96 protein-coding genes, 3 pseudogenes and 1 riboswitch (1 of these 100 cut by a window edge) are annotated in these 107,301 nt (G+C 68.9%); of the genes and pseudogenes, 38 read left to right on the top strand and 61 right to left on the bottom strand.

The window, feature by feature from the left end; genetic code table 11:
* The first annotated feature begins 482 nt into the window (after window positions 1–482).
* From V6U81_RS04720 to V6U81_RS04705, 4 genes are all read left to right on the top strand, one after another.
* Window positions 483–920, top strand: coding sequence for a hypothetical protein (locus V6U81_RS04720; RefSeq protein ID WP_334484791.1), 438 nt, complete (start codon window positions 483–485; stop codon window positions 918–920).
* Between the two features lie 149 nt (window positions 921–1,069).
* Window positions 1,070–1,831: a hypothetical protein gene (locus tag V6U81_RS04715; RefSeq protein ID WP_334484790.1), complete on the top strand. Its 762-nt coding sequence runs from the start codon at window positions 1,070–1,072 to the stop codon at window positions 1,829–1,831.
* Window positions 1,832–2,131: 300 nt separating this feature from the next.
* Window positions 2,132–2,272: riboswitch (cyclic di-AMP (ydaO/yuaA leader) on the top strand.
* Window positions 2,273–2,507: 235 nt separating this feature from the next.
* Window positions 2,508–3,365, top strand: coding sequence for a C39 family peptidase (locus V6U81_RS04710; protein ID WP_334484789.1), 858 nt, complete (start codon window positions 2,508–2,510; stop codon window positions 3,363–3,365).
* Between the two features lie 100 nt (window positions 3,366–3,465).
* Window positions 3,466–4,227, top strand: a complete 762-nt coding sequence (locus V6U81_RS04705; RefSeq protein ID WP_334484787.1) for an alpha/beta fold hydrolase — start codon at window positions 3,466–3,468, stop codon at window positions 4,225–4,227.
* 60 nt (window positions 4,228–4,287) lie between these two features.
* Here V6U81_RS04705 and V6U81_RS04700 read toward each other — a convergent pair whose 3' ends face one another.
* Together V6U81_RS04700 and V6U81_RS04695 are read right to left on the bottom strand one after the other, a co-directional pair.
* The gene (locus V6U81_RS04700) at window positions 4,288–5,091 is read right to left on the bottom strand and encodes an ABC transporter ATP-binding protein (protein WP_334484816.1); all 804 of its coding nucleotides are present in this window, start codon (window positions 5,089–5,091) and stop codon (window positions 4,288–4,290) included.
* Between the two features lie 10 nt (window positions 5,092–5,101).
* The gene (locus V6U81_RS04695) at window positions 5,102–5,995 is read right to left on the bottom strand and encodes an ABC transporter permease (protein WP_334484785.1); all 894 of its coding nucleotides are present in this window, start codon (window positions 5,993–5,995) and stop codon (window positions 5,102–5,104) included.
* A gap of 178 nt (window positions 5,996–6,173) precedes the next feature.
* On the opposite strand from V6U81_RS04695, the gene V6U81_RS04690 reads away from it, so the two are divergent.
* On the top strand, window positions 6,174–6,812 hold the full coding sequence (locus V6U81_RS04690; RefSeq protein ID WP_334484783.1) for a TetR/AcrR family transcriptional regulator: 639 nt from the start codon (window positions 6,174–6,176) through the stop codon (window positions 6,810–6,812).
* 59 nt (window positions 6,813–6,871) lie between these two features.
* Here the strand turns inward: V6U81_RS04690 and V6U81_RS04685 are convergent, their stop codons facing one another.
* Window positions 6,872–7,210 (bottom strand): DUF952 domain-containing protein, encoded by a 339-nt coding sequence (locus V6U81_RS04685; protein ID WP_334484781.1) that lies wholly within the window; start codon window positions 7,208–7,210, stop codon window positions 6,872–6,874.
* Between the two features lie 111 nt (window positions 7,211–7,321).
* Between V6U81_RS04685 and V6U81_RS04680 the strand changes: the two genes are divergently transcribed.
* The gene (locus V6U81_RS04680) at window positions 7,322–7,978 is read left to right on the top strand and encodes a response regulator transcription factor (RefSeq protein WP_334484779.1); all 657 of its coding nucleotides are present in this window, start codon (window positions 7,322–7,324) and stop codon (window positions 7,976–7,978) included.
* Window positions 7,979–7,988: 10 nt separating this feature from the next.
* Window positions 7,989–9,404: a sensor histidine kinase gene (locus V6U81_RS04675; protein WP_334484777.1), complete on the top strand. Its 1,416-nt coding sequence runs from the start codon at window positions 7,989–7,991 to the stop codon at window positions 9,402–9,404.
* Window positions 9,405–9,408: 4 nt separating this feature from the next.
* Here the strand turns inward: V6U81_RS04675 and V6U81_RS04670 are convergent, their stop codons facing one another.
* The 4 genes from V6U81_RS04670 to V6U81_RS04655 all read right to left on the bottom strand — a co-directional run bounded on the left by V6U81_RS04670 (window position 9,409) and on the right by V6U81_RS04655 (window position 13,626).
* Window positions 9,409–10,311, bottom strand: coding sequence for a TAXI family TRAP transporter solute-binding subunit (locus tag V6U81_RS04670; RefSeq protein ID WP_334484814.1), 903 nt, complete (start codon window positions 10,309–10,311; stop codon window positions 9,409–9,411).
* 114 nt (window positions 10,312–10,425) lie between these two features.
* Complete coding sequence (locus V6U81_RS04665; RefSeq protein WP_334484775.1) at window positions 10,426–11,088, bottom strand: hypothetical protein; 663 nt, start codon at window positions 11,086–11,088, stop codon at window positions 10,426–10,428.
* 100 nt (window positions 11,089–11,188) lie between these two features.
* Window positions 11,189–11,986 carry a peroxide stress protein YaaA gene (gene yaaA / locus V6U81_RS04660; RefSeq protein WP_334484773.1) on the bottom strand — a complete coding sequence of 266 codons (798 nt, stop codon included), beginning with the start codon at window positions 11,984–11,986 and terminating at the stop codon, window positions 11,189–11,191.
* Window positions 11,987–12,009: 23 nt separating this feature from the next.
* Entirely contained in the window at window positions 12,010–13,626 is a 1,617-nt protein-coding gene (locus tag V6U81_RS04655; RefSeq protein ID WP_420883968.1) for a hypothetical protein, read from the bottom strand.
* Between the two features lie 124 nt (window positions 13,627–13,750).
* Between V6U81_RS04655 and V6U81_RS04650 the strand changes: the two genes are divergently transcribed.
* Window positions 13,751–14,794, top strand: coding sequence for an App1 family protein (locus tag V6U81_RS04650; RefSeq protein ID WP_334484769.1), 1,044 nt, complete (start codon window positions 13,751–13,753; stop codon window positions 14,792–14,794).
* 34 nt (window positions 14,795–14,828) lie between these two features.
* Here the strand turns inward: V6U81_RS04650 and V6U81_RS04645 are convergent, their stop codons facing one another.
* From V6U81_RS04645 to glgA, 4 genes are all read right to left on the bottom strand, one after another.
* A complete protein-coding gene (locus V6U81_RS04645; RefSeq protein ID WP_334484767.1) occupies window positions 14,829–16,088 on the bottom strand; it encodes a hypothetical protein in 1,260 nt (419 codons plus the stop codon).
* A gap of 316 nt (window positions 16,089–16,404) precedes the next feature.
* Window positions 16,405–18,507 carry a 1,4-alpha-glucan branching protein GlgB gene (gene glgB, locus V6U81_RS04640; RefSeq protein WP_334484765.1) on the bottom strand — a complete coding sequence of 701 codons (2,103 nt, stop codon included), beginning with the start codon at window positions 18,505–18,507 and terminating at the stop codon, window positions 16,405–16,407.
* Complete coding sequence (locus tag V6U81_RS04635) at window positions 18,495–20,621, bottom strand: alpha-1,4-glucan--maltose-1-phosphate maltosyltransferase (protein WP_334484763.1); 2,127 nt, start codon at window positions 20,619–20,621, stop codon at window positions 18,495–18,497. Before V6U81_RS04635 ends, glgB begins: the two co-directional genes overlap by 13 nt.
* A gap of 38 nt (window positions 20,622–20,659) precedes the next feature.
* Window positions 20,660–21,868: a glycogen synthase gene (gene glgA, locus V6U81_RS04630; RefSeq protein ID WP_334484761.1), complete on the bottom strand. Its 1,209-nt coding sequence runs from the start codon at window positions 21,866–21,868 to the stop codon at window positions 20,660–20,662.
* 72 nt (window positions 21,869–21,940) lie between these two features.
* Between glgA and glgC the strand changes: the two genes are divergently transcribed.
* Together glgC and pgm are read left to right on the top strand one after the other, a co-directional pair.
* Window positions 21,941–23,173, top strand: coding sequence for a glucose-1-phosphate adenylyltransferase (glgC, locus tag V6U81_RS04625; protein WP_334484759.1), 1,233 nt, complete (start codon window positions 21,941–21,943; stop codon window positions 23,171–23,173).
* Between the two features lie 42 nt (window positions 23,174–23,215).
* Window positions 23,216–24,859 carry a phosphoglucomutase (alpha-D-glucose-1,6-bisphosphate-dependent) gene (gene pgm, locus V6U81_RS04620; RefSeq protein ID WP_334484757.1) on the top strand — a complete coding sequence of 548 codons (1,644 nt, stop codon included), beginning with the start codon at window positions 23,216–23,218 and terminating at the stop codon, window positions 24,857–24,859.
* A 68-nt stretch (window positions 24,860–24,927) separates the two neighbouring features.
* On the opposite strand, the gene V6U81_RS04615 is transcribed toward pgm, so the two are convergent.
* Window positions 24,928–25,851, bottom strand: a complete 924-nt coding sequence (locus V6U81_RS04615) for an NAD(+)/NADH kinase (protein WP_334484755.1) — start codon at window positions 25,849–25,851, stop codon at window positions 24,928–24,930.
* A gap of 492 nt (window positions 25,852–26,343) precedes the next feature.
* Here V6U81_RS04615 and V6U81_RS04610 point away from each other — a divergent pair, with 492 nt between their 5' ends.
* The 3 genes from V6U81_RS04610 (at window position 26,344) to V6U81_RS04600 (ending at window position 30,079) form a co-directional block, all read left to right on the top strand.
* The gene (locus tag V6U81_RS04610; protein WP_334484753.1) at window positions 26,344–27,699 is read left to right on the top strand and encodes an oligosaccharide flippase family protein; all 1,356 of its coding nucleotides are present in this window, start codon (window positions 26,344–26,346) and stop codon (window positions 27,697–27,699) included.
* Window positions 27,690–28,952: an O-antigen polysaccharide polymerase Wzy gene (gene wzy / locus V6U81_RS04605; RefSeq protein ID WP_334484751.1), complete on the top strand. Its 1,263-nt coding sequence runs from the start codon at window positions 27,690–27,692 to the stop codon at window positions 28,950–28,952. The genes V6U81_RS04610 and wzy overlap by 10 nt, the downstream gene beginning before the upstream one ends.
* A 110-nt stretch (window positions 28,953–29,062) precedes the next feature.
* Window positions 29,063–30,079 (top strand): NAD-dependent epimerase/dehydratase family protein, encoded by a 1,017-nt coding sequence (locus V6U81_RS04600; protein WP_334484749.1) that lies wholly within the window; start codon window positions 29,063–29,065, stop codon window positions 30,077–30,079.
* Window positions 30,080–30,162: 83 nt separating this feature from the next.
* Here V6U81_RS04600 and V6U81_RS04595 read toward each other — a convergent pair whose 3' ends face one another.
* The 7 genes from V6U81_RS04595 to V6U81_RS04565 form a co-directional block, all read right to left on the bottom strand.
* Complete coding sequence (locus tag V6U81_RS04595; protein WP_334484747.1) at window positions 30,163–31,365, bottom strand: glycosyltransferase family 4 protein; 1,203 nt, start codon at window positions 31,363–31,365, stop codon at window positions 30,163–30,165.
* Window positions 31,362–32,564 (bottom strand): glycosyltransferase family 4 protein, encoded by a 1,203-nt coding sequence (locus tag V6U81_RS04590; protein ID WP_334484745.1) that lies wholly within the window; start codon window positions 32,562–32,564, stop codon window positions 31,362–31,364. The genes V6U81_RS04595 and V6U81_RS04590 overlap by 4 nt, the downstream gene beginning before the upstream one ends.
* Before the next feature lie 190 nt (window positions 32,565–32,754).
* Window positions 32,755–34,596, bottom strand: a complete 1,842-nt coding sequence (locus V6U81_RS04585; RefSeq protein ID WP_334484743.1) for a polysaccharide biosynthesis protein — start codon at window positions 34,594–34,596, stop codon at window positions 32,755–32,757.
* Between the two features lie 345 nt (window positions 34,597–34,941).
* Window positions 34,942–35,610 carry a sugar transferase gene (locus tag V6U81_RS04580; RefSeq protein ID WP_334484741.1) on the bottom strand — a complete coding sequence of 223 codons (669 nt, stop codon included), beginning with the start codon at window positions 35,608–35,610 and terminating at the stop codon, window positions 34,942–34,944.
* A gap of 163 nt (window positions 35,611–35,773) precedes the next feature.
* Window positions 35,774–37,036: a nucleotide sugar dehydrogenase gene (locus V6U81_RS04575; protein ID WP_334484739.1), complete on the bottom strand. Its 1,263-nt coding sequence runs from the start codon at window positions 37,034–37,036 to the stop codon at window positions 35,774–35,776.
* A 560-nt stretch (window positions 37,037–37,596) separates the two neighbouring features.
* Window positions 37,597–38,694 (bottom strand): GNAT family N-acetyltransferase, encoded by a 1,098-nt coding sequence (locus V6U81_RS04570; RefSeq protein WP_334484737.1) that lies wholly within the window; start codon window positions 38,692–38,694, stop codon window positions 37,597–37,599.
* 22 nt (window positions 38,695–38,716) lie between these two features.
* Entirely contained in the window at window positions 38,717–39,847 is a 1,131-nt protein-coding gene (locus tag V6U81_RS04565; RefSeq protein ID WP_334484735.1) for a DegT/DnrJ/EryC1/StrS family aminotransferase, read from the bottom strand.
* 316 nt (window positions 39,848–40,163) lie between these two features.
* On the opposite strand from V6U81_RS04565, the gene V6U81_RS04560 reads away from it, so the two are divergent.
* Window positions 40,164–41,180 carry a DUF389 domain-containing protein gene (locus V6U81_RS04560; protein ID WP_334484733.1) on the top strand — a complete coding sequence of 339 codons (1,017 nt, stop codon included), beginning with the start codon at window positions 40,164–40,166 and terminating at the stop codon, window positions 41,178–41,180.
* Here the strand turns inward: V6U81_RS04560 and V6U81_RS04555 are convergent.
* Window positions 41,101–41,292 (bottom strand): annotated as a pseudogene (locus V6U81_RS04555) (hypothetical protein); the annotation flags it as partial. The gene V6U81_RS04560 and the pseudogene V6U81_RS04555 overlap by 80 nt on opposite strands.
* A 186-nt stretch (window positions 41,293–41,478) precedes the next feature.
* Here V6U81_RS04555 and V6U81_RS04550 point away from each other — a divergent pair.
* The gene (locus V6U81_RS04550; protein WP_334484731.1) at window positions 41,479–42,477 is read left to right on the top strand and encodes an LCP family protein; all 999 of its coding nucleotides are present in this window, start codon (window positions 41,479–41,481) and stop codon (window positions 42,475–42,477) included.
* Window positions 42,478–42,576: 99 nt separating this feature from the next.
* On the opposite strand, the gene V6U81_RS04545 is transcribed toward V6U81_RS04550, so the two are convergent.
* A complete protein-coding gene (locus tag V6U81_RS04545; protein ID WP_334484729.1) occupies window positions 42,577–44,973 on the bottom strand; it encodes a Tex family protein in 2,397 nt (798 codons plus the stop codon).
* A gap of 103 nt (window positions 44,974–45,076) precedes the next feature.
* On the opposite strand from V6U81_RS04545, the gene V6U81_RS04540 reads away from it, so the two are divergent.
* Window positions 45,077–46,588 (top strand): deoxyguanosinetriphosphate triphosphohydrolase family protein, encoded by a 1,512-nt coding sequence (locus V6U81_RS04540; RefSeq protein ID WP_334484727.1) that lies wholly within the window; start codon window positions 45,077–45,079, stop codon window positions 46,586–46,588.
* A gap of 44 nt (window positions 46,589–46,632) precedes the next feature.
* On the opposite strand, the gene V6U81_RS04535 is transcribed toward V6U81_RS04540, so the two are convergent.
* The 6 genes from V6U81_RS04535 to V6U81_RS04510 all read right to left on the bottom strand — a co-directional run bounded on the left by V6U81_RS04535 (window position 46,633) and on the right by V6U81_RS04510 (window position 53,629).
* Window positions 46,633–47,775: an MBL fold metallo-hydrolase gene (locus V6U81_RS04535; protein ID WP_334484725.1), complete on the bottom strand. Its 1,143-nt coding sequence runs from the start codon at window positions 47,773–47,775 to the stop codon at window positions 46,633–46,635.
* 105 nt (window positions 47,776–47,880) lie between these two features.
* Window positions 47,881–48,813 carry an SDR family NAD(P)-dependent oxidoreductase gene (locus V6U81_RS04530; protein WP_334484723.1) on the bottom strand — a complete coding sequence of 311 codons (933 nt, stop codon included), beginning with the start codon at window positions 48,811–48,813 and terminating at the stop codon, window positions 47,881–47,883.
* On the bottom strand, window positions 48,810–49,994 hold the full coding sequence (locus V6U81_RS04525; protein WP_334484722.1) for a zinc-dependent alcohol dehydrogenase: 1,185 nt from the start codon (window positions 49,992–49,994) through the stop codon (window positions 48,810–48,812). The genes V6U81_RS04530 and V6U81_RS04525 overlap by 4 nt, the downstream gene beginning before the upstream one ends.
* A 205-nt stretch (window positions 49,995–50,199) precedes the next feature.
* Window positions 50,200–50,961 carry a succinate dehydrogenase/fumarate reductase iron-sulfur subunit gene (locus tag V6U81_RS04520; RefSeq protein WP_334484721.1) on the bottom strand — a complete coding sequence of 254 codons (762 nt, stop codon included), beginning with the start codon at window positions 50,959–50,961 and terminating at the stop codon, window positions 50,200–50,202.
* Window positions 50,958–52,895, bottom strand: a complete 1,938-nt coding sequence (locus V6U81_RS04515) for a fumarate reductase/succinate dehydrogenase flavoprotein subunit (RefSeq protein ID WP_334484720.1) — start codon at window positions 52,893–52,895, stop codon at window positions 50,958–50,960. Before V6U81_RS04515 ends, V6U81_RS04520 begins: the two co-directional genes overlap by 4 nt.
* 2 nt (window positions 52,896–52,897) lie before the next feature.
* Window positions 52,898–53,629, bottom strand: coding sequence for a succinate dehydrogenase cytochrome b subunit (locus V6U81_RS04510; protein ID WP_420883967.1), 732 nt, complete (start codon window positions 53,627–53,629; stop codon window positions 52,898–52,900).
* 35 nt (window positions 53,630–53,664) lie between these two features.
* Here V6U81_RS04510 and V6U81_RS04505 point away from each other — a divergent pair, with 35 nt between their 5' ends.
* Window positions 53,665–54,597 carry a LysR family transcriptional regulator gene (locus V6U81_RS04505; RefSeq protein ID WP_334484718.1) on the top strand — a complete coding sequence of 311 codons (933 nt, stop codon included), beginning with the start codon at window positions 53,665–53,667 and terminating at the stop codon, window positions 54,595–54,597.
* Between the two features lie 112 nt (window positions 54,598–54,709).
* Here the strand turns inward: V6U81_RS04505 and V6U81_RS04500 are convergent, their stop codons facing one another.
* Together V6U81_RS04500 and hrpA are read right to left on the bottom strand one after the other, a co-directional pair.
* Complete coding sequence (locus tag V6U81_RS04500; RefSeq protein WP_334484716.1) at window positions 54,710–55,042, bottom strand: hypothetical protein; 333 nt, start codon at window positions 55,040–55,042, stop codon at window positions 54,710–54,712.
* 99 nt (window positions 55,043–55,141) lie between these two features.
* Window positions 55,142–59,182, bottom strand: a complete 4,041-nt coding sequence (gene hrpA / locus V6U81_RS04495; RefSeq protein ID WP_334484714.1) for an ATP-dependent RNA helicase HrpA — start codon at window positions 59,180–59,182, stop codon at window positions 55,142–55,144.
* 145 nt (window positions 59,183–59,327) lie between these two features.
* Between hrpA and V6U81_RS04490 the strand changes: the two genes are divergently transcribed.
* Window positions 59,328–59,801 carry a cytidine deaminase family protein gene (locus V6U81_RS04490; RefSeq protein WP_334484712.1) on the top strand — a complete coding sequence of 158 codons (474 nt, stop codon included), beginning with the start codon at window positions 59,328–59,330 and terminating at the stop codon, window positions 59,799–59,801.
* 5 nt (window positions 59,802–59,806) lie between these two features.
* Here the strand turns inward: V6U81_RS04490 and V6U81_RS04485 are convergent, their stop codons facing one another.
* The 4 genes from V6U81_RS04485 to trmB all read right to left on the bottom strand — a co-directional run bounded on the left by V6U81_RS04485 (window position 59,807) and on the right by trmB (window position 64,330).
* A complete protein-coding gene (locus tag V6U81_RS04485) occupies window positions 59,807–60,166 on the bottom strand; it encodes a YciI family protein (protein WP_334484711.1) in 360 nt (119 codons plus the stop codon).
* Between the two features lie 121 nt (window positions 60,167–60,287).
* The gene (locus tag V6U81_RS04480; RefSeq protein ID WP_334484709.1) at window positions 60,288–60,935 is read right to left on the bottom strand and encodes a hypothetical protein; all 648 of its coding nucleotides are present in this window, start codon (window positions 60,933–60,935) and stop codon (window positions 60,288–60,290) included.
* A 120-nt stretch (window positions 60,936–61,055) separates the two neighbouring features.
* Complete coding sequence (locus V6U81_RS04475) at window positions 61,056–63,560, bottom strand: DEAD/DEAH box helicase (RefSeq protein WP_334484707.1); 2,505 nt, start codon at window positions 63,558–63,560, stop codon at window positions 61,056–61,058.
* A gap of 68 nt (window positions 63,561–63,628) precedes the next feature.
* A complete protein-coding gene (gene trmB, locus V6U81_RS04470; RefSeq protein WP_334484705.1) occupies window positions 63,629–64,330 on the bottom strand; it encodes a tRNA (guanosine(46)-N7)-methyltransferase TrmB in 702 nt (233 codons plus the stop codon).
* Between the two features lie 134 nt (window positions 64,331–64,464).
* Between trmB and V6U81_RS04465 the strand changes: the two genes are divergently transcribed.
* The 8 genes and pseudogenes from V6U81_RS04465 (at window position 64,465) to V6U81_RS04430 (ending at window position 70,887) form a co-directional block, all read left to right on the top strand.
* Complete coding sequence (locus V6U81_RS04465) at window positions 64,465–65,049, top strand: hypothetical protein (protein ID WP_420883966.1); 585 nt, start codon at window positions 64,465–64,467, stop codon at window positions 65,047–65,049.
* A gap of 2 nt (window positions 65,050–65,051) precedes the next feature.
* Complete coding sequence (locus V6U81_RS04460) at window positions 65,052–65,711, top strand: class F sortase (protein ID WP_334484703.1); 660 nt, start codon at window positions 65,052–65,054, stop codon at window positions 65,709–65,711.
* 205 nt (window positions 65,712–65,916) lie between these two features.
* A complete protein-coding gene (locus V6U81_RS04450; RefSeq protein WP_334484701.1) occupies window positions 65,917–67,371 on the top strand; it encodes a recombinase family protein in 1,455 nt (484 codons plus the stop codon).
* 712 nt (window positions 67,372–68,083) lie between these two features.
* Window positions 68,084–68,560: pseudogene (locus tag V6U81_RS29110) on the top strand (hypothetical protein); the annotation flags it as partial.
* 39 nt (window positions 68,561–68,599) lie between these two features.
* Entirely contained in the window at window positions 68,600–69,058 is a 459-nt protein-coding gene (locus tag V6U81_RS29105) for a hypothetical protein (protein WP_420883970.1), read from the top strand.
* 4 nt (window positions 69,059–69,062) lie between these two features.
* On the top strand, window positions 69,063–70,169 hold the full coding sequence (locus tag V6U81_RS04440) for an AAA family ATPase (protein WP_334484699.1): 1,107 nt from the start codon (window positions 69,063–69,065) through the stop codon (window positions 70,167–70,169).
* Window positions 70,166–70,555 carry a hypothetical protein gene (locus tag V6U81_RS04435; protein ID WP_334484698.1) on the top strand — a complete coding sequence of 130 codons (390 nt, stop codon included), beginning with the start codon at window positions 70,166–70,168 and terminating at the stop codon, window positions 70,553–70,555. The genes V6U81_RS04440 and V6U81_RS04435 overlap by 4 nt, the downstream gene beginning before the upstream one ends.
* 65 nt (window positions 70,556–70,620) lie before the next feature.
* Entirely contained in the window at window positions 70,621–70,887 is a 267-nt protein-coding gene (locus V6U81_RS04430; RefSeq protein ID WP_334484697.1) for a hypothetical protein, read from the top strand.
* 749 nt (window positions 70,888–71,636) lie between these two features.
* On the opposite strand, the gene V6U81_RS04425 is transcribed toward V6U81_RS04430, so the two are convergent.
* From V6U81_RS04425 to V6U81_RS04340, 19 genes and pseudogenes are all read right to left on the bottom strand, one after another.
* Window positions 71,637–71,849 carry a winged helix-turn-helix domain-containing protein gene (locus tag V6U81_RS04425; RefSeq protein WP_334484808.1) on the bottom strand — a complete coding sequence of 71 codons (213 nt, stop codon included), beginning with the start codon at window positions 71,847–71,849 and terminating at the stop codon, window positions 71,637–71,639.
* Window positions 71,850–72,410: 561 nt separating this feature from the next.
* Entirely contained in the window at window positions 72,411–72,863 is a 453-nt protein-coding gene (locus V6U81_RS04420; RefSeq protein WP_334484695.1) for a hypothetical protein, read from the bottom strand.
* Window positions 72,864–72,872: 9 nt separating this feature from the next.
* Window positions 72,873–75,569: a hypothetical protein gene (locus tag V6U81_RS04415; RefSeq protein WP_334484693.1), complete on the bottom strand. Its 2,697-nt coding sequence runs from the start codon at window positions 75,567–75,569 to the stop codon at window positions 72,873–72,875.
* Between the two features lie 3 nt (window positions 75,570–75,572).
* Window positions 75,573–77,396 (bottom strand): hypothetical protein, encoded by a 1,824-nt coding sequence (locus V6U81_RS04410; RefSeq protein WP_334484691.1) that lies wholly within the window; start codon window positions 77,394–77,396, stop codon window positions 75,573–75,575.
* 123 nt (window positions 77,397–77,519) lie between these two features.
* Window positions 77,520–77,849 carry a hypothetical protein gene (locus tag V6U81_RS04405; protein ID WP_334484690.1) on the bottom strand — a complete coding sequence of 110 codons (330 nt, stop codon included), beginning with the start codon at window positions 77,847–77,849 and terminating at the stop codon, window positions 77,520–77,522.
* Window positions 77,850–78,826: 977 nt separating this feature from the next.
* The gene (locus tag V6U81_RS04400) at window positions 78,827–79,534 is read right to left on the bottom strand and encodes a hypothetical protein (protein ID WP_334484688.1); all 708 of its coding nucleotides are present in this window, start codon (window positions 79,532–79,534) and stop codon (window positions 78,827–78,829) included.
* Window positions 79,535–79,693: a hypothetical protein gene (locus tag V6U81_RS04395; protein ID WP_334484686.1), complete on the bottom strand. Its 159-nt coding sequence runs from the start codon at window positions 79,691–79,693 to the stop codon at window positions 79,535–79,537.
* A complete protein-coding gene (locus tag V6U81_RS04390) occupies window positions 79,693–80,100 on the bottom strand; it encodes a hypothetical protein (RefSeq protein ID WP_334484684.1) in 408 nt (135 codons plus the stop codon). The genes V6U81_RS04395 and V6U81_RS04390 overlap by 1 nt, the downstream gene beginning before the upstream one ends.
* Window positions 80,101–80,106: 6 nt before the next feature.
* On the bottom strand, window positions 80,107–80,703 hold the full coding sequence (locus V6U81_RS04385) for a head-tail connector protein (protein WP_334484682.1): 597 nt from the start codon (window positions 80,701–80,703) through the stop codon (window positions 80,107–80,109).
* A gap of 2 nt (window positions 80,704–80,705) precedes the next feature.
* Window positions 80,706–80,879, bottom strand: coding sequence for a hypothetical protein (locus V6U81_RS04380; protein WP_334484680.1), 174 nt, complete (start codon window positions 80,877–80,879; stop codon window positions 80,706–80,708).
* Window positions 80,880–80,946: 67 nt separating this feature from the next.
* A complete protein-coding gene (locus tag V6U81_RS04375) occupies window positions 80,947–82,317 on the bottom strand; it encodes a phage major capsid protein (protein WP_334484678.1) in 1,371 nt (456 codons plus the stop codon).
* Entirely contained in the window at window positions 82,307–83,080 is a 774-nt protein-coding gene (locus V6U81_RS29100) for an HK97 family phage prohead protease (RefSeq protein WP_420883965.1), read from the bottom strand. The genes V6U81_RS04375 and V6U81_RS29100 overlap by 11 nt, the downstream gene beginning before the upstream one ends.
* On the bottom strand, window positions 83,070–84,386 hold the full coding sequence (locus V6U81_RS04370; protein ID WP_334484676.1) for a phage portal protein: 1,317 nt from the start codon (window positions 84,384–84,386) through the stop codon (window positions 83,070–83,072). The genes V6U81_RS29100 and V6U81_RS04370 overlap by 11 nt, the downstream gene beginning before the upstream one ends.
* Before the next feature lie 12 nt (window positions 84,387–84,398).
* Window positions 84,399–85,913, bottom strand: coding sequence for a hypothetical protein (locus tag V6U81_RS04365; protein WP_334484674.1), 1,515 nt, complete (start codon window positions 85,911–85,913; stop codon window positions 84,399–84,401).
* Window positions 85,867–86,172: a hypothetical protein gene (locus V6U81_RS04360; protein ID WP_334484672.1), complete on the bottom strand. Its 306-nt coding sequence runs from the start codon at window positions 86,170–86,172 to the stop codon at window positions 85,867–85,869. Before V6U81_RS04360 ends, V6U81_RS04365 begins: the two co-directional genes overlap by 47 nt.
* A gap of 386 nt (window positions 86,173–86,558) precedes the next feature.
* On the bottom strand, window positions 86,559–87,269 hold the full coding sequence (locus V6U81_RS04355; RefSeq protein ID WP_334484670.1) for a hypothetical protein: 711 nt from the start codon (window positions 87,267–87,269) through the stop codon (window positions 86,559–86,561).
* Between the two features lie 588 nt (window positions 87,270–87,857).
* Window positions 87,858–88,037 (bottom strand): annotated as a pseudogene (locus tag V6U81_RS04350) (antibiotic biosynthesis monooxygenase family protein); the annotation flags it as partial.
* Between the two features lie 56 nt (window positions 88,038–88,093).
* Entirely contained in the window at window positions 88,094–88,891 is a 798-nt protein-coding gene (locus V6U81_RS04345; protein ID WP_334484668.1) for an exodeoxyribonuclease III, read from the bottom strand.
* A gap of 116 nt (window positions 88,892–89,007) precedes the next feature.
* A complete protein-coding gene (locus V6U81_RS04340; protein WP_334484666.1) occupies window positions 89,008–89,928 on the bottom strand; it encodes a proteasome assembly chaperone family protein in 921 nt (306 codons plus the stop codon).
* Between the two features lie 419 nt (window positions 89,929–90,347).
* Here V6U81_RS04340 and V6U81_RS04335 point away from each other — a divergent pair, with 419 nt between their 5' ends.
* The 3 genes from V6U81_RS04335 (at window position 90,348) to V6U81_RS04325 (ending at window position 92,264) form a co-directional block, all read left to right on the top strand.
* The gene (locus V6U81_RS04335; RefSeq protein ID WP_334484664.1) at window positions 90,348–91,238 is read left to right on the top strand and encodes a peptidase M23; all 891 of its coding nucleotides are present in this window, start codon (window positions 90,348–90,350) and stop codon (window positions 91,236–91,238) included.
* A gap of 76 nt (window positions 91,239–91,314) precedes the next feature.
* Window positions 91,315–91,464 carry a hypothetical protein gene (locus V6U81_RS04330; protein WP_334484662.1) on the top strand — a complete coding sequence of 50 codons (150 nt, stop codon included), beginning with the start codon at window positions 91,315–91,317 and terminating at the stop codon, window positions 91,462–91,464.
* Window positions 91,465–91,496: 32 nt separating this feature from the next.
* Window positions 91,497–92,264: an EcsC family protein gene (locus tag V6U81_RS04325; RefSeq protein ID WP_334484660.1), complete on the top strand. Its 768-nt coding sequence runs from the start codon at window positions 91,497–91,499 to the stop codon at window positions 92,262–92,264.
* A gap of 30 nt (window positions 92,265–92,294) precedes the next feature.
* Here V6U81_RS04325 and V6U81_RS04320 read toward each other — a convergent pair whose 3' ends face one another.
* Both V6U81_RS04320 and V6U81_RS04315 read right to left on the bottom strand, forming a co-directional pair.
* A complete protein-coding gene (locus V6U81_RS04320) occupies window positions 92,295–93,146 on the bottom strand; it encodes a GDSL-type esterase/lipase family protein (RefSeq protein WP_334484658.1) in 852 nt (283 codons plus the stop codon).
* A gap of 132 nt (window positions 93,147–93,278) precedes the next feature.
* Window positions 93,279–93,884, bottom strand: a complete 606-nt coding sequence (locus V6U81_RS04315; RefSeq protein ID WP_334484656.1) for an antibiotic biosynthesis monooxygenase — start codon at window positions 93,882–93,884, stop codon at window positions 93,279–93,281.
* A gap of 215 nt (window positions 93,885–94,099) precedes the next feature.
* Here V6U81_RS04315 and V6U81_RS04310 point away from each other — a divergent pair, with 215 nt between their 5' ends.
* The 5 genes from V6U81_RS04310 to V6U81_RS04290 are packed head-to-tail and all read left to right on the top strand — an operon-like array spanning window position 94,100 to window position 98,666.
* Window positions 94,100–94,363: a DUF6343 family protein gene (locus V6U81_RS04310; RefSeq protein WP_334484654.1), complete on the top strand. Its 264-nt coding sequence runs from the start codon at window positions 94,100–94,102 to the stop codon at window positions 94,361–94,363.
* Between the two features lie 13 nt (window positions 94,364–94,376).
* Complete coding sequence (locus tag V6U81_RS04305) at window positions 94,377–95,789, top strand: NADP-dependent succinic semialdehyde dehydrogenase (protein WP_334484652.1); 1,413 nt, start codon at window positions 94,377–94,379, stop codon at window positions 95,787–95,789.
* A 39-nt stretch (window positions 95,790–95,828) separates the two neighbouring features.
* Window positions 95,829–96,794 (top strand): TIGR03885 family FMN-dependent LLM class oxidoreductase, encoded by a 966-nt coding sequence (locus V6U81_RS04300; RefSeq protein WP_334484650.1) that lies wholly within the window; start codon window positions 95,829–95,831, stop codon window positions 96,792–96,794.
* A gap of 37 nt (window positions 96,795–96,831) precedes the next feature.
* Window positions 96,832–98,409: a Na+/H+ antiporter gene (locus tag V6U81_RS04295; RefSeq protein ID WP_334484648.1), complete on the top strand. Its 1,578-nt coding sequence runs from the start codon at window positions 96,832–96,834 to the stop codon at window positions 98,407–98,409.
* Window positions 98,409–98,666, top strand: a complete 258-nt coding sequence (locus V6U81_RS04290) for a UBP-type zinc finger domain-containing protein (RefSeq protein ID WP_334484646.1) — start codon at window positions 98,409–98,411, stop codon at window positions 98,664–98,666. Before V6U81_RS04295 ends, V6U81_RS04290 begins: the two co-directional genes overlap by 1 nt.
* A gap of 10 nt (window positions 98,667–98,676) precedes the next feature.
* Here V6U81_RS04290 and V6U81_RS04285 read toward each other — a convergent pair whose 3' ends face one another.
* The gene (locus V6U81_RS04285) at window positions 98,677–99,210 is read right to left on the bottom strand and encodes a GNAT family N-acetyltransferase (protein ID WP_334484644.1); all 534 of its coding nucleotides are present in this window, start codon (window positions 99,208–99,210) and stop codon (window positions 98,677–98,679) included.
* 13 nt (window positions 99,211–99,223) lie between these two features.
* The gene (locus tag V6U81_RS04280) at window positions 99,224–100,492 is read right to left on the bottom strand and encodes an MFS transporter (RefSeq protein ID WP_334484642.1); all 1,269 of its coding nucleotides are present in this window, start codon (window positions 100,490–100,492) and stop codon (window positions 99,224–99,226) included.
* A 135-nt stretch (window positions 100,493–100,627) separates the two neighbouring features.
* Here V6U81_RS04280 and V6U81_RS04275 point away from each other — a divergent pair, with 135 nt between their 5' ends.
* On the top strand, window positions 100,628–101,137 hold the full coding sequence (locus V6U81_RS04275; protein ID WP_334484640.1) for a GNAT family N-acetyltransferase: 510 nt from the start codon (window positions 100,628–100,630) through the stop codon (window positions 101,135–101,137).
* Window positions 101,138–101,212: 75 nt separating this feature from the next.
* Here V6U81_RS04275 and V6U81_RS04270 read toward each other — a convergent pair whose 3' ends face one another.
* From V6U81_RS04270 to V6U81_RS04260, 3 genes are read right to left on the bottom strand one after another with little or no spacing between them, the layout of a single operon-like run.
* On the bottom strand, window positions 101,213–101,698 hold the full coding sequence (locus tag V6U81_RS04270) for a GNAT family N-acetyltransferase (RefSeq protein ID WP_334484806.1): 486 nt from the start codon (window positions 101,696–101,698) through the stop codon (window positions 101,213–101,215).
* On the bottom strand, window positions 101,695–101,892 hold the full coding sequence (locus tag V6U81_RS04265) for a DUF397 domain-containing protein (protein WP_334484804.1): 198 nt from the start codon (window positions 101,890–101,892) through the stop codon (window positions 101,695–101,697). The genes V6U81_RS04270 and V6U81_RS04265 overlap by 4 nt, the downstream gene beginning before the upstream one ends.
* Window positions 101,889–102,614 (bottom strand): Scr1 family TA system antitoxin-like transcriptional regulator, encoded by a 726-nt coding sequence (locus V6U81_RS04260; RefSeq protein WP_420883969.1) that lies wholly within the window; start codon window positions 102,612–102,614, stop codon window positions 101,889–101,891. Before V6U81_RS04260 ends, V6U81_RS04265 begins: the two co-directional genes overlap by 4 nt.
* Before the next feature lie 250 nt (window positions 102,615–102,864).
* Between V6U81_RS04260 and V6U81_RS04255 the strand changes: the two genes are divergently transcribed.
* A complete protein-coding gene (locus tag V6U81_RS04255; RefSeq protein WP_334484638.1) occupies window positions 102,865–103,152 on the top strand; it encodes a flavin reductase in 288 nt (95 codons plus the stop codon).
* A gap of 47 nt (window positions 103,153–103,199) precedes the next feature.
* Window positions 103,200–103,502, top strand: a complete 303-nt coding sequence (locus V6U81_RS04250; protein WP_334484636.1) for a hypothetical protein — start codon at window positions 103,200–103,202, stop codon at window positions 103,500–103,502.
* Window positions 103,503–103,592: 90 nt separating this feature from the next.
* Here V6U81_RS04250 and V6U81_RS04245 read toward each other — a convergent pair whose 3' ends face one another.
* On the bottom strand, window positions 103,593–106,301 hold the full coding sequence (locus tag V6U81_RS04245) for a glycoside hydrolase family 9 protein (protein WP_420883964.1): 2,709 nt from the start codon (window positions 106,299–106,301) through the stop codon (window positions 103,593–103,595).
* A gap of 155 nt (window positions 106,302–106,456) precedes the next feature.
* Between V6U81_RS04245 and V6U81_RS04240 the strand changes: the two genes are divergently transcribed.
* Window positions 106,457–107,182, top strand: a complete 726-nt coding sequence (locus tag V6U81_RS04240) for a PP2C family protein-serine/threonine phosphatase (RefSeq protein WP_334484634.1) — start codon at window positions 106,457–106,459, stop codon at window positions 107,180–107,182.
* Here the strand turns inward: V6U81_RS04240 and hrpB are convergent, their stop codons facing one another.
* Window positions 107,183–107,301 carry the end of an ATP-dependent helicase HrpB gene (gene hrpB, locus V6U81_RS04235; RefSeq protein ID WP_334484798.1) on the bottom strand. Its footprint extends 2,395 nt past the window's final position, so only the last 119 of its 2,514 coding nucleotides appear in the window; its start codon lies off the right edge, out of view; it ends in the stop codon at window positions 107,183–107,185.

Genomic DNA, 107,301 nt, shown 5'->3' with positions numbered 1-107,301 from the left:
TGCTCAGCCTCGGCGGCCACCGACCCGAACTACCCCGCCGATGACCACCCGACCCACACATCCGTCACAAGACCCATATTTATGCCTCTGCGTCATATCGCTCACCAGGCAATCCGTCGCGCCGGCGCGACACGCCCGGACCGACTCGCTGGCCGCCGGCCGCGGATTAGCGGCCTACTGCTGACGGGCGGCGGCTGGGCGCGCGGCGAGTGGGGGGCGGACAGCGAGTGGGCGGACGGCGAGTGGGCCCGCGGCGAGTGGGCCCGCGGCGGTTGGGCGCGCAGCGGGTTGGGCGCGCGGCGAGGGGCAAACGGCGGGTGGGCGGACGGCGAGTGGGCCCGCGGCGACTGGGTGGGCGGGCGGCGAGTTGGGTGGTCGGCGAGCGGGCGGCGCGGCGACACGCCGGCGGGCTGCGGGTGGGTCGCATCGGCGGTAGCGTGAACATCGTGCTTCCGGTCGCGCTCACCAGTCCCTTGTGGTGGGTGACGCGCTGGAGTTCCCGGCTGCTGACCAGCTTTGCCGTGGCGGTGGCGTTCTCGCTCGGTGGGTCGACCCTGCCCGACACCGTCGTACTCCCCGAGACCCTGCCGCCGATGGCGGCGCTCCCGGCTGCGGGTCCGCCCGGCGCCCCGGCTCTCGTGCCGGCGACGAGCACGGCGACCACCTGGGCGGGCCGGCCGGGCCACCTCGCCGGTGAGCTGCGCCAGCGGCATACCGACGCCCCCGTTCCGGCCACTGTGGGCTCGCCGACCCACGAACGCAGCCTCGGCGACGTGCACCCGGCCCTCGGGTGGCCCGGAGATTTGGCCGGTGCGCCTGCGGACCGGTCGGCCGCCGCGCCGGGTGGACCGACCGTGGCGGTAACGGCCCTCGCCAGGCTCTCCCCGGCCACTACGGGGCCGCGCGCGCCGCCCAGCTGAGCGCCGCGTCCAGCGACGACCCGCGACCATCCCTGCCACGAACCTCACCGCCGCACCAGCCCGGCAACGGCCCGGCCCCGACGGCCGCGTCCCGCCCCGCGGCCGCGTGTGGACTCCTCTCTCGCAGCTGCCCCCGTGAGGTGCCGACCATGAACACCGTGCTCTACCAGTTCCTGATCGAGGTCCCGACCGCCGCCGCCATCTGGTCCGCCCTGCTCGTGCTCGCCCTGACCGTGCTCACCGTCCTCGTCGCCCGTCCCGAGCGGGAGCGCCCGACCGAGGAGGCGCCCGCCGAGCCGCCGGCCGGCGACGCCGTGCTGGAAGTCGCCGACCTGCGTCGGTACGCCGACGAGGTCGCCGTCGCGGCGGCCGGCGCGGCGCAGACGGCTCGCCGTCGGCGGGAAGCCTGGCTGGCCGCCCAGGCGGAGGCCGACCGGGCCTGGACGGCGTACGACGAGGCGGAGGAGGCCGCCCGGCGCTTCGTCGGCGCCCGCGCGCTGGCGGCGCCGCGTACCCCGCGCACGCCCGCCGAGTACGCCGGCCGGGAGCGCTGGCTGCACCAGGCCGCGGTGGCCGCGCACTGGCGGGGTGAGCTGTCCCTGACCCAGCTGCGGGACGTCTTCGCACATCGGGACGGCTGGGACCCGCGCCGGCACCCGGTCGAGCAGGAGGTGCTGCTGGCCCGGGCGGTCCGCGAGGGGCGCCGGGAGGCGTACCGGTCGGCCACCGAGCGGGAGCGGTCGGCGTGGCGGGACGCGGAGCTGGCCGCCGAGTCGGCGCGGGCGCTCGCCACCGAGGCGTACGCGGCGGCCGAGCGGCTGCGGCCGACCCGGGTGCCGGCCCGTCGGGCGACGGCGGTGGTGGCGCCGACGGCGACCGCGGCGCGCTGGCGGCCGGCCCGGGTGGGCTGACCGGGGCCGAATTGTTACCCGAAATTCGGTGAGCCGGGTCACGTCCGCGCCGAACCGGTCATCCGGTAACAGCCGGTGACATCGACGCCGACGGTCTTCGGTGATTCTGGTAGCGACGTCCGATTGTCGCCCCATCGCGTCCGGATGGCGCACTGTCCCATCGAGCGACGCCAGTGCCGAAGTGCACCGGAAATTGCTCGCGCTGATCATGTTTACGCAGTTCAGAGCACTTGGCCGGGAGTGGACCCGCCAGTAATGTCGCCTCGGTCCGGTGCGGTTTCCGATCGCAAGAGGCGACGCCGCGCCGACCCGCTCAATCGTGAGATCACGAACCGGGGACCCACGCAGTTCTGGGGTGAATCCGCGGGCCACGGCCCGCGGTAGGGCGTTCTTCCCGCCCGAATCCGTCAGCTAACCCGGTAGGCGGTGTCGGAAGGAGTTCCCTTAGTGCAGCTCGACAACATTCCGCGGTTGTTCCTCCACCTCGGTAGCGGGGTGCCGTCGCCGGTCCGCTGCGCGGTCGCGCGCTGATTCCGGCATCCGCCCCGCCGTCCGGCATCGACCGGGCGGTCCCCCCGCCGAGCGGTCCCGCACCGAACCCGATCCCGCGCCTGGCCGACCGCCACGCGCCGATCCGGTGCGCCCGCCCCCGCCCCCGCACCGTGGAGGAACACTCGTGAAGCACCAGATGAAGCGGCAGTTGCGACGCCTCACCACCGAGCGCCCGTACCAGGTCGTCGCCGGCGCGGCCGCGGCCCTCGCGCTCGCCTCCGGTACCGCGGCCCTGGTCGCCGGCACCGACGACGCCCCCGCCCGGCAGCAGACCTCGGCCGCCGTGGCCGAGGCGGCCCCCCGCCTGAACGACGTCGCCACCCGCGCCGAGATGCGCGTCGCCACCACGCCGTCGGCCAGCCCCTCGGCGAGCCCGTCGGCGAGCGCCTCGCCGTCGGCCAGCGCCGCCAAGGCCAAGGCCAAGGCGAAGGCCACGGCGGACCCGGACCTGACCCGTACCGCGGCGCCGAAGCCGCCGTCGTCGAAGGTCCTCAGCTACGACTACGAGGCCCAGACCACCTACTACAACTGCGGCCCGGCGGCGGTGCGCAACGCGCTCAGCGCGACCGGCATCGACCGCACCCAGGACGACCTGGCCGTCCAGCTCGGCACCACCGAGATGGGCACCAACTCGGCGGAGGACACCACCCGGGTGCTCAACGCCGTGGTGAAGGGCGACCCGTACCGGACCCGGATGTTCGAGGGCACCCCGAGCTCGGCGCAGATCGACCGGCTCCAGGCCGACGTGGTCAAGGCGATCACCGACAAGCGGGGCGTGGTGGCCAACGTGGCGGGCACCGCCACCGACGTCGACGGCGGCTGGCACTCCTTCCCCGGCGGCCACTACATCGCCGTGGTGGGCTACAAGAACGACGGTCGTACCGTCCGGATCGCCGACTCGGCCGACCCGAGCCTGCCGGCGTACTGGATCAGCACCGTGGACCTGGCGAACTGGATCGCCACCCGCGGCTACTCCGCCTGACCCGCGCCGTACTCCGGGCGCCGGCTCCCCTCGGGGGCCGGCGCCCGGCGTCGTTCCCGGGTGTCGCGGGCCGGTGCCCGTCGATGGCACACTGCGCCCCATGACCGACGGATCGGGTCCCCGGCGCGTCCTGGTGCTGCTGCACGGGATGGGCGCCACGGGCGACGTCTGGCTGCCCTGGGCGCCACTGCTGGAGCACCGCTGGCCGGGCCGCTGGCTCGCGCCGGACCTGGCCGGTCACGGCTGGTCGCCGCCGCTGGCCGGGTACTCCTTCGCCGGCCTCGCCGAGCGGGTGGCCGCCGGGCTGGGCCCGGCCAGCGGATCGGCGGACGGTCGGTCGGGGGAGCGCCTGGTGGTCCTCGGGCACTCGCTCGGCGGGGTGGTCGCGCTGGCGCTGGCCGCCCGGGGCGCGGGCCTGCCGGTCGACGCCGTGGTCGGGCTCGGCATCAAGGCGGTCTGGTCGCCGGCCGAGCTGGCCAAGGCGCGCGAGCTGGCCGAGCGGCCGGTGAGCTGGTTCGCCACCCGGGACGAGGCCGCCCGCCGCTACCTGCGGGTCGCCGGCCTCGGTGGGCTCTTCGCCCCGGACCACCCGGTGGTCCACGCCGGCCTGCGCGCCGAGGACGGCCGGTGGCGCCTGGCCATGGACCCGGCCGCCTTCGCGGTCGGCGCCCCGGACCTGCCGGGCCTGCTCGCCGGCACCGACGTCCCGGTGCTGCTGGCCCGCGGCGAGCACGACCCGATGGTCAGCGACGACCAGTTGGCGGCGCTCGGGGTTCCCGTGGTCACGCTGCCGGGCCTCGGGCACAACGCGCACGTGGAGGACCCGGCGGCGGTGCTGGCCCTGCTCGACCGCTACCTCTGACGAGACGCGGAACCGCGCCGCCCCCGAGGGGACGACGCGGTTCCGGCGTGCGTGGTGGCGCTACCGCTTGCTCTTCGCGAACTCGCCGTACGCCTTGAGCACCTCGTCGGTCGGGCCGTCCATCCGGATCACGCCGGACTCCAGCCAGATCGACCGCTCGCAGGTGTCCCGGATCGAGGCGAGCTGGTGGCTCACCAGGAACACCGTGCCGGCGCCCTCGCGCAGCTCGCGCACCCGCTGCTCGCTGCGCTTGCGGAAGCCCTCGTCCCCGGTGGCCAGCGCCTCGTCGATCAGCAGCACGTCGTGCTTCTTGGCCGCCGCGATGGCGAACCGCAGCCGGGCGGCCATGCCGGAGGAGTACGTCCGCATCGGCAGGCTGGCGAAGTCACCCCGCTCGTTGATCCCGGAGAACTCGATGATCTCCGGCGCCCGGCGGGCCACCTCCTCCGGCGACATGCCCATCGCCAGGCAGCCCAGCGTGACGTTGCGCTCGCCGGAGAGGTCGTTGAGCAGCGCGGCGTTGACGCCGAGCAGGGACGGCTGGCCCTGGGTGTAGACCGCGCCCCGGTTGACCGGGAGCAGGCCGGCGATCGCCCGCAGGATGGTCGACTTGCCGGAGCCGTTGCTGCCGATCAGCCCGACCGCCTCGCCCCGGTACGCGGTGAAGGAGACCCCCCTGACCGCGTGCACCTCCTGGATGTTCGGCGCGTTGGTGCGCTTGACCAGCCGGCGGAACGCCGCCACCGGGCTGCTGCCGCCGGTGGCGCCCTTGTGCACCCGGTAGATCACGTGGGCGTCGTCCACCACCACGGTGGGGATCCGCTCCTCGACCCGGGGCAGCGTCACGGTCGCCTCGTTGGACATCTCAAACTGATCAACCACGACCGTACTCCTGTTCGCCGCGCCAGAAGTAGAGGTAACCGCCCGCTCCGGCCACGATCGCCCAGCCCGCCGCCGCCAGCCAGAGCTGGGTCAGTGACTCGTTGAGCAGCGGGGCCTGCTCCAGCAGCGCGTACCGGCCCAGCTCGATGTAGACCAGCATCGGGTTGTACTGGGCCAGGGTGGCCGCCCAGCCGGGCAGGTTCTGGAAGAGCGTGACGCTGTAGACCACGCCGGAGGCGTACATCCAGGTGCGCATCAGGAACGGGATGACCTGCCGCAGGTCGGTGGCGCGCGCGCCCAGCCGGGCGACGGTCAGCACCGCCCCGGCGTTGAACACCGCCTGCAGCAGCAGGGCCGGGATCAGCATCAGCCACTCGAAGGTGATCGGTTCGCCGGTGACCAGCACGATGCCGATCAGCACCAGCATCGAGGCCAGCAGCTCCTGGAACTGGGTCACCACGATCGCCAGCGGCAGGCTGGCCCGGGGGAAGTGCAGCGCCCGGATCAGGCCCAGGTTGCCGCTGATCGCCGAGGTGCCGGCCTGCACCGCGCTCTGGGTGAAGTTGAAGATGAACAACCCGGTGGTCAGGTACGCGATGAAGTTCGGGATGCTCGTCTGCTTGAGCACGATTCCGAAGATCACCCAGTAGACCGCGGCGTTGGTCAGCGGGGTGAGCACCTGCCAGAGCTGGCCCAGCCGGGCGTTGCTGAACGAGGCGACCAGCTTGGCGTTGGCGTACGCGGCGATGAAGTGCCGGTAGGCCCACAGTTGGCGGCTGTACTCGGCGACCGAGGGGCGCTCGCCGGCGACCCGCAGTCCGTGCCGAGCGGCCAGCTGCGCCTGGGTCAGGCCCGTTTCGGGGTCGACCAGCGCGGTGGTGGCCATGGGAAGGGCGCTCCGATCTCTTGTGTCGACGGGATCGCGCGACGACGGGATCTTCGCTGGTGAGCTGCGGGGGAGGGCCGCCTCGTCGCTGCGTGGACGGTAGTCCAAAACACGTCGGGACGCAACCGTACCGTCGTTGCGCTACATTGGCCCACGTGACAGGTGCGAAGAGCCCCCGATGAGCAGCGAGAAGAGGCGTACGCCGGCCGGCGCCGCGGTGCTGCGGGGCGACATCACCAGGGCCATCCGGCAGGCGTTGATGCAGGAGTTGGCCGCGGTCGGCTACGGTCGCCTCTCCATCGAGGCGGTCGCCCGCCGGGCCGGGGTCAGCAAGACGGCGATCTACCGCCGGTGGAGCTCGAAGCTCGACCTGGTGCTGGAGACCGTGGTGGCCGCCGCCGGCAACAAGCTGCCCGCGCTCGACACCGGCAGCCTCCGCGGCGACCTCGCGCTGCTGTTCCAGGTGGTGGCGGTCGCGCTGGGCCACCCGCTGGCCGCGCAGATCATCCCCGACCTGCTCGCCGAGGCGGCCCGCAACCCCACCATCGACCAGACCCTCCAGCAACTGCTCCGCGCCAAGCAGCAGGAAATCTGCGGGCGGTTGATCAGCCGAGCTGTCGAGCGCGGCGAGCTGCCGGTCGGCACCGACCCGGACGCCGCCGTCGACCTCATCATCGGCCCGCTCTACTGGCGGCTCGCGATCGCCCGCGCCGCGCTCACCCCCAGCTACCTCGACACCCTGGTCGGCTCGGTGGTCGCCGGGTTGACCGCCGACGCCGCGACCGCCCGGCCGCACGAGGTGCCGCTACCGCGCTGACCGCCGGCCCGGCCCGGCCCCGCGGGGTCGCCGGTCCCACCGCCGACCGCCCGGCCCGCTCAGCCGAGCAGCTCCGCCACCGCGTCGGCGGCCGGGACGTCCACCGGCAGCGCCCGCGCCTCGGTCACCGCCGTCACCGGCAGCGGTCCGTACAGGTGGGGGAAGAGCGCGCCACCGCGGGACGGCTCCCAGCGCAGCTCCGCGCCGAGCGCGGCCGGGTCGACCGTGAGCAGGGTCAGCCCGGTGGCGCCGCCGAAGTGCCGCCGGGCCGTCTCCACCACCTGATCGCCCGCCGACAGGTGGATGAACCCGTCCTGCCGGTCCACGGCCGAGCCGGCGACGTGCCCCACGGCCTCGGCCTGCTCCCACTCACTGGTCGGCAGCAGCTTGTAGATCATGAGGGCAGCTTACGGCCCGTCGCCGCGTCCCCACCGTTTCCCCGGTACCGCCGGACCGGTCGCTTCTGCCACCATTCGCTCGTCATCCGTACGACGAATGGGGGTCACCCGGTGCGCATCCTGCTGGTCGAGGACGACCGACGGGTGGCCGGAGCCCTCACCTCGGCGCTGACCCGGCGCGGGTACGAGGTCGAGCACGCCGCCACCGTCGCCGCCGCCCTCTCCGCCGCCCCCTGCGACCTGGTCCTGCTCGACCTGACCCTGCCCGACGGCGACGGCACCGAGGTCTGCCGCGAGCTGCGCCGGCGCAGCAGCCAGCTCGGCATCATCGCGGTGACCGCCCGGGGCGAGGAGCGCGACCGGGTGCTCGGCCTGCGCCTCGGCGCCGACGACTACGTGGTGAAGCCCTTCTCGATGGTGGAGCTCCAGGCCCGGATCGAGGCGGTGCTGCGCCGCGCCGCGCACGCGGTGCCCGAGCGGGACCTGATCGAGGCCGGCACGGTCCGCATCGACGTGGCCGGCCGGACGGTGAGCGTCGCCGGCCGCCCGGTGGCGCTGACCCGCAAGGAGTTCGACATCCTGCTCTCGCTGGCCCGCCAGCCCGGCGTGGCGGTGCCCCGGGACCGGATCCTGCTCGACGTCTGGGGGACGACCTGGGCCGACCGGCACACCGTCGAGGTGCACGTGGGGTCGCTGCGCGGCAAGCTCGGCGAACCCCGGCTGGTGGAGACCGTCCGCGGGGTCGGCTACCGGCTCCGCGGCGAGTGAGGGGCACCCCGTGCGTCGTCGACTCGTCATCAGCTACCTGCTGCTGATGGTGCTGGTCCTCATGGCGCTGGAGACCCCGCTGGCGTTCACCCTGGCCTCCCGGGAGACCGACCGGATCCGCGCCGACCGGCTGGCCGACGCGACCCGGTTCGCCTCGCTGGCCGGGCCGGCGCTGCGCGAGGGGGTGCCCGGTCCGCTCGACGGCGAGCTGGACAGCTACGACCAGCTCTACGGCATCGGCGCGGCGGTGGTCGACCGGGACGGCCGCACGGTCGTGGTCTCACCCAGCTGGAACCGGGTCGGTGAGACCGGGGCGCTGGACAGCGCGCTGGCCGGGCAGCAGTTCAGCGCGCCCGAGTCGGTCTGGCCGTGGGTGGACGGCCCGCTGGTGGTCGCGGTGCCCATCAACGACGGGGGTGAGGTGCTCGGCGCGGTGGTCACCGCCACCCCGGTCGGCCCGCTGCGGCGTACCGTCACCGCCTGGTGGCTGCTGCTGGCCGGGATCGGCCTGCTCGCCGTGCTGGCCTGCGTCTCGACCGCGTTCGGGCTGGCCGGCTGGGTGCTGCGCCCGGTGACCGAGCTGGACGCGGTGACCCACGAGATCGCCGAGGGGGACCGGAGCGCCCGGGTGCAGCACCGGCTGGGGCCGCCCGAGCTGCGCCGCCTCGCGGTCAGCTTCAACAACATGGCCGACGCGGTCTCCGACGTGATGGATCGCCAGCGCGCCTTCGTCGCGCACGCCAGTCACCAGCTGCGCAACCCGCTGACCGCGCTGCGGTTGCGGGTCGAGGAGCTGGGGCCGAGCCTCACCGACCCGGAGGGTCGGGCCGAGCACCAGTTGGCGCTGGAGGAGACCGACCGGCTGGCGCAGGTGCTCGACGCGCTGCTCACCCTGGCCCGGGCCGAGCGGGAGGAGAACCAGCGGGTGACCGTGGACGCGGTGGCGGTGGCCGCGTCCCGGGTGGCGGCGTGGCGTCCGCTGGCCCGGCACCGGTCGGTCACGCTGCGCCTGGAGGCCGGCGGACCGGCGTACGCGCGGACCGTGCCGACCGCGGTGGACCAGGCCCTGGACGCGCTGATCGACAACGCGGTGAAGTTCAGCGGCGACTCCGGGGCGGTCACGGTGCGGGTCGGCGCCGCCGACGGCGGGACGGTGCTGGAGGTGCGCGACACCGGGCCGGGCATGACCCCGGGTCAGCTCGACCAGGCCACCGAACGGTTCTGGCGGGCGCCGGACGTGCAGAACATCGACGGCGCCGGGCTGGGGTTGACCATCGTCGCGGTGCTCGTCGACGCCTCGGACGGCCGGCTCACCATGCGACCCGGCGAGCCGGGCGGCCTGGTCGCCGAGCTGTGGTTCCCGACGCCGGACGACGCCGGCCGGGAAGCCGGGCAGGGAACCGTCGAGCCGGCCGCCGGAGCGTGACCGGTCAGGGTTTCGCCGACCGGTACCAGTCCGCGGCACCGGGGTGCAGCGGCAGCGGGGTGGTGACGATCGCCGAGCGGGGACTCATCCGGCCCGCTGCCGGATGCGCGGCGGCCAGCTCCGCCCGACGCTCCATCAGCAGCCGGGTCACCTCCCGCACCAACGGCTCCGGCAGGTCGGCGCCGACGATCAGGTAGTTCGGGTTGGCCACCGTGGTCACCGGCTCCACGCCGTAGACGGAGCGCGGGATGTCCCGTCCCACGTACACCTCGCTGTAGCCGCGGCGCAGCGGCTCGGTCCAGTCACCGAGGTCGACCATCCGGGTGGCCGACCGCGCGGCCAGCTCGGCCACCCCGCGCACCGGCAGGCCGCCGGAGAAGAAGAACGCATCGATCCGGCCGGCCCGCAGCGCGGACACCGAGTCGTCCAGGCCGAGGTGCTCCTGGCGTACCCGGTCGCCGTCGAGCCGGGCGACCTGCAGCAACCGGGTCGCGGTCACCTCGGTGCCGGAGCCGGCGGCGCCCACCGAGACCCGCCGGCCGGCCAGGTCGGCGACGGTACGGACCGGGCCGCCCGCCGTGGTGACCAGGTGCAGCAGGTCGTCGTAGACCCGGGCCACCGCCAGCACCTTCGGCCCGCCGGCCGGCGCGCTGTCCAGCACGTCGGCCTGGGTGAAGCCGAGCTCGGCCGCGCCGGAGCCGACCAGCCGGACGTTCTCGGCCGACGCGGCGGTGACCACCACGCTGGCCCGTACGTCGGGCAGCTCCCGATTGAGGATCGCGGCGAGGGACCGGCCGAAGGCGTAGTAGACGGCGGTGGGACTGCCGGTGGCGATCCGGATCTGCACCGGCTCGGACCGGTTGTCCCGGCAGGCCGCGAGCCCGGTCGAGGCGGCGACCAGCACCATCAGCAACGCCGCGCCGGCGGCGGAACGCCGCAGGGTGGGGGCGGACCAGCAACGGCTCACGCGCTGCACTCTGCGCCGTACACCGTCCCGGACGCAAGCCCGACCGGTCGCCGTTCAGCCGGCCGTCGGGCGGGGTGGGGCCAGGGCCGCGCGTTCGATGATCCGCAACCGGTCCGGGCCGTCGGAGACGCTCACCACGAAGCAGCCCGCGCCCGGGCGCAGCAGCGCCGGCACGTCCAGCAGGGCCGCACTGCGGACCAGGACGGCGGCCAGCTCCCGGTCGGTCAGCCGGATCCCCAGGATGTGTCGGCGCACGTGCCGCCCACCGGCCAGCAGCGCCGACCGCCACGCCGCCGCGGCCAGCCGGGAACGCCAGGCCGCCCGCGCGGTCGAGGCGCCGGGCGCCGGCGCGCCGAGCAACTCGTGGCGCCCCTGCCGCCAGCCGGACGCGCGCAGCGCCGCGTAGGTGGCGAGGTGCTCCGGCGGCACGTGCAGCCGGTGCAGCTCGTAGCGGCGGCGCAGGCCACCACCGGTCACCTCGTGCTCCACCGGGACGTCGAGCCGGTCGAGCAGCTGGCGCATCCGCAGCGCCGCGTCCTCCCGGTTGAACTCCGCCACCCCCCGGTACGGCTCGACCCGGCCGGGTCCGGTCACCGCCGGCGGCGGCGTGCACCGCACCAGGCAGGCCACCTCGAAGGCGTCGGCGACGGTCAGTCGCAGCAGGGGTGGGGGCGGGGCCACGCGGGGCCGGTCGAGCAGGGGGGTGTCGGAAGCCATCGGACCGCTCCTCCTCGGCGTCGGTGCCCTCATACCGTGACCCGCCGGCCGGCCGCGTTCCAGCTATCGGGCCGAGCCTTGAGCAAATCTTGCGGCTCGCCTAGAGCTCGGACACCACCACGTCGAGCTGGCGGGGCCGCCCGGCCGCCGTCGGCTGCTCCTCGACCGGGTACGACAGGTCCCGCAGGGCGGCCACCAGACCGGCGGCCGTGGGCGGCCGGGCCCCGGCGATCAGCAGTTCCCGGACCAGCCGTCCCTTGGTGGCCTTGTTGAAGTGGCTGACCACGGTCCGGACCGGCCCGTCACCGGCGTCGCGCTCGTGCAGCACCCGGACGGTCACCGTCCGGGCGGCCGCCTCGCCACGCGGCGTCCAGGTCGCCGCGTACGCGCCGGAGCGCAGGTCCAGCACCGGCCCGTCGCCGGCCGCCGCCGCCATCGCCGACGCGAGGTGACCCCGCCAGTACGCCGACAGCGCCCCGACCCCGGGCAGCTTCCCGCCGATCGGGCACCGGTACGGCGGGATCCGGTCGGTGAGGCGTACCGCGCCCCAGAGGCCGGAACTGATCAGCACCGACCGGCGTGCCGCCCGCAGCGCGGTCGCCGGCAGCGAGGCCAGGTCGAGCGCCTCGTAGAGCACCCCGGTGTAGACCTGCCCGGCCGGCGCGGTGGCGGCCCGCTCCAGCCGGGCGTTGCGGGCCAGCTCGCCGCGCTGGCCGGCACTGAGCCCGAGGGCGGCGAGCGCGGCCGCCTCGTCGCCGGCGGAACTGAGCGCCGTCAGCGCGGCGAGCACCTCCTGGCGGGCCGGGGTCAGCTCGGGCAGGGAGAGCTTCGACAGGTCCAGCCGGCGGCCGGTGCCGACGTCGGCCTTGCCCTCGGAGGGTGGGAGCAGGATGAGCACGCCGAGCAGCGTACGGCGGCGTCCTACCGCCAGGGCCGTACGGCGGCCGGCGGGTGGTACACGCGATACCCGGCGACCTCGACCAGCGTGGCGGCGTCCGCGCCGTCGCCGAGCAGCCGGCGCAGTCGACGCTCGGCGGGGGAGTCGACCGGCAGCACGTACCCGGGTCGCGTGGCCGAACCGACCTGCCGCCAGTACGGCCGGTACCGGTTCTGCCCCGGGCTCAGGTCGCCGTCGAGCACCGCGCAGACGACGTCCTCGGCGGTGTTGAACGTCAGCCGGTTGCAGGTCCAGTAGTCGCCGTACACCTCGCGCAGCCCGGTGCGGCGGACCGCGTCGGCCAGTTCCCGGGCCTGCCGCTCGTCGGCCCGCGGCGCGTCGAGGGCGGTGAGGAAGAGCCCGGTGGCCACCACCGCGCTGGCGGTGAGCCCGGCCAGCACCGCGGTCGCGGTGGCTCCGGCCAGCCGGCCCGCCGCGCCGACCGGGCCCCGCCAGCAGGCGACCGCGGCCTGCCAGAGCGGCCAGAGCGCGGCGGGCAGGGAGAGCTGGAGCACCGACAGGTAGCGGGCGCTGGACAGCGGGTCGGTCGCGGCGAGCGGGCTGCGGACGTACGACAGCAGGGTCAGCGCCGCGCCGGCGACCAGGGCGAGCTGCGCGACCGGCCGGACCCGGACGGCGGTCGGCGCCCCGGCGGTCCGGCGGTACCCGACCAGCGCGAGCGCCGCGGCCGCCGCCAGCAGGAACGGGTACAGCAGGCCGAACCACTCCTGCCACCGGGCGCATCCGGTGACCGGGCAGAGCCCGGTGGCCAGCGGCACTCCCTCCAGCAGCCCGCCGCGCAGCCGGTCGGACCAGGGCGGTGGTGTCCCCGCCGTCGCGGTGATCTGCCGGAACACCGACAGCGAGTCCTGCCCCGGGGGCGCGACCAGGTTGTCCCACAGCATCGGCGACACCCCGACCACGAACCCGGCCAGCAGCAGCACGCCGGACCAGCCGAGCAGTTCCCGCCGGGCCGCGTAGACCAGCAGCAGGCCGGCCACCGCCAGGTACGGCACGATCAGCCAGTCCGACCAGAGCGCCAGGCCGGCGAGCAACCCGGCCGCCCCCACCGCGGCCCGCCGGTGGGTCACCCGACGCTGCGCCAGCCCCACCGCGATCAACAGCACCGCCAGCACCGCCGGTTTCACCTCGGGCCGGCCGCCGACCACGGTGAGCTGGTCGCGCACCACCCGTTCCGTGCCGAGCACCAGCAGGCCCACGGTGAAGGTGGCGAACCAGGGGGAGAAGATCCGGCGGCTGAGCCGGTACGACAGCCAGAGGAACAGCGCGTAGAGGGCGACCAGCGGCAGTCGCAGCACCGGCCAGCCGGGCCCGGCGAGCGCCACCAGCGGCGCCGCCACGTACGACTCGGCCATGCCCATGTAGTGCTGGCCGTAGAGGAAGACCGGATGCTCGCGACCGGTGGCGATGTGCACCGCGGCCAGGCCGAAGGTGGCCTCGTCGCTGTTGCTGTTGGGGACGGTCATCAGGGTCAGGACCAGCCGGTACGCCACCCCGACCACCCCGAGCAGGAGCGCGACCAGAGCCGGCCGGTCGAGCCGCGGACGCCACGCCCGGTGCTGCCGTACAGATGTCGACACGACCAACGCCCCCGTCGTCGTCCCGACCGGAGTGTTTCACGCTCCCGGGCCGGACGGGGTCGATCCGCCCCAGCCGGCCGCGCCTCGCCTGGCCGGCTCCGCCGACCTGTGGCAGGGTTGCCGTGTGCCACCCACTCCCGCTGGCCAGCTGGCCGTACCCAACCTGCACCGGGCTGCGCGACTTGAGGACGCCGTGCACCAACTGGTGGAGCGTCGGCTCCGGCGCACCGGGTGGCAGATGAACATCGTGGCGTACGCCGGGTACGGCGCGCCGGGGTGGGCGCGGGTGATGTGCCGGGTGCTGCTCGGCCGGCCGGACACCCGGCAGCGGGGCCGGCTGGACAAGGTCCGCGGCTGGCGCAGCTTCACCACGCTGCCCGCCAAGCACGTCACGGTGTCGATCGAGGCGGGCGGTGCGACGCACGAGGCCCGCGCCGACCGCAGCGGCTTCGTCGACACCGTCATCGAGGCGGACCTCACCCCCGGCTGGGCCTCGGTACGCCTCAGCGTCGCCGACGCGGAGCCGGTCGAGGCGCTGGTGCGTGTGATCGACCCCGAGGTCCGGTTCGGCATCCTCTCCGACATCGACGACACGGTCATGGTGACCGCGCTGCCCCGACCGTTGCTGGCCGCCTGGAACACCTTCGTCCTCGACGAGCACGCCCGGGCCGCGGTGCCCGGGATGGCGGTGCTCTACGAGCGGCTGGTCACCGCGCACCCCGGGGCGCCGGTCTTCTACCTCTCCACCGGGGCGTGGAACGTCGCGCCCACCCTCACCCGCTTCCTCTCCCGGCACCTCTACCCGGCCGGGCCGCTGCTGCTCACCGACTGGGGCCCGACCGCCGACCGCTGGTTCCGCAGCGGCCGGGAGCACAAGCGGGCCACCCTGGCCCGGCTGGCCAAGGAGTTCCCCGAGGTGCGCTGGCTGCTGATCGGCGACGACGGGCAGCACGACCAGGAGATCTACCGGGAGTTCGCGGCCGCCCACCCGGACAATGTGGCCGGGGTGGCGATCCGCCGGCTCTCGCCGACCCAGTCGGTCCTCGCCGGCAGCCTGCCTGCCCCACAGGGGGACCGCGCGTCGTCCGGGCCGGTGGGACAGAAGTGGCTCTCCGCGCCGGACGGCGCCGGGCTCTGGAAGCTGCTGCGGGACGCGGGCCTGGTCTGACGTACGTCCCGACCGGCCCGCGCCCCGCGCAGCGTCAGTCGGTCGTAGAACTGGTCACCGTGCCGGAGCCGATCATGCCGCCGCCGGCCGAGTCGCCGGCCGAGTCGCCGGCCGAGTCGCCGGCCACGGCGCCGCCGTCGGCCATGCCGCCGTCGGCGCCCGGCGAGGCCTGGTCGGCGCCCGGGGCGTTCCCGCAGCCCGGCACGCTCGGGTCGGCGACCCGGTAGACAGCGCCGGTGCCGCCGGCCCCGTTCTGGGCCGCGCCCTGGCCTTGGGCCGCGCCCTGGCCTTGGGCCGCGCCCTGTCCCTGTGCCCCGCCTTTTTCCCGGCCCTGGGCTGCGCCCTGGTTCTGGCCCGCGTTCTGCCCCTGGGCGGCCTGGTCGCGCGCCGCCTGGCGGGCCGCCCGTACCTGCTGGGCGATCGCGCGCAGCTGCTGGATGCGCGCGCGGATCTGCTGGATCCGCTTGGCGACCCGGCCTCCGGCGTTCCCCGCCTGAGCCGCGTCGCCCGCCTGCAGGCCGCCCGCGGCCTGCTCGTCGCCGCCGGCCTGCTGGCCGAGGCCCTGCCCGCCATCGGCCCCCTGCGCGTCGCCGGCTTGCTGTCCGGCCCCGGCCTGTTGTCCGGCCCCGGCCTGCTGGGCTGCGGCGGCCTCCTGGCGCGCGGCCCGGGCGGCCTGCACGGCCTGCACGATCCCGGCGATCTGCCCGATCAGGCCGCCCACGGCGTTGATGACGCCGGCGGCCCGCCCGGCACCCCCGCCCGCTGCTCCACCGCCGGCTGCTGCGCCGCCCGCAGCTCCACCGCCCGCTGCCGCACCGCCCTGGGCCTGCTGGGCGCCCCGCACGATGCCCTGGATGCCGCCGAAGATGCCGCCGAGCCGCTTGACCCGGGCCTCGGTGACCTGCGGGTCGGTCAGCTTGCCGGCCCGCTCGCCGGTCATCTGCTCGGTGACCGCCCAGGCCTCGTCCAACCGGGTGGTCATCGCGACCTCCCAGGGCACCAGTGGGCAGTCGGCGCCCGCCGCCGCCACGTCGCCGTCGCAGCCGGCGGCGGACCGGTACTGCTGGAGCTGGTCGACCACCGCCTGCCGATTGGCGATCCGGGCCGCCGAGTTGGCGTCCGGATTCTGCCGCTGCGCGGCGATGAACGTCAGGTTGTTCCGTAGGGCGGTGTCCAGGCCCTGGCAGTTCTCGGCCGCCTGGCCCGTCCCGGTGGCGACCGCGAACGTCGCACCGGCGGTCATCGCGAGTGCCACGCCACCGGCGATCTTCCGCTGACGGGACGAGCCCGTCACCCGGTGCCTTCTTGTCGTACCCCTGCTCCACGCCATCGACGCGCCTCCGACTCGTTTGTCACGGGTGTCCGGCATCCGAACAGCGGTACGGGCGGGCGGCGCGGCGGGTTCAGCCCGACCCGGCGTGCGGGCGGAAAGTTCAACGGTGGGTGAGCGGTCCCGTCACAACGGCGACGGTACGTAGTGGCCACCCCCCGCGAACGGGGAAGAGCGGTATGACGCTCCGTCATATTTATGACGGAGCGTCATACCGCTCTTCGCAGAATTGTCGTCCCGGCCGCGACACGCCGACGGTCGGGCCGGCGGCGCCGCCCGGTCAGTCCCGGCGGAGCCAGAGCACGCCGAGCGGCGGCACCCGCAGCGCCGCCGAGGCCGGCATCCCGTGCCAGGGCACGTCCTGGGCGTGTACGGCGCCGAGGTTGCCCACCCCCGAACCGCCGTAGTGGTGCGCGTCGGTGTTGATCACCTCGGTCCAGGTGCCACCGGCCGGTAGGCCGACCCGGTAGTCCTCGAGGGGCAGGGCGGAGAAGTTCGCCACGCAGACCAGGGTCGCGCCGTCCGGGGCGATCCGGACGAACGAGGCGGCGTTGTTGGCGACGTCGTCCCCGGCGATCCAGCGGAAGCCCGCCGGGTCGGTGTCCTGGGCCCAGAGCGCCGGGGTGCCCCGGTAGACGGCGTTGAGGTCCCCGACCAGCCGTTGCACGCCGGCCCGGGCCGGGTCGTGCGTCAGGTACCAGTCGAGGCCGCGCTCCTCGCTCCACTCCCGGTCGTCGGCCAACTCGCAGCCCATGAAGAGCAGCTGCTTGCCGGGATGCGCCCACATGTACGCCAGCAGCGCCCGCACGTTGGCCAGCCGCTGCCAGGTGTCGCCGGGCATCTTGCCGGCGAGGGACCCCTTGCCGTGCACCACCTCGTCGTGGCTGATCGGCAGCACGTAGTTCTCGCTCCAGGCGTACGCCAGGGAGAAGGTGAGCTGGTGGTGGTGGTGCTGCCGGTAGACCGGGTCCTTCGAGGTGTAGAGCAGGGTGTCGTGCATCCAGCCCATGTTCCACTTGAAGCCGAAGCCGAGCCCGCCCTCGGCGGTGGGCCGGGTGACCCCGGGCCAGGCGGTGGACTCCTCGGCGATCATCACCACGCCCGCGTGTCGCTTGTAGACGGTGGCGTTGACCTCCTGCATGAAGGCGATCGCCTCCAGGTTCTCCCGGCCGCCGTACTGGTTGGGCACCCACTGCCCCTCCTGGCGGGAGTAGTCCAGGTAGAGCATCGAGGCGACCGCGTCCACCCGCAGCCCGTCGACGTGGAACTCCTCGCACCAGTAGAGCGCGTTGGCGACCAGGAAGTTGCGCACCTCGCGGCGGCCGAAGTCGAAGACGTAGGTGCCCCAGTCGGGGTGCTCGCCGCGACGCGGGTCGGGGTGCTCGTAGAGCGGGGTGCCGTCGAACCGGGCCAGCGCCCACTCGTCCTTGGGGAAGTGCGCCGGCACCCAGTCCAGGATCACCCCGATGCCGGCCGAGTGCAGCCGGTCCACCAGGTAGCGGAAGTCGTCCGGGTCGCCGAACCGGGATGTCGGGGCGTAGTAGCCGGTGACCTGGTAGCCCCAGGAACCGCCGAACGGGTGCTCCATCACCGGCAGGAACTCGACGTGGGTGAAGCCCAGCTCGGTCACGTACGCGGTCAGCTGCTCGGCCAGCTCCCGGTAGCTCAGCCCCGGCCGCCACGAGCCGAGGTGCACCTCGTAGACGCTCATCGGCTCCTGGTGCGGCCGCCGCTGGGCCCGCCGCTCCAGCCAGCTGGCGTCGGACCACTCGTACCTCGAGTGGTGCACCACCGAGGCGGTGGCCGGCGCGGTCTCGGCGTAGCTGGCGAGCGGGTCGGCCTTGTCCCGCCACTGCCCGTCGGCGCCGAGGATCCGGTATTTGTAGCGGGCGCCGACGCGCGCGTCGGGCACGAAGATCTCCCACACCCCGCTGGAGCCGAGGCAGCGCATCGGCCAGCCGTCGTCCGGGCCCCAGCCGGTGAAGTCACCGATCACCCGCACGCCGCGGGCGTTGGGCGCCCAGACCGAGAACGCCACGCCCTCGTCGAAGACCCGGGCGCCGAGCGCCTCCCAGAGCTGCTCGTGGCGCCCCTCACCGATCAGGTGCAGGTCCAGCTCGCCGATGGTCGGTGGGTAGCGGTACGGGTCGTCGCTGGTCCGCCCGTCGGCCTCGATCCGGTAGTCGAGCACGGTGCCCTCGACCCGGGTCTCGAAGACGCCGGCGTCGTGCACCCGCTTCATCGGGTGCCGCTCCCCGTCGATCAGCAGCGTCACGTCGCCGGCGCCCCGCCGCATCGCGCGGATCGTGGTCCACCCGTCGGCGGGGTGCGCGCCGAGCAGCGCGTGCGGGTCGTGCGTCGCGCCGGCGATCAGCTGGTCCATCGGGCGTCGTCCTTGTCGGCCGGTACGGTCGGGGCGGTGCCGCCGGAGAGGTCGGCGGGTACGTCTTGGACGGTCAGCTCCGGCGCGGCCGGGACCGTTGGCACCGGGACGGCCGGCTCCGGGACCGCCGGCTCCGGGACGGCCGGGGGAGCCGGCCGCCGCACCGTGAGCACGTGCGCGGGTTGAAGGTACGGGTCGAGGCGGACGGCGTTGCGCTGTCCCCACTCGTAGCTCGTTCCGGTCAGCTCGTCGTGCACGGTGAACCGCTCGTGCCAGTCGAAGCCCAACGCCGGCATGTCCAGCGTGGTGTTGCCCCACTGCACTGTGCGGGGGTCGAACGAGCAGACCACGATGACCGTGTTGCCGGTCTCCGGGTCGTGTTTGGACCAGCAGAGCAGCGCCGGGTTGTCGATGTCGTGGAAGCGCAGGTTGCGCAGCTGGTGCAGGGCCGGGTTCTCGGCGCGTACCCGGTTGAGGGTGGTGATGAACGGCGCGAGCGAGCGGCCCTGCGCCTGGGCGCCGGCCCAGTCCCGGGGGCGCAGCTCGTACTTCTCGTTGTCGAGGTACTCCTCGGCGCCGGGGCGGGCCAGGTGCTCGAAGAGCTCGTAGCCGGCGTACATGCCCCAGGAGGGGGAGAGCAGCGCGGCCAGCACCGCCCGGATCTTGAACATCGGCGGGCCGCCGTGCTGGAGCGAGTCGTGCAGGATGTCTGGCGTGTTGGGCCAGAAGTTGGGCCGCATGTAGTCGGCCGCCGCGACCAGCTCCTCGCAGTAGGCGCGCATCTCGGCCGCCGTCGTGCGCCAGGTGAAGTAGGTGTACGACTGGGTGAAGCCGATCTTGCCGAGCCCGTGCATGATCGCCGGCCGGGTGAACGCCTCGGCGAGGAAGAGCACGTCCGGGTCGACCTTCTTGACCTCGCCGATCAGCCAGTGCCAGAAGTCGAACGGCTTGGTGTGCGGGTTGTCGACCCGGAAGATCCGGATGCCCTCGCCGACCCAGTGCAGCACCACCCGCAGCACCTCGGCCCGGATGCCCTCCGGGTCGTTGTCGAAGTTCAGCGGGTAGATGTCCTGGTACTTCTTCGGCGGGTTCTCCGCGTACGCGATGCTGCCGTCGGCCCGGGTGGTGAACCACTCCGGGTGCTCGGTGACCCAGGGGTGGTCCGGCGCGCACTGCAACGCGAGGTCCAGCGCCACCTCGAGGCCCTGCTCGGCGGCGGCGGCGACGAAGTCGCGGAAGTCCTCCGGCGTACCCAGGTCGGGGTGGATCGCGTCGTGGCCGCCCTCGGCGGCGCCGATCGCCCACGGCGAGCCGACGTCGTCGGGCCCGGCGGTCAGCGCGTTGTTCGGGCCCTTGCGGTTGACCCGACCGATCGGGTGGATCGGCGGTAGGTAGAGCACGTCGAAGCCCATCGCGGCGACGCCGGGCAGCCGGTCCATCGCGGTGACGAAGGTGCCCGACCGGGCCGGGGCGTCGACGGTGGCCGGGATCGCCCCCTCCGAGCGGGGGAAGAACTCGTACCAGGCGGAGAAGAGCGCCCGGGGGCGATCCACCCAGAGCCGGTGCTCCTCGCCGGTGGTGACCAGCTCCCGCACCGGGTGCTCCCAGAGCAGGTCGGCCAGCTCCAACGCCGGGGCGACCCGCCGGTGCAGGTCGACCTTCTCCTCGCCCAGCGTGGCCACCGCGGCCTGCACCCGGGGGACGTCGGCGGCCGGCACCAGCTCGACCGCCGCCGTCAGCACCCGGACGCCCTCGGCCAGGTCGTTGGCCAGGTCCTCCGGGCCCTGCCCGGCGGCGATCTTCTTGGTGACGGCGTTCTGCCAGGTCAGGTAGGGATCCCGGAACGCCTCGACGGTGAAGACCCATTCGCCCACCGCGTCCGGCCGAATCGTGGCGTGCCAGCGGTCCTGGCCCGGCTCGCCGGAGCGCATCCGGGTGAACGGCCGCGCCGCGCCGTCGGGGCCGAGCCAGACCACGTTGCAGCCCAGCGCGTCGTGGCCTTCCCGGTAGGCGCGCGCCGACACCGGCACCACCTCGTCGACCACCGCCTTGGCCGGGTAGCGACCGCAGGCGACGACGGGGGAGACGTCTTCGATCGGGAACCGTCCGCTCACATCGTCAACCTACTGTGCGAGATCGGTTCGCGCTCGGGTCAGCCCGCCGCGCCCACCGACCGGTAGACCTCCGTCGTGCGCGCCGCGATGGCGTCCCAGGAGAAGTGCTCCACCGCCCGCCGCCGCCCGGCGAGGCCGAACGCCTCGGTCCGTTTCGGATCGGCCAGCAGCTCGTTGATCGTCGCGCTCAGGTTCGCGACGAAGCGCTCCGGGTCCAGCGGCTTTCCGCTGCCGTCGGTCGCCTGCTCGATCGGGACCAGCAGGCCGGTCTCGCCATCGGCGACCACCTCGGGGATGCCTCCGGTGGCGGTGGCCACGACGGCCGTCTCGCAAGCCATCGCCTCCAGGTTCACGATGCCCATCGGCTCGTACACCGACGGGCAGACGAAGATCGTGGCGTGGGTGAGCACCTGGATCACCTCGTGCTTGGGCAGCATCTCGGCCACCCAGATCACGCCCGAACGGTTCGCCCGCAGCTCGCCCACCAGCCCCTCCACCTCGGCGGCGATCTCCGGGGTGTCCGGGGCGCCGGCGAGCAGCACGAGCTGGGTGTCGGCGGGCAGCGCGCGGGCCGCCCGCAACAGGTACGGCAGGCCCTTCTGCCGGGTGATCCGCCCCACGTACACCACGCTCGGGCGGGACGGGTCGATGCCGAGCCGGTCGACCACGTCGGTGCCGCGGTCCGGGGCGTACTGGACGGTGTCGATGCCGTTGTAGACCACCCGGACCCGGTCCGGGTCGACCGCCGGGTACGCGGCCAGCACGTCGCGCTTCATCCCCTCGCTGACCGCGATGATCGCGTCGGCGGCCTCCACCGCGGTTCGCTCGCACCAGGAGGAGAGCGCGTACCCGCCGCCGAGCTGCTCGGCCTTCCACGGCCGCAGCGGCTCCAGGCTGTGCGCGGTCACCACGTGCGGCACCCCGTGCAGCAGCTTCGCGGTGTGCCCGGCCAGGTTGGCGTACCAGGTGTGGCTGTGCACCACGTCGGTGCCGGCGCACGCCGCGGCCATCTCCAGGTCGACGCCCATGGTGCGCAGCGCGGGGTTCGCGCCGGCCAGGCCGGCCGGCTCGGCGTACGCGGTGACCCCCGGCTCGGTGCGCGGCGCGCCGAAGCAGTGCACCCGCACGTCGGCGAGTCGGCGCAGCTCACGGGCGAGGTACTCGACGTGCACGCCCGCCCCGCCGTACACCTCCGGCGGGTACTCCCGGGTGAGCAGGTCGACGCGCAGCGGCGAGGAATCCGTCATGCCCCCGCACCCTAGTGCAGATCTGTGCCCGTACGAGTGGTGAAGTCGCAGCGGGATGGATAGCGTCGGTACATGGCTGCCAAGGTGCTCGCGATCGTCCTGGCCGGCGGAGAAGGCAAGCGCCTCATGCCGCTCACCACGGACCGGGCCAAGCCGGCCGTCCCGTTCGGCGGGATGTACCGCATGGTCGACTTCGTCCTGTCCAACCTGGCAAACGCCGGCTTTCTGAAGATCGTCGTGCTGACCCAGTACAAATCCCACTCGCTGGACCGGCACATCACCAAGACCTGGCGGATGTCGACCCTGCTCGGCAACTACGTCACGCCCGTCCCGGCGCAGCAGCGCCGGGGGCCGTGGTGGTTCGCCGGGTCCGCCGACGCGATCTACCAGAGCTTCAACCTGATCAACGACGAGCAGCCGGATCACGTGATCGTCTTCGGCGCGGACCACATCTACCGGATGGACCCCCGGCAGATGGTGGACGACCACATCGCCTCCGGCGCCGCGGTCACCGTCGCCGGCATCCGGCAGCCGCTGTCGATGGCCGACCAGTTCGGCGTGATCGAGGTGGGCGAGGACGGCCGGCGGATCCGGGCGTTCCGCGAGAAGCCGACCGACGCGGTCGGCCTCCCCGACGCCCCGGACCAGATCTACGCCTCGATGGGCAACTACGTCTTCAGCACCAAGGCGCTCTGCGAGGTGGTCGAGCGCGACGCGGAGGACAAGACCAGCAAGCACGACATGGGCGGCAGCATCATCCCGATGCTGGTCGAGCGCGGCGAGGCGAACGTCTACGACTTCAAGGACAACGAGGTGCCCGGCAGCACCGACCGGGACCGCGGCTACTGGCGGGACGTGGGAACGCTCGACTCGTTCTACGACGCGCACATGGATCTGATCAACGTGCACCCCGTGTTCAACCTCTACAACTTCGACTGGCCGATCTACACCGAGCAGCCGCCGTACCCGCCGGCGAAGTTCGTCCACCAGTGGGGCGAGCGGGTCGGCCGGGCGGTCGGCTCGATGGTCTCGCCCGGCGCGGTGATCTCCGGCTCGCTGGTGGAGAACTCGATCGTCTCGCCCAAGGTGAAGGTCCACTCCTGGGCGCACGTCGACGGCGCGGTGCTGATGGAGGGCGTCGAAATCGGCCGGCACGCGGTGGTGCGCCGGGCGATCCTGGACAAGTACGTCTTCGTGCCCGAGGGCGCCGAGATCGGCGTCGACCTGGAGAAGGACCGGCAGCGCTACACCGTCTCCGACAACGGCATCGTCGTCATCGGCAAGGGCCAGCGCGTCGAGCTCTGAGCCCCGCCCGCACCCAGTCACGACCTTCAGGAGGATCCCGCAGTGGCCCACCCCCGTGCCGGCCAGCCCGCCGAGCCCGCCGATCTGGTCGACGTGCCGCGGCTGCTGACCGCCTACTACGCCGAGCACCCCGACCCGCAGGACCCGGCGCAGCAGGTCTCCTTCGGCACCTCCGGGCACCGCGGGTCCGCACTGCGCAACGCCTTCAACGAGGACCACATCCTCGCGGTCACCCAGGCGCTCTGCGACTACCGGCGCGAGCAGGGCCTGGACGGGCCGCTCTTCCTGGCCCGGGACACCCACGCGCTCTCCGCCCCGGCCGAGGCCAGCGCGCTGGAGGTGCTCGCCGCCAACGACGTCACCGTGCTGCGGGACAGCCGCGACGGATACACCCCGACCCCGTCGCTGTCGCACGCGGTGCTCACCCACAACCGGGGCCGCACCAGCGGGCTGGCCGACGGCATCGTGATCACCCCGTCGCACAACCCGCCCGACGACGGCGGTTTCAAGTACAACCCCACCCACGGCGGGCCGGCCGACAGCGACGTCACCAGGTGGATCCAGGACCGCGCGAACGCGATCCTCGCCGCCGGGCTCAAGGAGGTGAAGCGGATCCCGTACGCCCGGGCCCGCGCCGCCGACACCACCGGCACGTACGACTTCCTCGCCGGTTACGTCGACGACCTGCCGGCCGTGCTCGACATCGATGCGATCCGCGACGCCGGGGTGCGCATCGGCGCCGACCCGCTCGGCGGGGCCAGCGTGGCGTACTGGGGGGAGATCGCCGAGCGGCACCGGCTCGACCTCACCGTGATCAACCCGACGGTCGACCCGACCTGGCGGTTCATGACCCTCGACGGCGACGGCAAGATCCGGATGGACTGTTCCTCGCCGAACGCGATGGCCTCGCTGATCGCCGCCCGCGGCGAATACCAGGTCTCCACCGGCAACGACGCCGACGCCGACCGGCACGGCATCGTCACCCCCGACGGCGGCCTGATGAACCCCAACCACTACCTGGCGGTGGCGATCGGCCACCTGTTCCGGACCCGGTCGCAGTGGGGTCCGGCGGCGGCGGTCGGCAAGACCCTGGTCTCCTCCTCGATGATCGACCGGATCGCCGCCGACCTGGGCCGCCCGTTGCTGGAGGTGCCGGTCGGGTTCAAGTGGTTCGTCCCGGGGCTGCTCGACGGCGCGGTCGGCTTCGGCGGCGAGGAGAGCGCCGGTGCGTCCTTCCTGCGCCGCGACGGCAGCACCTGGACCACCGACAAGGACGGCATCCTGCTCTGCCTGCTCGCCTCCGAGATCATCGCCACCACCGGCCGGACGCCCAGCCAGCACTACGCCGAGCTGACCGAGCGCTTCGGCGCCCCCGCGTACGCCCGGATCGACGCGCCGGCTACCCGGGCGCAGAAGGCCGTGCTCGGCAAGCTCTCCCCGGAGCAGGTGGGCGCCACCGAGCTGGCCGGCGAGCCGATCACCGCGACGCTCACCGCGGCGCCGGGCAACGGCGCGGCGATCGGCGGGCTCAAGGTGACCACCGAGTCGGGCTGGTTCGCCGCCCGGCCGTCGGGCACCGAGGACGTCTACAAGATCTACGCCGAGTCGTTCCAGGGCGTGGCGCACCTGGCCCGGATCCAGGAGGAGGCCAAGGCGTTGGTCGACGGGGTGCTGGCGAAGACCTGAGCGACGGGCGGGTCACTCGCACGTAGATCTACGGGGTCACACCGCCTGATCCCCCCGAGGGGCCGCGTTCAGCAGGGCGGTGGCAGTTCCCGCTCGTGGCGCTGCTGCCGCAGCTCGTCGGGGAGCAGCTCGCGGAGCTGGTCGGGCAGGAACGGCAGGTCGAGCAGGCTCAGCTTGAGCTGGTTGCGCTCCTGGTAGCGGAGCGGGTCGAAGCGGACCACCCGGCCGGCGTCCCGGCGGTAGCTGATTTCCACCCACCCCTCGGTCGCCGCGTCCTTGAACACCACCCCGTCCATCTCGACGGCGACCGCCGCCGAGTTCGGCTCCAGCTCCAGTCGGATGCGCTCCTGTGGCGAGAGCACCACCGCTCGGGAGATGCCCGCCATCGGGGCCGACGGGGTCACCACCACCGCGTCCGCCGCCGGGGAGACCAGCGGCCCGCCGGCCGCGTAGCTGTACGCCGTCGAGCCGGTCGGCGTGCTCACCACCAGCGCGTCGCAGCGGTAGTAGCCGTAGCGCTGGTCGTCCACGGCCAGGGTGGCCGTGACGAAACCGGAGCCGGGCTGCCGGACCAGCGCGATGTCGTTGAAGGCCACCACGTCGTCGCCGCACACGTCGCAGGCCAGGCAGGCGTGCGACTCGACGATGAAGTCCTTCGACAGCAGCCGGCTCAGCGCCTCCGGCAGCTCCGGCGGCTCCACCTCCACGAGGAAGCCGAGCCGCCCCAGGTGCACCCCGAGCACCGGCTTCGGGTCGCGCACGGCGGAGCGCAGCGCGCCCAGCATGGTGCCGTCCCCGCCGATGCTGATGAGGGCGTCCGCCCGGACGGCCACCTCCGCCGCGGGGACCGGCTCGACGCTCGACGGCACCCGGTGCCTGTCCTCCGCGCGCACGAACAGCGTCTTGCGGTGGCGCGACGCCCACCGTTCGATGATTCCGACCACCTCGGAGACGTCCCGGGTGGGGTGCAGCACCAGACCTAGCCCCGCCACCTGTACAGCTCACCACATCGGGGCGGGATGCACCCGGCGTACCGGAAGGTGCACCGGCGGTGCGGTCACCGCCGGCGCGCCCCCGACCGCTACCGGCGCGGACGTCCGGTCAGGTGGGCCAGCGACCGGGCGACCAGGCCGTCCCGGACCGCCGGGGCCAGCTCCTCCAGCCGGAACCCGAGGTAGACCGTGTCGTCGGTGACCACCGCCGCGCCCTCGGAGAAGGAATGTCAGTACTTCGATCAATCGACCCCGGACAGCCGGATATCCATTGCATGCGGCTGCAGCCCTGCGGTCGTCCGAGTCGTCGCTGTCGGAGTGGACGCGCGACGGGATCACCTATATCCAGGAAGCGGCCACTTGCCACGATCGAGCGTGATAGAACGCTTCCGGGTGATTTCCACCGTTTCGCAGGTCCCGCTGTCTGAGCAGCCCCGGATGCTCGTCGGTCCGGTCACGGAGGTACCCCGACAGAGAGGGAGCGTGGGAGGGATGACCTTCGGGCAACTGGCCGCGGGCGATCAGCATCCAGGCGGAGAGCGCCATCTCGACGTCGTTCGGACGACCGGGGCGCCCGCGGAATCGAGGAGTGTCGCCAGCGGAATCACCTGGAGCCTGCTCGGCCTCATGGTCGCCGCGCTGGCCCAGTGGCTGGTGATCGTCCTGTTGTCACGCCTCGGCACGCCGGAGATGGTTGGCCAGTACGCCCTCGGGTTGGCCGTCAGCGCGCCGGTCGTCCTGCTGGCCAGCCTGGCCCTGCGGACGGTGCAGGTGACGGACACGGGTCGCGGTTTCGACTTTGCCGACTACCTGCGGCTGCGAGTGTCCGGCATGCTCGTCGCGCTGCTGCTGATCGCTGTCGTCGCGGCGTTCATCGGCTCGGCGCACGCGGTCGTGGTGATGCTGATCGGCATCGCGAAGGCCTTCGACGCGATCGGAGACATCTTCTTCGGGCTGTTCCAGCGGCACGAGCAGATGCGGCCCATCGGGATCTCCATGATCTCTAACGGCGTGCTCACCGTCGCGGCGATGGTCTCCCTGCTGGCACTGACCGGGAGCATCAGGTGGGCGGTGGTGGGATCGGTCATCGGTTCGCTGGCGGGCGCGATCGGCTACTGCGGCTGGGCCGCGAAGCGGCTGCGTGGCGCCGAGCCGGCAGCCATCCCCGCCGAGGCGACCAAGGCCTCGTCGCCGCGTGACCCATGGGCCGTGCTCCGCCGGATGGGCCGACTGGCCATGGTCGCCGCGCCGCTCGGCTTCGCCTCCGGACTGGTGTCCCTCTCGGGGAATCTGCCCCGATACTTCATCGGGCACATCCTCGGCGCCGCAGCCCTGGGCATCTTCGCCGCCCTCGCCTACATCGTGCTCGCCGCCAACATCCTCTTCGCGGCGATCAGCCAGATCCTGCTGCCCCGGCTCACCCGGCTGTGCGCGGCGGGCGAGTTCGCAATCCTCACCACGCTGACCCTGAGGCTGGTCCTGGGGACCCTGGCCCTCGGTGCTGTCGCCGTCGCCGTTGTCATTGCCGTCGGTCCAGCCGCTGTCCGTTTCGTCTACGGTGCGCCGTACGGCGCACATGCCGACGTGCTGACCCTGCTGACGGTCGCAGCGGTGCTCAGCGGCGCGGTCTTCTTCCTCGGCACCGCGCTCTCCGCGCTACGGAGGTTCGGCAACCAACTGACCGCCAGCCTGGTCATGGTGGCCGTCGCCGGCATTGCCGGATACGTACTGGTTCCCCGGTTCGGGCTGGCCGGCGCTGCCTGGTCGGTGGTCATCACGATCGGCGGCGACAGCGTCCTCAAGGCCCTGATGCTGAAACGAGCGCTTGCGAGGCGAACATGGACCTGAACAGCGAAAAGATCATCTGGCTGGCGATCGTCGGTGCCGTCGCGGTGCCCGCCATCCTGCTCCTGCGCTCGGGCCGGCGCGACATCCTGCCGTACCTGGCAGCGTTCTTCGCCTACTTCGGCCTCGGTCCGGCGGTCAACTTCGCGCTCGGTAACGAGATCTACTCCGGCGTGGTGCAGAGCAAGATCGGTCAGGCGACGGTGGGCATTCTGCTTGCGCTGATCGGGGTGCTCGTGGTCGGCCTCCTGGTGCCGGCCCGCCGGCCCGCCATGGACCGGTCCAGACTCGAGCATCCCGCACGCCGGTATCATCTCCCGCCGTTCCTGTTCCTGGTGCTGGCAGGCTACGGGCTGGTGGACATCGTGGTGCAGGGGCCAGGGGGGTACGCCAGCGACAAGCTGGAACGCATCGAGCAGAGCGGGCCGTGGCACTACGAATACCTGCTCCTGCAAGTCCTAGCCTGCGCGCTCTACTTCACCGCCACGTCGACCCGCTTCGGGCAAGTGGCCTACTGGACGAACTTCGCCTGCTACGTGGGCTACTGCATGGCTACAAACGAGCGTGACTTCATCTTCGTGGGCTTCAGCCTCCTGTTGCACATCCAACTCTTCCGCCGTCGGCCCATGTCCCTGCGGCTGGTCGTGGCGGGCGCGGTCGCCATCATCGGCGCGACCTTCGTTTCCTACCTGCGTAGCCCAGGGGAAGGCAGGGGTGTCTCCCTGCTGTTGAACGAAGGCAGCACCATATTTCCCGACACTTTCGTCATGACGGCGGTCCCGCACTTCACCCCGTTCGCGCACGGCGGAACCTACCTGGGGAGCCTGATCAGCCTCGTCCCTGGTGCCCCCGCGCACTCCCTGGCCGACTGGCTGGTCGAGGCGTACAACCCGGGCTCGGACAGCGGATACGGTTTCTCCCTGACCGCAGAGGCGTACATGAACTTCGGGCTGGTCGGCATTCCCGTGCTCTTCGCCGCGCTCACCCTGGTGCAGCGCTTCCTGGTCAATCGGGTCGACCACAGTCACTTCTACGCGTACGCCAGCATCCTGTTCACGATGACCTGGATGTACAACTTCCGGGGCGAGAGCATGGCCGCACTGAAGACGCTGCTGTACGGCGCGATCCTCTTCGGCGTGGTCCGACTTTTGTCCACACCGGCACCGGCACCGGCACCGGCACCGACGGCCCGGAGCGTCGACGGACGCGCCACCGGTAGCACGGTGCCGGAGGCCGTTGGCAGAAGTGGCCGCTAACGTTCTGGAGCGGAACCGCTACGCTGCGTCACCCCTGTCGGTCGCTTCTCGTTGCACCAGATGGCGTCACCTGTGTGGATGCCCGATCGGAAAGCGGGGGTCTGATCCAAATGCGGCTACTGGTCACTGGCGGTGCCGGCTTCGTAGGCAGCAATCTTGTCCGAGTGGTGCTGCGAGAGGCGCCGTACGCGGACGTCCGCGTGATTGACGACTTCTCCACCGGCCTGGAGCGCAACCTCGCCGGCCTCGACGCAGAGGTGGTACGCGGCTCGATTCTGGACAATCGGGCGCTGACCCGGGCGATGGCAGGACGGGACGCCGTCGTGCATCTCGCGGCGCTTCCGAGCGTTCCCCGCTCGGTCGCGGACCCGGTGTCGTCGCATGCCGCCAACGCCACAGGGACGGTGAACGTCCTGGAGGCGGCCCGGCGAGCGGACGTGTCCCATGTCGTGGTGGCGTCGTCGTCCTCTGTGTACGGCGCGAATCCGGCCCTGCCGAAGAATGAGTTGACCTGGACCAGACCGCTCAGTCCGTACGCGGCAAGCAAGCTCGCGACCGAGGCGTACGCCCTCGCCTACCAGGCGTCGTACGGCCTACCTACTCTCGCCTTCAGGTTCTTCAATATCTACGGCCCTGGACAGCGCCACGACCACGCGTATGCAGCGGTGATTCCGCGATTCGTGCACGCGGTGCTGACCGGGGAGCCGGTAATGGTCCACGGAGACGGGCTTCAGACCCGGGACTTCACCTACGTGGAAACGGCCTGCCAGGTGCTGCTGGACGCCGTCACGCGCTCCGTGTGCCATGACCAGCCGGTGAACCTGGCCTTTGGGACGCGGACCGACCTGCGCACAGTGCTGGCTGAGTTGGAGCAGATCACCGGGCGGCGAATCGACCGGGAGTTCCTCCCTCCACGCTCCGGTGACGTGCGGCACTCTCAGGCCGAGAACATCTGCCTTCGCCAACTGTTCCCCACAATCGCCAACGCGCCCGTCGCCGACGGACTCCGCGCCACCGTGGAGTGGTTCCGAGGATGGCTCCCGAGCCCGGAGTCGCGGGCGGCCCGCCACCTCTCCACCGTCCAACGATCGGGCGAGCGGCCGTACGGCGTCACCACGACGCAGTAGTTCCCGAAGCCCCGCTCAGATAACCGGGCGCTTCGTTGCCGCCACGGGCTTCTCCGACCGAAGTGCCCAACGAACTGCATCCGTCACATCGGAATGCTCGTCGGCACGCGTCGCTCGGTGACCTGCCTGACCTGGCCGTAGAAGGCGTCGCGGCGGGCGGCGAGGGTGTCGGCCGAGTAGTGGCGGGCGCGGGCGAGGTTGCGAGCAGACGCCTTCGTCATCCTTGCCGGATCGGCGAGCATGCGCGCAATCGCCATGGCCAACCCGGTTGGATCGTCCGGCTCGACCAGATCCTCGTCGGACAACAGCTCCGGCACACCGCCGACTCGGGACCCGATCGCCGGCAGCCCCCGGGCCATCGCTTCGATCATCGCCCGCGGCAGTCCCTCCGTCCGGGACGGCATGACGAACAGGTGCGCCGCGTCGAGTCGCCGCCGCACCGAATCTCCGCTCGGCACCGCCCCGAGGAATTCCACGCGGTCGGCCATTCGGAGCCGGGCCGCGAGCTGCTCGAGCCGCGGCCGAAACCGACCCTCCCCGAGGTGCACCAGTCGCACGCTGATGCCGGCTGCCACCAACTGGGCCAACGCCTCGATCAGCGTGTCGATGCCCTTGTACAGCTGGTCCAACGAACCGATCGAGACCAGGGTCGACGTGTCCGCTGCGGAGACTGGTCGCCTCGGCTGCGTCACGTAGGCGGCGGGTGGGAGGTCGACGCTGGAGTAGACGCCGGTGACGGCGTCGCGCCGAGCCGGATAGCGGCTCTGCAACCACCACTCGGTGACGTAGGACACCGCGTCCGCGTACGCGCACTGGTGTCGTAGCCTCCGGGCGAACCACTGCCGCAGCAGAGGCCGCAGGGGATGGCCAACCACCCCGGGTGCGAACACGTCATAGGGGTCGCCCACCACCTCCAGCCCGTACGGCAGCCGTAGCCGATCTCGCGAGCTGGACAAGAGCCCGCCGATGGGCGAGGGCACCCGAAGGATCACCGCGTCCATGTCTTCGGCCGCGCCCCGCACCGCTCGGCAGATCGACGATCGCGAACGCAGGTACTGACGCGGCCCTACGTAGTACGGCACCGGCCAGACCTCGACCTGGCTCCCGTCGACGCGCACCGCGCCGTCCTCGGGCTCTGGGACGTCCAGCACCCGCGCCACCACCCGGACCTGCTCGAAGGCGGAGAGGTACCGGGTCCAGAACCGATGGCCCGCGCTGCCGGTGGTCCATACCGCGCCGTCCGGGGTACGGGAGAACCGCGCCTCCGCCGTCACCACGACCCTCATCGGCGCGCGACCTGGCCGGCGCTGCGTTCGATGACGTCGGCCACGTCGATTGCGGCCGCGCGGTTGTCGAACAGCTCCACCGCGCGCCGGCGGGCCTGCTCCCCGCGCGCAACGAGTTGCCCCGCCTGGAACTCCTGGTAGGCGCTCTCCAGCGCTGAGACGAGAGCGGTCACATCACCGCGCGGAACCACCCAACCGCTGCGCTCGTCGACGGTTTCGGGCAGTCCGCCGGCGTCGCTGACGATGCTCGGTACGCCCATCGCGCTCGCCTCTGTCGCGGCCCCGTGCCCCTCCGAGAGCGACGGGCTTACGCTGACATCCGCGGCGTCGTAGCACGGGCGGACGTCCTCCACCGAGGCGAGCCACGTAACGTTCGGATCCGCCGCGATCCGGTAACGGGCGATGAGGTTCTCCCGGTGGGCTTCACCAGCGGGTCCGTAACCACTACCTACCAGCAGCAGATGAGCTCGGGGGTGGTGGGCCTGGAAGCTCCGCCACGCTTCCAGCAGCACGTCGTGGCCCTTGATACCGCGGCCTTGGTGGACGAGACGTCTGGGCGGGTAGACCCATGCGACCATGACGGCCACGAAGGCATCCTGCGCGATTCCCAACTCGGCGCGTCTCTTGGCGCGTCGGTCGGCCACCTTCCGCTGGTCGTACCGGGAGGGGACGGAGTCGTCGTGCCGGGCCGGAGCGAAGTGATCGGTGTTGACGCCGTACGTCGCCACCGGTCTGCGATCGGCCGGGCACCCGAGGGCGCCGTAGAGCTTCGACGTGAACCCTGTCCCGCATATGGTCACGTGGTCGAGGCGCCACAACAGCCGTTCCACAACGCGGATCAGCGGCGATTCCAGGTAGAGCGGACCGGCCACCGTGTGCACGCGACGGGCCGGCAGTCCCAGGGCGCTCAGCCGTGCCGCGAGCGCCGACGCGTACAGGTGGTACTGCACGACGTCCGGTCGTAGCCGGCGGAGAAGCGCCCGCAGTGCCAGCAGGCCACGAAGGGTCGAGACGGTCGGCCGGAAGGTGAAGGCGAATGGCGACGCGATCACCTCGTATCCGCGCTGCTGCATCTCGACGGTCAACCTGCCGGCGCCGGCCGGGAGAATGAGGATCACCTCGTGGCCGCGGCGGCGAAGTTCCTCCACCTGCGGCAGGATCCACAGTCCGCCGCTGTTGGTCTTCAGCAGGACCGCCACGCGCAGCGGCCGTTCGCGAGCTGCCGAGCCGGACTGAACCAGTCCTGCCGTGTTCCGACCCTGTTGAGCCTCGGCCGAGGCCCTCACATCGGTGGAAGGAAGAACAGGGCGGCCAGTCATGTGGTCTCCGATCTCGATTGAGTGAGCGCCGTCGTTGCTGTCACGCAGAGCTGCCACTCCCTGGTTCGGCTTAGTCGGGGAGGTGTGGTTGGAGCGTGGAGAGCCAGGCGAGTTGTTCGATGACTTTTTCTGGGTCGTCGTACGGGTCGAGTGTGGTGAGTTCGGTGGGGGTGAGTGGGGGGACTGGGACGTGGCTGATGAGGGGGTGGACGGGGCGCACGTCTTTTTCGTCTTGAGCGAAGAGGGCTTCGTGAAGTTTTTCGCCGGGGCGCAGGCCGGTGTAGGTGATTCGGGTGGGTCCGGGTGCTTGGGCGGCGAGTTGGCGGGCGAGGTCGTCGATGCGGACGGGCCGGCCCATGTCGAGGACGAGGGCTTCGCCGTCTCGGCCGATGGCTGCGGCTTGTAGGACGAGGTGGACGGCTTCTTGGACGGTCATGAGGTAGCGGGTGACGTCAGGGTGGGTGACGGTGATGGGTAGTCCAGCGTCGATCTGGCTGCGGAAGGCGGTGATGACGGAGCCGCGGCTGCTGAGCACGTTGCCGAAGCGGACGCTGAGGAAGGTGCCGGGGTGCGTCTGAGCAGCGTGGGCGGTGAGACGCTCAGTGATTCGTTTGGAGTAGCCGAGGACGCTGACGGGGTCGGCGGCTTTGTCGGTGGAGATGTTGACGAATTTGGCGACGTCATGGCAGGCGCCGAGGAGCGTTTGGGTTCCCCAGACGTTGGTCTTGATCGCTTCGCCGGGGTTGCGTTGTAGGAGGGGAAGGTGTTTGAGGGCAGCGGCGTGAAAGATGATGTCGGGTTGCCGGTGGTGGATGATGCGTTGGATGCCTTCGTGGTCGCGCAGGTCGGCGAGGATCAGTTCGGGGCCGTCGAGCAGGGCCCGGCCGGAGAGGGAGAGTTGCAGGCTGTGCAGGGCTGATTCGTCCCGGTCGAGCATCATGAGTTCGCCGGGATTGGCGCGCATGATCTGCCGGCAAAGTTCGGAGCCGATGGATCCGCCGGCTCCAGTGACGAGGATCCGCCGGCCGGCGAGGCCGCTTTCGTTGGTGACGGGGTCGGCGACGACCTGTCGTCGGCCGAGCAGGTCGGCGATGTTGGGGCTGCGTACATCGGTGACGGTGATTCGGTGGTCGACGAGTTCGCGGACCGGGGGTAGGACTTTGAAATCGGCGCCAGCGGTATAGGTCAGGGTGCGTAGGTGGCGGATCAGTTCGGCGTCGGCGTTGGCCACGGAGAAGATCAGTGTCGTTGCCCCGGTGCGGCGGACCGCGCTGGCGATGTCGTCGCGGCCACCGAGGACGGGCACGCCGTTGATGCGTAGGTGTCGTTTGTCGGGGTCGTCGTCGAGCAGGCCGACCGGCAGGTAGTGGCCGCGGGGGTCGCTGAGCAGCGCCCGCAGTAGTGCCTGTCCGGCGGCGCCGAGGCCGAACACCAGTACCCGGGTCGCGGAGCGGGCGTCGGGACGCAGTGCCTGGTCGCCGCGGTGGCGGTACACAGAGCGGATCGTCAGCATGCACAGCAGCGCGATCGCGCCGCCGACCAGTGGGGAACTGGCGGGCACGGGCCGGTCCATCAGCCAGGTGACGGCGATGAGCATGGCCAGGCCGGTGCAAGCGGTCGTCGCCGCCAAGGCCTGGGCCTCCTGCACGCTGCCCAGCGGGTGTCGGCCCCAGCGCCGGCACCGCGCCCAAGAGACAGCGGTGTGCAGCGCGGCGGCGGCCAACCCCACCCCGACGGCCCGGATCAGCTGCCCGGGTGCGAGATCGAATTCGAACCTGGTCCACGCCGCTGCGGTCAGACCGCCGACCCAGGCCGCACTGTCGGCGGCGAGTAGAGCACCCGCCGTCGGGCGCCCGGCTTTCCGTCGCACCACAGTGTCGGACGCGGGCTGTTCGGTGGCGATGATTTGCATGCTGGTCCCCCGTTACTCGAGCTTCGAAGTCCCGTTCGGTACCAATCACGCGGCGGACCCCCACCCGCCACAACGGAACGTATATGGACAACAAGTATTTGTATGTTCTAACCGGGTCTTACTCCCGAGCCCGCCAACGAGCGTGGCGAGGTGCCGTCAATCGCGAACAGGTCTTCGGGGCAGCCGCCTTCGCCGCACAGGCCTCGGGCGGATCGGCTCGGGAAGCGGTCGACGCGGCGTGGGGGAGGGGTCGATCCTGGAGACTGGGGTGATACATCTGTCGGTATCGGTGGCCCGGCGGCTCACCCGTGAGTGCCGGCCGATGCGGGAATTGGTGAGCTGCATTCACGTCTGCCTGCTCGCTTCCCGTGGCCTCCGGGCATGCCGACCGTCCGGGGCCGACGCTCCGGTGCCAAGGAACTCAGGTGCGGTCGCGTGACCATCTGCCGAGATGCCCTGACGGCGGAGTACCTTGACCACCGTCTCCAGCAGAATTCGTAGATCCAGCCGGAGACACCGCGTGTCGACGTACCGCACGTCGTAGGCGAACTTCTCTTCCCAGCTCAGGGCGTTGCGGCCCCGTATCTGGGCCAGCCCCGTGATGCCCGGCCGCACCTCGTGGCGGCGCGCCTGCTCCGGCGTGTACCGCTCGAGGTACTCCACTACCAGCGGACGCGGTCCCACCAGACTCATGTCGCCACGCAGGACGTTCCACAGCGTCGGCAGCTCGTCCAGACTGGTCGAGCGCAACCACCGACCGAAACCGGTCAGGCGTTCGCCGTCGCTGACCCGGCCCGCACGGATCGGTTCCATCGTCCGGAACTTTCGCAGCTCGAACAGCCTGCCGTGCAGGCCTGGCCGGATCTGGCGGAAGAGCACGGGGCGGCCCATCACCAGCGCGACCGCAACGCTCACCACCAGCAGGACCGGCGAGAGAACCAGCAGGGCGAGGCTTGCGAGGAGGATGTCGAGTGCCCGCTTCATCCGGTCGTACGGGTCACGATGGGCGATCACGGCGTGTGCTCCAGCAGGTCAGTCAAGCGTTGTGAGGATCGGGTGTGTCCGGACACCGTCGCGGATGGGGCGGGCCAGGACGGCCGGCACCGGAGCGACGGTGGCGGGGCCACCGGGGCCAGGGGCGCGCGGACCGCGAGGTGTGGTGGTTTCGACGGGGCGGTCAGAGCCGCTCGACGTTGTCGCCGCCGCAGCGATTGCGGGCGTCGAAGACGTATCGCGCGGTGCGCGCGACGAGGTCGTAGTCGAGGCCGTCATGGTCGGTGACCACCACCACCGCGTCCGCGGCGCGCAGTTCGCGTTCGGTGAGATCCACTATGGCCACGCCGTCGGGGACGTGGTGCGGCTCGGCGTAGGGCTCGACCGCGCGGACCTCGGCGCCGAGGACCTGGAGCCGGCGGGTGATGTCGATGGCGGGAGAGTCGCGCATGTCGCCCGTGTTCTTCTTGTACGCCAGACCGAGCAGCAGTAGCCGGGACTTGTTGACCGGGCGGCCGTGGCGGTTGAGCCCCGCCATGATGCGTTGCACCACGTGCTCGGGCATCTCGTGGTTGACATCGCTGGCCAACTCCACGAACCGGAACTGCCGGCCGAGCGTCCGTTTCACCTGCCAGGACAGGTAGCAGGGGTCGATCGGTAGACAGTGACCGCCGACGCCCGGACCGGGCCGGAACGACATGAAGCCGAACGGCTTGGTAGCGGCGGCGTCGATCGCCTGCCACACGTCGATGCCGAGTTCGTGCGACAGTACCGCCAGCTCGTTGATCAGAGCGATGTTGACCTGCCGGAACGTGTTCTCGATCAGCTTGGTCAGCTCCGCTACGCGGGTGGAGTCGACGGGGACGGTTCGCTCGACGATCCGTCGGTAAAACCCGTCGACCCGGCCCAACGCTGCCGCGTCCACGCCGGACACCACCTTCGGCGTGTTCTCCAGCCGCCATGTCGGGTTTCCCGGATCGATCCGTTCCGGGCTGTATCCCAGATGGAAATCCCCCGGGCTCTGCAGCCCGCTGGCCGACTCGAGCAGCCCGCGGAGCAGTTCCTCGGTCGTGCCGGGGTAGGTGGTCGACTCGAGAATCACCGTGCAACCCGACCGGACGTAAGGGCCGACGGCGACGCCGGCCTGTTCGATGTAGCTCAGGTCCGGGGTGCCGTCGCGCAGCGGTGTGGGGACGGTGATGACGCAGAAGTCGAACCCGGCGGCATCAGCGTACTCGGTGGTGAGGTGGTAGCGACCCGTGCTCAGGGCCCGGGAGAGGCGGGCGGCGGAGATGTCCTCGACGAACGACTCGCCTGCCGCGAGCTGCTTGACCCGGCTCTCGTCGAGGTCGAGGCCGACCACGTCGAACCCGGCCTCTACCGCCCGCATCGCCAGTGGGAGTCCCACATACCCCTGGCCAATGACCACCAGCTTCTCAATGTTCACCAATGCCCCTAAATCCGGCTAGTCCTACGAAAAGTAACCATACCCGCAAGCGGTGTAGAGGTGCCGAAGATGGGTAAACAGGACGTCCGGCGCGACGTGGACGGCGCAGTCGTGCTGCTGACTGCCTCGGCTCGTCGTCAGGGAAGGTGATGAGCGGGCAGGGGACGGTGACCACGGACGTGGATCGCGGCTCTAATGGATGCCGCCGGGGCAGCTCGCGAACGATCCGTGCCACCCGTCGCATGTCGCTGCTGTTCCACCGCATGCCGATGTGCAGGTGCGGCATACGACGGGAGAAGTCCCCGGGTGCGGTGCGGTGTCCTCCGGGCTGAGACTCCAGTGCAACGCTAGACAATTCCTGGCGACCGGCCCGTGGCGGATGGCTTCCCGCCGCTCCGGCGAGTCCGAACACCAGCACCACGCCGAACGGGCGGGCGTGGACCGTTACGCCGGGAAGGTCCCGCAGGCACAGGCTCGGCCACCTCCGTCACCGGTGGACGACCAGCTGAATCCGGCAGGACACCATCGGGCAAGCCCTGGAAGCGGCAGCGCCGACACCCTCATGAAGCCATTGGCTCCGGTAGTGGCGGTAGCTCCTGCCGGTAGCCGGGGAAGAATCCGGGGTCCGGATGCCATCCGGCAAGCCGACGACGCCCTTCTGCCTGGTGCGCGTCGAGCAGCCGGGCGAAGGTGGGCCCATCGAAGACCCGGGTGCCGACCGAGTAGGGGATCAGCCCGTCTGGTGCAAAGGCTCGCTTGTAGCGGAAGATGCCGTCATCAGGTGCGTACCCGCCGCCGAGTACGAATCGCGCTTTCCCGTGTTCCTGCCCCCACCGCATGACCTCGAACTTCAGCAGGTCGTTCGGGCGCAGGTCGAACGCGGACCGCTCGGTCCCCCCGAGGTAGGAGTAGAGCGTGTCTGCCGAGACGAGAACGAGTTCGGTGGAGACGACGCGCTCCTCGTGCAGGGCGTGGAAGAACGCGAAATGTCCGGCCAGCTCGTGGAGGATCGTCTCGAAGAACGTCCGCGGGAAGTAATAGTTCGTCCGGGCCTGCCGGCGGTCCATCGTGCCCTCGTAGATCCGCAGGAAATCGTCGAGGCGTGCCCCGGTCTCGTCGATCTCGATCCGGACACCCAGTCGGCTAGCCTTGTTCACGTTCTTGCGGACCTTGTGGTCGAATTCGCGCCATATCTCGTCCTGTGGCGTCTGCAGGTCACGCACCACGTTGACGAGCTTCTGCTCGGTACGGCCCGGGTACGGCAGGCGTCGGTCCTCGAGCAGCATGAGGCGGGTGAACTCCGAGACGACGTTACGGAGCCGACAGAATCCGTCGAAGGCCGACCAGAACTCCTTTGCCTCCACCTCGTCAGCACCGGTGTGGAACGCGCCGCCGTAGCCGTAAGGACTGATGATGTCGCAGATCGGGGGCCCCGAGCCGACCAGGTGCGGTGCGGTGACCGGCCGAAGCACGAACGGGTACAGGATGAACCCGGAGGCCGTCTCGGCGTACGCCGCCAGCGGCTCGTCCTGCTCACCGGCGCAGAGGCGCACATAGGCGGGGTGGGCGAACACGTCCCGGAGGGCCCAGGCCCGATGCACCGCCAGCCAGCGGCTCACATCGGCGCTCTTTCGCGCGTTCAGGAGCTCGAGATTCATCACACCGCCGCCTGTCGTCCGGTCATCGGCATTGGAGAAACCGTTCTATCTCGGTGAGGACCCGGGCAACCTGGACCTCGGTCATCGCGGAGCCGCTGGGCAGGGTGAGGCCGTCGGTGAAGAGCCGCTCGGCGGTGCCGCTGAGCAGCGCACGCCGCCCGGCGAAGACCGGTTGGAGGTGCATCGGCTTCCATACCGGGCGGGTTTCGATGTCCTGTGCGCCGAGGTGAGCGCCGAGTTCGGCAGCCCGCCAGCCGGCGGCGGCGGGATCGACGACGATGGTGGTGAGCCAGCAGTTGGCCGCCGTATCCTCGTCGGCGAGCACGCGCACGCCGGGGACCGCGGCGAAGAGCTTCGCATACAGCTCCCGCAACTGTCGGCGCCGCGCCATCATGTCGTCCAAGCGGCGCAGTTGTGCCCTACCGACTGCGGCGAGGAGATTGCTTAGCCGGTAGTTGTAGCCCACGTCGGTGTGTTCGTAGTAGGGGACCGGCTGGCGGGCCTGGGTGGACAGGTACCGGCAGCGGGCGACCAGGTCGGCGTCGTCCGAGACGAGCATGCCGCCGCCGGAGGTGGTGATGATCTTGTTGCCGTTGAAGGAGAAGACCCCGGCCCGGCCGAACGATCCGGCGGCTCGGCCCACGTGGGTCGCACCCAGCGACTCGGCGGCATCTACCACGATCGGCACCTCGGCCTCCGCGCAGAGCGGCAGGATCCGGGTGTAGTCGGCGCACGCGCCAAACATGTCCACCGGTATCACGGCGGCGACCCGCCGGCCCCCGGCGCGGAGGTCGCGGAGCAGCTCCGCCAGGAGGTCGGGGTCGAGATTGCCGGTGGCGGGCTCGCAGTCGACGAAGACCGGTTCCGCCCCGGTATAGACCACGGCGTTGGCCGTCGCCACGAAGGTCAGGGTGGGCACCACGACGACGTCGCCGGGGCGGACGTCGATGGCGAGCAGGGCCAGGTGCAGACCTGCGGTGCCCGAGGACAGCGCCACAGCGTGGCCGCAGCCGACGCGCTCGGCGACTTCGCGCTCGAACGCCTCCACGTCGGGACCGGCCGGCGCCACCCATCCGGATCGGAGCGCGTCCAGGACGGACGACTCCTCGAGCGGGCCGACATCGGGAGGCGACAGGAGGACCGGATCGGTCACGGGACAGACTCCTTGGTGGATGCGACCACCGGTCGCCCGCGCAACCGTCGGGTATAGGCATCGAGGGCATCCGGCGCTCAGTGTGCGGTCCGGGCATGCGCCTCCGACCCGCTGGAAATGTTCTTTTGAGGCTAACGAGGAGAATGTCGATCCGTGGCGGTATCGCCATCTTTGGGGGATAAGTGAGGCGCCCTCGGCGTCGCAATCATCCACGTTGGGCGCAGGCTGGAGGGTGGCCAAGTCGGTGTCCGATGCCCGGGAAACTGCCCGTAGAGTGGGCCGCCCACGATGTCGCCGAATGGCGGATGGGGGAGGCATGCTGCACCTGAGGATCATCGCTCCGTCCGACCAGTCGGCGGCGGTCGTCGACCTGCTGGCCGCGGATCCCGGGGTCACTCACCTGGCCGTGCTCAATGGAGCCGGCCGTCAGCCCGCGGGCGACCTGATCCTCTGCGACGTCGTGCGGGAGAGTGCGGACGGCGTGTTGCACGGACTCCGGCAGTTGGGGGTCGAGGCCCGCGGTGGGATCGCCGCCGACGATGTGGAGTTGACCCTGTCGACCGCCGCCGACCGGGCCGCCCGGGATGCTCCGGGCAGCGGCGCCGACGCGCTGGTCTGGGACGAGATCGCCGCCAAGACCGGTGAGCAGACCGAACTGTCCGGGACCTACTTGGTCCTGATCGTCGTCGCCACCATGATCGCCGGGATCGGCGTGCTCATCGACCAGCCCATCCTCATCGTCGGTGCGATGGTGGTCGGCCCCGAGTTCGGTCCGCTCGCCGCACTCTGCGTCGCGCTGCTTCGGCGAAAGGCGAAGATCATTCTGCGGTCGGTGCAGGCCATCGTGGGCGGGTTCCTGGTCGCCATGGTGGCCACGGTGCTGAGCACCTGGGCGCTCACCGCCGCCGGTCTCGTCCGTCGGGAGATGCTGCTCGCCGAGCGGCCCCTGACCGACTTCATCTGGCGGCCCGATGCGCTCTCCTGGGTGGTCGGCCTGCTGGCCGGGGTCGCCGGGATGCTCTCGCTCACCTCGAAGAAGTCCGGGTCACTCGTCGGGGTGCTGATCTCGGTCACCACCGTGCCCGCGGCCGCGAACGTCGCCGTCGCCGCCGCGTACGGGGTCTGGCACGAGGCCGCCGGGTCGGCGCTTCAGTTGGTCATCAACCTCTGCGCCATCGTCCTCGCCGGCCTCGTGACCCTGGCCCTGCAACAGCTGTGGTGGTGGAATGTGGCTCGCCGCGCCACCGGGCCGATCACCCCCAGGCGTCCCCGCCCTCCAGCCGACGATCCCGCAGCGGAAGGGATTCGCCATCCCGACCGCCCGCTCCGATGACCAGCGGCGGTTGCGGGCGCGGGGCGGCGCCGAGCAGCCGGGCCCGCAGGCTGGCCGCGACGGTCAGCAGGTAGAGCCGTCCGTCGGCGTCGACCGCGCCGCTCGCGATGCGCTGTCGCTCGCCCCTCCCGGAAGCCCGTACAGGGCCGTACACCGGTTCGACTGCTCGCATCGCTTTTAGCAGGTAATGTCCCGATCCATGGTGGATCAGGTGCATCCTGGCGAGATAGGTCGGTCGTCCCGACCGCCGTGGAATCCGCAGGGCGACGACACCGGTCGACGGCGACGTCGACGGTGGTTGTCGAGGAGCCGGTGGGTCCGGGCGGCCATCCTCGTCGCCGCCCTCGTGCTGCTGCTGGTGATCGGCGGCGGTGGGGTCGGCGGGTGGCTCTACGTGCGGTCACTGGAGAAGCAGGTCGAGAAGGTGGACGCCTTCAATGGGCTGCAGGACGAGCAGCGACCGGTCCGGGCCGCGGATTCCGCGCTCAATTTCCTCATCGTCGGCAAGGATCAGTCCGAGCCGGGCGACACCGTCTCGCGTACCGACACCATCATGCTGGTCCACGTGCCGCACAGCCGGGACCGGGCGCAGCTCATCTCGATCCCGCGAGACACCTGGACCACTATCCCGGCCTCTCCGCCGGAGGGCGGCGGCGGTCCGACCAAGGCCAAGATCAACGCGGCCTATGCCTGGGGTGGGACGCCGCTGCTGGTCCGGACGATCGAGAGGTTCACCGGCGTGCGTATCGATCACGTCGTCCTGCTGAACTTCGCCGGCTTCGGCAAGGTCATCGACGCGCTGGGCGGCGTGGACGTCACCGTGGATCGTCCCTTCACCTCGACTGTGCCCCCCGGAAGGGTCTTTCAGCCCGGCGTGCACCGGATGGACAGCACGGTCGCCTTGGAGTACGCCCGGGAGCGCAAGCAGTTCGCCGACGGGGACTACAGCCGGATGCGTCACCAGCAGGCCCTCCTCGCCGCCGTGATGCGGGAGGCCAGCCGCAAGGGCGTGCTCACCAGCCCCGGCCAGCTCAACGACTTCCTCCAAGCGACGGCCGGCGCCGTGCAGGTGGACCAGGGGCTGTCGGTCTTCGACACGATCTGGGACCTGCGGCAGGTCGATGCCGACAACGTGACCATGATGATCAGCCCCACAACTGGCGTGGGGATGGTCGGCGACCAGAGCGTGATCTTCCCGGACATGCCCGCCTCGGCGAAGCTCTTCGCGGCGGTGAAGAACGACACCATGGACGAGTGGCTGAGGGAGAACCCGCAGCAGGGGAAGGCACCCAACTGACGAGAACCGGTCCCTCTCGGGCGACGGCCCCGGGTGCCACGGCGGTGGTCCCGGGGCCGTCGAACGTCATCCCGTTGGACGCTGGCCGGCCGGAACGTGTCAGGCCAGCCCGGCCCGGCGCAGGGCGTCGGCCAGCGCGCCGCTGGCCGGGGGCGGCGTGACTCCGCCGCGACCCTGACGCTGGGCACCCCGGGCTCCGCCGCGGTCGCCCCGACCACGGTCCGCGCCGCCCCGGCCGGTGCCGCCGTCGCGGCCGCCGCCGCGCTCGCTTAGCCCGCCGTCGGACGCTGGCCGTCCAGGCCCCGACGGCGTCTCGCCGTCCAGCCGCAGGGTCAGCGAGATCCGCTTGCGCGGCACGTCGACGTCGAGCACCTTGACCCGGACCACGTCGCCGGACTTCACCACGTCCCGCGGATCCTTGACGAAGGTGTTCGACATGGCGGACACGTGCACCAGGCCGTCCTGGTGCACGCCGACGTCGACGAACGCGCCGAACGCGGCCACGTTGGTCACCACGCCCTCCAGTACCATCCCCGGTGTCAGGTCGCCGATCTTCTCCACCCCCTCGACGAAGGTGGCGGTACGGAACTCCGGTCGCGGGTCCCGGCCGGGCTTCTCCAGTTCGGCGAGGATGTCGGTGACGGTGGGCAGGCCGAACGTGTCGTCAACGAAGTCGGTCGCCCGCAGGCCGCGCAGGATGGTCGACTTCCCGATCAACGAGCGCAGATCCTGCCCGGTGCTGGCCAGGATCCGGCGCACCACCGGGTACGACTCGGGGTGGACGCTGGAGGAGTCGAGCGGGTCGGCGCCGCCGGGGATGCGCAGGAAGCCGGCGCACTGCTCGAACGCCTTCGGGCCGAGCCGGGCCACCTTCTTCAGCTCCGACCGGGAGCGGAACGGGCCGTTGGCGTCCCGGTGCAGCACGATGTTCTCGGCCAGCCCGGCGCCGATCCCGGAGACCCGGGTGAGCAGGGGAGCGGACGCGGTGTTGACGTCGACGCCGACCGCGTTGACGCAGTCCTCGACCACCGCGTCGAGCGAGCGGGAGAGCTTCACCTCGGACAGGTCGTGCTGGTACTGCCCGACGCCGATCGAGCGCGGGTCGATCTTGACCAGCTCGGCGAGCGGGTCCTGGAGCCGGCGGGCGATGGAGACCGCGCCGCGCAGCGACACGTCCAGCCCGGGCAGCTCCTGGGAGGCGTACGCGGAGGCGGAGTAGACCGACGCGCCAGCCTCGGAGACCACCACCTTGGTCAGGTTGAGCTGCGGGTGCCGCTTGATCAGCTCGCCGGCGAGCTTGTCGGTCTCCCGGCTGGCGGTGCCGTTGCCGATCGCGATCAGCTCCACCCCGTGCGCCCCGGCGAGCTTTGCCAGGGTCTCGATCGAGGCGTCCCACTGCCGGCGCGGCTCGTGCGGGTAGATGGTGTCGGTGGCGACCACCTTGCCGGTGGCGTCCACCACGGCCACCTTCACGCCGGTACGCAGGCCCGGGTCGAGGCCCATCGTGGGTCGGGTGCCGGCCGGCGCGGCGAGCAGCAGGTCGCGCAGGTTCATGGCGAAGACCCGGACGGCCTCCTCCTCGGCCGCCTGCCAGAGCCGCATCCGCAGGTCCGCCCCGAGGTGGATGAGGATCCGGGTACGCCACGCCCAGCGCACCGTGTCGGTCAGCCACCGGTCGGCGGGCCGCCCCTGGTCGCTGACGCCGAACCGGCCGGCGATGGCCGCCTCGTACCGGGTCGGGCCGGTGACCGTGGCGTCGGAGTCGCCGTCGGCCTCCGGATCCATGGTCAGGTCGAGCACGCCCTCCTTCTCGCCCCGGAACATGGCCAGGATCCGGTGTGAGGGGAGCTTCGGGAACGGCTCGGCGAAGTCGAAGTAGTCGGCGAACTTGGCGCCGGCGGCCTCCTGGCCGTCGCGTACCCGGGAGACCAGCCGGCCCCGCGACCACATCTGCTCGCGCAGCGTGCCGATCAGGTCGGCGTCCTCGGCGAAGCGCTCGATGAGGATGGCCCGGGCGCCCTCCAGCGCGGCGGCGGCGTCGGCCACCCCCCGGTCGGCGTCGACGTAGCCGGCGGCGACCGCCTTCGGGTCCTGCGTCGGGTCGGCGAGCAGGGTTTCCGCCAGCGGCGCCAACCCGGCCTCGCGGGCGATCTGCGCCCGGGTCCGCCGCTTCGGCTTGTACGGCAGGTAGATGTCCTCCAGCCGGGACTTCGAGTCGGCGGCCATGATCTGCGCTTCCAGGGCCTCGTCGAGCTTGCCCTGGCCGCGGATGGACTCCAGCACCGCGGCCCGCCGCTCGTCCAGCTCGCGCAGGTAGCGCAGCCGCTCCTCCAGCGTGCGCAGCTGTGCGTCGTCGAGCAGGCCGGTGGCCTCCTTGCGGTAGCGGGCGATGAACGGCACGGTGGCGCCGCCGTCGAGCAGCTCCACGGCCGCCCGCACCTGACGTTCCGCGACGCCGAGCTCGTCGGCGATCCGCTGATGAACAGACTGGGTCACGATCTTGATCCGCCTTCGCTGTGGGTTCCGTGCTGCATTCTGCCGGCCGCCCCCGACGCCGCTCGCCACACCCGCCCGACGCGCCTGCGCTAGCGTGGCGATCATGGAACAAGCTGCGGATCCGCGGGCGCGCCGGCTCTTCGGCGGCAGCGCCCGGGCGCTCGGCGACCTGGCCGCCAGCCCGTTCCGGGCCGACCGGGACCGGATCGTGTCCTCGCCGTTCTTCTCCCGGCTGAACGGCGTCACCCAGGTGATCAGCCCGGGCGGCTCCGGCCTGCTGGTGCACAACCGGCTGACCCACAGCCTGAAGGTCGCCCAGGTGGCCCGGGCGATCGCCGAGCGACTCACCGCCGACGACCGGCACCGGGGCCTGCTGGAGAAGCTCGGTGGCTGCGACCCGGACGTGGTGGAGGCCGCCGCGCTCGCCCACGACCTGGGTCACCCGCCCTTCGGGCACCTGGGGGAGCGGGTGCTGGACCGGCTGGCCCGGCAGCGGCTCGGGCTGGCCGACGGGTTCGAGGGCAACGCGCAGTCGTACCGGATCGTCACCAGCACCGAGATCCGGGGCGCCGCCACCACCGGGCTCGACCTGACCGCCGCGGTCCGCGCGGCGATGCTGAAGTACCCGTGGACCCGGCTGGACCACCCGGACCCGCACCCGCGTCACCTCTCCCCGGCCCCCCGGGGCGCCGCCGCCCCGCCCGACGACCTGGAGAGCGGCTCGCTGAAGTTCGGCGCGTACCGCACGGAGCTGGCCGACCTGCGTCAGGCGCGGGAGCCGTTCGCCGGCCGGATCGCCGAGTGGCAGCAGACCGTCGAGGCGTCGGTGATGGACACCGCCGACGACATCGCGTACGCCATCCACGACGTGGAGGACTTCTACCGGGTCGGCGTGCTCCAGCAGGGGGCGGTGGCCGCCGAGCTGATGGCCTGGCAGCGCGAGGGCGGGCACCTGCGGGCGATCACCGACGGGGCCCTGGCCGGCGCGGCCCGCCGTCCCGGCTCGGCGATCGAACGGCTCCGCCGCCAGCTGCACCGCAAGGACGCCTGGATCGCCGACGACGAGGCGTTCGCCGCCGCCGTCGAGCACGTCCGGCAGGAGCTGGTGGAGGGGCTGCTGGCGCTGCCCTTCGACGGCTCGATCGAGGCCGAGCAGTACGTGGCCCGCTTCTCCGCCCGCTGGACCACCCGGTTCGTCGACGCGATCACCGTGGTCGGCGAGCCGGACGTGCGCTCCGGGCACGTGCTGCTGGGCCGGGCCCAGTGGCACGAGGTGCAGGTGCTCAAGTTCGTCCACCACCGCTTCGTGCTGGCCCGCCCGGACCTGGCCCTGCACCAGCGCGGCCAGGCCCGGCTGCTGGGCACCCTGATCGAGGCGCTCTGGGAGTGGCTGCTCGACCCGGAGGAGGAATCCCGGCTGCCCCGGCGGCTGCACGACCTGGTGGAGCTGGCCGAGGCGGAGCTGCACCCGCGTACCCCGGACCGGGTCGGCAAGGCCCGGGGGCGGGCGATCGTCGACTTCGTCGCGCAGCTCACCGACGGTCAGGCGGTGGCGATGCTGGACGCCCTCTCCGGCCGCTCCGGCGCCCTCTGGACCGACGCCTTCGTGCTCTGACCGGGCCCGCCGGCGCGGGCCGGCGGTGCCCGGTCACCGCCGGGTCAGGCGACCGCCTGCCACCAGCCGTCCACCGGCGGCGGGTCGTCCACCACGACACGCTCGCCCGGCCGGGGCACCGCGAGCCGCACGTCGCGGGCCTTGGCCTCGGCCCAGAGCCGGTCCACCGGCTCGGACCAGTCGTGCAGGGCCAGGTTGAACGTGGCCCAGTGCACCGGGATGAACAGTCCGCCGCGCAGGTCGAGGTGGGCGGAGACCGCCTCCTCGGGGAACATGTGGATGCCCGGCCAGGCCCGGTCGTACGCGCCGATCTGCATCAGCGTCACGTCGAAGGGGCCGTGCGCGGCGCCGATCTCGGCGTACCCGTCGAAGTAGCCCGAGTCGCCGGTGTAGAAGACCTTCCGGTGCGCCCCGGCCACCACCCAGGAGCTCCAGAGCGTGCCGTCGCGGCGCAGGCCCCGGCCGGAGAAGTGCTGGGCGGCGGTGGCGGTGATCTCCAGCCCGCCGACCCGGTGGCTCTCCGACCAGTCCAGCTCGATGATCCGCTCCGCCGGCACGCCCCACCGGTCGAGGTGGACGCCGACGCCCAGCGGCACCAGGAACGGCGCGGACTGCCCGGCGACCAGCGCCCGCACGGTGGCCATGTCGAGGTGGTCGTAGTGGTCGTGGGAGATGAGGATCGCGTCGACGGGCGGCAGCTCGTCGACGCGGACGGGCGGTTCGTGCAGCCGCTTCGGGCCGACCGCCGCCGACGGGGAGCAGCGGTCGCTCCACACCGGGTCGACCAGCACCCGGTGCCCCTCGATCTCGATCAGGGACGAGGCGTGGCCGTACCAGATGATGCCCAGTTCGCGTTCGGCGTCGCTCTGCGGCGCGGGCGCGGGGCGCAGCAGCGGCACCGGGGCGGTGGGGCGCCGGCGCTGCTTGCCGAAGAGCAGCTCCCAGACCAGGTTCCGGCCCGGCTCGCCGGACATGGTCCGGGTGGCCGTCCGGTTGTGGAAGGTCCCGTCGCGGAACTGGGGGGAGCGCGCCGCCCGCTCCGCCCGGGCGCCGGTCAGCCGGCCGCCCAGCTGCGCCGGGACGTCCCGGGCCGTCCAGGCCAGGCCGGCCATCGCGGCCAGCCCGGCCATCCGCCACAGCCGGCCGCCGACCGCCCGCTCGAGTTCCCGTTCCGCTGGTTCCCGCATCTTCGCCCCTCCGCCGTGTCCCGCAGTACACGGTAGTCACCGTGTCGCCCCCGTGCCGGGCCGAGTCCGGCCCCGGGCACCCCGAGCGGCCGGGATGCCGGGTGGTCAGCGCAGCCGGCGCAGCACCGCCGCCCCGGCGGAGACGGCCGTCCCACCGATCGCCCAGGCGGCCCGGGGCAGGTCGGGCAGCCAGCCGCCGCGCACCGCCTCGCCCGCCGGGTTCGGGGTGAAGACCACGCCCTCGTTCGGGGGCACCGGGTGGTTCGTCAGCCCGCCGATCCGCATCAGCGGCCCGACGAGCACGTCGTACACCGCGGGGAAGGCGGTGAAGCCGACCCGCATGACCATGTTGAGCCGGCCCACCGAGACCTCCCGGCGGGGCCGGTCGGCGCAGTGCGCGATGGCCCGGGCGACCCGCTCCGGGGTGGTGATCGGCAGCGGCGGCCGGCCCGTCCGGCCCACGTAGTTGGCGGCCTGCTGGTAGACCGGGGTGTCCACGCTGCCCGGGGTGACCAGGCAGACGTTCACCCCGGACAGGTCGCGGGACTCCTGCTGCAACGCCCGGGTCAGGCCCTGCAACCCCCACTTGCTGGTCACGTAGCCGCTCATGTACGGCGCGGTGATGTGCCCGAGCACCGACCCGGTGAGGACCAGCGTCCCGCCGCCGGCGGCCTTGAACTGCCGCAGAGCCACCCGAGCGGCCCCGGCGGCGCCCAGCAGGTCGGTGCGGACCACCCGCTCGAAGACCTCCTCCGGGATCTCCTCGAAGCGCCCGTACGCCATCACCGCGGCGGTGTGCACCCAGACGTCGATCCGGCCGTACCGCTCGATCGCCGCCGCGGCCAGCGCGTCGAGCGCTCCCGGCTCCGTGACGTCGGTCGGCACGTCGTACGCCTCGGCGCACTCCCGGCGTACCTGCGCCAGGGTGGTCGGAGAGCGGGCGGCGAGGACCAGCCGGTCCCCGCGCCCGGCGAACTCGCGTGCGGCCGCCCGGCCGATGCCACTGGTCGCCCCGGTGATCACCACTACCCGACTCACGGTGCGAGCACGACCTTCACGCAGCCGTCCTCCTTCTTCTGGAACATCTCGTACGCCTTCGGCGCCTCGGTCAGCGGCACCCGGTGGGTGCGCAGGTCCTCCACGCCCAGCGGGTCGTCGTCGCCGGCGAGCAGCGGCATGATCTCGTCGGTCCAGCGGCGCACGTGGCACTGGCCCATCCGCAGTTGGATGCCCCGGTCGAACATCTCCATCAGCGGCATCGGGTCGACCTCGCCGCCGTACACGCCGGAGATGGAGACGGTGCCGCCGCGGCGGACCGCCTTGAGCGCGGCCTTGAGCACCACCAGCCGGTCCACGCCGACCTTGTCGGTCATCGTCCGGGCCAGCTTGTCGGGGAGCAGCCCGGCGGCGGTCTGGGCGAGCTTGCCCGAGGTGGAGCCGTGCGCCTCCATGCCGACCGCGTCGATCACCGCGTCCGGGCCGCGCCCGTCGACCAGGTCGATCAGCGCGCCGGGGACGTCGTCGAGCTCGGTGACGTCGAGCGTCTCGATGCCGTGCCGGCGGGCCATCTCCAGCCGCTCCGGCACCAGGTCCAGGCCGATCACCCGGCCGGCGCCGAGGTGCCGGCCGATCCGGGCGCAGAACTGCCCGACCGGGCCGAGCCCGAAGACCGCCAGGGTGCCGCCGGGCGGGGTGTCGGCGTACTTCACCGCCTGCCAGGCGGTCGGGAGGATGTCGCTGAGGTAGAGGTAGCGCTCGTCCGCGCCGGTCTCCGGGATCTTGATCGGGCCGAACTGGGCCTGCGGGACCCGCAGGTACTCGGCCTGCCCGCCGGGGACCGAGCCGTAGAGCGAGGTGTAGCCGAACAGCGATGCGCCCTTGCCCTCGGCGGTCACCTGGGTGGTCTCACACTGCGCGTAGAGCTGCCGCTCGCACATCCAGCAGTGGCCACAGGCGATGTTGAACGGCACCACCACCCGGTCGCCCGGCTTGAGCCGGGTCACCCCCGAGCCGACCTCCTCGACGATGCCCATCGGCTCGTGGCCGAGGATGTCGCCGGGCTTCAGGAAGGGCCCGAGCACCTCGTAGAGGTGCAGGTCGGAGCCGCAGATGGCGGTCGAGGTGATCCGGACGACGGCGTCGGTCGGCTCCTCGATCCGGGGATCGGGTACCTCGTCCACGCGTACGTCACGCTTGCCGTGCCAGGTCAGTGCCTTCATGCCGGTGTTCCCCTCTCGGTGCCGTCCATGGGGCTGCTACCCGGGCGGGGTGACTTGAACCGACAGCGGCGGCTCCCGGCCGTGGCGGTCCCCACGCCGCCCGGCGAGCACGTCTGCGCGTACCCCTGGAAAGAGGTCGACCGCCGCACCCCGGGTGGGGTACGGCGGTCGGTGAGCCGGAGGCCGGGCGGACCCGCCGGTGGCGTCAGGAGCCCGGAGTGTTCCCGCGCGTGGTGGTCGCCTTGAGGTAGTCCCGGTTGAGCCGGCCGATGGTGTTCAGCGGGATGCCCTTCGGGCAGACCGCGGTGCACTCACCGGCGTTGGTGCAGCCGCCGAAGCCGGCCTCGTCGTGCGCGTCGACCATGCCGATCACCCGGGTGTAGCGCTCCGGCTGGCCCTGCGGCAGCAGCGAGAGCTGGGTGATCTTGGCGGCGGTGAAGAGCATGCCGGAGCCGTTCGGGCAGGCCGCCACGCAGGCGCCGCAGCCGATGCAGGCGGCCGACTCGAAGGCGGCGTCCGCGTCGGCCTTCGGCACCGGGGTGGCGTGCGCCTCGGGAGCGCTACCGGTCGGCGCGGTGACGTACCCACCGGCGGCGATGATCTTGTCGAAGGCGCCCCGGTTGACCACCAGGTCCTTGACGACCGGGAAGGCCCGGGCCCGCCACGGCTCGATGTCGATCGTCTCGCCGTCGGAGAACTGCCGCATGTGCAGCTGGCAGGCGGTGGTCCCGCGCTGCGGGCCGTGCGCGTTGCCGTTGATCACCATGCCGCAGGCGCCACAGATGCCCTCACGGCAGTCGTGGTCGAACGCCACCGGCTCGTCCCCGTTGAGGATGAGGCGCTCGTTGAGCACGTCGAGCATCTCTAGGAACGACATGTCCGGGGAGACGTCCTCGACCTGGTAGGTCACCATCCGACCCTTGTCGTTGGGGCCGGTCTGGCGCCAGATGCGCAGGGTCAGGTTCACTTGTAGCTCCGCTGCGTGGGGTGGACGTATTCGAAGACCAGGTCTTCCTTGTGCAGCACGGACGGCGTGCCACTGCCGGTGTACTCCCAGGCCGCGACGTAGCTGAACCGCTCGTCGTCGCGCTGCGCCTCACCGTCGGGGGTCTGGTGCTCGGCCCGGAAGTGACCGCCGCAGGACTCCTCCCGGTGCAGGGCGTCGATGCACATCAGCTCCGCCAGCTCGAAGAAGTCGGCCACCCGGCCGGCCTTCTCCAGCGACTGGTTGAGGCCCTCGCCGTCGCCCGGCACCTTGACCCGCTTCCAGAACTCGTCGCGCAGCGCCCGGATCTCGTCGATCGCCTTGCGCAGCCCGGCCTCGCTGCGCTCCATGCCGCAGTGCTCCCACATGATCTGGCCGAGCTCGCGGTGGAACGAGTCCACGGTCCGGTCGCCGTCGACGGCGAGCAGCCGGGAGATCCGGTCCTCGACGTCACGGCGGGCCGCGACCGCCTCCGGGTGGCTCGCCTCGACCTTGTCCAGCGGGCCGGAGGCGAGGTAGTTGGCGATGGTGTTCGGCAGCACGAAGTAGCCGTCCGCGAGGCCCTGCATCAGCGCCGAGGCGCCGAGCCGGTTGGCGCCGTGGTCGGAGAAGTTCGCCTCACCGATCACGAACAGGCCCGGGATGGTGGACTGCAGGTCGTAGTCGACCCAGAGGCCGCCCATCGTGTAGTGCACGGCCGGGTAGATCCGCATCGGGACCTCGTACGGGTCCTCGCCGGTGATCCGCTCGTACATCTCGAAGAGGTTGCCGTACTTGGCCTCGATGGCCTTGCGGCCGAGCCGGTTGATCGCGTCGGCGAAGTCCAGGTAGACGCCGAGCTTGGTCGGCCCGACGCCCCGGCCCTCGTCGCAGACGTTCTTCGCCGCGCGGGAGGCGATGTCCCGGGGGACCAGGTTGCCGAAGGAGGGGTAGATCCGCTCCAGGTAGTAGTCCCGCTCGTCCTCGGGGATGTCCTTGGGGCTGCGGTCGTCGCCCTTGGCCTTCGGCACCCAGACCCGGCCGTCGTTGCGCAGCGACTCGCTCATCAGGGTCAGCTTCGACTGGTGGTCGCCGGAGACCGGGATGCAGGTCGGGTGGATCTGCGTGTAGCAGGGGTTGGCGAAGTACGCGCCCTTGCGGTGCGCCCGCCAGGACGCGGTGACGTTGCAGCCCTTGGCGTTGGTGGAGAGGTAGAAGACGTTGCCGTAGCCGCCGGAGGCCAGCACCACCGCGTCGGCCATCTCGGTGGTGATCTCACCGGTGATGAGGTCGCGCACCACGATGCCGCGGGCCTTGCCGTCGACGATGACCAGCTCCAGCATCTCGTGCCGGGTGTTCATCTCCACGTTGCCCAGGCCGATCTGCCGCTCCAGCGCCTGGTACGCGCCGAGCAGCAGCTGCTGGCCCGTCTGGCCCCGGGCGTAGAAGGTGCGCTGCACCTGGGCGCCGCCGAAGGAGCGGGTGTCCAGCAGGCCGCCGTACTCGCGGGCGAAGGGCACGCCCTGGGCCACGCACTGGTCGATGATGTTGACCGACACCTCGGCCAGCCGGTGCACGTTCGACTCCCGGGAGCGGAAGTCGCCGCCCTTGACGGTGTCGTAGAAGAGCCGGTGCACCGAGTCGCCGTCGTTGCGGTAGTTCTTGGCGGCGTTGATGCCACCCTGCGCGGCGATCGAGTGCGCCCGCCGGGGGCTGTCCTGGTAGCAGTAGCTCCTGACCCGGTAGCCCTGCTCGGCCAGGGTGGCCGCGGCCGAGCCACCGGCCAGGCCGGTGCCCACCACGATCACCGTCATCTTCCGGCGGTTGGCCGGGTTCACCAGCTTGGCCTCGAAGCGACGGGTCTCCCAGCGCTTGTCGATCGGGCCCTCGGGAGCCTTGGTGTCGGCGATCGGGTCGCCCTCGGTGTAGAGATCCATGGTCAGGACACCAATCCGGTGAGTACGGCGAACGGGACCACCAGGTAGCCGACGGTCAGCCCGACGGCGAAGACCAGGGCTGCGGCGCGGGCCCGGCGCTCGCCCCTCGGGGTCTGCTGGCCCAGGCTGCGGAACGCGCTGAAGGCGCCGTGCCGCAGATGGAAGCCGAGCGCGATCACCGCGAGGGCGTAGAAGAGGGTCACGTACCAGCGTTCCGGGGCGAAGTCGGCCACCACGTTGGCCTGCGGTCGGGTCGGGTCGCCGACCGGGTTCAGGTGACCGGTGGTCAGGTCCAGGATGTGATAGATCACGAAGAGCCCGATGATCACCCCACCCCAGCGCATCGTGCGCGCGGCGTAGCTGCCCTGGACCTTCGTGCGGTGGGCGTACTTGACCGGTCGGGCGGCCCGCGAGCGTCGCGCCAGCACGGTGGCGGCGACGATGTGGGCGACCAGCGCGATCAGCAGCACCCCACGCTGGATCCACAGGTACCAGCCGGCGGCCAGCAGCGGCGTGCCCAGGTCGCGCAGCCAGTGCGCGTAGTGGTTGAAGGCCTCGGCGCCCGTGAAGATCTTCAGGTTGCCGAGCATGTGCGCGATGAGGAAGAGCACCAGGAGGATGCCCGTCACCGCCATGACGGCCTTCAGGCCGACGTTCGAGCGGATGGGCGACCGAGTTTTCGTGATTACCACCTGACCGACGCTAGGAGCACTTCGATCAGGCGTCCAATGCATCGACTTCGCAGTCTTGATAGCCATAAGCTATGTAGATGCAGCTCCATCAGCTCAAGTACTTCGTGGCGGTCGCAGAAGTACGACATTTCACCCAAGCCGCCGACCTCGTCGGCATCACCCAGCCCTCGCTGAGTAAGCAAATTCACGCCCTGGAGGCCGACCTCGGGGCCCCGCTGTTCGAACGGGTAAGGGGCAACATCACCCTCACCGCCGCGGGCGACGTACTGCTGCCGTTGGCGAAGCGGATCCTGGCCGACGTCGAGACCGCCACCCGCGAGGTGCAGGAGCTGGTCGGGCTGCGCCGGGGCCGGGTCCGGCTCGGCGCCACCCCCAGCCTCGCCACCTCGCTCGCCCCGCCGGTGCTGCGCCGGTTCCGCGACGCCCACCCCACCGTCGACCTGCGGGTGGAGGAGGGCGGCTCGCAGGACCTCGTCCGCGACCTGCTCCGCGGCGACCTCGACCTGGCCCTGATCATCATGCCGGCGCAGGGCGCCGACCCGGGGCTCCGCGTCGACCCCATCCTGCGGGAGAGCCTGGTGGTCGCCTCGGTGGAGCCGCTGCCCGCTGCGGCGGACAGCGGGGAGCTGCGCATCACCGACCTGCGCGGCCAGCCCCTGGTGATGTTCCGCGAGGGCTACGACCTGCGCGACGCCACCATCCAGGCCTGCCGGGACGCCGGCTTCGAACCCACCTTCTCGGTCGACGGCGGGGAGATGGACGCCGTGCTGAGCTTCGTCGAGGCGGGCCTGGGCATCGCCCTGGTCCCCGGCATCGTGGTCGCCCGCCGGGCCGGCGTCCGGGTCACCCGGCTCGCCCCGCCCGGCGTCCGGCGGACCATCGCGGTGGCGCGCCGCCGCGACGTGGTGCCCACCCACGCCGGCCGGGAGCTGCGCCGGATCCTGCTGGAGTACGTCCACGACGCCACCGCCACCGACAACCTGCCGCCCGGCGTCGACCCGCTCCCCTAGCCCCACCCACTCCCCGCGATCTTGCACTTCCGGCCCCGGCAAAGGGTGTGAATGCCGCGAATCGAGGGCACAAAGTGCAAGATCGCGGGGCGGGGGCGGGGCGGGGGGGGGGTTACCAGCGGCGTGATGCGCGCCAGTCGTCGGCCGTTGCCAATGCCCGCTTGTTGGCCTCGCGGTCGGCGCGGCGCTCCTCCCGGTGCTGGAAGCCCCGGTACAGCTTGTACCCGGCGTAAAACGGCACGAAGAACGCGGGGATGAAGACCACCCCGCGGCCCGCGCCGGTGGCGATGAGGTGCCACGCGTTGCCGGCCGCGCAGACGGCGAAGAACGCGGCGAGCACCCGGTCGACCACGGAGGTGGTGGCGAACGACGTCACGGCGACACCGAGCAGCGCCACCGCACTCGCCACGAGAACCACGATGTAGAGGAGGATGACCATGGACACGCTGCACCCCAGGGATCGAAGCCGGCCCTCCGATGACCGGAGGCGCAGACGATAACGAAGTGACGGCACCCGCGCTGCCCCGTAGGAGTGCTCAGCGGCTCAGCGTCCCTCGGCGTCGTCCATCGCCCGGTAGATCCGCTGCTCCGACACCGGGTACGGGGTGCCCAGCGCCTGGGCGAAGACGTTCACCCGCAGCTCCTCGATCATCCAGCGGATCTGCCGGACCGCCGCGGACTGCCGTCGGCTCGGCGGCAGCGCGGCCAGCAGGTCGGCGTACTCCTTCTGCACCACCGCGACCCGGTCCTGCTGGGACTTGTCCCGCTGCGGGTTGCCGGGCAGCCGGTCCAGCCGCCGCTCGATCGCGGTCAGGTAGCGCAGCAGGTCCGGCAGGCGGGCGTACCCGGCCTCGGTGACGAAACCCGGGTGCACCAGCCCGGCGAGCTGGTTGCGGATGTCCGCCAGCGCGGCCACCACGGCCAGGTTGCGGGTGGCGCCGAGCCGCTGCTCCACCGCGTACGCCGCGGCGAGCACCCGGCGGACCCGGTCCATCACCTCGACCACGGTGTCGACCAGGTCGGCGCGGACCCGGTCGCGTAGCGCGGCGAAGCCCTCGGCGTCCCACGCCGGGCCGCCCGCCTCACCGATCAGCTTGTCGATCGCGGCACCCGCGGCGTCCTCGATGAGGGCCTGCACGCTGCCGTGCGGGTTGCGGCTCAGCGCCAGCTTCGCCTCGTTGGAGAGTCGCCCCTGCAGGAACTTCGCCGGCGACGGCACGGTCAGCCGGAGCAGCCGCCGGGTGCCGGCCCAGTGCGCGGCGGCCTGCTCGGCCTCCGAGTCGAAGACCTTCACCCCGACCGTCGAGCCCTCGTCGACCAGCGCCGGGTACGCGGTCACCGCGTACCCCGCGCGGACCTGCTCGATGGTGCGCGGCAGGGTGCCGATGCTCCACTCGCCCAGCCCGGTGCGGGCCACGTCCGGCGCGGCGGCCGCGACGACCTGGCGCACCTCCTGGCGGAGCTGGCGTTGCAGGGCCGTCAGGTCCTTGCCCTCGGCGACCGGCTTGTTCTCCTCGTCCAGCACCCGGAAGCCGACCCGCAGGTGCGCCGGGAGCCGGGCGGTGTCCCAGGCGTCGCGGGGGACGGTCACCCCGGTCATCCGGCGCAGCTCGCGGGTGAGCGCGTCGAGCAGCGGCTCCTCGCCGGGGGTGATCGCGGCGAGCGCGGCCCGGGCGTAGTCGGGCACCGGCACGAAGTTGCGCCGGATCGCCTTGGGCAGCGACCGGATCAGCGCGATGACCAGCTCCTCGCGCAGCCCCGGCACCTGCCAGTCGAAGCTCTCCGCCGGCACCTGGTTGAGCAGCGGCAGCGGGATGTCCACCGTGACGCCGTCGCTCGGCGCGGTCGGGTCGAAGGTGTACGTCAGCGGCAGGGCCACCCCGTCGGCCCGCCACTCGTCCGGGTAGTCGGCCTCGTCCACCCCGCCGCGACCGGAGTTGACCAGCAGCTCCCGGGTGAAGGTGAGCAGCTCCGGGTTCTCCCGGCGGGCCTTCTTCCACCAGGAGTCGAAGTGCCGGCCGGAGACCACGTCGGCGGGGATCCGCTGGTCGTAGAAGCTGAAGATCGTCTCGTCGTCGACCAGGATGTCCCGGCGGCGGGCCCGGTTCTCCAACTCCTCGATCTCGGTGAGGAGCTTCTGGTTGTCCCGCCAGAACTGGTGATGGGTCTGCCAGTCGCCCTCGACCAGCGCGTGCCGGATGAACAGCTCCCGGCTCAGCGCCGGGTCGATCCGGCCGAAGTTGACCTTGCGGGAGGTGACCAGCGGGATGCCGTACAGGGTGACCTTCTCGTAGGCCATCACCGCGGCCTGCTTCTTCTCCCAGTGCGGCTCGCTGTAGCTGCGTTTGACCAGGTGCTGGGCCAGCGGTTCCACCCACTCCGGCTCGACCCGCCCGGCCACCCGGCCCCAGAGCCGGGAGGTCTCCACCAGCTCGGCGGCCATCACCCAGCGCGGCGGCTTCTTGAACAGCGCCGAACCGGGGAAGATCACGAACTTCGCGCCCCGGGCACCCAGGTACTCGTGCTTCTGGGCGTCCTTGAGCCCGATGTGCGACAGCAGGCCCGGCAGCAGCGACTGGTGCACCTTCGGGGTGTCGATCTCCTCCGGCAGATCCGCGGCCGGACCGCGCCGGCCGCCGTCCGCCGGGGCCTCCGCCGCGCCGCGCCGGCCGCGCCGCCCGTCGCCCTGGTCGGGGGTACGCAGCACCTGGCGCAGCTGGCTGACGATGTCCTGCCACTCCCGCACCCGCAGGTAGTTCAGGTACTCCGCCTTGCACATCCGGCGGAACGCGCTGGACGACAGCTCCCGCTGCTGCTCCCGCAGGTAGCGCCAGAGGTTGAGGAAGGCGACGAAGTCCGATTCCTTGTCGGCGAACCGGCCGTGCGCCTGATCGGCCTGGGCCTGCTTCTCCGCCGGCCGCTCCCGCGGGTCCTGGATCGACAGCGCGGCGGCGATCACCACCACCTCGGTGGCGCAGCCGTTGCGCTCGCCCTCCAGCACCATCCGGGCCAGCCGTGGGTCGACCGGGAGCTGGGCCAGCCGCCGGCCCAGCGCGGTGAGCCGCTTCGCCGGGTCGGCCTCGGCCGGGTCGAGCGCGCCCAGCTCGTGCAGCAGGTTCACGCCGTCGGCGACGTTGCGCCGGTCCGGCGGGTCGATGAACGGGAACGCGGCGACGTCGCCGAGCCCGATCGAGGTCATCTGGAGGATGACCGAGGCGAGGTTGGTGCGCAGGATCTCCGGGTCGGTGAACTCCGGGCGGGAGAGGAAGTCCGGCTCGTCGTAGAGGCGGATGCAGATGCCGTCCGAGGTGCGACCGCAGCGCCCCTTGCGCTGGTTGGCCGAGGCCTGGGAGACCGGCTCGATCGGCAGCCGCTGCACCTTGAGCCGGCTGGAGTAGCGCGAGATCCGGGCGGTGCCCGGGTCCACCACGTACTTGATGCCGGGGACGGTCAGCGAGGTCTCCGCGACGTTGGTGGCGAGCACCACCCGGCGCGCGGCGTGCGGGGCGAAGACCCGGTGCTGCTCGGCGGAGGAGAGCCGGGCGTACAGCGGCAGGATCTCGGTGCCGAGCAGCGACCGTCTCTTCTCCACCAGCTTGCCCAGCGCGTCGGCGGTGTCCCGGATCTCCCGCTCACCGCTGAGGAAGACCAGGATGTCGCCGGGGCCCTCGGCGGCCAGCTCCTCGACCGCGTCGCCGATGGCCTGGATCTGGTCGCGGACGTTCTCCTCGTCGTCGCCGGAGTCCTCGTCGGCCTCGCTCACCTCGACCAGTGGCCGGTACCGCACCTCGACCGGGTAGGTCCGCCCGGAGACCTCGACCACCGGCGCCGGCTTCCCCTCGCTGTCGGCGAAGTGCTTCGCGAACCGGTCGGTCTCGATGGTCGCCGAGGTGATGATCACCTTGAGGTCGGGGCGGCGGGGGAGGAGTTGCCTCAGGTAGCCGAGGATGAAGTCGATGTTGAGGCTGCGCTCGTGCGCCTCGTCGATGATCAACGTGTCGTACTGGCGGAGCATCCGGTCGTTCTGCAGCTCGGCCAGCAGGATGCCGTCGGTCATCAGCTTGACCAGGCTCCGGTCACCGACCTGGTCGGTGAAGCGGACCTTGTAGCCCACCACGTCACCCAGCTCGGTGCCGAGCTCCTCCGCGATCCGGTCGGCCACCGTCCGGGCCGCCAACCGCCGGGGCTGGGTGTGCCCGATCAGGCCGCTGATGCCGCGCCCCAGCTCCAGGCAGATCTTCGGTAGCTGGGTGGTCTTGCCGGAGCCGGTCTCGCCGGCCACGATCACCACCTGGTGGTCGCGGATCGCGGCGGCGATGTCGTCCCGGCGCTCGCTGACCGGCAGCTGGGCCGGATAAGTGATCACCGGCACGGCGGCACGCCGGTCGGCCAGCCGGGCCTCGGCCCGGGCCACGTCCGCGGCGATCTCGGCCAACGCCTCGTCGCGCCGCTGCGGGTCCTTCAGCCGGCGTACCCCGTCCAGCCGTCGTTGCAGGCGGCGCTGGTCGCGGTACATCAGGAGGTCGAGGCGGCGGTGCAGCTCACGGGCGGTGACGGCGTCGGCGGGTACGGCTGGATTCTGCATGTCGTCGCCAAGGATAGGCAGCCCGCCGCCGGACCGCCCGCGGGTTACCGCCCGCCCCCAGGCCACACCCCGGGTCGCTGGCTGGGGAACCGGGGGCTCGGCCGCTAGGCTGGCCGCCGAACGACACGATCTCCGGGGGGCCGACATGACGATGCGGGACGTCGACCGCGCGCTGGTGCAGGCCGCCACGGCCGTCGCCAAGCTGCGCTGCCGCAGCGAGAACCACACCGTCGCGGCGGCCGCCCGGACCGCCGACGGCCGGATCTTCACCGGGGTGAACGCCTACCACTTCACCGGCGGCCCCTGCGCCGAGCTGGTCACCATCGGCGTGGCCGCCACCCAGGGCGCGGGCACGCTGGAGACCATCGTGGCGGTGGGCGACCGGGGGCGCGGGGTGATCCCGCCCTGCGGTCGGTGCCGCCAGGTGCTGCTGGACTACTTCCCGTCGATCCGGGTGATCGTCGGCACGGCCGACGAGCTGCGGGCGGTCGGAGTGCGGGAGCTGTTGCCGGACACCTACGTCTGGGCCGACCACCAGGTCGAGCCGGCGCTGACCGTCCGGACCGGGCAGTGGCCGATGCCGACGGTGCCGGGCAGCCGCCCCGCGTCGGAGGACTGACCCGGTCAGTCCCCGGCCGCCGCCTCCAGCATCGACCGGGGCACGCCGACGCTCTCGTACCGCACGTTGCCCTCCGGCACCATCCAGCTCGCCACCCGGACGACGAGCTGGCCGGCGCGTACCGCCGGGTCGTTGGTGTAGAGCTCGCGGGCCTCCTCCGCGGCGATCGGGAGCACCGCGAGACCGCGCAGCGTCGGGTCGTCCGGGTCCAGGAACGGCCCGGTGGCGAGGACCAGCCCCTGCTCCACCAGCCCCGCCTGGTGGGCCAGGTGGGCGTTCTGCAGCCGGTCGGCGGCGTCCCGGGGCAGCTCCGGCGCATCCGCCGGCCGGGACAGAAGCACCACGGTGTGCTGGTCGAATCGCATGAACCCAGCGAATACCTCCTCGCCGTTCGCCAGGCGCACTTTCCCGGAAAGAGTGGCCATCCGACGTCGGACAGCCGCTCTTTCCGTGAGAACGCGCGCCTGGCAGGCGGGGTGGGGTGGGTCAGGCGGCGGTGGACCAGAGGGAGCGGAAGGCGGCGGCCTCGCCGGCCAGCCAGCGTTCGACCTGTTCGGGCTTGACGGTGGGGGGCATGCGGTGGGACTCGCCGCGGCGGACGTCGACCAGGACCGGTTCGGCGTGCGGCAGCACCGCGTCCATGTGGCGGGCCATCAGGTGCAGGGTGGCCAGGGTGGCCTCCTCGCTCGGCGGGGCCTCGTCGAAGTGCAGCCGGACCGCCTCGGCGCGGCCGTCGGCGTGCCGGACACCGAAGTGCGGGTTGATCTTGACGGGCAGGTCGCCGAGCATGGCGAGGGCGTCACGGGTCTGGGCCAGGTCGACGCCGGCCGGCTCGCCCAGCGACTCCAGCCAGGTCGTGGCGCCCGGGACGAGCGCCTGGTAGAGCGGGCGCCAGCGGGGCTTGACCAGATCGGCGACCTGCGCCAGGTGGGTGCCGCCGGTGTGGAAGGCGACGTCGGCCTTGAGGGCCTTGACGAACTGGCCGTGCGGGTTGAAGCCGTGCCGGCTGGCCCGCTGCTTGCGCAGCCCGCCGACGAAGGTGGCCTTGGTCGGCCCGGTGCGATCGACATACCGGGTGAAGCCCAGGAGCGTGGCGTAGGGGGTGAGCGGGGTGGCGGAGGTGGGCGCGGTCACGAGCGTCCTCCCAGGTCAAGAACTCGATTAGTACATACATTCTAATCGACGGGCCTGACATCGCCCAGGGTACGAAAGGGGCCGCCCGGACACTCCGGACGGCCCCTTCAGAACAAAATCTCAGAGCTGGCCGACGTCCGTGATCCGGATGACGGCGGCGCCCGCCTCGTCGCTGGCGGCGAGGTCCACCTCGGCGCTGATGCCCCAGTCGTGGTCGCCCTCGGGGTCGTCCAGGATCTGCCGCACCGTCCACCGGTCCCGACCCTGCTCGATCATCAGCAGCGCCGGCCCACGCGCGTCCGGCCCCACCCCGATCCCGTCGTACGACTCGAAGTAGGGCTCCAGCGCCTCGGCCCAGGCGTCGGTGTCCCAGCCCGACGCGGAGTCCAGCTCGCCGAGGTCGTACCAGCGGCGCAGGGCGGCCAGCTCGACCCGGCGGAACAGCGCGTTGCGCACCAGCACCCGGAAGGCGCGGGTGTTGCGGGTCACCGCCGCCGGACGGTCGTCCAGCGAGTTGGCGACCTCGGCGACGTCGGACGGGTTGCGCAGCCGCTCCCACTCGTCGATCAGGCTGGAGTCGACCTGGCGGACCAGCTCACCCAGCCACTCGATGAGGTCGACCAGCTCCTCGGTCTTGGCGTCCTCGGGGACGGTCTGCCGCAGCGTCTTGTACGCGTCGGCGAGGTAGCGCAGGACGAGCCCCTCGGAGCGGGTGAGGGAGTAGAACTGCACGTACTCGGTGAAGGTCATCGCCCGCTCGTACATGTCCCGGACGACCGACTTGGGGGAGAGCTCGTGGTCGGCGACCCACGGGTGACCCTGCCGGTACATCTCGTACGCGGCCCCCAGCAGCTCGGCCAGGGGCTTGGGCCAGGTCACCTCGTCGAGCAGCTCGATCCGGGCCTCGTACTCGATGCCCTCGGCCTTCATCGCGGCGACCGCCTCGCCGCGGGCCTTGAACTGCTGGGCGGAGAGCACCTGGCGCGGGTCGTCGAGGATCGACTCGATCACCGAGAGCACGTCCAGGGCGTACGACGGGGAGTCGACGTCGAGCAGCTCGATCGCGGCCAGCGCCAGCGGGGAGAGCGGCTGGTTGAGCGCGAAGTCGAGCTGGAGGTCGACGGTGAGCCGGACCCGCCGGCCCGCCTCGTCGGGCTGGTCGAGCTGCTCGACCACCCCGCCGGCGCGCAGCGCCCGGTAGATGGCGATGGCCCGGCGGATGTGCCGGCGCTGGGCGGCGGCGTCCTCGTGGTTGTCGGTGAGCAGGTGCCGCATCGCGGTGAACGCGTCACCGGGGCGACCGATGACGTTGAGCAGCATCGAGTGGCTGACCTGGAAGCTGGACGTCAGCGGCTCCGGCTCGGCCTCGACCAGGCGCTGGAAGGTCGGCTCGCCCCAGCCGATCGAGCCCTCCGGCGGCTTCTTCTTGACCACCTTGCGGCGCTTCTTCGGGTCGTCGCCGGCCTTGGCCAGGGCCTTCTCGTTCTCGATCACGTGCTCGGGGGCCTGCACCACGACCCGGCCGAGGGTGTCGTAGCCGGCCCGTCCGGCCCGGCCGGCGATCTGGTGGAACTCGCGGGCCTTGAGCAGCCGGGTGCGCACCCCGTCGTACTTGGACAGGCCGGTGAAGAGCACGGTGCGGATCGGCACGTTGATTCCGACGCCGAGGGTGTCGGTGCCGCAGATGACCTTGAGCAGCCCGGCCTGGGCCAGGGTCTCCACCAGGCGGCGGTACTTGGGCAGCATGCCGGCGTGGTGCACGCCGATGCCGTGCCGGACCAGCCGGGACAGCGTCTTGCCGAAGCCGGAGGTGAACCGGAAGTTCCCGATCGCCTGGGCGATCATGTCCTTCTCGGCGCGCGTGCAGACGTTGACGCTCATCAGCGCCTGGGCCCGTTCCAGCGCGGCGGCCTGGGTGAAGTGCACGACGTAGACCGGCGCCTGCTTGGTCTCCAGCAGCTCCTCGAGGGTCTCGTGCATCGGCGTGGTCGCGTACGAGAAGAGGAGCGGGACCGGCCGCTCGGCCGAGCGCACGACGGCGGTCTGCCGGCCGGTACGCCGGGACAGGTCGTCGACGAACCGGGTGGTGTCGCCGAGGGTGGCCGACATCAGCACGAACTGCGCCTGCGGCAGCTCGATGATCGGCACCTGCCAGGCCCAGCCCCGGTCCGGCTCGGCGTAGAAGTGGAACTCGTCCATGACCACCTGGCCGACGTCGGCCTTCGCGCCCTCGCGCAGCGCGAGGTTGGCCAGGATCTCGGCGGTGCAGCAGATGATCGGGGCGTCGGCGTTGACGCTGGCGTCGCCGGTGAGCATGCCGACGTTCTCGGCGCCGAAGACCTCGCAGAGGGCGAAGAACTTCTCCGAGACCAGGGCCTTGATCGGGGCGGTGTAGAAGGTGGTCCGGTCGTCGGCCAGGGCGGCGAAGTGGGCGGCGATCGCGACCAGGCTCTTGCCCGAGCCGGTCGGCGTATTCATGATCACGTTGGCGCCGGAGACGATCTCGATGACCGCCTCCTCCTGGTGGGGATAGAGGTCGAGGCCGCGCTCCTTCGCCCAACCGGCGAACGCGTCGAAGAGGGTGTCGGGGTCGGCGCGTCGAGGCAGCGCGGCAGTGAGCGTCATAGCGCCCCCATCGTGCCTGGGACACGGCCCCACCCGCCAACCGGGCCTCCCCGGCGGCACGGGAGGGGTCAGGGGTGCCGGTGGTGGATCAGGTCGAAGATCGGCCGGCCGGCGGTGAGGGCGCGGCGCTCGAACTTGGTGACCGGACGGTGGGCCGGGCGGGGCGCGAAGCCGTCGTGCGCGTCGACCAGGCCGGGGTCGGCGGCCAGGGTCTCCCGCATCGACTCGGCGTACTCGGCCCAGTCGGTCGCGCAGTGCAGCGTCCCGCCGAGCGCGAGGCGCGAGCGCAGCAGCGCCACATGGCTGGGCTGGATCAGCCGCCGCTTGTGGTGCCGGGACTTCGGCCAGGGGTCGGGGAAGAAGACGTGTACCGCGTCCAGCGAGCCCTCGGGCAGGGCGCGGACCAAATCCAGCGCGTCCCCCCGGGCGATCCGGACGTTGCCCAGCCGGTGCCGGTCGACCACGTCGAGCAGGTTGGCGAGGCCCGGGGTGTGCACCTCGACCGCCAGGTAGTCGCGGTCCGGGTCGGCGGTGGCCATCGCGGCGGTGGCGTCGCCCATCCCGGAGCCGATCTCCAGCACCACCGGGGCGCGGCGACCGAAGAACGCCGTCGGGTCGACCGGGCCGTCGAGGTCGGCGATGTCGATCCCGTACGCCGGCCAGAGCCGTTCCAGCGCGTCCGTCTGGCGGTCGCTCATCCGGCCGCGCCGGGGGTGGAAGGTGCGGATCGGGGCGGCCGGGCCGGCGGGGTTCAGGTCGGTGGTGGTCACAGCGACCCGAGCGTACGCGACGGTTCCGGCGTATCGGATGTGATGTACGCCCGGGGGTGAGACGATTCATCCCGTACGGCAGGTCGGTGCTTTGCCGCCCCGGCGCTGCCCGTCGGCGCCGAAGGGGGGCAGGGGTGTCGGTCACGCTCCAGCGCACCGCGCTGGCCGTCGCGTTCGGTGTGTTCGCTCCGGCGCTGGCCGGCGCGAGTGCCGCCCTGGCCGCCGGGGGTACCGCCCCGGCCGCCGCCCCGCGCGCCCTGGCACCGGCCCCCAGCCCGCCGGACAGCCAGCCGTCCCCCGCCGACGTGGTCTTCGTGGAGGTCACCCCGAGCACCGTCGAGGCCGGCTTCCTGGTCGGCATCCGGGCCAGCTGCCGGGACAACTCGGTCCCGGCGACCGTCGTCTCGGACGCCTTCGGGCGGATCCAGGTGCAGCCGCAGCGTGGGGAGTTGACCGCGTCGCCGATGGTCCGGGAGCGCACCCGCCCCGGCAACTACCGGGTCAAGCTGGAGTGCCCGAACGGCACGACCGCCTCGACGATGCTCCAGGTGGTCAAGGCGATGAAGCCCAGCCCCGGCCCGCACACCGGCTTCGGCGGTGCCGCCGGTGGCCCGGACCTCACCGGCCTGCTCGTCCCGGGCGGCCTCGCGCTGACCATCGGCGGCGCGGTCGTCGGCATCGTGGCGGCCCGCCGGCCCCGTGGCGCCGCCGGGCGCTGACCATGCTGCCGCCGCCCGCCTCGGCACCCACCCGACGTGACCCCACGCCCGGACGCCGCCCCTGGTCGGTGCCGCTGGCCGTGGTGCTGGTGCTGGTGGGTGTCTTCGCCACCGGCGCCGGGCTGGGCAGCACGGTCGGGCCGTTCGACTGGGCCGCGTCGCCGCAGCGCCCCGCCGAGCAGGCGGGGAGAAAAGAGCCGGCGAGTCGGCCGGTACGCCTCGCCGTCCCGGCGATCAAGGTGGCCGCCCCGGTCGCCCCGGTCGGCCAGGCCCGGGACGGCTCGATCGACGTACCGCCGCTGAACCGGCACGACGAGACCGGCTGGTACGACCGCGGACCGACCCCGGGCGAGCCCGGACGGGCGATCATCGTCGGGCACGTGGACTCCAAGAAGGGCCCGGCGGTCTTCTATGACCTGCGCAAACTCAAGCCGGGTGACCGGGTCGAGGTGACCCGGGACGACCGGCGGGTGGTGGTCTTCCGGGTCGACTCGGTCGAGTACTTCAGCAAGGCCAGCCTGCCGGCCGACCGGGTCTACGGCGACTCGGGCGAGCCGGCGCTCCGCCTGATCACCTGCGGGGGGCAGTGGATCGGCGGAAAGACCGGCTACGCCGACAACGTCATCGCCTTCGCCTCGCTGGCGGAGACCCGGGAGCCCTGACCGCCGACGGGCGGTCGCTCAGCCCTTGCCGGTCACCTGCTGTACGACCTCGAACTCCAGCAGCGTGGCCCCGGAGGCCACCGGCCGGCGCTGCTCGCCACCCTCGCCCCCGGCGTGCGCGGCGCGCGACGGCCCGGCCGCCCACGCCTGGTAGGCCTCCTCCGTCTCCCAAGCCGAGGAAACCTACGGACGTACCATGGTGGGCATGGTCGACACCACGAAGCCCCAGGTCACCGAAGACGCGTGCCTGTACTGCCGAGTCAGCAAAGCCGACAAACGGCAGAAGCGCTCAGTGCCTCAGCAGGAAGCCGAAGGTAGGGCAGTAGCCAGGCACAACGACTGGCACCTACCGGATTCCGCAGTGTTCGTAGAAACCAAGGCAATCTCAGCTAGTCGGTTCACCAATGCGCCTCGTCCGAAGTACGACGAGACGATTGCCTACCTCAAGACGAACAGGCCCAAGGTTCTTATCTTGTGGGAGGTGTCTCGGTACAACCGCAAGCTCGGTGGTGGTGTCACCCTTCTCGACCTGTGCCGAGACTTGGGCATCAAGATTCACGTGGTGTCGCTTCACCGAACCTTTGACCCGAGTGTTCAACACGAACGGGAAGCGCTGGTTCACGAATTCTTGGCTGCCGAACGAGAGTCCGAGCAAATCAGCCTGCGGACCAAACGTGATGCCTTTCACTCCGCAGAAGCCGGTAAGCCCAACGGTCTAACCCCTTACGGCTACGTGCGTGAGTACAGCTCGACCAGGGAGCTTCTACGCCAGGTGCCCAAGCCAGAACAATCCGAGGTTGTCACCGAGGCTTATGAGCGGTTCCGCATGAGCGAGAACCTGTCGAGCATTGTGAAGGAATTCAACTCTCGCCAGATTCCGTCACCCAACGGTAAGGCTTGGACGATTGTGAAGCTTCGCAAGATTCTCACGAACCCCGCTTACATGGGGAAGCGTTCACACCGAGGAACGCTCTACAAAGCGGTATGGCCTGCCATCGTCACCGAGGAAGTCTGGCAAGACTGCAATGACAAGCTGACCAACCCTGCCAGGCGTACTAATCACCAAGGCACGAAGGCTCGGCATCTGCTGACTTCCCTCATGCCTTGTTCGGTCTGTGGAGGTCAGTCAAAGGCTGCCATCAACAACGGGTATCGGGTCTACATGTGCCGAGACAAGCACTGTGCCTCGGTGCCGATTGAGGAAGCGAACGCCTACGTAGAAGCCCAGATTCGGGCACGTCTCATCACGGTTAGCCTCAACCCCGACTCTGAGAACTCCGCAGATCGTGAGAAGGCTCTTGGTCAGGCTGCCACCATTCAAACTCGCCTGGACGAGATTGAGGAAGCCCTAGCGGACCCTAACGCCTCTGCGGTTGCCATCCTGACCAAGACCTACGACCGGCTAACCAAAGAGCGTGACGAGCTTTTGAGCCAGGCTACGAACGTCCGCAAGTCGCCAATCGTGGGTTACCTCAGTAGCAACCCTGAGAAGTGGGATGACCTGACTCTTTCTCAGAAGCGTGAGTTCATCGCCTCTGGCACCCTCGTTGATTACATCGAGTTGGTTCCGCACGGTAAGAGCTTTACCCGCAAGCCTATTGAGGAACGGGTAGAAATCCACTGGACCGAGACTCGCCTCTCGGCTGACCCACACGCCTGAAACCCCGAAAAGCCCGCAGCCTTATTGGGTTGTGGGCTTTTTGCTGTCTAGCCTTGGTCACCTCGCCGCTCGGGCACGTTCGTGTGCACGCTCTTGCGTCCCTAAAGGAACGCAAGGAATCGTGCACCCACGTGCGTGTAGGCGTGTACCCCTCCGTGCACCTATGCGTGCACCCTCTGACCTGCGGTTTTGTAATCCGCGTGTACCTACCGTGCACTGAAACGGACAAACCATAGCGTGTAGTGACAGCGTGCACCCCAGCAATCAGCGTGCATCTATCTAGAGCAGTTATCGGCTAAACCATATAGTCCTCCGTTCTCCCCATGGTCGAAGCGTTTGCACACCGGCTACGGTTGTTGCAACGCCAAGGGAGGTGAGGACAACATGGTTAGCCCAACGATGGCTTTTCGCATTAGGCCAGACCTGAAGCAGCGGATTAAGCAGATTGCTCGCCGAGATAATACGACTTCCAGCGAAGTCATTAACCAGATGATTCTTATGGCAATCGACGCACGCGAGGCTTGGACGCCGCCACCAGCCCCAGGCGTACCGAAGCTGGAACTTCGCTAGGTTCTCAAACTCTTATTAGCAACAGCCAAACGAACGGATTAACGATGAAAGCTCGTAGCCCACCTGACCAATAAATCAAGCGCCACGACTCCCAGCAGAGATGCGTGACGCTTGATTGACCGAGCTAGGAGAATCGTACCTGATGGGCAGCGTCCCGAACCAGTTCATTGACACCGTTTTTGGAAACGAATCCGGCACTATGTGGTTGGCGAGAATTGATAAGCAAGCGCCACCACAACATAAGTTCCGACAGTTTCCGTTCATATGGCCAAGTGCCAAGTCACGAGTATTAGCCCAGATTCGCACGTGGGCTGACTCCTGCGATGTCTACTTCTGTCCTCACCTGTTCAACGGTGAACGGCAAAAGTCGTCCGTAGTCGAGTACGTAACGTGCGCTTGGGCAGACCTCGACGGTTGCGACCCGAGCTTATTGCAGGTTCGGCCAACCCTGACTTGGTGCACAAGCCCAGGTCGACACCAAGCGGTTTGGGTCTTCGAACGGCCGATACCCGCTTTGGAGGCCAGCCACATAAGCAAGCGGATTGCCTACTTTCACGCGGACCAGGGCTGCGACAAGTCGGGACACGACATCACGCAGCTTCTACGGGTTCCTGGCAGCCGTAATCACAAGTACCCAGACCTACCCAGCATCGAGGTTGTGCAGGCCACTAGAAGGCTTCTGAGGCCACAAGACTTTGACTGCTACCCAGACGTTGAGCGGACCAACAATGAGGTCGGCGCAATCGAGGGTTTCCCTAAGCCTGAGGATGTCTATTACGCAGACTTGCCGTACCTCGTGGTTCAGGTCTTCGAAGCAGGCCAGCCGTACTACCGGCAAGCCCCAATTAGGGGTCAGTACGACAGGTCACTTATGGTCCTGGACCTCATCAACGTCTGCCGACGTGAGGGTTTGACCAAAGGCGAGACAGCTTCTCTGCTAGAAGAGTTTCCGCCGTTCCTCGGCCGAATCAATGACGATGGGGTTGGTTGGCTGGTCAAGGCCAGGCTTTTTGCCAAGGTTGACCAGGACCACCCACACGAGGGAAGTCGCTGTGTCGACGCTGGTTGCAATAAGTCCAGCGACTTTGACCGCTCGATGCTGATAAGGCTCGGGTGATGTCGTGCCTATCAACTATGAGCTTCCGCCAGAAGAGCAAGAGAAGCGCATCAAGTTCGAAGTTGAAAAGCTCCGAATTCGCGCCGAGGCAAAGCGTCGGTTCGGCATCGAGCAGACCAGCGGCCAGGACATCACCGAAGACGACTTTCTGTCATGTGGTGACCTCTTCGACTTGCCTGACGAGACTCCTGCGGTTTGGGGAAAAGGCTCCGAGGTCTTAATGGCCGAAGGTGAATCCCTCATGATTGCTGGTCCGACAGGTGTTGGTAAGACCACTGTGGCTGGTCAGTTGATCCGAGGTCGGCTAGGTCTTGACTCTGAGTTCCTAGGGTTACCGATTAAGTCCAGCGACCAAAACGTTCTATGGCTCATGATGGACCGTCCGCAGCAGATCATGCGGTCAATCAAGAGGCAGTTCAGCCCTTCTGAACGCGACCTGATTAGCCAAAAGCTCAAGAGGTGGATCGGTCCGCCACCAGTCGACTTCGCACTAGACAAAGACGTAATCGTCAGGATGGCTAAGAAGGCAAACGCAGACTTCGTAGTAGTCGACTCGGTAAAAGACGCTGCCCTAGGACTAGCCAAAGACGAGGTGGGCGCGGCCTACAACCGAACCAGGCAACGAGCTTTGGCAGAAGGCATCCAACTCCTAGAGCTTCACCACACAAAGAAGACAGGTGCCAACGGTGATCCTCCAAACAACTTGGAGGGAATCTACGGTTCAGGGTTCCTCACCAATGGTGCTGGTTCAGTAATCCTGATTTGGGGTGAAGCCGGCGACCCAATCGTTGAGTTCAAACACCTCAAACAACCCGCCGACATTGTTGGTCAGGGCTGGAAACTTCACCATGACCCTGAATCTGGCAAGACCGTAGTAGGTGGCACGGTCAACCTCCTAGAGCTTGTCAACTCATCGGTCAACGGCATAACCGCGCTGGATGGCGCTAAGGCCATGTTCGAAACGGCGAAGCCCACCAGTGCCCAAAAGGAGAAGGCTCGTCGAATACTCAACAAGCTGGAATCCGAAGGCAGGGTATTTGCCAGCGAGCCGACCAACAAGACCGAAGCTGTCCGCTATCAGAAGTTGATTGTGAAGGGGTTGACCAAGTGAAGTCACCGCAGTTTCCGGTAACGGAATGGTGGGTTAAAGGCAATTATCGGGGTCACGGTCGGCATACCCACAACGCCAATACTCTCGACAGCTTCGTTGCCTTCGGCTTCATCAAGAGTTGGAGCCATCGAGCCGACCAAGTGAAGAAGCCCGATGGAACGAGCTTCAGCGAAGAACACTGGCTTCTTACTGATGATGACGGCAACACAAGAGACTACAAGACTCGACAAGTCGAGACGCTAATCGAGAACTTCTGTGATCAGCACGGCATCGTTTGGCGACCGGTGGTTTATGTGACTACACCGAATCAGCAGAGGATGGTTTATGACGAAGTTCTAGCTTGGATGCGTGACAGACAACGGTATGTGTGCGGAAAGGTCTACTGAACGGAGCAACGGACTATGAAGAGGCAGTATGCAGTATCCATACCCGAGCTAGGAGGTAGCCGGCCATGACCGGTAATCAGCACATCACGGTAGCCCGAACACTCATCGAGTCGGGAAGGCACCAGGAGGCACAAACCGAGGTTCTTCTCTCGATGGCAGACGGCATCGAAGACCTCAACGGCCGAGTAATTCAGCTAGAGGAAACGGTCATCTTCCAGCTTTCCTCGCTGGCTGAACGAGTAGAGAAGTGCCTGATGATGCCAAACCGCGAAGCTCACCGAGCCGAATTACTAGAGGCCGCGGAGCAAGATCAGAGAGGCGCCGCAGCATGATTTGGTACGAGCTAGAGAAGCAAGTCTTCGGACTGACAGACAGAGAACTTGCCGACAAGCTGATTCACGAAGGTGCGACCTCGCTTATGTACCTTCGTGCCTTGGACTACTTAGGCGAGGTCGACGTTCGGCCAATCGCACGAAAAGAACTCGACGTACTAGGAGCACTCTTCGAACGAGCTAGCCGAGAGCTAGGGGAGTAGCAGTGTTAGCTGATTTACTCGACGCGCAGAACAAAGTAACAGCCACTTTCGATGCTGACCCTACTTGCGGCGAAGACTTCTGCGATTCGTGCGGAGATTGCTTGCGCTGCTACCCAGACGACTACTGCCCTAGCGGCTTTCATGTCTGGGTCATCTACGACTACCGGCTAGACGGATTCAAGAGAAACCATCCTGAGGCGGAGCCTTATCGTCCACTAGGAAGGATGTAGTGGTGAGCTTCCTCAGCGATTTTTGGTACGGCTTCACTCATCCTGGTGAGGTCATCAGGGAAGAGCTAATGAGGCTAGGAGGTGTTCACCGATTACGCCGAAGCCAAGGTGTTCGAAGCGTCGACACAAGACCTACAAGGCAGCCCAGCTACACGCGAAGCTACTAAAGCTCAAAGAGGAAGACTGGTTTAGCAACATCCACGTATACAGGTGTCCCGACTGCAACTTCTGGCATGTAGGCCACCGACACAAACTCAAGTAGCAACGTGGAAAACCTGGGAAGTGGCCGATTACGGCGTGCATCGGCCCACCCGATTTAATCGGCTGGTACCTCGGGCACGGGAGCAACGTAAATCCCTTTGCCCTGCCGCCCGTAGACCAGGCCGCGATCATGCAACAGGCCAAACGCTCGGTTGACAGTTGCCCACGAGACATGGTGCGTATCTGCCAGTTCCGAAGTAGAAGGCAGCTTATCGTGGGGTTTCAGCTCACCTGACCGAATCCTCTTCGTGATCTCATCCGCGATCACTCGGTACTGAGCTTGTTCGTAGGGCACCTCCGCAGTCTAGATCAGCAGCAACCACAAGATCACACATATGTCAAGGTATGACTTAAGTCAGAGTAGGACGTAGCTTCGAAGGCGAAGGCGAAACCCGAGGAAGGGCAGGATCATGAGTAGGCATCAACCCAAACGCTGGTTCTGGCAAATCTGGCTCTGTAAGCCACTAGGACAGCCTCGCTGTGCCTGTGGGTGGCGTACCTACTGGTCCTGCCCCTACCTCTTCGGTACGCCAGCCTGCGTGTCTCGTGTGGCTCTGTACCGGGCCGGAGGTCGCAGTGCCGATCGATGAGCCAGTCTCCAAGGCAGACGAGCTGTTCGCCGCGATGAGGATTCTGGAAGTTCACTGGACCAGGGCACTAGACAACCCGTGGCGAGTAGGAGGGTGCCTAGAGTGCGAAGGTCGCAACAACTGCACCCAGCTCGATTGGGCACTAGAGAAGATGGCAGATGTCCTGTCCATCATGCTTGTGAAGTAGAAACGAGAAAAAGGCCCGGTACCTCACAAGAGGTACCGGGCCATTTTGTATCTCAGGACTCGATGAGCCAGACCGAGAAGTAGGCATCTGCTAGAAGGTTCAAGGCACCACCCGAGGTTTGGTGAGCGGCGAGTCTTAGTATGTCGCCAGCCGAGGCAACGTAGGTGCCGGCAAGGGTGATGTGAGTAGCGTCGCCGGAAACCGCCATTCGCTCATCAATCGTCGGGTACGTACCGGTCGAACCAATCTCGACCAGGAGGCGACGAAGACCGGTCGCGTTCGACGCAAAACCGCCATACGCCAAGATGCCCCATAAGCCAGCCGTAGGAAGCGTCAGAGCCGTAGACGGTGGACCAAAGATAGAAGAGTTGTCGAAGCTGTCTACGTCGAAGGTAATCGGGGTAATCGTGCCCGAGGTCAGAGACAAGGTTGTCGAACGCCTAGCTCGACAAGCCTGTGTGGTCAATCGTGCCGAGGTCAACTTTTGCCCAGCCGTAATTGCCATTGCCAACTCCTACAGAGGAACGTACGCAGGTTCGGCTACGTTCACCGCAGTGCCAGCCGAATGGGATTTGGTGATGCCATTGACAGACCGGATAACGGTTAGAGCTTGGGCACCACCGATTGCCGGTCCGACGCCTGTTACCGTCATTCGTTCGCCACCAACGATGATGTCGAATGGCATGTCTGCAACATTGGTTGTCCATGGCACGGAAACCGACAAAGTCGTTCCGGAGCTAGTTACTGCGCCATTGATAACGGCGGAGTCGTGGTCAACCCGAGTGTTGGAATCAGCCTCAGCCACAGTCCACACAGAACCAGGAGTAGCAACCCAGGTGATATCCCAACCGAAGTTGCCGAGCCTTTCGGTGTAACCCCGAACCATGAGCGACACAGGACCAGGAGGAAGCCAGGTCGGCAGGTTGCTTATCGTCAGGAGGTCACCGGAATCCAGCGCTATAGCTTTGCGGGTTAATACAAGGTCGCTGGTCCAAGCTGAGCTGAGAAGGTTGATTCGAACTTTCGGATACCGAGCTTCATCGACAGTCCCTAGCCGGACGCGCCATCCTGCCTGGTCGGCATTCTGGTCATCCGAATATGTGTTCAACGTCAACGACTCGTCATAGACGCCAACACCATCGGGCGGTGACTGAACCGACAGCGGGCCGGTATCCAATACGACACGAGCCGAAGAGCCACTATCTCGCGTTACGGTCACGTCATTACGAGTCGAGTCGTCATCCTCGACAGGCTCAAATGGGTCAGAGATGAGTTTGTTGGCGTAGTTGAGGTCAAGAGTGCTCTTGTTGTAAAAGCTGTCTCTGGTCCGGTAGGAGATGGCTAGGTCAGCTCGTGCTTCATACAGGATTCCGCCACCCACTGAGGCCGCATCCGACAGCAGGGTTAAGAAGGGGTCGACCTTCTGCCGTCCGAGAGGCTGTGCATCATCAACGTCAGGCAGGACATCGGCGGAAACGCCTTCCTCATCACAAAGACGCTGGATGCGTGTTCCTGCGGTTTCGCCAAGGTAGCCGTTAGAAGCCCGCCGAAATGTGGTGTCTACAAAAGGAATCTCGCCGCTGTATGCCGCTACGTGGCCGATGTTGACTGGTGCAAGAGCAGTAGGACCGAACCTAATCGAGCTGAGGTTGCCGACCGAACCAGCGTACGTAAGTGCGCCAACAACGATTGTGTAGAAGGTGTCGCTACCAACTGCGTGCCAGTTGATTACTAGGTCGACGTTTGCGCCGTTCTGCTCAGCGAAGACTTCAAAGGCAATCCAGTTTGTTGGTGATGCACCAGCACCAAAAAGCGTGGACTGTGAGAACACGGTTGCACCAGCATAGTTAGTGCCAACCCATTCGTACGCGGTGTTGCTGATGAAGAACGCCATTTCCATAGCCGTGCCTGTTGTCCGCAAGACCATAAGTGGAATGTTCGAAGCCGGTAACGCATCGAGCTTGAAGTAGAAGATCGTTGACCACTTCGTTGCTCCGGCGGTTGCTCGGTTGGTTAGTAAGAGTGATGGACTACTAGAATCCAACCGCGCCGTAGTTAGTGCGCCGGGCAACGAGTCATCGGCAGAGAAGGTGACGTCAGTTGCCTTCCCGGCAAGACCGTTAGTTATTGCGTTGGCCGCCGTAGCACTTCTAGAACCGTCTTCTAACGCCCAGTAGGAAGTAGGGGAGTAGCGACTAAGGGTTCGGTAAATCGGCGACCGTAGAGGCTTCGCACCCTGACCTAGCCGGCGCATGATTCCTGACGCTTCTACCGGCACCCAGACGTTGTTTCCGGTCAAGTCCCAGCGTGAAGGCCACGATGATATTTCCCCGTAGAACCGAGGTTGCCTGACCACGTGGTTATCGAATGAGAGGGTCGGTACCGGAGCGTTGGTGTTACCTGCCACAAGCCAACCGCGAATGCCAACAAGGCCAGCTTGCCGTAGCGAAGAGTCAGAGTAGGTGAGTTGCCAGTCCCGAGGTTCTACCCCTGACGCTAACCATGTCTTGACAGCTAGCTTCGTTCCTACCGTTGACGCCCGAAACCGCAATGTGGTTCCGGCCGTATAGGTCAAACCACTAACCACGCTATTTGCAAGCTCAGTGGCAACACCAGCAACGTTCTTCGAAAGCTTTACCGTCACGACACCGAGAACGTCAAACTCGACCCGTAGCCAGTAGTAATTGCTGATGTCCTGGTATCTGGCAACGACACCAGCAACCATTGAGGCACCGGTCATGACTGCTGGAATCGTGAAGTCTATGAGCTGGTCACTGTCGACAATCGTGCTACTGAGCAGGACAGCGGTACGAGTTAGGTTAGGTGTTGGGAACGTGATAATTCCCTTGCCGCCCGAGACAGACCAGTCGGCAGGAGTGCCAACCGACCAAACTAGGCCGCTGTCAGAGGTTCCTAGACCACCTGGCGCAACTGTCCGCGTGAAGGTGTCAGACCAGAGGGAAAGGCTGAACCTCACAGGAGTATTGCGACCTATTAAGCCGTAGTACGTGCTGCGAGGATTCCGTGGGCTGTATTTACCATGTCGGTTGTTGAGCTTGAAGCTACATGTACCCGCATCTACTCGTGAGCCTTCTGACCTCTGACCACGAGTAATCGTGATACCGCCGGAACGGTCGGCAAGGATGTCGGAGGTAATGTCGACCCATCCAAGAGTGCCAGCGTATATCTCACCGACCAAAGGCACGGTCATTCACTACCTCCCCAACACCTCTTGGACGTTCCCGCCCCTAATCCGGATTTCCTTACGGAACCCTTCGAAGACATCTGTGCCCTGGACTGTGATGAGGACTTCTTGTACTCCACCAGCGGACGAGCCAGAGCCGTAAATACCTGCGGTTGGGCTCATCATCGATGCGGTCTTATTCGTGTCATGCACCCAACCGTTCTTGGTGGGAGTGACTAGCTCCGGCCCGTCTTCACCAACTAGGTACGGCTGCCCAGCCTTAACAGGACCACCCGAGGCACGAGCTGGGAAGTTGAATGACGGTACGCCATTCTGAAACGTTGCGCCGTTAGACAAAACTTGCCACTTAATCGTGGCGTTCGCCTGGTAGTTCTTGGCGAACTTCTCACCAGCTGCCTTGGCTTCGCGGAACTGCTTCTCTAAGTCGTTGACTTCGGCTTCGGTCAGCCCAGCCGATTTCAGGGTGGCTCTCATTGCTGGTGTCAAAGAGCCGTTGAACGTGCCAGCAGCCGCACCAGCAGCACCCTGAACCGCAATAGCCGCAGCAGCCATATCGCGCAGAGCCTTCTGAGCCTCAGGAGACTTCCTACCGTGCTCGGCAACTGCGTCGTTGTATTTCTTCTGTGCGCCCGACAGGTCATCCTGAGCTTTGATGAGAGCGAACGTCGGGTCAGTCTGGGCACGAAGGCTAGCGGCCAGCTCGTCAAGCGCTGAGACTTGACCGAGTGCGGCCTGTGAGGACAGGTCGAGCTTTTCCTTTACCTGGCCTTGTGCGTCTGCCAGATCCTTAGCTTTACGCTCGGCCGTACTCATACCGTCTGCGGTTATGTCCCAGCCAGTTCGGTCTTCCAGCTTGAAGCGTGTTTCGTCAATCTTCTGGTCAAGCTCATCTAGGTAACCCTTGACCTGGGCACCACCGTGGAGCAGTTCGCCTGTGATGATGATGAAGTTTTTCGTAGCAAGAGTGAGGTCATCAATAGCGCTGGCACCTTCGTCGGCATCCTCGGAAAGCGTGGCGAACACTTCGCCTACGGCTCCGCCGATTTCGTCAAAGCTGCGGCCTAGTGCATCAATGACAGGCTGTGCTTTGCCGACTGCGACGGCAACACCACTAACGACCTTCTTTGCACCCTCAACGGCACCAGTAACAAGAGGCTCGACGTACTTAGACGAGTCGCCGAAAATCTTGTCTAGGTCAGGACGAATCGACTGGAAGCCCTTTCGGACAATCGCTATGCCTTGAAGGGCTGGACCGACGAAGACCTGTGCGCTTTTCTCCAGGTCGGCAGTTACGTCTTTCGCTAACTGCGAACCAGCAGTCTTGACGGCTGGGTCTTTGGCAGCAAGCTTCAAACCGCCAATGACACCACCGACACCAGCTCCACCCACAACCGCGCCAGCAAGGGCAGCGGCTAGCGTCGGAGCGATAGCGACACCGAGAATGCCACCAGCAATTGCACCTGCTGGGCCTAGTGGCGCTTTCGCAATAAGTGGACCGATCTTCTGGGAGAAAGATACCGAAGCACCTTCGGCTAGACCATCTCCCAGGTCACCTCCGATATGCTTGCTAGCCTTGTTGAGCTTGCGAAGTTCCTTCTCACCGTCGCGTATCTGCCTGATGAACTGGTCATCACCCGTGTTGGCGAACTGAACCGCTAGGGCTTTTAGTGATTTCTCGACCTCGCCAATTTGGCTGTCGAGCTTGTCTGCGGCTTTCTTGGTGTCGCCAAACTCGTCACCGAGACTTTCCAAACCACGCTCGGCATCCTTAGCTGCCTTCGAAACAGTCTCTCGACCAAGGAGGTTATAGAGAAGTTCACGCTTGTCCGCCATAGCCTCGCCTCTTTAGTTCCAAGTCGAGCAAAGCTCGATAGCGGTTGAACGCTGCGGTGTCGAGCTGGTCAACCTCGTCGGCAGACATCCTGAACACGAGGTTGAAGTAGGGCTTGATTTCGTCTAACTCGCGTTCGCCCCATTCGGGGCCAAAGAGTTTGGGTCTTCCACCTCGGCCTTGTCGACCACCAGGCCGCGAACGTCGATGTCGAATTCCTCAAACGGAATCCTCTTGCCAGACCGAATAAGCGCCAGCCAGACAACGACACCAAGCGCATAATCTTGTTCGCTAGGGTCTTTGCAGAGGTCACCGAACTGCACAAGGTTCATGCCGGTTTCCTTGCGAAGTTCACGAACCTCGACGAACCGCGGCCTCGTTGGGTCGTATTCGACTTCGGCCACTCCGAGACGTTCTGCGTCTTCCTGGGTAAATCTAAATATCAGCGTTGCCATATCTACTCATCCTTTGAGTTGCGCCGTTACTGAGTCGAGTACGGCAAGCATTTCTTTGCGAATCTTCGGCTCTAGCCGGCGGAAGGGCACATCTACGAATCCAGGCCGAACCTTCTGCGAAACCCAGGTCTGCCGTCTGCGTCCTCTAGGGCTACGCAAGATGCCCTTGTTCAAGGTCGGAACGTCTCGACGTTCCTGTTGACCATCTCCATAGACCCGATACCGGAGTTCCGCCGTTTGTCGAGATGTACGACTAGCAAGCCGGAAACTCAGCGAACGGCTCAAGACGGGCGCATAGCCGCTAGGCATGGCCTTGGGTACCTCAGCCACGATTGCTGGTCCCAGCGGCTTAACTGCGGCCCGGAAACCCGCATCCATTTGCCGTCCAAGTCCGGAGTTGCCAACCTGCTTCAACGCCTGGCGCACTGAGTGCAGGTTGGCTGGTCCGGTCATCCTGACCTCAAAGCCCATCGGCTTATTAGTAGACGGAGGTAGTGACAACTCCGTCGACCTGGAATGAGGCTGACCAGGAAACCTTCTCGGCGACGGTTGAATCAACGGTGTACTCGGTGAGCCAGCATTCGCCTAGCATCTTCACCTTTCCGGTAGTCGAGCCTTCAGGCCCATACTCGAAAGACGCAGTAGCCGAAGCTGTGCGAAGCGAGTTGAGAACCGCGTGCGGACCAGTAGTAACAGTCGAGTCAAAGTGACCAGAGGCGGTGAAGGTGACGTTCGCCAAACCAGGAATCGACTTTGTGCCGGAGTCACCAAAGGCGGTGACCTCGTTTAGACCTCGACCACCAGGCAGACCAGCAACATTGTCGGTGTAGGCAGTTAGGTTGCGGAGTGTTCCGCCGCTGTCATCTAGCGAGAAGACGGCGTTCTTACCGTGAACGAATGCCATTGTGCTTACTCCAATTCGGGCACGACAAAAAACCGCCTACCTCGACAGGTGGCGGGTTCTGAGAGCTAGCTAATTAGCGTCGAGCGAAAGCCACGACGAAGGTTGCACTGCCTGCGCCCGTAACCGTCCACAAAGCGCGTACGTACCTGTTGACGGTTCCAGTTACCGTCTTGCGTTCCGAGCCAACCGCAGTGTTGGTCGTGAAGGTAATGAGGTCTGCCCACACCGAGTTGTCGGTAGAGTGCTGAACCTTGACCACAATGTTTGTGAAGCCCGAGTACGCGGATAGGTGTAGGGCACCCACACCGCCGTTTGCCGAACTGGCTGTGTTGTCGACTGAGGTTCCGTTGCCATTGGCGGTTTCGGCCGTAAGTGCGTGCAGGCTGGTTCCCATATCAACGCCATCGTCGGCAGTGGCGTTAACCGTGAGCGAGACAAGCTCGTTGACGGTTGCTGGAATCTCGAAACCCTCGATGTCGCTAACCGTCATTAGGGCTGGCTTGCCAATGGTGAAACCGTCGGGAAGCACCGTCACAAGGGCTGAGTTGTCGACACCGACCAGGGCTGCGACTTCCTCATAAAGACCGCCGACTGCTGAGTCGAATAGGCCATTAAGAGTCATCGAGCCTGAGAGAAGACCAGGAACGCCACGCCAACCGTCGTCTAATACGCTGGTGGCATCCCCGTATTCTCGCTGGTGCGCAACCGACCAGCCCTTAATGGAGCCTGACACATGGTCTTCGTTGATTAGAACCCGGGAGTTCTTGGCGTTGATGGCCATTTACTCACCTACTTTTTCGATGTAGCCGAGTTTGACCAGCTCGGGAATTGACTTCTCTGGCAGGTCGGTAGCCACCTCGTTTGGCTCAACCCGCTTCTCTTTGCCATCCTTAGTCGGGTAGTTGAGGCCAACCAGGACTCGGTACTTTGTCTTGATCATCAGGCGCCACTTCCCGAAACGATGATGGCCAGCTCGGCACCGAGGTACTTGACACCGCCGACTTCGTGATAGCCGTAGTTCTGTGCCCGAGCTACTTGCGCCGAGTAACCTGCTGTCTCAAGAGCAGCCTCAATAGCTGTCTTGAGGGAACCTGCGCCACTGCCTTTGAGGTAAGCGTCAAGCTCGGCTTGCCCTGACTTGTCGCTCGTCGAGCTAATGAGGACAGGACACAGAAACGTGATTTCGTCACAGCCTCGACCCATGCTGAGGTCATAGCTAATCTCGACACCGCCAACGTAGAAGCATGGCTCGGAAACCGAGTCAGGTACGTAGGCGTAGGTGTTGAGAGTAGGAGTGACCGAACCAGCCGCAATGGCGATTACAGAGCGAACCGCGGTTAGGTCCATAGCGCATCACCCAATCGCCTGGATAACGAACGGACGAAGTAGCGCTTGAACGTCTGAGTCAATCCGCGAAACCCGTATGGATGCGCCGAACTGGTCTGCGCCGAGTACGCCACCAACAGAATCTTTGCGCTTGAACAATCGAGCGGCCTGCAACAGCGTTGCTTGCACAACCTCATCAGGAACGGCAGGAAATCCGAACTTTGCCGTTACCCGCACCTTTGCCCGAGACGAGGTTGCCCAAGAGTTGTACTGCCGACGAAGGTAAGTAATTGGCTTGCCTAATGCGATTGCGTTATCAGGCTCGGTGTCGTAGTCCGTAACCGTCGACCAGGACGAGCCGCTACCTACCTCGACCACCAAGCCGGTAGTTGTTGAGATGTCGTCAACGATGAGTAGGTCACCATCGGTATCGCAGACAACCCGGTCGTCAATCCGGTAAGTGCGTGTGGTGACGTTGGTATCGACATAGAACCGCCGGCCACAGTAGGAATCAATAGCCCGCGAAGCCGAGGTTAGGCACTGCTGTAACAGCGAGTCGTTGCTACTCGTGGTTTCGTTGATGTACGACTTCAATAAGGGAAGGGTGGTGTATTCGTTAGCCATCGTCACTCACCCTTCTTCTGAGGTTCGTGACCTGGCTTGTACTTGAAGAACTGCTTGTTAGCCTTGACCACCGGGTCGGTAGCGTCGAATTCGTCGCCTTCACGAACGCACTTCTCACCGTTCTCGGTGGCGACGAAGTAGGTTGCCTTTGCGACAACCTTTGGAGTCTCGCTCATTCTGGGCACCTCCTTTCGGTGTGTGGAAAGGAAGGGGTGGCCGGTTTCCCAGCCACCCCAACCAGAATTAGGCAGAGACGAGTACGCGGAATGCGTTAGCGGTTAGTGCATCGGCACCAACCCGCCAGAAAGCGAACCAACCAGCCTGACCAGTAGGCCGCTGGTTGGTGGCACCCTTGACTAGTGGCTCGTACACAACCGACATACCGATACGGTCGACAATCGCGTACTGAGAGAAGTCACCGAATACGGCAATCTTTGAACCTGTAGTAATGGTGCTCGCCATGGTGCTTGACTCATAAATCGGTGAGCCAAGTAGACGCTCAGGCTGACCAGCACCCAGGTTTGCCCAGAATGACGAACCACCAGCGGTGTCAAACTGCCGAGTCCGGTTGATGTTCGAAACGTTCATCACCCAGGAGCCCTTGCCACGCCACCTAGCCGGAACCGCAGCCTGTAGACCGTAAACGTCGCCAACCGCATAAGCACCGACGCCAGCAGTAGCAACAGTCGTAGTCGCAGCGGTGATAACACCCTTAGGCTGACCAGAACCAGTACCAGTGGCGAATGCGGCCTCTTCGAGCCTGTCCTTAGCGTCTGCTAGCAGAGCTGGCAGTTGAGAGCCAAAGTCAGAGTCTTCTAGTACCTCGTAGGAACCGAAAACCCAGGCAGAAGCCTTCTGCGGAGTGATTTGAATATTGCCGAAGGTCGGAGTGTGGTCAGTGTCTTCGGTGCCTTCTGCCAACCAGGCTGCGTTAACACCAGCCGAAGAAACACCGTTCCACGTGTTTGTGGCAGTGGTCTTGATGGTTGAAATCTGCCGGAACGGGTTTGCCGAACCTGAGTTCGTCAACACAATGCTCGGGTCTAGCGTGAATGGAACGAGGTAACCACCGTTAGCCGAAGTCAGCGACATAGCGGCACGCTGAACCATGTTCTCTGGGTCAGCCATGTAGTCCTCAAACGCCTCGTGATACTCAGGCGAACCAGTCCGCAGGATGTGCTGAGCAATCAGCGGACCCTGCTTACGACCAGACCGAGAAATCAGCCGAGTGGCGTTTTCCCGAGCCTCATCAGTCATGTGCTCCGGAGCTTGCTCGACAGCATCCATTGCGCGACTAATAAAGTCGGTAGAGGTCCAGGTCTTCGACCTGTGTAGTTCCTCGTAGGGGTTCCGCTTGTTGCGGGTGATCACGGTCGGTCCGGAACCGTATTCACGGTTGCTGGTAACCAGAGAAGCCCGCATGATCTCATCGACCTTCGCTTCACGAGCAACGGCCTTGTCGTACGCGGTCTTCTTAGCGTCCCATTCCTCACCGAGAGTTTCGCCACGAGTGATCTCGTCATCAGTGGCGTTCTCGTTCTCGGTGATTACCTTAATCTCCGCGCGAAGAACCTCTAGTTCCTCGGCTAGAACTTCGCTCTGCTTACGAGCCATTTCCGTAAACTCCTCGATAACGCATCTCCGACCGAAGTCGAAGTAGCCGTTGCCGAGCGGAGTGCTGAGTTAGCGAATCCTCGGTGCCGAGTCCTGCATTTGCAGGAGTGGCGCTATCTGTCTCCGAGTCCCTTACGGGAGTGGTCGACAGGGTGCGGATGAGTTCCGCTATTGAGTTGTCGTCCAGGGTTGCGATATCGCCAGCGATATCACGAACCGAGCGAACGGCCATAATCGCCGCTCCCTCATAAACCGGATTGAAAGCCGGCCCGTATTCGGTCAAACCAAGCTCATGCCGGGTAACAACTGGCAGAGGTTGACCGGACCGAACACGCGGAACCCTAAGCGGTGAGCTGCGATAGATTCGGCCGTTGAAGCTCTGTCCGCGAATATCGCCGTTCTTAATAGCCTCTAGGACCGAATCGGCTAGCTCAGACTTGTTGTAGCGGGTAACCGTGAACAAGCCCTTTTGGTCGGCTCGGATTTCTAGTGGCCTACCAATCGGGACAGACCCAAGGTCGGATGGTGTGCCATGTACGGTCCGACCATGGTTGTAGAGAACGGCAACTTTATCGATCCCATGGTCAAGGGTTCGCTTGAATGCCGACCGGTCAATAACCTCGGTGTAGTGACCATGCTGGTCACGAACCTCGGTAGGAATGTCGAAAACCGCTGCGTACGCCTCGACGGTTCTGCCGTCACTGTGCGACCGACTAATGTGGATATCGTCTAAGGCAAACGTCCGCTGGTAGCTAAACACCATCAGTCTTCTCACCACCCACAGGAGACGTGTTGTTGGTGTCCTGGCCAGGTGGCAGGAGTTGAACTGAGAAGCGACCTGTGTGCTTCAAAAGGCTCATGTCACGGGCCTTAATTGCCAGGGTCACCGATTCCGAGGTGTAGCCCGCGGTGATCAATGTTGAAGCCGTTTTTGCGTCAACCGCGAAAGTCTGGGCTTGTGTTTGTTCGCCTTCCTGCAAAGCGATGATGTCCGAGGTGTCGAACCAAAGTTCAGCATCACTCGGGACGTTCACCAGCTTTGACAGGCAGGCACAAGCGGAACGCCAATTCGGCCGCATCGTGAGGTCTGCGAAAGCCTTAATAGCTGAGTCGTAGTTCGCCAGCGTGGCTGCGTTCAGACCTTCTTTGAGGCCAACGACGATGGCCGGCACACCAGCCGCTACAGCAATTCGGTTCTCACCAGCGGCTTGGACGTTGGACAACGCATCGGAAACCTGGTCACCAACGACCATCGGGTCTGCGCCGTTGTCTAGGACCATGGTTTTGTAGGCATTGCCCGAACCCGCGTGACGAGCGGTTACGGTTTTGCGAATGCGGTCGACCTGATCGACCTTCAACTCGTCCTTGTACTTAATGATGAGGTTCGGGGTAGCCGCATTTTGGTAGTAGGCATACCGATGTTCTGTCATCGCAATGTCTGCGTTGACCTCACGAATCACCGGAGTCAACCAGCTCATGCCACGAAAGTTCGCCATCGGGTCAGGGATCGGTGACCAGTGCGCAACTTCCTCGACCGGATAAAACTCGGTGCCTCGGTCCTGGTCGCCTACTGGCTCGTACAGGTAGCCGACAACTTCCCGAACCTGTCTGCCGAATTCGTCTTGCGTAATCTCGGAAACGATGGTTACCCAGTCAGGCCGAAGGCGTTCTAGTCGGTCGCCTGCATCTCGGATGTACGCATTACCTGCAAGGGAAACGTCTTGTTCCATACGGGCCAGGAGTTCGCCAGTAGTGCCACCAGGCCAAGGCTTTTCAAGCTTTGCTAGGTCAGGGTTGCCGAATAACCGCTTGTCGACCAGGCTGCGAAACTTGAAACGAGCCTCGCTGAAAAGCTTGATTCGAGCCAGGATGACACCGAAGACGACACCGTTACCTGCGTATGCGAGGTTGGCGAAACTGTCGAACGTCGGAATAATCTTCTCGGTGTTCGGTGTGCCGTAGCTGAACAGGTATGAGTAAGCGGAATCGTAACCAGGTGGCGGCTGGTAACGGGTGACCTCATTACGTCTACTGATTTGCCTCGCCAAAGCTCGGCTCTTTGGAGCCATGAAATCCTCCGATTAAAAGAGCCAAACAGCAGGGTCGAATTCCCTTTTGACAAGGTGTGCCCGAGACTCATAAGCCCATCGGGCTAATGTCGCTGCGACTACTGGACTCACGTCTACGTCGGATCGGTATCTGTCCCAGCCCCAGGAGTCGTCACCGATTTTGCGAGTTCTGACCCCGACCACAGCCGCATTAAGTAGTGGGTCGTCAGGGTGGCGAACCGACTTCTGCGTTACTGCGTCTGCGAATTGCAGGCACGCAGCGGCAAAGTCGTTGCCGACTGGAATAGCCAAGTCACCGAGCTTCGGAGAATCCGAGTTCTTCGGAGGCTTAATACCTGCCTTGTCCAAGTCAAGGATGACGCTGGTGATCGGTCCCTTAGGGTCGATGCCGATAGCAACGGGTTTGTGTCGCTCGACTAGCTCTAGCAGTCTTGGCACAACCCACTCATTGCCTCGCCTGTTCTCTACGATTTCGTAGGAACCCAGGCCATCGGCTCTTATGCCGTAGGCGACAATCGAGCAGTGTGCGCTGCTACCTGAACCAGTAGCATCAACGGCAAGCGCCAAATCTCCGACGATGGCAGTATTCGGGTCGGCTAGTTCGTTCTTCCAAATCGCCAGGTCGACAACGTTGTTGGCGTATCGCGTAGGCCAGACACCAAGACACTCGGTGGCGAACTTATCGCCAGCCATACTGCCTTGCATGATGGCGAGGTTTGAAGCGGTCAGGTTGCTACCTGGCAGGTTTAGCGAAGGATTGGCAATTGCCCACAACCGAACATCTGCGGTGTCAAGTGGTCCGTCTAGCTTGTCTGGGTCAACTCCCCATTCGAACCAGGCCACACCATCGGCTTTGTCGTGTCCTCGTCTGCGAAGTCGGTTGAACGGTTCTCCGCTGACTGCGTTTCTTGGTGGCGTTGATAGGTAGCAGACCTGCGGATTCTCGGATGCCAGGACTGTAGGAATTACGGCTGCGAGGTCATCTTCTGTAACGTCATATGCCTCGTCCATAATCAGCCGGTCGATTTTGTCCAAACCACGAGCTGAGTCAGGACCACGAGTCTTGACGTAGAACAAGCCACCGTTGTTCAGAGCAATGAACTCGGTTCCTCCGCGCTTGCCGACCTTCTTAACCTGAACGCGCAGGAACGCGAACTTCGGGTCTTCGATGAGTGCGACAATCCGCAGGAACGATCGGTTAGCCGTGTCTCGGTTCTGTGCTGTTAAGACGATTCGCTCGCCAAACAGGAACAAGCCAACCAGAATGATGCAGTCGATAAGAAACGTCTTTCCGTTCTGACGTGGAATGACGATGCCTACTGTCGAGGCAACCCATTTCCACATGCCCGCGGAATTGCGCTTCTCACCGAAGATGTGTCGCAGCAGGAATTCTTGCCAGAAGAATAGGGCGAACCCGAGTCTGCGCAGGAAATCAATTGCTTCATCAGCGGACGAGGTGTCGGCTGGTGGGCAATGCCATCTAGTTGGTTCCTGCACGCCTCTGATCTCGTTGTTGGCGGAGTTCATCAACTGGTGATTCCTCCTGTCCAACACCTAACGCTTCTTGCTCTTTCAAGACAGCCATGAGCTGTTTCGCCAATGCAGGGACTTCTTTAGGCTCGGCAACTACCAAATGTTCTGCGAGCAGACGACGAATCGCCTCTAATGAGTCCTTCTGATTGCCAGATGCCAGCGCTTCTTGGTCACTCATTTCACCCACCAAACCGTGACATTCCCTGGCGTACCATTCGGGGGGAAATTTTTGGATTAAAGGCATGGGGGTCATCTGGAAAGCAAGATCGACGAATCGACCCTACCCCCCATTACCAGATGCGAGATTGGCGAAGTGCGGGCTTATGACCACGCTCTTGATTGCACTTGCGCCTCTTACCTTTGATGATTGGGCACTCATCACAACCATGCACACCATGGGCAGGCTGCATGTTCTGCCATATGATCTCTTGGTATGGGTCAACTGAGGCAGGAGTTATGTAGTCCGCAGTGTCAGCACCATCGTGACCACAGATGCGACAGACTGACCCTTTGTACTGGAACATCAGTGCCCGTTGTTCTAGGTACTGCCTGCCTGTATGTAGCCTGCGATAGAGCGGATTGTTTGGCATATCTAATCCACAGTGAATGCCCAGCCTAGGTAAACGCCAAGACCTAGACCTACGAAGAACATGATTGTTGCGACCATGATGGTTGCCTTTTGTTTGCTGCTGCGAGAATGTCGCCAAGACGGTATTGCGCATGTCCACTGCGGTCGAATGTCACAGGGGTTAGCTTGTTGGCTTTCCGCCAATTGCTAATCGTCATCTTGGAGACGTTCACCGCTAGGGCAGCCATTGAAGCGGTGAGCAGAGCGTCAAGGTTGATTGACGTATCGCTCGGTCGCTGCCCATTTTCGGGCACGCTAAACCGCTCGATTCCAGTAAAGCTGGTGGCCTTGACTTCTGCAAGCTTCTGCGCTACCGGCTTTTCGTCAACGTGGTTGGACTCTCGCTCGGTTATCCGTGCCAGCGTGGACCAGAGCCTACTTATCTCGGTAGCGAAGTCACCGATTGCGGAATGCTGGTCACACGCGATATCGAGTCGGTTGCGCAACCAGGAAACCAGGCCACCCACAGATGCCGAATCAGGTTGCCTCTGGTCCGCGAATAGCGACTCTCGCCAGTCATAAGCCCACGAGGTGAGGACCGTAGCGACAGAGGCATAACCGGTCTGGTCCCGATAATCACCGACAACACCATCAACCCGAGCTGGTGCAAGTAGGTCGAGCACATCTAGCCGTACGGGTATCGGCTTGGCCTTCGTACCGGACACCTTCGGACCCGAGCCACCCTGCAAAGCTCCGACAAGGCTAGGAAGCTCGGCGTACATGTCCGCGACTTCCCAAAGGCTCAAAGCCAATCGGGTACGGCAGGAATCACAGACAGCAGGACGTAGGGCTTCCCCACGTTCACAGACGCTACAAAGCACGAGAACCCCACTCACGAGAAAGGATGACTAGGTGTCACCCTTTTTCGCTGGTGAGGCTCTGTTGGTTCCTGATCTTCTTAGCTAGGCTGCTCTTCGGTTTCCGGTCACGTTCTCATCAGGGTGCTCCTGCAAAAGCTGCCCTTACGTGGCCGGAAACCCTCTACGTCTGCCTGGTGCCCAGGACTACCGGCGAGGCTGGTTCGTGGCTTAGGGGGCTGCTCAGCGGGTTTGCGCACACCAAGCGTGCCTCACCGATCGTGGCCTTGACCAGCACCAGGACGAGGCCGCAGATGCCTACCGCAGAGCAGGTAACTGACGAGCTGGGCAGGGTCGCTACCGGGCACCAGGACCACGAGCAAACCCGAGGTAGCCAGCCTGGTCCTACCTGATGCCCCGATTTGATCTCGTCTCAGCGTGGCTCTGAAACTCAAGTTTCCCCAGGTCAGAAGCATGATCGGGAAGAGTTACGAAGTCGGTACCCTCTCAGGTGTCCTTATCGCACCGGGTGTAGACGAAGTAGCGGCTCTCCCCGGCGACCGGGCGGAGCAGCTCGAAGCCGAGGAAGCCGGGGGAGTTCTCCACCGCGCCGGCCCGGGCGGCGAACCGCTTCTCCAGCTCCGCACCGGCGCCGGGCGGGACGTCGATCGCGTTGATCTTCACGACTGCCATGACCCCACCCTAGCCGTGCCCCGGCCCCGGTTCGCCCGCCCCGCGTCCGGCCCGGGTCAGAACGTCTCGACGACCGGCACCAGCTCGGCGTCGACCACGATCGGGGCGTGGTCCGAGGGGCCCTTGCCCTTGCGGGCCTCCCGGTCGACGTACGCGGCGCGGACCGCGCGGGCGAACGGCGCGGAGGCGTACACCAGGTCGATCCGCATGCCCTTGTTCTGATGGAACATCCCGGCCCGGTAGTCCCAGTAGGTGTACGGGTGCGGCCCCTTCATCGGGGTGGGCACCACGTCGCTCAGCCCCAGGTCGCGCAGCGCGGCCAGGGCGGCCCGCTCGGCCGGGGTGACGTGGGTGGAGGCGACGAAGAGCGCCGGGTCCCAGACGTCGTCGTCGGTCGGCGCGACGTTGAAGTCGCCGCAGACCGCCACGGGTGCGCCGCCGGCCAGTTCCGTCTCCAGCGCGTCCCGCAGCGCCGCGAACCAGGCCAGCTTGTACGCGTAGTGCGGGTCGTCCGGTGCGCGGCCGTTCGGGACGTACACCGACCAGACCCGGACCCCGTCGCAGGTCGCGGCGATGGCCCGGGCCTCGGGCTCGGGGAATCCGGGCTCGCCGGGGAACCCGACGGCGACGTCGGCGAGCCCGACCCGGGACAGGATCGCCACCCCGTTCCACCGGCCGTCGCTGTGGCTGGCCACCTCGTAGCCCAGTGCGCCCACCTCGGCCGCCGGGAACGCGCCGTCGGGGCACTTGGTCTCCTGCAGGCAGACCACGTCCGGCCCGGTGGTCGCCAGCCAGTCGAGCAGCCGGGGGAGCCGGGCCTTCACCGAGTTCACGTTCCAGGTCGCCAGGCGCATGTCACCAGCCTGCCCCATCCGGCCGCGACGCGCCGCCTCGGCGGGGTGGGAGTGTCACCCCTGGTGCGTCGCGCCCGCCCGCCCCGGGGGACCGGGGCGGGCGGGCGCGCGTGGGGTCAGCTGCCCGGGGTCTCGCCCGGGCGGGTCTGCTCGGCCAGGAAGCGCTCCAGCTCGGCGCCCAGCTCATCGGCAGTGGGCAGCGGGCCGGCCTCGGCGGCCAGCAGGTTCTTCTCGCCCCGCCCGCGGGCGAAGGCGTCGTACTGCTCCTCGAGGGCCCGGACCAGCGCGGCGGCCTCGTCGGTCTGGGCGACCTGCCGGTCGATCTCGACCCGGACCACCTCGGCGGCGGTGCGCAGGCTGTCGCTGGGCAGCAGCAGACCGGTGCTGCGGGACACCGACGAGAGCAGCGCCTCGGCGGCGGCCGGGTACTCGGTCTGGGCGACGTAGTGCGGCACGTGCGCGGCGAAGCCGAGGGCGTCCCGGCCGGCCTCGCCGAGCCGGTACTCCAGCAGGTGCCCGACGCTGCCGGGGACCTGCACCCGCTGCAACCACGGCTCGTAGCCGGCGATCAGCTCGCGCCGGGTGGCGTGCGCGGTCACCCCGGCGGGCCGGGTGTGCGGCACGGCCATCGGGATGGAGTTGAGGCCCACGGTGAGGCGGACGTCGAGCCGGGCGGAGAGCGCGCTCACCGCGGCGACGAACCGCTCCCACTGCACGTCCGGCTCGGGGCCGGTGAGCAGCAGGAAGGGGGTCTCGTCGTCGTCGTGCAGCAGGTGCAGCGCCAGCTCGGGCGCGTCGTAGTGCTCCCAGTGGTCCTCGACGAAGGTCATCACCGGACGCCGGGAGCGGTAGTCGAAGAGCTGGTCGACGTCGAAGGTGGCGATCGTCCGCGACTCGAGGGAGGTCAGCAGCTGCTCCCGGGCGAGCCGGGTGGCACTGCCGGCGTCGACGAAGCCGGTGAGCGCCTGGATCAGCACCGGCTGGCCGAGGTCGGGCAGATCGTCGGTGAGCTCGTAGAGCTCGTGTGGGTCGAGCACCGGTTCGGACCTCCTGAGGAAACGCGTACGGGCCGCCGCGCGCACACGGCACCCGGTTCGGGGAACGTACCCGCGGCCGTCATCCATTCCACCAGCGGGAGATCGGCCGGTGCGCGGGTGATCAAAAGCGGAGAAAGCATCGCAATTCAACGATCATCCGGGCCTCCGCCGCCATTCGGCCCGGTGTCCGATCCGCCGAACGGTGGAGGTGGGGGATCATGGCACCGGGTGCGGGGATTGCGCCCTCGGCGTCCCCGTCCGGTCAGCCGGCACCGTCATGTCGGATTGGCCCGGCTCGCCGGTTCTGTCCGCACGCCACCACCACCGGCGGCGGATGTCGGAATCCGCGCCGGCGGTTTGTGGTCAGCGCCACCTCGTGACGGTGGGTAACCGCAGGTCAATCTGCCTAGCCTCGTCGGATGCGTGACGACGACACCAGCGACGACCAGTACGCCCTCGAAGGCACGACTGGCCGTTCGGACGATACCCCCTCGTCCGTTCAGGTCGGCGTTCTCCGCGAGACTGCGGCGTCCCCCACCCTCCGTACCCGCCTCGGCGGGCTCGTTAACCACCTGATCCGCCGCCCGCGCCGGGCGGCGCTGGCCACCGGCGTGGTCTCCTGCCTCGGCCTCGCGGCCTTCGCCGGGGTGCAGGTCCTTCCCGTCGACCGGGGCGAGCCGGTCGGCGCCCAGCCGGCGCTCGCCGAGCGGGCCCAGGAGGGGGCCGCCTCCCGGAGCCTCGAGCGCACCCCGGTCACCACGGCCCCCGCCCCCGCACCGACCGTTGCCAGCCCGACCCCCGCTCCGACCGCGACCGCGACCAGGAAGGCCAAGCCGAAGCCCAAGCCCAAGCCCAAGCCGAAGCCGAAGCGGATCGCCCCGGTGGCCGGCCTGGACCAGGCCCAGATGGACAACGCCAAGGCGATCGTGAAGGCCGGTCGGAAGATGGGCGTGCCACGGCAGGCGCTGATCATCGCGGTCGCCACCGCGATGCAGGAGAGCAACCTCTACAACTACGCCAGCGGCGTGCTCCCCGAGTCGCAGGAGTACCCCCACCAGGCGATCGGCTGGGACCACGACTCGGTGGGGCTGTTCCAGCAGCGCCCGAGCAGCGGCTGGGGCGAGGTCTCCCAGCTGATGGACCCGCAGTTCGCCACCGAGGCCTTCCTCACCGTGCTGCTGGAGATCCCGGGCTGGCAGGACCTGCCCCTGACCCTGGCCGCCCAGGCCGTCCAGGTCTCCGCGTTCCCCGACGCGTACGCCCAGCACGAGTGGCGGGCCACCGAGGTCGTCGACGCCATCCTCGCCTGATCAACCGCCCTGGGACGGATTCCGGGTTGTCGGTTGTGGGTACACATGACGGGAGGATCACCAAACGGAGGATGACATGTCGGTACTGATGCAACGGATCAGCGCGTTCCTGCGGTCGCCGCGGGGCCAGCAGCTGGTCGCCCGTGGTCGACGCGAGCTTGCCAAGCCCGCGAACCAGGCCAGGCTGAAGCAGGCGGCCAGCAAGCTCTCCGGTCGCCGCCGCTGATCACCCGTCCGACGACTGCACCGGGAGCCCCCGTGTCCGACGCCGCCCCCGTGGACGACGAACCCACCGTCCCCACCCCGCAGCCCGTCGCGCCGCCTGCCGTCAGTCCGATCGGTGACCCGGCGGACGCCCCGGAGGCGCCCCCGGCCAACCTCTGGGACCGGATGCGGGAGGACCCGCAGTACGCCCCCGAGCACCTCGCCCTGGAGGCGGTCCGCCGGCTGGGGCCGGAGGCCGCCGCGTGGGTGGCCCGGGAGCGCGCGGACCGGCCCGACGTCTCTGCCGACGAGCTCGCCGAGCAGGCGGTCCGGAAGTTCGTCAACCGGGCCCGCCTCTCGGGGGCGGTCTCCGGCGTGGCCGGCCTGCCGGGCGCGGTCATCGACGTGGGCGTGCTGGCCTGGACCCAGGCCCGCCTGGTGCTGCACGTCGCCGCCGCGTACGGCTCGGACCCGGTGCACCCGGACCGGGCCACCGACCTGCTCGTGCTGCAGAAGGTGCACAAGGTCGCCGAGAGCGCCCGGCTGGCCCTGGGCGTCGCCGCGGGGCGGGAGCGCGCCGGGGCACTGTTCGGCCGCGGGGCGCAGAGCCCGCTCGGCAAGGTGATGCTCCAACTGGGCGTCCGGCTGGCCCGGATGGCCGGGGTCCGGGCGGCCAAGCGGATCTTCGCCAAGGTCGTGCCGGGCGCGGCGATCATCCTGGGCACCTGGGCGAACTCGTCGGCGACGAAGGATCTCGCCGAGCGGGCCCGCGCGCTCTACCGCGGCGGCCAGGGCGAGGTGCCGCAACAGCGCCATCCCTGAGTCGCGGCCCGGCTCCCGGCGGGTCGAGGTCTACAGCCGCCAGCCGGCGGCGGAGAAGCTCACCTCGGCCAGCCGGTTCTGCCCGGCGACGTTGGGGTGGAACCAGTCCAACCCGTTCACCTCGTCCAGGCTGAAGCGGACCCGGTGCACCGCGCCGCCGTCGTACCGGCACCGGGAGCCGTACGCCCGGCAGGCCGCCCGCAACTGGTCGTTGTAGGCGTCGATCCGCTTGCGGAAGGCGGTCCGGCGGGCCCGGTCGGCCGCCGCGGACGACGTCGGGTTGGCCAGCAGGGCCGGGCAGATGCCGGTACGCCAGATTCGGCTGGCCCGGCCGTCGGTGTGGCCGACCTCCCAGAGCCGGTAGAGGTCCGGGATGCTGACCACCAGCACCTTGGCCTTCGGCCGCCCGTCGCGCAGCACCCGCAGCCCCCGGTCGACCTGGGCGCGGTAGGTCTTCACCGGGGTCATCGCGCCGATGCTGTCCCGGCAGGCGTCGTTGGCCCCGATCAGCACGGTGACGTAGTCGGCCTTGTCGCGTACCGCCGCGCCGGCCTGGCCCGTGAGCGCCGCAGCGCGGGCGCCCGGCACGGCGTGGTTGAACGCCCGGCCGCGCAGCCGTGGGTCGCTGTCGAGCAGCCGGCGGTAGTGGCTCTCCACCCGGATGCCGTCCCCGGTCGACCAGGAGTTGCGCTGGCACGAGGTGAGCACCAGGCAGGACGCGAAGCCGGTGGTGATGGAGTCGCCCAGGGCCGCCATGGTGGCCGGCAGACCGGCCGGAGTCGAGCCGCGGGACGGTCTCGGGCTCGCCTCGCTGCCCTTCTCGCAGGCGAGGGCGACCAGCGCCAACAGGCAGGCGACGGCGGCGACCCAGCGTCGTGGCATCTCATTCCCCCGGTCCGGCGGCGCGGAGCGACAGCGCGGTCACTCTATGGGGCCGGCCGGGCGGGGCGGTCCGCTCGTGTCGACTTTCAGGCAGAGTCGATATTTAGAAACATGAATCTGCTACTCAATGGTTCAACGCGCCCGCCAGGGCGGCTGCTGACCGTGCAGCCACCAGTGCAGGGCCCGGGTGATCCGGGGCAGGACCAGGTAGGTCATCAGCGGGGTCAGGCAGAGCGTCATGATCAGTACCCGGGCCGCCAGCGGCACCCCACTGATGAACCGGGCGGTGAGCAGGGTCGCGGTCAGGCTCAGCGGGAAGAACGCCAGCCAGATGGTGACCGCCTGCTTCCAGCGCGGCGGGGTGACGGGGACCGGCTCCCCGGCGTCGCTGGCCACGTTCTCCACCACGTGGTCGACCGGCGGGTCGAACCAGCCCTCGATGCCGGTCCGCCGTTCCACCCGGGTGTGCTCGACGATGCCCTGCGCAGAGGTCAGCCACCAGTTGCGTTGCGGCGACTCCTCCCAGCGGCGCAGCGTCTCGTCGTCGGCGAACCGGTAGAGCATGTGCCACTCCGGCGAGCCGGGGGCGCTCTGCACCCAGCCGACGCCGAGGAAACCCGGGAAGCTCTCGGCCAGCGCGCTGCCGGCCCGCATCCAGGCGACCATCTCGTGGGCACGCGCCGGGTCCGCCCGCCGGGCGATGGCGACGGTCACCGGCACCGCGTGGGTCATGGTCATGCCCTCATCCTTCCCGCCGGCCCCGGTGTCGGCCTGGTAGCGGCGCACGGGTGTAACGCAACCCACCGGTGGTCGCATCCTCGACGTACCCGCTCCGTGGCCGGGATCACCGCCGGCCCTCCCGGCCGTTGCGGTCGCCGGCTCGCACCGCCGCGCGCCCCGGTGCGGGCGCGCCTGTCCGGTTAGCCTCGCGCCTGCGGGGGTAGCCCGGAAGAATGACGAGATCGCAGCCCCGGCGCGCCCGCGGCACGGTCGGCCACGCCTACAGCGCGCTCAACCTCCGGTTGGTGCTGGCCCTGTTCGGGCTGGTCACCATGACTGTCTTCGCGATCCTGGCGTTCCGGGTCGAGGTGGTCTGGCTGGGCGTCGTCTGCGCGCTGTTCGCCGTGGTCGCCGTGGTCGACCTGGTCGTCATCCAGCGGCGCCGCGCCGCCCGGCACCGCGAGGAGCCGGGCGCGCGCCACTCACTCTTCGAGTGACAGGAGTACGAGAATGCCCATCGCCACCACCAATCCGGCCACCGGTCAGGTGCTCAAGTCGTACGACCCGATGTCGGACGAGCAGATCGACGCCGCGATCGAGCGGGCGGACCTCGCCTTCCGGGACCTGCACCGCACCACGTTTGCCCAGCGGGCGCAGTGGATGAACGCCGCCGCCGACCTGCTCGACGCCGAACGGGACTCCACCGCCCGGCTGATGACCACCGAGATGGGCAAGACGTACGCCGCGGCGAAGGCCGAGGTCACGAAGTGCGCGACCGCCTGCCGCTTCTACGCCGCCAACGCGGAGCGGATGCTCGCCGACGAGCCCGCCGACGCCGGCGCGGTCAAGGCGAAGCGCGCCTTCGTCCGGTACCAGCCGATCGGCCCGGTGCTCGCGGTCATGCCGTGGAACTTCCCGCTCTGGCAGGTGATGCGGTTCGCCGCGCCCGCGCTGATGGCCGGCAACACCGGCCTGCTCAAGCACGCCTCCAACGTGCCGCAGACCGCCCTCTACCTGGAGGACGTGTTCCGTCGGGCCGGCTTCGGAGAGGGCGCCTTCACCACCCTGCTGGTCGGCTCCGAGGCCGTCGACCGGATCCTCAGCGACCCCCGGGTACGCGCCGCCACCCTGACCGGCAGCGAGAGCGCCGGCCGCTCGATCGGCCAGATCGCCGGCCGGGAGCTGAAGAAGACGGTGCTGGAGCTGGGCGGCAGCGACCCCTTCGTGGTGATGCCCTCGGCGGACCTGGACCGGGCCGCCGAGGTGGCGACCACCGCCCGGTGCCAGAACAACGGCCAGTCCTGCATCGCCGCCAAGCGCTTCATCGTGCACACCGACGTCTTCGACGCCTTCGCCGAGAAGTTCGCCGCCAGGATGTCCGCGCTGCGGGTCGGCGACCCGATGGACGAGACGACCGACGTCGGTCCGCTCGCCAGCGAGCGCGGCCGGGACGAGATCGACGCCCAGGTGCAGGACGCGGTGCGCAACGGCGCCACCGTGCTCTGCGGCGGCGAAAAGCCCGCCGGCGACGGCTGGTACTACCCGCCGACCGTGGTCACCGACCTGACCCCGCAGATGCGGATGTGGGCCGAGGAGGTCTTCGGGCCGGTCGCCGGCCTCTACCGGGTCTCCTCGTACGAGGAGGCGATCGAGGTGGCGAACGGCACCAGCTTCGGCCTCGGCTCCAACGCCTGGACCACCGACGAGGCGGAGCAGGAGCGCTTCGCCACCGACCTGGACGCCGGCAACGTCTTCATCAACGGGATGACCACGTCCTATCCGGAGCTGCCGTTCGGCGGGGTGAAGAACTCCGGCTACGGGCGCGAACTCTCCGCGCTGGGCATGCGCGAGTTCTGCAACATCAAGACCGTGTGGGTGGGGGAGGGCGAGGTCGGCGCCGGCGCCGGCGCGCACTCGGAGTAGGCGATTGGCCGGACGCCGTCATGGGTAGGAGTTCCGTCCATGACGGTGTTCGGCTTCCACGCTTCCCATGAGCAGATCCCTCCCCGCAAGCTGCTGGAGGCGGTGATCCACGCCGAACGGGCCGGCTTCGACGCGGCCATGTCGTCCGACCACTTCTCGCCGTGGAGCGCCCGGCAGGGGCAGTCCGCCTTCGCCTGGTCCTGGCTGGGCGCCGCGCTCCAGGCCACCGGCCTGCCCTTCGGCGTGGTCAACGCGCCCGGGCAGCGCTACCACCCGGCGATCATCGCGCAGGCCATCGGCACCCTCGGTGCGATGTACCCGGGCCGGTTCTGGGCCGCCCTGGGCACCGGGGAGGCGAGCAACGAGCACATCACCGGCGACGGCTGGCCGCGCAAGGACGTCCGGGCCGCCCGGCTGCGCGAGTGCGTCGACGTGATCCGCGCGCTGCTCGCCGGTGAGGAGGTCAGCCACGACGGGCTGGTCCGGGTGGACCGGGCGAAGCTGTGGACCCGGCCGGAGCAGCCACCCGCGCTGATCGGCGCGGCGGTCAGCGTCGCCACCGCCCGCTGGTGCGCCGAGTGGGCCGACGGTCTGATCACCGTCAACGCCCCGACCGAGCACCTGCGGGAGATGATCGGCGCGTACCGGGACGCCGGCGGGCGCGGGCCGCTGCACCTGCAGGTGCACGTGAGCTGGGCGCCCGAGCAGGCCGAGGCCGAGGCGATCGCGTACGACCAGTGGCGCAGCAACATCTTCCCGCCGCCGGTCTGCTGGGACCTGGACACCGCCGAGCACTTCGACACGGTCAGCCAGGACGTGCCGCTGGCAAAGGTCACCGAGGTGGTCAACGTCTCCGCCGACCTGGGCCGGCACGTCGGCTGGCTGGAGGAGTACATCGAGCTCGGCTTCGACCAGATCGCCCTGCACCACGTCGGGCAGGAGCAGCGGGCGTTCATCGACACCTTCGGCGCCGAGGTGCTGCCGAAGCTGCGGGCCACCGCCTGATCACCGCGCACCCCGGGTACGCCTAGGCTCGTACCCCATGGAAGCTCTGTTCGAGGTCGTGGTCTTCCTCGCGATCGCGACGTTCGGCGCGGCGCTGGCCCGCCGGCTCGGTCTGCTCTCCCCGATCCTGCTGGTGGTGCTCGGCCTCGGGCTCTCCTTCCTGCCCGGCTTCCCCCAGGTCCGGCTCGATCCGGACCTGGTGCTGGTCGGGATCCTGCCGCCGCTGCTCTACGTGGCGGCCCTGGAGACCTCGGTGCCGGCGTTCCGGCTCAACCTGCGGCCGATCCTGCTGCTCGCGGTGGGGCTGGTGCTCTTCACCGCGTTCGTGGTGGGCACCGTCGTGCACCTGTTCCTGCCCGACCTGCCGTACGCCATCTGTTTGGCGCTGGGCGCGGTGGTGGCGCCGCCCGACGCGGTCGCCGCCACCGCGGTGGCCCGGAAGGTCGGGCTGCCCCGCCGGATCGTGACCATTCTGGAGGGCGAGAGCCTGGTCAACGACGCCACCGCGCTGGTGCTGCTGCGGGTGTCGGTCGCCGCCGCGGCGGCCGCGGGCGGGAGTGTGGGCGCCGGTTACGTCGCCAGGGAGGTGCTGGTCGCCACCGGCGGCGGCATCCTGGTCGGACTGCTCGGGGTGGTGGTCTTCGGCTTCCTGCACAAGCACACCACCGATCCGCTGCTCGACAACGCGCTGTCGCTGATCGTGCCGTTCGCGGTGGTCTTCGCCGCCGAGGAGATCCACGCCTCCGGGGTGGTCGCGGTGGTGGTGACCGGCCTGGGCATCGGCCACAAGCTGCCGCTGCTGCTCTCGGCCGCCTCCCGGCTCCAGATCGGCGCGTTCTGGCGGCTGGCCCGCTTCCTGCTGGAAGGGCTGGTCTTCCTGCTGGTCGGTCTCCAACTACGCGAGGTGGTGCGGGACCTGGACGAGCCGCTCGGCCGGCTGGTCGGGATCACCGCCGCGGTGCTGCTCGCCGTCTTCCTGACCCGGTTCGTCTGGCTCTTCCCGGCCACCTACCTGGCCCGGCTGGTGCCCCGGGTCCGGCGCCGCGATCCGGTCCCGCCGGTGCGGGTGCCCATCGTGATCGGCTGGGCCGGCATGCGCGGGGTGGTCACCCTGGCCGCCGCGCTGGCGTTGCCGCTGACCATCGCCGGGGACCGGCCCTACCAGCGGGCGCTGTTCATCTGGCTGGCGTTCGCGGTCATCGTGGTGACCCTGGTGGTGCAGGGCGCCACCCTGCCGGCGGTGGCCCGCTGGCTCAAACTGCCGGCCGACGACCCGGTGCAGGACGCGCTGACCGCCGCGGCGGTGCAGCAGCAGGCCGGGAAGGCCGCCCGGGAACGCCTCGACGCGCTCGCCGAAGGGGCGCCCCAGGCGGTCGTGGAGCGGCTGCGCACGCTCGTGCAGAGCCGCACCAACGTGGCCTGGGAACGACTGGGTGGCAGTGGGCGGGAAACCCCGTCGCAGGCGTACGGTCGGCTGCGACAGGAGATGATCGACGCCGAGCGGGAGGTGTTCCGCGCGGCGCGTGACGCCGGCCGGATTCCGGAGGAGGTGCTGGTGCGGGCCTACCGTGACCTGGATCTGGAGGAGTCGTTGCTGCGACAGGAGATCGACTGATGAGCTGCCAGCACCTGGCCGAGGCCGGCACCGCGGAGCCGAGGACGACGTCCGAGTGCCCGGACTGCGTGGCCATCGGCAACGACGACTGGGTGCACCTGCGCGCCTGTCTCACCTGCGGTCACGTGGGCTGCTGCGACTCCTCGGAGTACCAGCACGCCACGAAGCACTTCGAGTCGACCTCGCACCCGGTGATGCGCTCGATCGAGCCGGGGGAGGCGTGGCGCTGGTGCTTCGTGGACGAGGAGATCGGCTGATCGAGCCGGCTCAGCGCAGCCGGCAGGCGAGCACCTGGCCGGGCCACGGCTCACAGCCGGGGCGCTCCACCTCGAACGGGTCGGTGGCGGTGAAGCCGCAGCTCTCGTAGAAGCGGACCAGCGCTCGATCGGCGCCGGCGTAGCAGTCCACCCGGAGCAGGCCCCGACCGCGTTCGCGGGCCAGCTCCGCCGCGTACGCCAGCAGCCGGGCCCCGATCCCCCGACCGGCGTACGCCCGGTCGGTGACCAGCAGGTTGACGTACAGTTCCGGCTCGGTGGGAGGGGGAACATGGACGTTGGCCGCGCCGACCACCAGCGCCCCGACCGGGTTGTCGCCCAGCATCGCCAGCCAGAGGTCCCCGCTCGCCGCCCAGCCCTCGGCCTGGGCGATCCGGCGCGGGTCGCCGGAAGCCGGCTCGGTGCCCCACTGACCAGTGCGACCCCGGGCCACCAGCCAGGCGGTGGCGGCGTCGAGCAGCCGTAGCACCGTGGCAGCGTCGGCCGTGTCGCCGGACCGGATGACGAGCGTCTCCTGATGGGTCATGGCCGACATGCTGCTACAGCGGCGAGGGTCGATGCGTGGCGTGTCTGCCGGCGGGGCGGACCACTGCATGGTCCCGGCTGGCGACGGCCCGGCGGGTGAGCGCCGGGACGAGCAGGCCGGTCAGCGCGAACAGCGCGGCGACACCGAGCCAACCGGCGACACCGCCGTCCAGGACCGCCCAGGTCAGCAACGCCGGCCCGACGGCCCGGGCCAGGCCGGCGAGCAGCCCGTCCACCCCCTGGTACGCCCCGATCGAGTCCGGCGCCGCCAGGCCGTACGCCAGTCCCGCCCCGGCGGCGCCGTGCCACAGGTCGCCGACGGTGTAGACGGCCGTGGCGAGCAGCAGCAGCGCGGTCGCCGGCACGGCCGGCGTGCCGGCGGTGGCCGCGTAGAGCAGCATCGCCCCCGCCAGCACCAGGCCCGCGCGGCGCATCGCCCGGGCGGCCGGGGCGGGGGTATCGGCGCCACGGGACAGCCGCACCGCCAGCAGCACGGTGAGCACCGTGTTGACCAGCAGCACCGCCGACACCACGGCCGGTGGGGCCCCGGTGCGGCGCACCGTCCAGAGCGGCACGATCAGGGTGAGCACCGTCCAGTGCAGGGCCAGCATCGCCGACGCCCCGCTGACCGTCAGGAACGGCAGGTCCCGCAGCGCCCGTCCGCGTCGCGCGGCGGGCGTCGGCCCGGCTCCCCGGGCCGACGGGTGGGCCGGCAGCCGCAGCAGCAGCGCCGCCGAGACCAGATAGGTGGCCGCGTTCCCGACCACCAGCAGCTGGTACGCCCGGTGGTCGTCGGCGGCGAGCGCGAACCCGGCCAGCCCGGCGCCGACTGCGATGCCGAGGTTCGCCACCGCGCGCAGGGTGGCGAAGGCGTGCACCCGACCGTGCGGCCCACCCACCGCCGAGACCAGCGCGGCGCGGACCGCCAGGTTGCCGGAGGTGAGCAGCGCGTCGGCCACCGCCACCGCCAGGAACACCGGGAACGACCCGACCAGCAGGTATGCCACGGCGACGGCGGCCTGGAGCACTTGCAGCAGTGCCCGCAGGGTCCGTGGGTCGCGCCGGTCGGCCAGCCCGCCGAGGGGTACGGCGGCGGTCAGCCCGACCAGCCCGGCCACGGTGAGGCCGAGGCCCACCGAGGCGGGGCTGAGCCCGACGTCCCGGGTGAGGTAGAGCGCCGCCCCGGTCAGCCAGAGCCCGGAGCCGACGGTGTTGGCCAGGGTGGCCAGGGCCAGGGTGCGCAGCCGACCGGGCGGGGGGACCATCGACCAGCCGGGGCTCATCGTCCGACCGTAGGACGGCGGGCCCGGCGGGCGGTGTCCCGTTCGCGGCGACCCCGATCACAGGGGCCAGGTCCGGGCGAGCTGACGCGGTAATCCACTGGCCGCCGGCCCTCATCTGTGATGGGGTCGGCGACCGTGGAGCGGATCAGAACGGCGACGGCGGACGAACTCACCGACCTGCAACGGATCGAGGTCGCCTCCGGCGAGCCGTTCCGCGAGATCGGCATGGTGGCCGTCGCCGACGCGCCACCGCTGCCGCTCGATGTGCTCGCCGCCGGCCAGGCCGCCGGGCGGGTGTGGGTGGCGGCCGACGCGCAGGACCGCCCGGTCGGCTTCGCCCTGGCCGAGCTGGTCGACGGCTGCGCCCACGTCCAGCAGTTCAGCGTCCACCCCGACCACGCCCGGCGAGGCATGGGGCGGCGGCTGCTCGACCACGTCGCGGAATGGGCCGCCGAACGAGACCTTCCCGCGTTGACGCTGACCACGTTCCGGTCCGTGCCGTGGAACGCGCCGTACTACGCCCGCTGCGGGTTCCACCCGCTCTCCGACTCGGAGCTGACCCCGGGGCTGGTGGCGGTGTTGGCGGCCGAGGCGGGGCTCGGGCTCGACATGGCCGACCGGGTCGCCATGCGACGGCCGGTCTGAGCCGACGGGCCCAGTCAGCAGAGCAGGGACCGGGCGGGGGAGGTGCGCTGCGCGTACTCCCGGCCGGGTAGCCCGCTACGCCCCGAGGCGTCGCCCGAGCGACAGTCCGGAGTCGGCATAGCCGTGCCGACGGTAGAAGTCGACCGCGCCGCTGTTGCGGTGGTGGATGCCCGCCGAGAGCCACGAGACGTGCCGCTCCGCCGCCCACCGCTCGGCAGCCGCCAGCAGGGCGGCGCCGACCCCGAGGCCGCGGGCGTCGGGCAGGACGACGGTGTGCACCTGCGCGGCGGATTCCGGTTGCAGGATCTGGTGCTCGGGGGGATCCGGGAGGAGCAGCACCTCGACCATCCCCAGCACCCGGCCGTCGGCGTTCGTGGCCACCAGGATCGCGTCCCTCCCGGCTGTCAGCACGGCGCGGAAGTGCGCGGTCACGGCGTCGCGGCGGGGCATCCGGTAGCCGGCCGGGTCCAGGGCCAGGTGCGCCTCGGCGTTGGCCAGCCGCAGCGCCACCAGGGCGGCGAGATCCGCCGGGGTCGCCGGGCGTACGACGAGGTCGGTCAGCGGTCGCTCCGCCCGGCCGCGCCGAGCTGCCCGACGAATGACCGCCAGGCGCCGGGGGTGAAGGTGAGCGTGCCACCGTCGCGGTCCTTGGAGTCGCGCACCAGGACCAGGCCGGGGAGGTTGTCGGCGACCTCGACGCAGTTGCCGCCGTTGGAGCTGCTGCGGGTGCTGGTGCGCCAGCGGGCGCCGGTCATCTCAGCCATTCTCGCGCCTTCAGAAGCTGGATCGACTGGTCGCGCGGCAGCGCCACCGACCTCAGAGTGTCCCAGACCCCCCACAGGGGAGCAACGGAGTTGGTGAGCCGGCCGGCCGCCTGGTCGTCCAGGTAGCCGACGTCGTCGTGGTCGTCGAAGCTGGCGATCACGAACGCCCCGGCCTGGCCGGGATGAAAGCCGGCGCGCAGCGGCAGCACGTGCAGCAGGACGCGGGGGCGCTGGGCCATCACGATCAGGTGGTCGAGCTGCGGGTGCATGAGCTCCGGCTCGCCCCGGCGCAGCGCCGCCTCGTCGATCACGAAGACGGTCATCGGTGGCCGGGGCCGGTCGAAGACCGCCGCCTGCCGGGCCAGCCGGGCGGCGACGTACCCCTCGACCTCGTCGTCGGCGAGCGGGCCGCTGCTGAGCACCGCGTCCGCGTACGCCTCGGTCTGGAGCAGGCCCGGCAGCACCGACGGCTCGAACGAGCGTAGCGACGTGGCCTCCCGTTCGACCTCCGCCCACGGGCGGAACCAGGCCGGCTCCCGGCGGCGCACCACGTCCGGCCACAGCTCGCCCACCTCGCGGCCCAGCGCCCGGGACACCGCCGCCCGGTGCCGGGGGTGCGGCACCCGGCCCGGGCTCACCCAGCGGGCCGCCGTCTTCGGGTCGACGCCGATCCGCTCGGCCAGCGACTCCGCCGTCTCGCCGGCCTCGGCCATGGCCACCCGCAGCACGTCGTTCACATCCGCCTCCACTCAGGACGTCCCGAACGTCTGCCGACCCTACCGATACACCCTGTGATCGTCCCGTGACGCGCGGAAGGGTTGCGGGCAGCGGAACCGCCGCCGTGGCCCGAACCGTCGGCGGGACCGCCGGGCCGCCCCGCCGACGACGTCGGGGCGGCCCGGTCCACTCACGACGAAGGAGGAACCCCGTGCCCATCCGCTTCTGGCCCCGCCGGGGGCAGCGGTGAGCCGGCCCGTCCGGCCGCACGTGCCGATGCGTCCGCTGTGGCGCTGCCGGGCCTGCGGGGCGGAGTGGCCCTGCCAGCCGGCCCGGCTGTCGATGCTGGTGCAGTACCGCGACGACCGGGCGGCGCTGCTGGTGTACCTGGCGACGCTGATGAGCGAGGCGGGCGATCAGCTGGCCCAGCTCGGCGGCCACGTCCGCCCGACCGACCTGACGGAACGCTTCCTGTCCTGGGCGAGGGCGCGAGATCGACCCCCACCGGGCTGCATCCGGAGGCGGTCCGGATGACGAAGCCCTGATCAGGAACATCCACCTGATCGGAAAGGGAACCAATCATGCGCAAGTCCATCGCCCTCGCGGGCGTCACCGCTGCGGTCCTCGGCGGGCTCGCCGTCGCCGCCCCGGCCCAGGCCGCTCCGGCCGACTCCGGCGCCGCCTGCGTCCAGGCCGGGCTCGGCACCCTGAAGAGCCTCGGGCTGCTCCAGGCTGCCGCGCAGCAGGAGGTCGACTACTCCACCCTGGCCGACCCGGTGAACGGGCCGATCTTCGCCGAGCTGCCCGCCGGGTCGTACCTCTCGCTCGGTCAGGTCGTGAAGCTGCACACCACCAGCCCGGAGCTCTTCGCCTGGTGCCGCTGACCGGACCACCGGCCATCGGGAGCTGAAGGCCGGTCACCGCGACGACGGAGGGGACCGTCCCGTGCCGGGGCGGTCCCCTCCGTGCGCGAATCAGGTCAGGGGGCGGGTGCAGGCGTGGCCGTTGAGGGTGATCAGGGTCGGGGCCGGGTTGGCGAGGGCACCGGCCTTGCCGATCAGGCCGAAGGTCACGCTCGCGCCGGGGGCGATCTTCGCGTTGTACGACAGGTTTTTCGCCGTCACCGTCGCCCCGGACTGGCTCACCTGCGCCGACCAGGCGGAGGCGACGCTCTGGTCGCCGGTGAACGCCCAGCGGGCGGTCCAGCCGTTGATCGTGGACGTGCCGGTGTTGCGGACGGTGACCTGGGTGTTGAAGCCGTCCGGCCAGGTGCCGTTGATCTGGTAGCCGGCGGCGCAGGTGGGCGCCGGGACCGCGCCGGCGTCACCCTGGTCGGCGAGGAACGAGGCGAGCCAGGCCAGCGCCGAGTTCCAGTTGATCGCCACCTCGTTGGTCGAGTACGAGTTGATGTCGTCCACGTAGCAGAACATCGGCTGGCAGCCGGCCAGCAGCTGCGCGGCGTACGGGTCCTGGATGCCGGCGTTGGGGCCCCCGGCGAGCGAGCCGGCCGGCGGGTGCGGCAGGTCCGGGTTCAGCTGGTGGCCGAAGATCCGGCTGTGCTGGTTCTGCGCCGAGTGCTCGCCCCAGCCCGTCACGTACGAGATGTTGAGCGCGTTGCGGCCGAACAGGTAGTCCGCCGCCTGGACGGCCCCGTCCCGGTACTTCGCGTCCCGGGTCAGGTCGAAGGCGGTGCCCAGCACCACCGCGTTGTTCACCACGTTGCTGTTGCTGCCCCAGACGTAGGCGGCGGCGTCACCGGGCAGCGGCAGTCCGTACGCCTGGGCGCGCAGCGCGGCGAGGTACCCGTCGGCGGCGGCGGTCACCGAGGCGCGGACCCGGACCCGGTCGGCGGAGGGTAGTCCGTTCGGCACGGTGGCCAGGTCGAGCCGGCCGAGCGCGGCGACGCTCTGCCAGCCGAACGCCCCACCCGGCGTGAACACGTCGCCGGTGTGGTGCGGCGAGGCGGTCACGTCGTCCAGGTAGGTCTTCTTCCCGGTGGTCAGGTAGAGCTCCACCGCCGCCCAGTAGAACTCGTCGGTGACGTTGTCGTCCTCGTACGCGCCGCCGCCGGTGCCGTCGGTGACGCTGGCGTAGCGCGCCGGGTGGGCCTTCGCCGCCGCGTACGCGGTCTTGGCGGCGGTGCCGCAGTGGGCCGCGAACGCCGCGTCGTACGGGGCGAAGAGGCGGGCGCACTGGGCGGCGACGGCGGCCAGGTTGAGGGTGGCCGCGGTGGACGGCGGGTGCAGCTCGCGCGGCTGCGGGTCGTCCTGCGGGGCGAGCGGCAGCCCGGTCCACGCCCGGTCGTGGATCTTGTGGTGGGCCATCCCGGCGAGCGGCTCGCCGGCGGGCACCTGCATGCGGAGCAGGAACTCGATCTCCCAGCGGGCCTCGTCGAGCACGTCGGGGACCGTGTTGCCGCGCTCGGGCACCCGGAGGGTGGCGTCGCCCAGGACGGTGCCACCGTCGGCGGTCTCCGCGGTCTTGGTCCGCTCGAAGGTGTTCAGCAGCTGGTAGGCGGCGATCCCGCCGTTGACCACGTACTTGCCGTGGTCGCCGGCGTCGTACCAGCCGCCGCGCACGTCGAGCGAGTAGTCGCAGACGCCGGGCTGGCATCCGACGCTCGTGTCGCCCTGGTTGGGCTCCACGCCGAGGTGGCCGGCGGGGCGGGCGTACCCGGCGCCGATCAGGTCGCCGTCGATCGGGGTGCCGCTGCGCTGGGCGTAGAAGAACTGGAGCGAGTCGGCGCGCAGCCGGTCGTACAGGGCGCCGGAGATGTCGAACGGGTGGCTGGTCTCGCCGTCGGCTACCAGCGTGTAGCCGGTGCCCGGCGTCCGGTACGCGGAGAAGTCGATGGTCTGCACGGGCTGGCCGGAGGCCGCGTCCACCCCGCGCGGGGTGCTCTCGCCGCTGGCCACCACCGCGCCGGCGGCGGAGCGGAGCTGCCAGGGCAGCGGGTCGGTCGCCCCGGTCACCACGGTGGCGTTCTTCGGGCCGCCGGGCAGGTAGCCGACCTGGTTGACCCGCACCCGGGGGCCGGTGTCGGGCTGGTACGGCGGGGCGGCCTCGCCGCCGCGCAGGGAGACGTTGTCCAGGCAGAGGCGCTGCTCGGCGGTGGCGCCGCCGACCTGGAAGACCAGTTGGGCGTTGTCGTTGGCGGCCGGCACGGTGAAGGTCTGGGTGACCCGCTTCGGCTCGGTGCCGGCGGTGGTCTCGACGCTGGCGTACGTCGTGTAGGGGGCGCTGCCGAGCTGGAGGACGGCCTTGACGGCGGCGCCCGGGGTGGCGGAGACGTCGAAGCCGAGGACGTACTCGGCGCCGGCGTTGAGGTGTACCCCGTCGTGGCCGATGCCGGCGTCCCACGGGTTGGCCAGCCCGCCCGCGACGGTGGTGCAGAGCCGGCCGTCACCGGCGTCGAGCGCGCCGGTGCCGTAGGAGAACCAGGGGGCGACGCCGGCGCTGAAGTCGCCGTTGCTGATCTGTTCGGGGGCGTCGGGTGGGACCTCGGCGTGAGCGGTGCCGGCGCTGGCGCCGGTGAGCACCAGGGTCGTCGCTGCCAGCACCGCGAGGTGGCGGCGGCGGCGTCGGATCAGGATCACGGGGATTCCTTTCCGGGTGGGGGAGCGGTGGGGTGCCGGGAGACCTCTGGGAGCGCTCCCAATATCAGCTCGATGTTTCCAGCGCATCTCCGCCGTGTCAATCGATCGGGCTGGATGACCTTCCGCGGGCCGGCCGGAAAAGCCTCCCCAGCAGGGAAACCACAGTGAGATTCGCCGCGCCATGCGGCGTCGTCCTGATCTCCTAGAGACAACAGCGCCCTTCGCCTGGCAGGCTGCCTCCCATGACCCTGAAGCTTCGTTCCGTCGGGGCGAGCGACCGTGGGCTGATCCGCAGCGGAAACCAGGACGCCCTGCACGCCGGTGCCTGGCTCGTCGCCGTCGCCGACGGCATGGGCGGGATGGCGGCCGGCGACCTGGCCAGCCGGATCGCCATCGACGCGTTCGCCCCCCTCGACCTGGCGACCCCCGAGGACTCGTTGGTGGCCGCGCTGCAGAGCGGCATCGAACTCGCCACCGCGCGGATCCGCCAGGCGGTCGTCGAGGACGCGGAACGGCAGGGCATGGGCACCACGCTGACCGCCCTGCTCTTCGCCCGGACGGGGACCTGCCTGGCCCTGGCGCACATCGGGGACTCCCGCGCCTACCTGTTCCGCGAGGGCACGCTCAAGCAGATCACCCGGGATGACACCTTCGTCCAGATGCTCGTCGACCAGGGGGTGATCAGCCCCGAAGAGGCGGCCAGCCACCCCCGGCGGGCGGTGGTGACCCAGGCCCTCCAGGGCGAGGAGGTCTCCCCGACGTACGCGACGATGCCGCCCTGGGCCGGTGACCGCTGGCTGCTCTGCAGCGACGGCCTCTCCAACGTGGTCCGCGCGGACACCCTCGCCGAGGTCCTCGGCGAGACCGCGGACGCGGAGCAGTGCGCCCGCCGGCTGATCGATCTGGCGCTGCGCGCCGGCGGGCCGGACAACGTCACCGTGGTGATCGCCGACATCGTCGAGGAGTAGTCAGCGCCGCCGGTGCGTGGTGTGCCGGGTCGGCGCCGCCGTGGTCGGGTCCTCCGGCCACGGGTGGCGCGGGTAGCGCCCGCGCAGCTCCGCGCGGACCTGCGGGTACCCGGTGCGCC

Source organism: Micromonospora lacuserhaii, from assembly GCF_036902735.1.
Classification (GTDB): Bacteria; Actinomycetota; Actinomycetes; order Mycobacteriales; family Micromonosporaceae; genus Micromonospora.
This window is presented reverse-complemented; position numbering and strand designations above follow the sequence as displayed.

What these genes read in the sequence shown, in the direction of transcription:
- V6U81_RS04715 (WP_334484790.1), top strand. Translation starts at nt 1,070, where the DNA reads ATGAACACCGTGCTCTACCAGTTCCTGATCGAGGTCCCGACCGCCGCC.
- V6U81_RS04705 (WP_334484787.1), top strand. Translation starts at nt 3,466, where the DNA reads ATGACCGACGGATCGGGTCCCCGGCGCGTCCTGGTGCTGCTGCACGGG.
- V6U81_RS04700 (WP_334484816.1), bottom strand. Translation starts at nt 5,091, where the DNA reads ATGTCCAACGAGGCGACCGTGACGCTGCCCCGGGTCGAGGAGCGGATC.
- V6U81_RS04695 (WP_334484785.1), bottom strand. Translation starts at nt 5,995, where the DNA reads ATGGCCACCACCGCGCTGGTCGACCCCGAAACGGGCCTGACCCAGGCG.
- V6U81_RS04690 (WP_334484783.1), top strand. Translation starts at nt 6,174, where the DNA reads ATGAGCAGCGAGAAGAGGCGTACGCCGGCCGGCGCCGCGGTGCTGCGG.
- V6U81_RS04685 (WP_334484781.1), bottom strand. Translation starts at nt 7,210, where the DNA reads ATGATCTACAAGCTGCTGCCGACCAGTGAGTGGGAGCAGGCCGAGGCC.
- V6U81_RS04670 (WP_334484814.1), bottom strand. Translation starts at nt 10,311, where the DNA reads ATGGTGCTGGTCGCCGCCTCGACCGGGCTCGCGGCCTGCCGGGACAAC.
- V6U81_RS04665 (WP_334484775.1), bottom strand. Translation starts at nt 11,088, where the DNA reads ATGGCTTCCGACACCCCCCTGCTCGACCGGCCCCGCGTGGCCCCGCCC.
- glgB (WP_334484765.1), bottom strand. Translation starts at nt 18,507, where the DNA reads ATGGACCAGCTGATCGCCGGCGCGACGCACGACCCGCACGCGCTGCTC.
- glgA (WP_334484761.1), bottom strand. Translation starts at nt 21,868, where the DNA reads ATGACGGATTCCTCGCCGCTGCGCGTCGACCTGCTCACCCGGGAGTAC.
- glgC (WP_334484759.1), top strand. Translation starts at nt 21,941, where the DNA reads ATGGCTGCCAAGGTGCTCGCGATCGTCCTGGCCGGCGGAGAAGGCAAG.
- V6U81_RS04610 (WP_334484753.1), top strand. Translation starts at nt 26,344, where the DNA reads ATGACCTTCGGGCAACTGGCCGCGGGCGATCAGCATCCAGGCGGAGAG.
- wzy (WP_334484751.1), top strand. Translation starts at nt 27,690, where the DNA reads ATGGACCTGAACAGCGAAAAGATCATCTGGCTGGCGATCGTCGGTGCC.
- V6U81_RS04600 (WP_334484749.1), top strand. Translation starts at nt 29,063, where the DNA reads ATGCGGCTACTGGTCACTGGCGGTGCCGGCTTCGTAGGCAGCAATCTT.
- V6U81_RS04595 (WP_334484747.1), bottom strand. Translation starts at nt 31,365, where the DNA reads ATGAGGGTCGTGGTGACGGCGGAGGCGCGGTTCTCCCGTACCCCGGAC.
- V6U81_RS04585 (WP_334484743.1), bottom strand. Translation starts at nt 34,596, where the DNA reads ATGCAAATCATCGCCACCGAACAGCCCGCGTCCGACACTGTGGTGCGA.
- V6U81_RS04570 (WP_334484737.1), bottom strand. Translation starts at nt 38,694, where the DNA reads ATGAATCTCGAGCTCCTGAACGCGCGAAAGAGCGCCGATGTGAGCCGC.
- V6U81_RS04560 (WP_334484733.1), top strand. Translation starts at nt 40,164, where the DNA reads ATGCTGCACCTGAGGATCATCGCTCCGTCCGACCAGTCGGCGGCGGTC.
- V6U81_RS04540 (WP_334484727.1), top strand. Translation starts at nt 45,077, where the DNA reads ATGGAACAAGCTGCGGATCCGCGGGCGCGCCGGCTCTTCGGCGGCAGC.
- V6U81_RS04535 (WP_334484725.1), bottom strand. Translation starts at nt 47,775, where the DNA reads ATGCGGGAACCAGCGGAACGGGAACTCGAGCGGGCGGTCGGCGGCCGG.
- V6U81_RS04525 (WP_334484722.1), bottom strand. Translation starts at nt 49,994, where the DNA reads ATGAAGGCACTGACCTGGCACGGCAAGCGTGACGTACGCGTGGACGAG.
- V6U81_RS04515 (WP_334484720.1), bottom strand. Translation starts at nt 52,895, where the DNA reads ATGGATCTCTACACCGAGGGCGACCCGATCGCCGACACCAAGGCTCCC.
- V6U81_RS04510 (WP_420883967.1), bottom strand. Translation starts at nt 53,629, where the DNA reads ATGCATTGGACGCCTGATCGAAGTGCTCCTAGCGTCGGTCAGGTGGTA.
- V6U81_RS04505 (WP_334484718.1), top strand. Translation starts at nt 53,665, where the DNA reads ATGCAGCTCCATCAGCTCAAGTACTTCGTGGCGGTCGCAGAAGTACGA.
- hrpA (WP_334484714.1), bottom strand. Translation starts at nt 59,182, where the DNA reads ATGCAGAATCCAGCCGTACCCGCCGACGCCGTCACCGCCCGTGAGCTG.
- V6U81_RS04490 (WP_334484712.1), top strand. Translation starts at nt 59,328, where the DNA reads ATGACGATGCGGGACGTCGACCGCGCGCTGGTGCAGGCCGCCACGGCC.
- V6U81_RS04485 (WP_334484711.1), bottom strand. Translation starts at nt 60,166, where the DNA reads ATGCGATTCGACCAGCACACCGTGGTGCTTCTGTCCCGGCCGGCGGAT.
- V6U81_RS04475 (WP_334484707.1), bottom strand. Translation starts at nt 63,560, where the DNA reads ATGACGCTCACTGCCGCGCTGCCTCGACGCGCCGACCCCGACACCCTC.
- V6U81_RS04460 (WP_334484703.1), top strand. Translation starts at nt 65,052, where the DNA reads ATGCTGCCGCCGCCCGCCTCGGCACCCACCCGACGTGACCCCACGCCC.
- V6U81_RS04450 (WP_334484701.1), top strand. Translation starts at nt 65,917, where the DNA reads ATGGTCGACACCACGAAGCCCCAGGTCACCGAAGACGCGTGCCTGTAC.
- V6U81_RS04430 (WP_334484697.1), top strand. Translation starts at nt 70,621, where the DNA reads ATGACCGGTAATCAGCACATCACGGTAGCCCGAACACTCATCGAGTCG.
- V6U81_RS04420 (WP_334484695.1), bottom strand. Translation starts at nt 72,863, where the DNA reads ATGGCAATTACGGCTGGGCAAAAGTTGACCTCGGCACGATTGACCACA.
- V6U81_RS04415 (WP_334484693.1), bottom strand. Translation starts at nt 75,569, where the DNA reads ATGACCGTGCCTTTGGTCGGTGAGATATACGCTGGCACTCTTGGATGG.
- V6U81_RS04410 (WP_334484691.1), bottom strand. Translation starts at nt 77,396, where the DNA reads ATGGCGGACAAGCGTGAACTTCTCTATAACCTCCTTGGTCGAGAGACT.
- V6U81_RS04405 (WP_334484690.1), bottom strand. Translation starts at nt 77,849, where the DNA reads ATGGCAACGCTGATATTTAGATTTACCCAGGAAGACGCAGAACGTCTC.
- V6U81_RS04400 (WP_334484688.1), bottom strand. Translation starts at nt 79,534, where the DNA reads ATGGCCATCAACGCCAAGAACTCCCGGGTTCTAATCAACGAAGACCAT.
- V6U81_RS04395 (WP_334484686.1), bottom strand. Translation starts at nt 79,693, where the DNA reads ATGATCAAGACAAAGTACCGAGTCCTGGTTGGCCTCAACTACCCGACT.
- V6U81_RS04390 (WP_334484684.1), bottom strand. Translation starts at nt 80,100, where the DNA reads ATGGACCTAACCGCGGTTCGCTCTGTAATCGCCATTGCGGCTGGTTCG.
- V6U81_RS04385 (WP_334484682.1), bottom strand. Translation starts at nt 80,703, where the DNA reads ATGGCTAACGAATACACCACCCTTCCCTTATTGAAGTCGTACATCAAC.
- V6U81_RS04380 (WP_334484680.1), bottom strand. Translation starts at nt 80,879, where the DNA reads ATGAGCGAGACTCCAAAGGTTGTCGCAAAGGCAACCTACTTCGTCGCC.
- V6U81_RS04375 (WP_334484678.1), bottom strand. Translation starts at nt 82,317, where the DNA reads ATGGCTCGTAAGCAGAGCGAAGTTCTAGCCGAGGAACTAGAGGTTCTT.
- V6U81_RS29100 (WP_420883965.1), bottom strand. Translation starts at nt 83,080, where the DNA reads ATGGTGTTTAGCTACCAGCGGACGTTTGCCTTAGACGATATCCACATT.
- V6U81_RS04370 (WP_334484676.1), bottom strand. Translation starts at nt 84,386, where the DNA reads ATGGCTCCAAAGAGCCGAGCTTTGGCGAGGCAAATCAGTAGACGTAAT.
- V6U81_RS04365 (WP_334484674.1), bottom strand. Translation starts at nt 85,913, where the DNA reads ATGAACTCCGCCAACAACGAGATCAGAGGCGTGCAGGAACCAACTAGA.
- V6U81_RS04360 (WP_334484672.1), bottom strand. Translation starts at nt 86,172, where the DNA reads ATGACCCCCATGCCTTTAATCCAAAAATTTCCCCCCGAATGGTACGCC.
- V6U81_RS04355 (WP_334484670.1), bottom strand. Translation starts at nt 87,269, where the DNA reads ATGTACGCCGAGCTTCCTAGCCTTGTCGGAGCTTTGCAGGGTGGCTCG.
- V6U81_RS04345 (WP_334484668.1), bottom strand. Translation starts at nt 88,891, where the DNA reads ATGCGCCTGGCGACCTGGAACGTGAACTCGGTGAAGGCCCGGCTCCCC.
- V6U81_RS04335 (WP_334484664.1), top strand. Translation starts at nt 90,348, where the DNA reads ATGCGTGACGACGACACCAGCGACGACCAGTACGCCCTCGAAGGCACG.
- V6U81_RS04330 (WP_334484662.1), top strand. Translation starts at nt 91,315, where the DNA reads ATGTCGGTACTGATGCAACGGATCAGCGCGTTCCTGCGGTCGCCGCGG.
- V6U81_RS04320 (WP_334484658.1), bottom strand. Translation starts at nt 93,146, where the DNA reads ATGCCACGACGCTGGGTCGCCGCCGTCGCCTGCCTGTTGGCGCTGGTC.
- V6U81_RS04315 (WP_334484656.1), bottom strand. Translation starts at nt 93,884, where the DNA reads ATGACCATGACCCACGCGGTGCCGGTGACCGTCGCCATCGCCCGGCGG.
- V6U81_RS04310 (WP_334484654.1), top strand. Translation starts at nt 94,100, where the DNA reads ATGACGAGATCGCAGCCCCGGCGCGCCCGCGGCACGGTCGGCCACGCC.
- V6U81_RS04305 (WP_334484652.1), top strand. Translation starts at nt 94,377, where the DNA reads ATGCCCATCGCCACCACCAATCCGGCCACCGGTCAGGTGCTCAAGTCG.
- V6U81_RS04300 (WP_334484650.1), top strand. Translation starts at nt 95,829, where the DNA reads ATGACGGTGTTCGGCTTCCACGCTTCCCATGAGCAGATCCCTCCCCGC.
- V6U81_RS04295 (WP_334484648.1), top strand. Translation starts at nt 96,832, where the DNA reads ATGGAAGCTCTGTTCGAGGTCGTGGTCTTCCTCGCGATCGCGACGTTC.
- V6U81_RS04290 (WP_334484646.1), top strand. Translation starts at nt 98,409, where the DNA reads ATGAGCTGCCAGCACCTGGCCGAGGCCGGCACCGCGGAGCCGAGGACG.
- V6U81_RS04285 (WP_334484644.1), bottom strand. Translation starts at nt 99,210, where the DNA reads ATGACCCATCAGGAGACGCTCGTCATCCGGTCCGGCGACACGGCCGAC.
- V6U81_RS04280 (WP_334484642.1), bottom strand. Translation starts at nt 100,492, where the DNA reads ATGAGCCCCGGCTGGTCGATGGTCCCCCCGCCCGGTCGGCTGCGCACC.
- V6U81_RS04265 (WP_334484804.1), bottom strand. Translation starts at nt 101,892, where the DNA reads ATGACCGGCGCCCGCTGGCGCACCAGCACCCGCAGCAGCTCCAACGGC.
- V6U81_RS04260 (WP_420883969.1), bottom strand. Translation starts at nt 102,614, where the DNA reads ATGGCCGAGGCCGGCGAGACGGCGGAGTCGCTGGCCGAGCGGATCGGC.
- V6U81_RS04250 (WP_334484636.1), top strand. Translation starts at nt 103,200, where the DNA reads ATGCGCAAGTCCATCGCCCTCGCGGGCGTCACCGCTGCGGTCCTCGGC.
- V6U81_RS04245 (WP_420883964.1), bottom strand. Translation starts at nt 106,301, where the DNA reads ATGCGCTGGAAACATCGAGCTGATATTGGGAGCGCTCCCAGAGGTCTC.
- V6U81_RS04240 (WP_334484634.1), top strand. Translation starts at nt 106,457, where the DNA reads ATGACCCTGAAGCTTCGTTCCGTCGGGGCGAGCGACCGTGGGCTGATC.